This is a genomic window from Rhizobium sp. LEGMi-198b (assembly GCF_054114205.1).
Window position 1 is genome coordinate 1 of the sequence record NZ_JBSYVH010000004.1, and the last position, 114,808, is coordinate 114,808.

At 60.5% G+C, this 114,808-nt stretch carries 102 protein-coding genes and 1 pseudogene (1 of these 103 cut by a window edge); 48 read left to right on the forward strand and 55 right to left on the reverse strand.

What is annotated here, in order from left to right:
• Nucleotides 1-391: 391 nt before the first annotated feature.
• The 4 genes from lhpI (at nt 392) to ACXHXG_RS16555 (ending at nt 5,818) form a co-directional block, all read left to right on the forward strand.
• Nucleotides 392-1,336, forward strand: coding sequence for a bifunctional Delta(1)-pyrroline-2-carboxylate/Delta(1)-piperideine-2-carboxylate reductase (gene lhpI / locus ACXHXG_RS16540; protein ID WP_457900027.1), 945 nt, complete (start codon nt 392-394; stop codon nt 1,334-1,336).
• 11 nt (nt 1,337-1,347) lie between these two features.
• The gene (hrpB, locus tag ACXHXG_RS16545; RefSeq protein WP_457900028.1) at nt 1,348-3,816 is read left to right on the forward strand and encodes an ATP-dependent helicase HrpB; all 2,469 of its coding nucleotides are present in this window, start codon (nt 1,348-1,350) and stop codon (nt 3,814-3,816) included.
• 2 nt (nt 3,817-3,818) lie between these two features.
• A complete protein-coding gene (locus tag ACXHXG_RS16550) occupies nt 3,819-5,156 on the forward strand; it encodes an ActS/PrrB/RegB family redox-sensitive histidine kinase (RefSeq protein ID WP_104821487.1) in 1,338 nt (445 codons plus the stop codon).
• A 74-nt stretch (nt 5,157-5,230) separates the two neighbouring features.
• Nucleotides 5,231-5,818, forward strand: a complete 588-nt coding sequence (locus ACXHXG_RS16555; RefSeq protein WP_104824929.1) for an ActR/PrrA/RegA family redox response regulator transcription factor — start codon at nt 5,231-5,233, stop codon at nt 5,816-5,818.
• A gap of 3 nt (nt 5,819-5,821) precedes the next feature.
• Here the strand turns inward: ACXHXG_RS16555 and ACXHXG_RS16560 are convergent, their stop codons facing one another.
• Nucleotides 5,822-6,310: an MmcB family DNA repair protein gene (locus ACXHXG_RS16560; protein WP_104821486.1), complete on the reverse strand. Its 489-nt coding sequence runs from the start codon at nt 6,308-6,310 to the stop codon at nt 5,822-5,824.
• Nucleotides 6,311-6,490: 180 nt separating this feature from the next.
• Here ACXHXG_RS16560 and ACXHXG_RS16565 point away from each other — a divergent pair, with 180 nt between their 5' ends.
• Complete coding sequence (locus ACXHXG_RS16565; protein ID WP_457900029.1) at nt 6,491-7,165, forward strand: L,D-transpeptidase; 675 nt, start codon at nt 6,491-6,493, stop codon at nt 7,163-7,165.
• Between the two features lie 182 nt (nt 7,166-7,347).
• Here the strand turns inward: ACXHXG_RS16565 and ACXHXG_RS16570 are convergent, their stop codons facing one another.
• The 6 genes from ACXHXG_RS16570 to hslV all read right to left on the reverse strand — a co-directional run bounded on the left by ACXHXG_RS16570 (nt 7,348) and on the right by hslV (nt 16,410).
• The gene (locus ACXHXG_RS16570; protein WP_457900030.1) at nt 7,348-9,516 is read right to left on the reverse strand and encodes a malate synthase G; all 2,169 of its coding nucleotides are present in this window, start codon (nt 9,514-9,516) and stop codon (nt 7,348-7,350) included.
• 119 nt (nt 9,517-9,635) lie between these two features.
• Nucleotides 9,636-11,639: a hydantoinase/oxoprolinase N-terminal domain-containing protein gene (locus ACXHXG_RS16575; RefSeq protein WP_283048274.1), complete on the reverse strand. Its 2,004-nt coding sequence runs from the start codon at nt 11,637-11,639 to the stop codon at nt 9,636-9,638.
• Nucleotides 11,640-11,966: 327 nt separating this feature from the next.
• Nucleotides 11,967-13,361, reverse strand: coding sequence for a cytochrome P450 (locus ACXHXG_RS16580; protein WP_283048272.1), 1,395 nt, complete (start codon nt 13,359-13,361; stop codon nt 11,967-11,969).
• Nucleotides 13,362-13,409: 48 nt separating this feature from the next.
• A complete protein-coding gene (locus ACXHXG_RS16585; protein ID WP_104821481.1) occupies nt 13,410-14,363 on the reverse strand; it encodes a DUF1402 family protein in 954 nt (317 codons plus the stop codon).
• 168 nt (nt 14,364-14,531) lie between these two features.
• Entirely contained in the window at nt 14,532-15,839 is a 1,308-nt protein-coding gene (gene hslU, locus ACXHXG_RS16590; protein ID WP_104821480.1) for an ATP-dependent protease ATPase subunit HslU, read from the reverse strand.
• Between the two features lie 43 nt (nt 15,840-15,882).
• The gene (gene hslV, locus ACXHXG_RS16595; protein ID WP_457900031.1) at nt 15,883-16,410 is read right to left on the reverse strand and encodes an ATP-dependent protease subunit HslV; all 528 of its coding nucleotides are present in this window, start codon (nt 16,408-16,410) and stop codon (nt 15,883-15,885) included.
• 214 nt (nt 16,411-16,624) lie between these two features.
• On the opposite strand from hslV, the gene hisB reads away from it, so the two are divergent.
• The 7 genes from hisB to coaA are packed head-to-tail and all read left to right on the forward strand — an operon-like array spanning nt 16,625 to nt 21,287.
• Complete coding sequence (hisB, locus tag ACXHXG_RS16600; RefSeq protein ID WP_104821478.1) at nt 16,625-17,233, forward strand: imidazoleglycerol-phosphate dehydratase HisB; 609 nt, start codon at nt 16,625-16,627, stop codon at nt 17,231-17,233.
• Between the two features lie 26 nt (nt 17,234-17,259).
• Nucleotides 17,260-17,742, forward strand: a complete 483-nt coding sequence (locus ACXHXG_RS16605) for a DUF2628 domain-containing protein (protein ID WP_104821477.1) — start codon at nt 17,260-17,262, stop codon at nt 17,740-17,742.
• 2 nt (nt 17,743-17,744) lie between these two features.
• Nucleotides 17,745-18,395 (forward strand): imidazole glycerol phosphate synthase subunit HisH, encoded by a 651-nt coding sequence (hisH, locus tag ACXHXG_RS16610; protein ID WP_104821476.1) that lies wholly within the window; start codon nt 17,745-17,747, stop codon nt 18,393-18,395.
• Nucleotides 18,396-18,420: 25 nt separating this feature from the next.
• The gene (gene hisA, locus ACXHXG_RS16615) at nt 18,421-19,170 is read left to right on the forward strand and encodes a 1-(5-phosphoribosyl)-5-[(5-phosphoribosylamino)methylideneamino]imidazole-4-carboxamide isomerase (RefSeq protein WP_104821475.1); all 750 of its coding nucleotides are present in this window, start codon (nt 18,421-18,423) and stop codon (nt 19,168-19,170) included.
• Nucleotides 19,167-19,955 (forward strand): imidazole glycerol phosphate synthase subunit HisF, encoded by a 789-nt coding sequence (gene hisF / locus ACXHXG_RS16620; RefSeq protein WP_104821474.1) that lies wholly within the window; start codon nt 19,167-19,169, stop codon nt 19,953-19,955. The genes hisA and hisF overlap by 4 nt, the downstream gene beginning before the upstream one ends.
• A 15-nt stretch (nt 19,956-19,970) precedes the next feature.
• Nucleotides 19,971-20,285: a phosphoribosyl-ATP diphosphatase gene (locus ACXHXG_RS16625; RefSeq protein WP_104821473.1), complete on the forward strand. Its 315-nt coding sequence runs from the start codon at nt 19,971-19,973 to the stop codon at nt 20,283-20,285.
• Nucleotides 20,286-20,291: 6 nt separating this feature from the next.
• Nucleotides 20,292-21,287, forward strand: coding sequence for a type I pantothenate kinase (gene coaA, locus ACXHXG_RS16630; protein ID WP_104821472.1), 996 nt, complete (start codon nt 20,292-20,294; stop codon nt 21,285-21,287).
• Here coaA and ACXHXG_RS16635 read toward each other — a convergent pair.
• The 4 genes from ACXHXG_RS16635 to ACXHXG_RS16650 all read right to left on the reverse strand — a co-directional run bounded on the left by ACXHXG_RS16635 (nt 21,229) and on the right by ACXHXG_RS16650 (nt 25,587).
• Entirely contained in the window at nt 21,229-22,491 is a 1,263-nt protein-coding gene (locus ACXHXG_RS16635; protein ID WP_457900032.1) for a glycosyltransferase family 87 protein, read from the reverse strand. The genes coaA and ACXHXG_RS16635 overlap by 59 nt on opposite strands.
• Before the next feature lie 34 nt (nt 22,492-22,525).
• Nucleotides 22,526-23,134: an alpha-ketoglutarate-dependent dioxygenase AlkB gene (locus ACXHXG_RS16640; protein ID WP_457900033.1), complete on the reverse strand. Its 609-nt coding sequence runs from the start codon at nt 23,132-23,134 to the stop codon at nt 22,526-22,528.
• A 286-nt stretch (nt 23,135-23,420) separates the two neighbouring features.
• Nucleotides 23,421-23,855, reverse strand: a complete 435-nt coding sequence (gene arfB, locus ACXHXG_RS16645) for an alternative ribosome rescue aminoacyl-tRNA hydrolase ArfB (protein WP_104821470.1) — start codon at nt 23,853-23,855, stop codon at nt 23,421-23,423.
• A 121-nt stretch (nt 23,856-23,976) separates the two neighbouring features.
• A complete protein-coding gene (locus ACXHXG_RS16650) occupies nt 23,977-25,587 on the reverse strand; it encodes a phosphoenolpyruvate carboxykinase (protein ID WP_104821469.1) in 1,611 nt (536 codons plus the stop codon).
• A 364-nt stretch (nt 25,588-25,951) separates the two neighbouring features.
• Between ACXHXG_RS16650 and ACXHXG_RS16655 the strand changes: the two genes are divergently transcribed.
• The 5 genes and pseudogenes from ACXHXG_RS16655 (at nt 25,952) to ACXHXG_RS16675 (ending at nt 29,971) form a co-directional block, all read left to right on the forward strand.
• Nucleotides 25,952-26,683 carry a response regulator transcription factor gene (locus ACXHXG_RS16655; RefSeq protein WP_199773506.1) on the forward strand — a complete coding sequence of 244 codons (732 nt, stop codon included), beginning with the start codon at nt 25,952-25,954 and terminating at the stop codon, nt 26,681-26,683.
• A gap of 195 nt (nt 26,684-26,878) precedes the next feature.
• Complete coding sequence (locus tag ACXHXG_RS16660) at nt 26,879-28,672, forward strand: sensor histidine kinase (protein ID WP_104821467.1); 1,794 nt, start codon at nt 26,879-26,881, stop codon at nt 28,670-28,672.
• Nucleotides 28,669-29,121 carry an HPr kinase/phosphorylase gene (locus ACXHXG_RS16665; RefSeq protein WP_283048265.1) on the forward strand — a complete coding sequence of 151 codons (453 nt, stop codon included), beginning with the start codon at nt 28,669-28,671 and terminating at the stop codon, nt 29,119-29,121. The genes ACXHXG_RS16660 and ACXHXG_RS16665 overlap by 4 nt, the downstream gene beginning before the upstream one ends.
• Nucleotides 29,122-29,273: 152 nt before the next feature.
• Nucleotides 29,274-29,676: pseudogene (locus ACXHXG_RS16670) on the forward strand (PTS sugar transporter subunit IIA).
• A 19-nt stretch (nt 29,677-29,695) separates the two neighbouring features.
• Nucleotides 29,696-29,971 (forward strand): HPr family phosphocarrier protein, encoded by a 276-nt coding sequence (locus ACXHXG_RS16675; protein WP_104821464.1) that lies wholly within the window; start codon nt 29,696-29,698, stop codon nt 29,969-29,971.
• A gap of 25 nt (nt 29,972-29,996) precedes the next feature.
• On the opposite strand, the gene ACXHXG_RS16680 is transcribed toward ACXHXG_RS16675, so the two are convergent.
• Entirely contained in the window at nt 29,997-30,629 is a 633-nt protein-coding gene (locus ACXHXG_RS16680) for a glutathione S-transferase family protein (protein ID WP_457900034.1), read from the reverse strand.
• Between the two features lie 156 nt (nt 30,630-30,785).
• Complete coding sequence (locus tag ACXHXG_RS16685; RefSeq protein WP_104821462.1) at nt 30,786-31,274, reverse strand: GNAT family N-acetyltransferase; 489 nt, start codon at nt 31,272-31,274, stop codon at nt 30,786-30,788.
• A 304-nt stretch (nt 31,275-31,578) separates the two neighbouring features.
• On the opposite strand from ACXHXG_RS16685, the gene ahcY reads away from it, so the two are divergent.
• The 7 genes from ahcY to trxA all read left to right on the forward strand — a co-directional run bounded on the left by ahcY (nt 31,579) and on the right by trxA (nt 45,349).
• Entirely contained in the window at nt 31,579-32,979 is a 1,401-nt protein-coding gene (gene ahcY, locus ACXHXG_RS16690) for an adenosylhomocysteinase (RefSeq protein WP_104821461.1), read from the forward strand.
• 317 nt (nt 32,980-33,296) lie between these two features.
• The gene (locus tag ACXHXG_RS16695) at nt 33,297-35,885 is read left to right on the forward strand and encodes a PAS domain-containing sensor histidine kinase (RefSeq protein ID WP_457900035.1); all 2,589 of its coding nucleotides are present in this window, start codon (nt 33,297-33,299) and stop codon (nt 35,883-35,885) included.
• Nucleotides 35,882-37,393, forward strand: coding sequence for a tRNA (adenosine(37)-N6)-threonylcarbamoyltransferase complex ATPase subunit type 1 TsaE (tsaE, locus tag ACXHXG_RS16700; RefSeq protein ID WP_457900036.1), 1,512 nt, complete (start codon nt 35,882-35,884; stop codon nt 37,391-37,393). The genes ACXHXG_RS16695 and tsaE overlap by 4 nt, the downstream gene beginning before the upstream one ends.
• Nucleotides 37,394-37,470: 77 nt before the next feature.
• A complete protein-coding gene (locus ACXHXG_RS16705) occupies nt 37,471-38,202 on the forward strand; it encodes a nucleotidyltransferase family protein (RefSeq protein ID WP_104821458.1) in 732 nt (243 codons plus the stop codon).
• 3 nt (nt 38,203-38,205) lie between these two features.
• Nucleotides 38,206-41,394: a double-strand break repair protein AddB gene (addB, locus tag ACXHXG_RS16710; RefSeq protein WP_457900037.1), complete on the forward strand. Its 3,189-nt coding sequence runs from the start codon at nt 38,206-38,208 to the stop codon at nt 41,392-41,394.
• Nucleotides 41,387-44,953 (forward strand): double-strand break repair helicase AddA, encoded by a 3,567-nt coding sequence (addA, locus tag ACXHXG_RS16715; protein ID WP_457900038.1) that lies wholly within the window; start codon nt 41,387-41,389, stop codon nt 44,951-44,953. Before addB ends, addA begins: the two co-directional genes overlap by 8 nt.
• A gap of 75 nt (nt 44,954-45,028) precedes the next feature.
• Entirely contained in the window at nt 45,029-45,349 is a 321-nt protein-coding gene (gene trxA, locus ACXHXG_RS16720; protein WP_028753820.1) for a thioredoxin, read from the forward strand.
• Between the two features lie 251 nt (nt 45,350-45,600).
• Here the strand turns inward: trxA and ACXHXG_RS16725 are convergent, their stop codons facing one another.
• The 6 genes from ACXHXG_RS16725 to ACXHXG_RS16750 form a co-directional block, all read right to left on the reverse strand.
• Nucleotides 45,601-46,929, reverse strand: coding sequence for a bifunctional folylpolyglutamate synthase/dihydrofolate synthase (locus tag ACXHXG_RS16725; RefSeq protein ID WP_457900279.1), 1,329 nt, complete (start codon nt 46,927-46,929; stop codon nt 45,601-45,603).
• A gap of 57 nt (nt 46,930-46,986) precedes the next feature.
• Entirely contained in the window at nt 46,987-47,898 is a 912-nt protein-coding gene (gene accD / locus ACXHXG_RS16730; protein ID WP_104821455.1) for an acetyl-CoA carboxylase, carboxyltransferase subunit beta, read from the reverse strand.
• Nucleotides 47,899-48,108: 210 nt separating this feature from the next.
• A complete protein-coding gene (gene trpA / locus ACXHXG_RS16735; RefSeq protein WP_104821454.1) occupies nt 48,109-48,948 on the reverse strand; it encodes a tryptophan synthase subunit alpha in 840 nt (279 codons plus the stop codon).
• A 10-nt stretch (nt 48,949-48,958) separates the two neighbouring features.
• Nucleotides 48,959-50,173: a tryptophan synthase subunit beta gene (gene trpB, locus ACXHXG_RS16740; protein WP_457900039.1), complete on the reverse strand. Its 1,215-nt coding sequence runs from the start codon at nt 50,171-50,173 to the stop codon at nt 48,959-48,961.
• On the reverse strand, nt 50,170-50,844 hold the full coding sequence (locus ACXHXG_RS16745; protein WP_104821452.1) for a phosphoribosylanthranilate isomerase: 675 nt from the start codon (nt 50,842-50,844) through the stop codon (nt 50,170-50,172). Before ACXHXG_RS16745 ends, trpB begins: the two co-directional genes overlap by 4 nt.
• Before the next feature lie 194 nt (nt 50,845-51,038).
• The gene (locus ACXHXG_RS16750) at nt 51,039-51,854 is read right to left on the reverse strand and encodes an oxidoreductase (protein ID WP_104821451.1); all 816 of its coding nucleotides are present in this window, start codon (nt 51,852-51,854) and stop codon (nt 51,039-51,041) included.
• 89 nt (nt 51,855-51,943) lie between these two features.
• Between ACXHXG_RS16750 and ACXHXG_RS16755 the strand changes: the two genes are divergently transcribed.
• Nucleotides 51,944-52,387, forward strand: coding sequence for a winged helix-turn-helix transcriptional regulator (locus ACXHXG_RS16755; protein ID WP_104821450.1), 444 nt, complete (start codon nt 51,944-51,946; stop codon nt 52,385-52,387).
• Nucleotides 52,388-52,415: 28 nt separating this feature from the next.
• Here the strand turns inward: ACXHXG_RS16755 and ACXHXG_RS16760 are convergent, their stop codons facing one another.
• From ACXHXG_RS16760 to ACXHXG_RS16785, 6 genes are all read right to left on the reverse strand, one after another.
• Nucleotides 52,416-53,177 (reverse strand): M48 family metallopeptidase, encoded by a 762-nt coding sequence (locus tag ACXHXG_RS16760; RefSeq protein ID WP_457900040.1) that lies wholly within the window; start codon nt 53,175-53,177, stop codon nt 52,416-52,418.
• Nucleotides 53,178-53,267: 90 nt separating this feature from the next.
• A complete protein-coding gene (locus tag ACXHXG_RS16765; RefSeq protein ID WP_104821448.1) occupies nt 53,268-53,708 on the reverse strand; it encodes a DUF2852 domain-containing protein in 441 nt (146 codons plus the stop codon).
• Between the two features lie 158 nt (nt 53,709-53,866).
• Nucleotides 53,867-55,141 carry a polyhydroxyalkanoate depolymerase gene (phaZ, locus tag ACXHXG_RS16770; RefSeq protein ID WP_457900041.1) on the reverse strand — a complete coding sequence of 425 codons (1,275 nt, stop codon included), beginning with the start codon at nt 55,139-55,141 and terminating at the stop codon, nt 53,867-53,869.
• 208 nt (nt 55,142-55,349) lie between these two features.
• The gene (locus ACXHXG_RS16775; protein ID WP_104821446.1) at nt 55,350-56,192 is read right to left on the reverse strand and encodes a fumarylacetoacetate hydrolase family protein; all 843 of its coding nucleotides are present in this window, start codon (nt 56,190-56,192) and stop codon (nt 55,350-55,352) included.
• A 129-nt stretch (nt 56,193-56,321) separates the two neighbouring features.
• Nucleotides 56,322-57,740, reverse strand: coding sequence for a pyridoxal phosphate-dependent decarboxylase family protein (locus ACXHXG_RS16780; protein WP_457900042.1), 1,419 nt, complete (start codon nt 57,738-57,740; stop codon nt 56,322-56,324).
• 63 nt (nt 57,741-57,803) lie between these two features.
• On the reverse strand, nt 57,804-58,757 hold the full coding sequence (locus ACXHXG_RS16785; RefSeq protein WP_457900043.1) for a glutathione S-transferase family protein: 954 nt from the start codon (nt 58,755-58,757) through the stop codon (nt 57,804-57,806).
• A 154-nt stretch (nt 58,758-58,911) separates the two neighbouring features.
• Between ACXHXG_RS16785 and ACXHXG_RS16790 the strand changes: the two genes are divergently transcribed.
• Entirely contained in the window at nt 58,912-59,211 is a 300-nt protein-coding gene (locus ACXHXG_RS16790; protein ID WP_457900044.1) for a DUF2218 domain-containing protein, read from the forward strand.
• Between the two features lie 82 nt (nt 59,212-59,293).
• A complete protein-coding gene (locus tag ACXHXG_RS16795; protein ID WP_457900045.1) occupies nt 59,294-59,893 on the forward strand; it encodes a nitroreductase family protein in 600 nt (199 codons plus the stop codon).
• Nucleotides 59,894-59,960: 67 nt separating this feature from the next.
• Here the strand turns inward: ACXHXG_RS16795 and gyrB are convergent, their stop codons facing one another.
• From gyrB to ACXHXG_RS16820, 5 genes are all read right to left on the reverse strand, one after another.
• Entirely contained in the window at nt 59,961-62,396 is a 2,436-nt protein-coding gene (gene gyrB / locus ACXHXG_RS16800; RefSeq protein ID WP_104821441.1) for a DNA topoisomerase (ATP-hydrolyzing) subunit B, read from the reverse strand.
• 149 nt (nt 62,397-62,545) lie between these two features.
• Nucleotides 62,546-62,911: a helix-turn-helix domain-containing protein gene (locus ACXHXG_RS16805; protein WP_285170033.1), complete on the reverse strand. Its 366-nt coding sequence runs from the start codon at nt 62,909-62,911 to the stop codon at nt 62,546-62,548.
• The gene (locus tag ACXHXG_RS16810) at nt 62,908-63,492 is read right to left on the reverse strand and encodes a Smr/MutS family protein (protein WP_457900046.1); all 585 of its coding nucleotides are present in this window, start codon (nt 63,490-63,492) and stop codon (nt 62,908-62,910) included. Before ACXHXG_RS16810 ends, ACXHXG_RS16805 begins: the two co-directional genes overlap by 4 nt.
• Nucleotides 63,492-64,610 (reverse strand): murein transglycosylase A, encoded by a 1,119-nt coding sequence (mltA, locus tag ACXHXG_RS16815; RefSeq protein ID WP_457900047.1) that lies wholly within the window; start codon nt 64,608-64,610, stop codon nt 63,492-63,494. The genes ACXHXG_RS16810 and mltA overlap by 1 nt, the downstream gene beginning before the upstream one ends.
• Nucleotides 64,607-65,308 (reverse strand): Tim44/TimA family putative adaptor protein, encoded by a 702-nt coding sequence (locus tag ACXHXG_RS16820; protein WP_457900048.1) that lies wholly within the window; start codon nt 65,306-65,308, stop codon nt 64,607-64,609. Before ACXHXG_RS16820 ends, mltA begins: the two co-directional genes overlap by 4 nt.
• 146 nt (nt 65,309-65,454) lie before the next feature.
• Between ACXHXG_RS16820 and ACXHXG_RS16825 the strand changes: the two genes are divergently transcribed.
• Entirely contained in the window at nt 65,455-65,985 is a 531-nt protein-coding gene (locus tag ACXHXG_RS16825; RefSeq protein ID WP_285170035.1) for an FxsA family protein, read from the forward strand.
• 95 nt (nt 65,986-66,080) lie between these two features.
• Nucleotides 66,081-66,563, forward strand: coding sequence for a protein-export chaperone SecB (gene secB, locus ACXHXG_RS16830; RefSeq protein WP_104821435.1), 483 nt, complete (start codon nt 66,081-66,083; stop codon nt 66,561-66,563).
• Between the two features lie 81 nt (nt 66,564-66,644).
• On the opposite strand, the gene dnaQ is transcribed toward secB, so the two are convergent.
• Genes dnaQ through ACXHXG_RS16855 form a run of 5 tightly spaced genes read right to left on the reverse strand, consistent with a single transcriptional unit; the run spans nt 66,645 to nt 70,283 of the window.
• Nucleotides 66,645-67,358, reverse strand: coding sequence for a DNA polymerase III subunit epsilon (gene dnaQ, locus ACXHXG_RS16835; protein ID WP_457900049.1), 714 nt, complete (start codon nt 67,356-67,358; stop codon nt 66,645-66,647).
• 1 nt (nt 67,359) lies between these two features.
• Nucleotides 67,360-67,977: a dephospho-CoA kinase gene (gene coaE / locus ACXHXG_RS16840; RefSeq protein ID WP_457900050.1), complete on the reverse strand. Its 618-nt coding sequence runs from the start codon at nt 67,975-67,977 to the stop codon at nt 67,360-67,362.
• The gene (locus tag ACXHXG_RS16845) at nt 67,977-68,834 is read right to left on the reverse strand and encodes a shikimate dehydrogenase (RefSeq protein WP_457900051.1); all 858 of its coding nucleotides are present in this window, start codon (nt 68,832-68,834) and stop codon (nt 67,977-67,979) included. The genes coaE and ACXHXG_RS16845 overlap by 1 nt, the downstream gene beginning before the upstream one ends.
• A complete protein-coding gene (locus tag ACXHXG_RS16850) occupies nt 68,827-69,426 on the reverse strand; it encodes a Maf-like protein (RefSeq protein WP_457900052.1) in 600 nt (199 codons plus the stop codon). The genes ACXHXG_RS16845 and ACXHXG_RS16850 overlap by 8 nt, the downstream gene beginning before the upstream one ends.
• Before the next feature lie 35 nt (nt 69,427-69,461).
• Nucleotides 69,462-70,283 carry a pyruvate, water dikinase regulatory protein gene (locus tag ACXHXG_RS16855; protein WP_457900053.1) on the reverse strand — a complete coding sequence of 274 codons (822 nt, stop codon included), beginning with the start codon at nt 70,281-70,283 and terminating at the stop codon, nt 69,462-69,464.
• A gap of 401 nt (nt 70,284-70,684) precedes the next feature.
• Here ACXHXG_RS16855 and hemE point away from each other — a divergent pair, with 401 nt between their 5' ends.
• The 8 genes from hemE (at nt 70,685) to ACXHXG_RS16895 (ending at nt 79,576) form a co-directional block, all read left to right on the forward strand.
• Nucleotides 70,685-71,719, forward strand: coding sequence for a uroporphyrinogen decarboxylase (gene hemE, locus ACXHXG_RS16860; protein ID WP_104824927.1), 1,035 nt, complete (start codon nt 70,685-70,687; stop codon nt 71,717-71,719).
• Between the two features lie 4 nt (nt 71,720-71,723).
• Nucleotides 71,724-72,278: a protoporphyrinogen oxidase HemJ gene (gene hemJ, locus ACXHXG_RS16865; protein ID WP_104824926.1), complete on the forward strand. Its 555-nt coding sequence runs from the start codon at nt 71,724-71,726 to the stop codon at nt 72,276-72,278.
• Between the two features lie 200 nt (nt 72,279-72,478).
• Nucleotides 72,479-73,744: a transcription termination factor Rho gene (gene rho / locus ACXHXG_RS16870; protein ID WP_004127423.1), complete on the forward strand. Its 1,266-nt coding sequence runs from the start codon at nt 72,479-72,481 to the stop codon at nt 73,742-73,744.
• A 149-nt stretch (nt 73,745-73,893) separates the two neighbouring features.
• Entirely contained in the window at nt 73,894-75,213 is a 1,320-nt protein-coding gene (gene mnmE / locus ACXHXG_RS16875; RefSeq protein ID WP_457900054.1) for a tRNA uridine-5-carboxymethylaminomethyl(34) synthesis GTPase MnmE, read from the forward strand.
• A gap of 108 nt (nt 75,214-75,321) precedes the next feature.
• Nucleotides 75,322-77,202 carry a tRNA uridine-5-carboxymethylaminomethyl(34) synthesis enzyme MnmG gene (gene mnmG, locus ACXHXG_RS16880; protein ID WP_457900055.1) on the forward strand — a complete coding sequence of 627 codons (1,881 nt, stop codon included), beginning with the start codon at nt 75,322-75,324 and terminating at the stop codon, nt 77,200-77,202.
• 25 nt (nt 77,203-77,227) lie between these two features.
• The gene (rsmG, locus tag ACXHXG_RS16885; protein WP_457900056.1) at nt 77,228-77,845 is read left to right on the forward strand and encodes a 16S rRNA (guanine(527)-N(7))-methyltransferase RsmG; all 618 of its coding nucleotides are present in this window, start codon (nt 77,228-77,230) and stop codon (nt 77,843-77,845) included.
• A 20-nt stretch (nt 77,846-77,865) separates the two neighbouring features.
• Nucleotides 77,866-78,660: a ParA family protein gene (locus ACXHXG_RS16890; protein WP_104824923.1), complete on the forward strand. Its 795-nt coding sequence runs from the start codon at nt 77,866-77,868 to the stop codon at nt 78,658-78,660.
• Between the two features lie 31 nt (nt 78,661-78,691).
• Entirely contained in the window at nt 78,692-79,576 is an 885-nt protein-coding gene (locus tag ACXHXG_RS16895; protein WP_457900057.1) for a ParB/RepB/Spo0J family partition protein, read from the forward strand.
• 15 nt (nt 79,577-79,591) lie between these two features.
• Here the strand turns inward: ACXHXG_RS16895 and holA are convergent, their stop codons facing one another.
• The 3 genes from holA to leuS are packed head-to-tail and all read right to left on the reverse strand — an operon-like array spanning nt 79,592 to nt 83,785.
• Nucleotides 79,592-80,629 (reverse strand): DNA polymerase III subunit delta, encoded by a 1,038-nt coding sequence (gene holA / locus ACXHXG_RS16900; RefSeq protein WP_457900058.1) that lies wholly within the window; start codon nt 80,627-80,629, stop codon nt 79,592-79,594.
• Between the two features lie 14 nt (nt 80,630-80,643).
• Nucleotides 80,644-81,165 carry an LPS assembly lipoprotein LptE gene (lptE, locus tag ACXHXG_RS16905; RefSeq protein WP_457900059.1) on the reverse strand — a complete coding sequence of 174 codons (522 nt, stop codon included), beginning with the start codon at nt 81,163-81,165 and terminating at the stop codon, nt 80,644-80,646.
• On the reverse strand, nt 81,155-83,785 hold the full coding sequence (gene leuS / locus ACXHXG_RS16910) for a leucine--tRNA ligase (RefSeq protein WP_457900060.1): 2,631 nt from the start codon (nt 83,783-83,785) through the stop codon (nt 81,155-81,157). Before leuS ends, lptE begins: the two co-directional genes overlap by 11 nt.
• A gap of 201 nt (nt 83,786-83,986) precedes the next feature.
• Here leuS and ACXHXG_RS16915 point away from each other — a divergent pair, with 201 nt between their 5' ends.
• Nucleotides 83,987-84,646, forward strand: a complete 660-nt coding sequence (locus ACXHXG_RS16915) for a YggS family pyridoxal phosphate-dependent enzyme (protein ID WP_285170040.1) — start codon at nt 83,987-83,989, stop codon at nt 84,644-84,646.
• Nucleotides 84,647-84,705: 59 nt separating this feature from the next.
• Here the strand turns inward: ACXHXG_RS16915 and ACXHXG_RS16920 are convergent, their stop codons facing one another.
• The gene (locus ACXHXG_RS16920; RefSeq protein ID WP_104824917.1) at nt 84,706-85,413 is read right to left on the reverse strand and encodes a DUF1013 domain-containing protein; all 708 of its coding nucleotides are present in this window, start codon (nt 85,411-85,413) and stop codon (nt 84,706-84,708) included.
• A gap of 222 nt (nt 85,414-85,635) precedes the next feature.
• Here ACXHXG_RS16920 and acs point away from each other — a divergent pair, with 222 nt between their 5' ends.
• The gene (gene acs / locus ACXHXG_RS16925) at nt 85,636-87,594 is read left to right on the forward strand and encodes an acetate--CoA ligase (protein WP_457900061.1); all 1,959 of its coding nucleotides are present in this window, start codon (nt 85,636-85,638) and stop codon (nt 87,592-87,594) included.
• A gap of 130 nt (nt 87,595-87,724) precedes the next feature.
• Here the strand turns inward: acs and ACXHXG_RS16930 are convergent, their stop codons facing one another.
• Entirely contained in the window at nt 87,725-87,943 is a 219-nt protein-coding gene (locus tag ACXHXG_RS16930; protein ID WP_457900062.1) for a DUF1674 domain-containing protein, read from the reverse strand.
• Between the two features lie 108 nt (nt 87,944-88,051).
• Between ACXHXG_RS16930 and htpX the strand changes: the two genes are divergently transcribed.
• From htpX to purH, 4 genes are all read left to right on the forward strand, one after another.
• A complete protein-coding gene (htpX, locus tag ACXHXG_RS16935; protein ID WP_285168214.1) occupies nt 88,052-89,038 on the forward strand; it encodes a zinc metalloprotease HtpX in 987 nt (328 codons plus the stop codon).
• Nucleotides 89,029-90,429 carry an RsmB/NOP family class I SAM-dependent RNA methyltransferase gene (locus ACXHXG_RS16940; protein ID WP_457900280.1) on the forward strand — a complete coding sequence of 467 codons (1,401 nt, stop codon included), beginning with the start codon at nt 89,029-89,031 and terminating at the stop codon, nt 90,427-90,429. The genes htpX and ACXHXG_RS16940 overlap by 10 nt, the downstream gene beginning before the upstream one ends.
• Nucleotides 90,430-90,578: 149 nt before the next feature.
• Nucleotides 90,579-92,225, forward strand: coding sequence for a heparinase II/III family protein (locus ACXHXG_RS16945; protein WP_457900063.1), 1,647 nt, complete (start codon nt 90,579-90,581; stop codon nt 92,223-92,225).
• An 88-nt stretch (nt 92,226-92,313) separates the two neighbouring features.
• A complete protein-coding gene (purH, locus tag ACXHXG_RS16950) occupies nt 92,314-93,930 on the forward strand; it encodes a bifunctional phosphoribosylaminoimidazolecarboxamide formyltransferase/IMP cyclohydrolase (protein WP_457900064.1) in 1,617 nt (538 codons plus the stop codon).
• A 184-nt stretch (nt 93,931-94,114) separates the two neighbouring features.
• Here purH and ACXHXG_RS16955 read toward each other — a convergent pair whose 3' ends face one another.
• The 3 genes from ACXHXG_RS16955 to ACXHXG_RS16965 all read right to left on the reverse strand — a co-directional run bounded on the left by ACXHXG_RS16955 (nt 94,115) and on the right by ACXHXG_RS16965 (nt 100,640).
• Complete coding sequence (locus ACXHXG_RS16955; protein WP_104824910.1) at nt 94,115-95,503, reverse strand: MFS transporter; 1,389 nt, start codon at nt 95,501-95,503, stop codon at nt 94,115-94,117.
• Nucleotides 95,504-95,552: 49 nt separating this feature from the next.
• A complete protein-coding gene (locus tag ACXHXG_RS16960; RefSeq protein WP_457900065.1) occupies nt 95,553-100,343 on the reverse strand; it encodes an NAD-glutamate dehydrogenase in 4,791 nt (1,596 codons plus the stop codon).
• Between the two features lie 102 nt (nt 100,344-100,445).
• A complete protein-coding gene (locus ACXHXG_RS16965; RefSeq protein WP_158704502.1) occupies nt 100,446-100,640 on the reverse strand; it encodes a hypothetical protein in 195 nt (64 codons plus the stop codon).
• Between ACXHXG_RS16965 and pdxY the strand changes: the two genes are divergently transcribed.
• Both pdxY and ACXHXG_RS16975 read left to right on the forward strand, forming a co-directional pair.
• A complete protein-coding gene (gene pdxY, locus ACXHXG_RS16970; protein WP_104824908.1) occupies nt 100,639-101,514 on the forward strand; it encodes a pyridoxal kinase PdxY in 876 nt (291 codons plus the stop codon). The two genes, ACXHXG_RS16965 and pdxY, sit on opposite strands and share 2 nt — an antisense overlap.
• 71 nt (nt 101,515-101,585) lie before the next feature.
• Complete coding sequence (locus ACXHXG_RS16975) at nt 101,586-102,224, forward strand: carbonic anhydrase (RefSeq protein WP_457900066.1); 639 nt, start codon at nt 101,586-101,588, stop codon at nt 102,222-102,224.
• 75 nt (nt 102,225-102,299) lie between these two features.
• Here the strand turns inward: ACXHXG_RS16975 and ACXHXG_RS16980 are convergent, their stop codons facing one another.
• From ACXHXG_RS16980 to ACXHXG_RS17030, 11 genes are all read right to left on the reverse strand, one after another.
• Complete coding sequence (locus tag ACXHXG_RS16980) at nt 102,300-103,121, reverse strand: lytic murein transglycosylase (protein WP_104824906.1); 822 nt, start codon at nt 103,119-103,121, stop codon at nt 102,300-102,302.
• 288 nt (nt 103,122-103,409) lie between these two features.
• Nucleotides 103,410-104,444 (reverse strand): aspartate-semialdehyde dehydrogenase, encoded by a 1,035-nt coding sequence (locus tag ACXHXG_RS16985; protein WP_104824905.1) that lies wholly within the window; start codon nt 104,442-104,444, stop codon nt 103,410-103,412.
• Between the two features lie 329 nt (nt 104,445-104,773).
• Nucleotides 104,774-105,283: a Dps family protein gene (locus ACXHXG_RS16990; protein ID WP_104824904.1), complete on the reverse strand. Its 510-nt coding sequence runs from the start codon at nt 105,281-105,283 to the stop codon at nt 104,774-104,776.
• A gap of 307 nt (nt 105,284-105,590) precedes the next feature.
• A complete protein-coding gene (locus ACXHXG_RS16995) occupies nt 105,591-106,340 on the reverse strand; it encodes a glucose 1-dehydrogenase (RefSeq protein WP_457900067.1) in 750 nt (249 codons plus the stop codon).
• A 162-nt stretch (nt 106,341-106,502) separates the two neighbouring features.
• A complete protein-coding gene (locus ACXHXG_RS17000; RefSeq protein WP_283048186.1) occupies nt 106,503-106,796 on the reverse strand; it encodes a winged helix-turn-helix domain-containing protein in 294 nt (97 codons plus the stop codon).
• A 167-nt stretch (nt 106,797-106,963) separates the two neighbouring features.
• Nucleotides 106,964-107,707 (reverse strand): lipid A 1-phosphatase LpxE, encoded by a 744-nt coding sequence (gene lpxE, locus ACXHXG_RS17005; RefSeq protein ID WP_104824900.1) that lies wholly within the window; start codon nt 107,705-107,707, stop codon nt 106,964-106,966.
• A 95-nt stretch (nt 107,708-107,802) separates the two neighbouring features.
• Nucleotides 107,803-108,585 carry a phosphatase PAP2 family protein gene (locus ACXHXG_RS17010; protein WP_457900068.1) on the reverse strand — a complete coding sequence of 261 codons (783 nt, stop codon included), beginning with the start codon at nt 108,583-108,585 and terminating at the stop codon, nt 107,803-107,805.
• Between the two features lie 145 nt (nt 108,586-108,730).
• Entirely contained in the window at nt 108,731-109,843 is a 1,113-nt protein-coding gene (gene leuB / locus ACXHXG_RS17015) for a 3-isopropylmalate dehydrogenase (RefSeq protein WP_457900069.1), read from the reverse strand.
• 261 nt (nt 109,844-110,104) lie between these two features.
• The gene (locus ACXHXG_RS17020; RefSeq protein ID WP_457900070.1) at nt 110,105-110,923 is read right to left on the reverse strand and encodes a sugar phosphate isomerase/epimerase family protein; all 819 of its coding nucleotides are present in this window, start codon (nt 110,921-110,923) and stop codon (nt 110,105-110,107) included.
• 188 nt (nt 110,924-111,111) lie between these two features.
• Nucleotides 111,112-111,720 (reverse strand): 3-isopropylmalate dehydratase small subunit, encoded by a 609-nt coding sequence (gene leuD, locus ACXHXG_RS17025; RefSeq protein WP_283048177.1) that lies wholly within the window; start codon nt 111,718-111,720, stop codon nt 111,112-111,114.
• 190 nt (nt 111,721-111,910) lie between these two features.
• Nucleotides 111,911-112,141, reverse strand: a complete 231-nt coding sequence (locus ACXHXG_RS17030; protein ID WP_104824895.1) for a hypothetical protein — start codon at nt 112,139-112,141, stop codon at nt 111,911-111,913.
• Between the two features lie 126 nt (nt 112,142-112,267).
• On the opposite strand from ACXHXG_RS17030, the gene ACXHXG_RS17035 reads away from it, so the two are divergent.
• A complete protein-coding gene (locus tag ACXHXG_RS17035) occupies nt 112,268-113,203 on the forward strand; it encodes an HpcH/HpaI aldolase/citrate lyase family protein (protein ID WP_457900071.1) in 936 nt (311 codons plus the stop codon).
• A 27-nt stretch (nt 113,204-113,230) separates the two neighbouring features.
• Nucleotides 113,231-113,437, forward strand: a complete 207-nt coding sequence (locus ACXHXG_RS17040; RefSeq protein WP_104825280.1) for a DUF1737 domain-containing protein — start codon at nt 113,231-113,233, stop codon at nt 113,435-113,437.
• A 19-nt stretch (nt 113,438-113,456) separates the two neighbouring features.
• Here the strand turns inward: ACXHXG_RS17040 and ACXHXG_RS17045 are convergent, their stop codons facing one another.
• On the reverse strand, nt 113,457-113,894 hold the full coding sequence (locus tag ACXHXG_RS17045) for a metallopeptidase family protein (RefSeq protein ID WP_104824893.1): 438 nt from the start codon (nt 113,892-113,894) through the stop codon (nt 113,457-113,459).
• Nucleotides 113,895-114,057: 163 nt separating this feature from the next.
• Here ACXHXG_RS17045 and ACXHXG_RS17050 point away from each other — a divergent pair, with 163 nt between their 5' ends.
• Nucleotides 114,058-114,808 carry the 5' portion of an ImuA family protein gene (locus ACXHXG_RS17050; RefSeq protein ID WP_457900072.1) on the forward strand. It continues 218 nt past the right edge of the window, so 751 of the gene's 969 nt are visible here — the first part of the coding sequence; its start codon is at nt 114,058-114,060; its stop codon lies beyond the right edge, outside the window.

Here is a 114,808-nt window from a genome sequence, read left to right on the forward strand (position 1 = left end):
CCAGAACCACAAATCAGCATCGCAGCCAATCAAGGAAACACATGAGCGAGAAACTCCGTCGCCAGCAGCGCCGCCGCCCTCGTTCAGTGAGTGGGCTTATAATCCCACCGCTTTCCCTTAGTCAACACCAACACTGTAAAAATTCTGACATTTTTGTAAGTGACTGATTCTATTGGTTGATTTCTATGTGAACTCAATTGGCCGCGAAAATCGCCCTCTTTTGAGGTGTTTTCCGGAATCATTTTTACGGGTCTTTGGCGAATCCATCTTTCAAAAGGGGTGAGAGGCGAGAAGTCGGCTTTCAAAACCGCATCAGCCCTATGTCCGCGCCGCCAATTGCCAGTTCATAGCGCAGGACCTAATAGAAAGCTGAGCAATGAAGGAGCAGACAATGTTGGTCCTCGACGAAGAGCAGACCCGTGCAGCGCTGGCCTGGCCGGCGCTCATCGAAGCGATCGCCACGATGTTTGCCGGTGGCTGCGTCATGCCGGTGCGGCATCACCACGATATGGAAGTTCCCGGCGAGAGCCATGCTACGCTGTTGCTGATGCCGGCCTGGTTGCCGGGGCAATATATGGGCGTGAAGATGGTTTCGGTTTTCCCGGACAATGCCAGTCGCGCCCTGCCCGCAATCTTCGGAACTTATCTGCTTTCGTCCGGCAAGACAGGCGAAATGCTCGCAGCGATCGATGGCGGGGAGCTCACGGCGCGGCGCACTGCCGCCACCTCGGCGCTGGCGGCGCGCTATCTCGCACGCACGGATGCGCTGGAATTGCTTGTCTGCGGCACGGGGCGGCTGTCGCTCAACCTGATCCAAGCGCATGCCGAAGGACGGAAGCTGACGCGAATCGGCGTTTGGGGGCGCGATCGCGACAAGGCGCAACAGGTGGCGGACGATGCGCGTGCGTTTGGTTTGGACGTACAAGCCGTCACCGATCTGGAAGCGGCCGCGCGCAGCGCCGACATCATCTCCTGCGGCACGCTGTCGAACACGCCGGTTATCCAGGGCGAATGGCTGAAGCCCGGGGCGCATCTCGATCTTGTCGGCGGTTTCAAGCCAGATATGCGCGAGACCGATGACGTCGCGATCCAGCGCGCGCAAGTCTTCGTCGATACGCGCGCCGGCGCAATGAAGGAAGCCGGCGATATCGTACAGCCGCTGAAAAGCGGTGCGCTCACGGAAGATGCGATCCACGCGGAGCTCAGCGAGCTCATACGCGGCACGCGGCCGGGGCGCACGAATGAGAACGATATAACCCTGTTCAAATCGGTGGGAGCCGCGCTCGAGGATCTCGCCGGCGCGATCCTTGCCTATGAACATGTGCGGGGCAAGTAGGCGTGACGCCCATGACACCTTCGCTGCCCGAACTGCCGGTCTCGCATGTGCTCGCCGATATCGGCGCAGCGCTCGCGGACGAACGACGCGCGGTTCTGTCGGCTCCCCCCGGCGCCGGCAAAACAACGCTGGTGCCGCTCTATCTACTTGGTCAAGGCTGGCGCGGCGACGGCAGGATCATCCTGCTGGAGCCGCGGCGGCTTGCGGCAAGGGCAGCGGCAACGCGCATGGCCTCGCTGCTGAATGAGCAGGTGGGCGATACCGTCGGCTACCGCATGCGGCTTGATAATCGCATTTCCGCAAAGACGCGCATCGAAGTGGTGACCGAAGGCGTGTTCGCGCGGATGATCCTCGACGATCCCGAACTATCGGGCGTTTCCACGGTCATCTTCGACGAATTCCACGAACGCTCGCTGGATGCGGATTTCGGCCTGGCGCTGGCGCTCGACGTGCAATCGGCGCTCCGCGAGGATCTGCGTATCCTCGTGATGTCGGCGACGCTCGATTTCGAACGTGTCGCCGCCCTGCTCGGACGCCCGCCCGTCATCGAAAGCATGGGCCGCAGCTTTCCGATCGATATCCGCCATCAGGACCGGCCGGCCGGCGAGCGGATCGAGGAGACCATAACCAAGGCGATCCTGGATGCGCATGCGACGGAACAGGGATCGATCCTTGCCTTTCTGCCCGGCCAGGCGGAAATCACCCGCACGGTGGAAAGACTCGAAGGCCGATTGTCGCCGGAAACGGTGATCGCGCCACTTTACGGCAATCTCGGCCAAAAGGAACAGGATGCGGCGATCCGGCCGGCGCTGAAAGGCACGCGCAAGATCGTGCTGGCGACATCGATCGCCGAGACGTCGATCACCATCGACGGCGTGCGCATCGTCATCGACAGCGGCCTGCAGCGGCTGCCGGTTTTCGAAGCGTCGACCGGGATCACTCGGTTGGAGACGGTGCGGGTATCACGGGCTTCCGCCGATCAGCGCGCTGGCCGTGCGGGGCGAACCGAGCCTGGTATTGCGATCCGGCTTTGGCATCCAGGCCAGACGGCGGCACTGCCGGCCTTCACGCCGCCGCAGATTCTGTCCAGCGATCTTTCCGGGCTGGCGCTTGATCTTGCCCATTGGGGCGTGCAGGACCCAGCCGCACTTGCCTTTGTCGATCAGCCGCCGGCGACGACACTGGGCGAAGCGCGGGCATTGTTGCGGCAATTGGGGGCGCTGGATACTGAGAACGGGCTGACGGCACACGGCAGGCTGATGCGCGATCTGGCTCTGCCGCCGCGGCTAGCGGCCATGGTGATTTCAGCAGCGGAGTTCGGCCAGGCACGTGAGGCGGCGATGCTCGCCGTATTGCTGACGGAACAGGGGCTCGGCGGGCAAAGCATCGATCTGGAAGAGCGTCTGCGGCGGTTCAAGACGGAAAAGGGTGAACGCGCGGAGGCGTCGCGCCGGCTAGCAGGGCGGTTGGCGACAGCGGCAGGCGGGAGCAAGGCTGCGGACGCAGGAGTACCGGTCCTGGCCGGCTCATTGCTACTGCATGCTTTCCCCGATCGCATCGCCCTGCAGCGCGGCGGCCGCGGACGCTTCGTCATGGCGAACGGGCGCGGCGCCGAATTGCCGGAGACGGAGCGCCTCGCCGGTTCGCAAATGCTTGTCATTGCCGACCTGACGGGCCGGGCGGCGCAAGGCCGTATCTTGGCAGCGGCGGAAATTGCGCGTGCTGATGTCGAGGAGCATCTGCCGGGAGAGATCCGCACCGAGGACCAGAGCCTATTCGACAAGACCAGCCGGCAAGTGCGGGCGCGGCGCGTGACGCGGCTCGGCGCCATCGTCTTCGAGGAAACCCCCTTGCCCCGACCATCGGGCGACCGGGCGGCGAAGGCGCTGGCCGACGGCATCCGCGAGCTGGGGCTCGCCGTCCTGCCCTTTTCGAAAGAGGCGACGCAATTGCGTGAACGGATCGGCTTCCTGCACCGGACGATCGGGGAGCCATGGCCCGATATGGGCGACGATGCCCTGCTTTCGCGGCTCGACGAATGGTTCACGCCATTCCAGACCGAGGCGCGCGGCCTCTCGGACATCTCGGCCGGCGGGCTTTCCAACGGGCTGATGTCGCTGGTGCCGCATGAGCTGCAGCGCGACCTCGGCCGGATGGCGCCGACGCATTTCGAAGCGCCGACGGGCCAGCGTCATCCGATCCAATATGAAGGCGAAGAACCGCTGCTGACGATCCGCGTTCAGGAGCTTTTCGGCCTGAAGCAGCATCCGGCCGTCGGCGGCGGGCGGCTGCCGCTGGTGCTGGAACTGACGTCGCCGGCGCACCGGCCGATCCAAACGACGCGCGATCTGCCCGGCTTCTGGGCAGGATCGTGGAAAGACGTGCGCGCCGATATGCGCGGGCGCTACCCCAGGCATCCCTGGCCGGAGGACCCGGCTGATGCTTTGCCGACGACAAGAGCCAAGCCGCGTGGTACCTGAGAATGGCCCGTTTCTTCAGAGGATTGGACAAGATGGCGGACGCGGACGCCAAGCCGCAGGACGATCACCACACCAGCCGACGGCTCAGGCTGCAGACGCTGGTGCGGCTGCGTTGGCTTGCGGTCGGCGGCCAGACGGTGACGGTGATGATCGTCGCCTTCTGGCTGAAATTTGCCGTGCCGCTGCTGGCCTGCTGCGTGTTGATCGCCTGCCTTGCCTGGATCAACTTCTTCCTGACGTTGCGCTATCCGCCAACGCACCGTCTGGAGCCGCCGGCTGCCTTTGCGCTGCTCGGCCTCGATCTCCTGCAGCTTTGCGGTCTGCTCTTGATCACCGGCGGGCTCGCCAACCCCTTTTCCGCCCTGGTCTGCGTCCCCGTCATCATTTCCTTCGCCTCGCAGCCGATCCGCTACAGCATGGCGCTGATCGTGCTGGCGATGATCTGCATCACGGGCCTTGCCTTCTCGCCTTTTCCGCTGCCCTGGTACGATGGCATCGAGATCAACGTTCATAGCGTAATGCAGCTCGGCGTCTGGTGCTCGATCGCCTCGACCATGGCCTTTGCCGCCTTCTATGCCTACCGCGTCTCCATGGAGGCGACGCAGCTTGCCGATGCGTTATCGGCGACGGAACTGGTGCTGCAGCGGGAAAAGCACCTGTCGCAACTCGACGGGCTGGCCGCCGCCGCGGCTCACGAACTCGGCACGCCGCTGGCAACGATCAGCGTCGTCGCCAAGGAGATGGAGCGCGAGCTCAGCCAGGACGACCGCTTCCGCGAGGACGTGGCGCTGCTGCGCAGCCAGAGCGAACGATGCCGCGACATCCTGCGGCGGCTGACGACGCTCTCCTCCGAGGACGAGGCGCATATGCGGCGGCTGACGCTGTCGTCGATGATGGAGGAGATCATCGCACCGCATCGGGAATTCGGCATCAAGCTGGAGCTGATCGAAAAGAGCCCGCGCCTCGGCGAACCCGTGCTGAACCGCAACGCCGGCATCATGTACGGGCTTGGCAATCTCATCGAAAACGCCGTCGACTATGCGCGAAAGAAGGTGACCGTCACGGTGGAATATAATCCCGATACGCTGACAATCGTCATCGAGGATGACGGCAACGGGTACTCTCCCGAAATCTTGATGCGGATCGGCGAGCCCTATGTCACGACGCGACAGCGAGACGATACGGCGGGCGGCCTCGGACTCGGCCTGTTCATCGCCAAGACCCTGCTGGAACGTTCGGGCGCAGAGCTTTCCTTCGGCAATCGCGACCCTGAAACGCCGGGTGCACGCATCCGTGTTGAATGGCCGCGAATGTTGATCGACAGTAATTCGACAAAATGAATTTCACGGCTTAAAACACCGGTCGTTAAAGTCAGTAGGACTATGCAGGCGGTCTGCCGCCGGGATTGAACATAATGACGGATAAAGAGCTCACCGACCCTCATGCGGGGGCCAAGGACGCGGCAGACCATATCGGGCCCGACGCGACATTGCTGATCGTCGACGACGACGGACCTTTTCTGCGCCGGCTGGCGCGCGCCATGGAGACGCGCGGCTTCGTGGTCGAGACGGCGGAATCGGTGGCGGAAGGCGTTGCCAAATCCAAGGCCACGCCACCGAAATACGCCGTGGTCGACCTTCGTCTCGGTGACGGCACCGGCCTTGATGTCATCGAGGCGATCCGGCAGCGGCGCGACGATACACATATTGTGGTGCTGACCGGCTATGGCAATATCGCGACCGCGGTCACTGCCGTGAAGCTCGGTGCTCTCGATTATCTTGCCAAGCCCGCGGATGCCGACGACGTCTATGCGGCGCTGACGCAACGGCCGGGCGAAAAGGCCGAGGTGCCGGAAAATCCGATGTCGGCGGATCGGGTGCGTTGGGAGCATATCCAGCGCGTCTACGAAATGTGCGAGCGCAACGTCTCCGAGACGGCCCGCCGTCTCAACATGCATCGCCGCACGCTGCAACGAATCCTCGCCAAGCGCGCACCGAAGTAACCTTCATTCAGACGAAAAAGACTTACCCGTCGCCCATTCGGCCAGCATCAGCCGCTGGGCGGCGGCGCGGGAAAAATTGAGCGTCACCGATTTGCGCGTGGCTGGTGGCAGGCGATGCTCCGGCGCCTCGCGGATCATATGCGCGCCGTAACCATCCGACAGGAAAAGCCCGCAGTCTTCCGGAAAGATATCGAGCGGCACGTCCTTGTGGGTCGCGAAGAACAGGCGATCGCAATGCAGGCGGTAATCCGGCCATTTGCGATCGACGCGGAAATCCTCGATCGAGGATTTGATCTCGATGATCCAGATCTCGCCCTTTTCGGAAAGCGTGATGAGGTCGGCGCGGCGGCCGCTGGCGAGCGGCAGCTCCGGCAAGACGGCAAGGCGCATCTCGTGCAGTAATAGTTGCACGCCCCTGCGTACAAGCATCGCCCGTTCCGACTGCCGGCCGTCTATTAACGGATTGTTATTGTAAACACTTAAAATCGTCATGAATTGCCTCAGGGACCGAACAAGCGTTGTTGCAAAAAAACCATGTCCCTTTAATTTGCGCAGCGGAGCTATTTTGTCGCCCCGCACCAGCTTGCAAAGCTAAATTTAATAGAAAATAAACCATAGTCAAAGATGGTTGATACCATCCCATTCCCTGTCACAACTCACCAAGAGACTTCCATGCGCATCCGCAATGCTATGACCGCACTCGGCCTTGTCGCAACGCTTGCCACGGCTGGTTACGCCACCACTGCCGCAGCCACGCCGACCGCTACCGCCAACTCCGCTTCCGACACCGTCAAGACGTTCGATAATGATTACGGCGTCACGAGCGACAACGGCTTCCAACTGCCGGCGATCCCGATCCAGAAGGTGAAGCCGCAGTTCCGCCGCCAGATCGTCTCCTACAAGTCTGACGAAGCTGCGGGCACGATCATCGTCAACACCCGCGAGCGCCATCTTTATTACATCCTCGGCAACAACGAAGCCATGCGCTACGGCATCGGCGTCGGCAAGCAGGGCTTTGCATGGTCGGGCACGGCATATGTTGCCTGGAAGCAGGAATGGCCGAGCTGGCATCCGCCGAAGGAAATGGCGGTCCGCCGTCCGGAAATCGCCAAGTATGTCGATGACGGCATGAACCCGGGCCTCGAAAACCCGCTCGGCGCTCGCGCCATGTATCTCTACAACGAAAAGGGCCAGGACACGCTGTTCCGCCTGCACGGCACGCCGGAATGGGCTTCGATCGGCACCGCGGCTTCCTCGGGCTGCATCCGCCTGATGAACCAGGACGTCATCGATCTTTACAACCGCGTTCTGCCGGGTCACAGCACTAAGGTCGTCGTGATCCAGTAATCGCTGGCATTATTTGGAATTCAAAAGGCCGCTGGATCGATGTCCGGCGGCCTTTTTGTTTTGGGGAACTGAGGTCCGATATTATACCGCCTCACCCGCCCTCATCCTGAGGCGCCTTGCCGCCAAAGCGCCAGCGCAGGCGACAAGGCCTCGAAGGATCGAGGTGGCCCCAGATGGAGAGGTCACCCCGCCTGCTTTGCCTTCAGCTCGATACGGCGGCGGTGCAGGACCGGTTCGGTATAGCCGTTTGGCTGCTCGCGGCCTTTGAGGACGAGATCAAGCGCCGCCTGGAAGGCGATGGAGCCATCGAAATTGCCGGCCATCGGTCTGTAGAGCGGGTCGCCGGCGTTCTGCCGGTCGACGACGGAGGCCATGCGCTTCATGGTCTCGACGATCTGCGCTTCGGTGATGACCTTGTGGTGCAGCCAGTTGGCCATGTGCTGCGCCGAGATGCGCAGCGTGGCGCGATCCTCCATCAGGCCGACATTGTTGATATCCGGTACCTTTGAGCAGCCGACGCCCTGATCGACCCAGCGAACGACATAGCCGAGAATGCCCTGGCAATTATTGTCGATCTCGCGCTGGATTTCTTCCGGCGTCCAGTTCGGACGCGGCGCCACCGGAACGGAAAGAATGTCGGAAAGCTTGGCGCGAGCCCGGCTTTTCAGGCCCTGCTGGACCTCGGCGACGTTGACGCGGTGATAATGGGTCGCATGCAGCGTCGCAGCCGTCGGTGACGGCACCCAGGCGGTGTTAGCGCCGGCCTTCGGATGCGCGATCTTCTGTTCCAGCATCGCCGCCATCAGGTCCGGCATGGCCCACATGCCCTTGCCGATCTGCGCATGACCGGAAAGGCCGCATTCCAGACCGATATCGACATTCCAGTTTTCATAAGCGGCGATCCAGGCCGCCTGCTTCATATCGCCCTTGCGGATCATCGGGCCCGCCTCCATCGAGGTATGGATCTCATCGCCGGTGCGATCGAGGAAGCCGGTGTTGATGAAGACGACGCGTTCGCTGGCAGCGCGAATTGCTTCCTTGAGATTGACCGTGGTGCGGCGCTCCTCGTCCATGATGCCCATCTTGATGGTGTTGCGCGGCATGCCGAGCACATCTTCGACGCGCGAGAAGATCGCGACGGCGAAGGCGACCTCTTCCGGGCCATGCATCTTCGGCTTGACGACATACATGGAGCCGGCGCGGGAATTTTTATGCCGGCCGTTCGACCCGATATCATAGAGCGCGATCAAAGCGGTGATCATGGCGTCCATGATGCCCTCAGGCACTTCATGGCCGTCGCGGTCGAGGATCGCCGGATTGGTCATGAGGTGGCCGACATTGCGCACCAGCATCAAAGAGCGGCAATGCAGCTCGAAGCTCGCGCCATCGGGCGCCGTGTAGGTCACATCCGGATTGAGATGGCGGGTGAAGGTCTTGCCGCCCTTGGAAACTTCCTCCGTCAGGTCGCCCTTCATCAGGCCGAGCCAATCGCGATAGACTTCGGCCTTGTCCTCGGCGTCAACGGCAGCAATCGAATCTTCGCAGTCCATGATCGTGGTGATCGCCGATTCCAGCCGGACATCGGCAATAGCAGCCGCATCGGCCTTGCCGATCTCGGTGCCGGCATCGAGGACGATCTCGATGTGGATGCTATTGTTCTTCAGCAGGATATGCGAGGGAGCGCTGGCGTCGCCGAGATAGCCTGCAAAGTGTCCAGCATCGGCCAAAGCCGTAGCACCGCTCTTCGTTGCGATCGCCAATGCGCCGTCCTTGACAGTAAAGCCGGTGACGTCCTTCCAGCTCGCACCGGCAAGCGGCGCGGCGGTATCGAGGAAATCACGCACCCAGGCGATGACCTTCTCGCCACGCTTCGGATTGTAGCCCCTGCCCTTCTCGGCGCCGTCGGTCTCGGCGATCGCGTCGGTGCCGTAGAGCGCATCGTAAAGCGAACCCCAGCGCGCATTGGCGGCGTTCAGCGCATAGCGGGCGTTCATGACGGGAACGACGAGCTGCGGGCCGGCGATAGAGGCGATTTCGGGATCGACATTGGCGGTCGAGACCGAGAAGGCCGGGCCTTCGGGAATAATGTAGCCGATCTCGCGCAGGAAGGCTTCGTAGGCGGCCATGTCCACCGGAGCGCCGTTCTTGCGATACCAATCATCCAAGGCAGCCTGCATCCGGTCACGCTTGGCGAGCAGATCGCGGCTCTTCGGCGCGAGGTCATGCACGATCGCCGAGAAGCCGGCAAAGAAGGTATCCGGGTCGACGCCGGAGCCTGGCAGGGCCTCCTTGACGAGGAAATCATAAAGCACCGGCTCAATCTGAAGCCCGTTCTTGTCAATGCGGCTCATACCAATCACTCCTCACGGCCGTTCTACGGCTCAATTTTTACATGCTGCCAGTTTGCGGGCGGTTAGGCTCTCCGTCAATTTGGCAATAGTTCGAAAGATTTGTGCATTTATGGAAATAATCAGTCGGCGGCTATGCGCGGGCGGCCGCTGGCGGTGGCGATGAAGCGGGCCTCGACCAGCTTGCGATTGCCCTCGATCTCAGGCGCATCGACCTGTTCTTCCACGGCGATGACGGGATCTTCGGCACCATTCAAGCGCGCCTGCGCCGTCGCCACCTCGATTGCCCGCTGCCGCGCTAGAGAAAAAGTCTTTTGCTCGTCAGTGAACCGCAAGGTCTCGCCCGCGCCATTCAGCACATAGATGCCATCCTCGGGCATGGTGACGAATACCGTGGCGCTGGTGCGAACCTGGCCGACGACAGCACCGATCGCGTTGGCCACATCCGAATCAGCGGGAATGGCGCTGTCACTTGCCAGCATCTCGGCGATGGCAGGGTAATAGACGGGGGCGGAAGCGCCGAGGCCAACCAGAGGGCGATCGAGCGAAACGGCAAAACGGGCGATGCCCCGTGCGCGACGAAGCGCGCGGTCGATCGAGATCGATTTGGCCGGATCGAGATGGGTAACGCCGTCCTCCGCCAGGCAAGCGGCCAGGATCACGTCGGCGGACTGCCGGGTCAGGCGATCGACGATCTTTTGCGCCAGCTCCTCTATCGAGTCGGCAATCGGGCGGCCGGAGCCGTCCTTCAACCGCATTGCCAGCGCGAGACCCAACCGGGCGGCTTCCGCACTCCACTGGCTTTGCCGCCCAAGCACATGCATTGCGTCTGACGGCGTCAGGCCGCAGAGATGCACCAGGCCACGGGCAACCAGGCGGTCCAGGGTCGCTTTCTGCGACGTCGAGGTCAGAAGCTGGTCGAGCGGCAGGGGTACCCTGCCGATCTTGTCGAACAACGCCTGTTCCGACGGCTGCAAGCCGCTCGCAAGATGATCCGGTACGCCGGTGCGCACGGCAAAGCGGCCGGCGTGGCGGCCGAGATGCGGCGCACGAAGCTGCTGCTCCAGCACACCGATGACGGCCTGGCTGTGCACATGGGCTGCGAGGCTGAGTGGCAGCAGGCGGCGCGGCCCGAGTTCGAAGGCGGCGACAAGACCGCGATCGTTGATCTTTATCTCGGAATCGCCACCGAGACCATAGGTGCGCATGGCGACCGCTTCGACCATGGTGCGATAGCCGCCGACCACCGCACCGTCGGCATCGAGCCGCGGCCGGCCGGCCTCCATCACAGCGACATCCGTGGTGGTGCCGCCGATATCGGACACCACGGCATCGTCGAGGCCGGTGAGATAGCGCGCGCCGACAAGGCTCGCCGCAGGTCCGGAAAGGATGGTCTCGATTGGACGGAGCTTAGCTTCTGCGGCCGAGATCAGCGCGCCATCACCGCGCACGACCATCATCGGCGCCGCGATGCCGCGCGTGGCGAGAAACCCTTCGCAGGCGCCGACCAGCCGGTCGATCATCGATACAAGCCGCGCATTCAAAAGCGTCGTCAGCGCCCGGCGCGGGCCGCCAAGCTTGGAGGAGAGTTCATGGCTGCAGGTGACCGGCAGATGGGAAATCTCGCGGATGCAGTCACGCACACGGATTTCATGAGCCGGATTCCGCACAGCGAAATAGCCAGCGATCGCGAAGGACGAAACGCTCTTCGAAAGCTCCGGCAGCATCGCTTCGAGCGCTGCCAGATCAAGCGGGTTCTCGTTGCCATGGACGCTGTGTCCGCCGGGTACAAACACCACTGGATCGGTCCCCAGCGCCTCGGCCAGGCCGTCACGCTTCAGATCATCGGGACCGAAGCCGATCATTACCAGTCCGGCGCGGCCACCCTGCCCTTCGACCAGTGCGTTGGTGGCAAGCGTCGTCGACAGCGATACGAGACCGATAGCGGAAACGGGGATGGCCGCCTTGGCGATGACCGCATCGACAGCGCCGGCAATGCCGACGGCCAAATCATGCCGCGTGGTCAGCGATTTCGCCTTGGCAACAACGCCGTCGGTTTCATGGAAGAGAACGGCATCGGTATAGGTTCCACCGGTGTCGATGCCGAGCAGGAAATGAGATGTCACAGATCAATTTACCCTTGAGGAGATGAGTGAGGCGGCAAGCGCGGAGCCTATCTCGCCCTTGGCGGGCGAGAAAGCAAAAACTTAGGATTAGGCGGGGGCTTGTCCCCGTCTAATTCTTAGTTTTTGCAAGAGCGGGGGTAGGTAGGGACGCACGAAATTTAGAAATTTGTCTGAACAAGAAACTGACCCCCTCTCTTGCAATTTCAATGGCTTAGAAATTGCGCTAAGCATTTTTAATGCGTAGCAGCTTCTGCGCCGCAATTCCTAAGCCAGTGAAATTGCTTTCTCGCCCGCCAGGGGCGAGATAATCCCGTGCCCGCAGCGCCTCTACCGCCTCGTCACCCGCATTGGCAGCCCGCCTTGCGGCTGGGTCGTCAGCTTCTGCACCGGCCAGGGATTCGTCTGATCGGTCACATCGAAACGGAAGCGGTGCATCATGACAGCAAGGGCGATGACGGCTTCCTGAAGGGCAAAGGTGGCGCCGATGCAGACGCGGGGGCCGGCGCCGAAGGGCAGGTACTGGAAGCGATTGATCTTGCCGCGATTTTCCGGAAGGAAGCGTTCGGGCATGAAGGCTCGCGGCTTGTCCCAGTAAAGCGCGTGGCGATGCAGCGTCCACGGCATGATCAATACGGTGATCCCGGCCGGGATCTCCACGCGCTCCCCGCTTGGGCTTATCCATTCATCGTCAGCAATCGAGGCGCGGTTGATGGAAGGCGCCGGCGGATAAAGGCGCATCGCCTCCTCGAAGGCGGCACGGACATTCGGCATCAGGTCGAGCCAGGCGACGGGCTCGGCGCCGGTGGCGAGCACCTGATCGATTTCCGCTTCCATGACCTCGCGGATATGCGGGGTATTGGCGACGCAGTAGATCGTCCAGGCCAGCGCCCGCGCCGTCGTCTCATGACCGGCGCCGATGAAGGTGAGGATGTTGTCCTCGATCTCCTCCATGGTCAGGCCGTCGGGGCCGGCCTTTTCCAACAGCAGCGTCAGGAAATCGTCGGGAGCGCTGGCGCGATCCCTGCGCATCTTGTCGAGCCGAAGATCCATCGTCTTGCGGACGATGCCGCGAAACTTGTCGAGCACCTTCTGGCCGCCGATGCGGGTGACGCGCGGCACCCAGGAAGGCGCGCGCAGAAGATCCATCGGGTCGACGCGGCCCATGCGATGCAGAAGCTGGTTGACGTCATCGGCGAAATGGCCGCTTTCGGTGACGATCTCACCGGAGAACAGCGTTTCGGCGAGGATGGCGAAGGTAAGCTCGGTCATATCGATGGCGATGTCGAAAACCTTGCCGTCGCTGCCGGCCTCCTCGTATTTGCGAACATAGGCTTCGCTCTGGCTCAGCATCTGGCCGGCAAAGCCCTGGGCATGGCGCGGCGTGAAAACCGGCGCGACGGCCTTGCGCGAGCGCTTCCAGACCTGGCCTTCCGCCGTCAGCAGGCCGTCCCGCAGGATTGGCCGGAGCACGAGCTGGCGGATATCCGACATGCGGTAATTGGAGGCATTGTCGACTAGCACATGCTTGATCAGGCCGGGATCATTGACGATCAGCGTGTGCTCGCGAAAGAAGCGCGTCATGATCCATGGCAGCGTATAGGAAGGCTCGCCCCATAATTCCAGCGGATTGCGCAGGATGGTGCGGATGATCGTCAGACGCGATGGCGGGACGGTACGCGGGGTCGGGGCTGGTGGGGAAAAGGCTTCCGGGATCATGTCCATGAGATCCAATCTCCTCGAAAACCTTATTTTCGCGACGGCTCCCGAAGTTTAAAGCAGCGACTTCAGATCGTCCAGCTTATCATTGATAAGCCAGCCATAGTAATTTTCCTCCGGCCAGACCGGTTGTCCGGCCCCACGGTTCTTGGCGGCGAGCGCTGCGGCCCGCTGGCGGGAATTGCCGACATTGTAGAGCGTCGCCGTGATGCCCGGATTGCCCGAAATGTCCATGCCGGCGATCGAACGGTAGTCATCGATCGACTTGCGGATCGAGGCCGCAACGAAGGCGAGCGACAGATCCGGATCCATGATGGCCTTGTAGACGCTGCCGGCGTCCTTTTCATCCAGCTTCGGAATGCCCGACGTGCTGCTGACGAGATCGGAGAGCTCCAGCGCCGTCAGCGGATTGACCTGGCCGAGGCCGAAGGTCTGGCCGGCATAGAAGGGCTGGAAGAACACGGCGCTGAAACGGTTGTCGGGGAAGGATTTGCCGCCGACCTTCTTGCCGCGGAAATCGCTTTCCCAGACATCTTCGCGGCAGGTCCAGAGGCTGTAGGAATCCCTCTTGCCCTTGCAGGCATCGAATTGCGGCCGGGCGACAAAATCATCGACGTCTTCGCCGTCATAGGCGAAGCGGAAGCTCTGGCCGGCATAGGAGGCGGCTTTGACGTAGTAGGACTGCAGGCCGTCATAGGCGTCGACATTATAGGTATGTTCGCCGACCAGCGCGCCGATGATGTGGATGGGATCGATGCCGTAGGCGCGCGCCGTCGACTTGATCTTCGACATGAGCTTGGTATCGGTCGCCAGCAGTTCGTGAACCTTCTGGTATTTGCGCTCGAAGGTCGAATTCGTGCCCTTGGTACGGCGCACGGAGGCACCAGGGATTGCCGGCTGCTCGGCGTTGCGGTTGCCCGGCGGCACCATGGCCGCTGCATCCGCATAGGCCGGAGTCCAGGAGAGGCTGACAACCGCCAGAAGAAGGGTGATCAGAATGCGTCGCACGATGGCTGCCCTGTCGAAGTTTCATCCGATGTTTCAATGCGGCTGCCTGACGGACAATCTTGGCCGAATAAAGCCATTCCCACGCAAAGAAGCGGGCCTTAACTAAAAAGTTAACGGCCCGCTGTCGAGTGCTTAATATGTCAAGATGCCGTCACCGGCTTAATTCCATTAGAGAATGAAGCGCGACAGGTCGGTATTGGTGGCGAGATCGCCAACATGTTCGCGCACATAGTCGGCGTCGATGGTCACCGACACGCCGGCACGATCCGAAGCGTTGTAGGAAATATCGTCCAGTACACGCTCCATCACTGTCTGCAGGCGGCGGGCGCCGATGTTCTCGACAGTGGAGTTGAGGTGCACAGCGACATCGGCCAAAGCGTCGATCGCGTTATCCGTGAAATCGAGCTTCAAGTTTTCCGTCTCCATCAGCGCCTTGTATTGGCGGATGAGGCTGGCTTCCGGCTCCGTCAGGATACGGCGGAAATCCTCTTTGCTCAAAGGCTTCAGTTCGACGCGGATCGGCAGACGGCCCTGCAATTCCGGCAGGAGATCCGAAGGCTTCGACACATGGAACGCACCCGAGGCGATGAAGAGGATGTGATCGGTCTTCACCGGGCCATATTTGGTCGCAACCGTGGTGCCTTCGACCAGCGGCAGCAGGTCGCGCTGCACGCCTTCGCGGGAAACGCCGGCGCCCATGCCGCCGTCGCGGGCGGCGATCTTGTCGATCTCGTCCAGGAAGACGATGCCGTCATTCTCGGCCGATTGCACCGCTTCGCGCTGGATCGCCTCGTTGTCGATCAGCTTGTCGGATTCGTCGCGGATCAGTTCCTTGTAGGAATCCTTCACCGTGGTGCGCACCTTCTTGGTGCGGCCGCCCATGGCCTTTCCGAACATTTCGGACAGGTTGAGGACGCCGATATTGGCGCCGGGCATGCCGGGAATTTCGAAGCCGGGCATGCCGGAGCCCGTGTCGGCGACTTCGATATCGATTTCCTTGTCGTCCAGTTGGCCTTCGCGCAGCTTCTTGCGGAAGCTGTCGCGCGTTGCCGGCGAGGCGGTGGAGCCGACCAGGGCATCGAGCACCCGCTCTTCCGCGCTCATATGCGCCTTCGCCTGCACTTCGGCACGCTTCTTTTCGCGCACCAGGCCGATGCCGACCTCGACGAGATCGCGGACGATCTGTTCGACATCGCGGCCGACATAGCCGACTTCGGTAAATTTCGTCGCTTCCACCTTGATGAAGGGCGCGCCGGCAAGCTTGGCGAGGCGACGGGAGATTTCCGTCTTGCCGACGCCGGTCGGGCCGATCATCAGAATGTTCTTCGGCATGACTTCGTCGCGCAGATCGGGCTCGAGCTGCTGGCGGCGCCAGCGGTTGCGCAGCGCAATCGCCACGGCGCGTTTGGCCTCATGCTGGCCGACAATATAGCGGTCGAGTTCTGAAACGATCTCGCGGGGGGAAAAAGTGGTCATTTCGTGTGCTTCCCGTCAGGGCTAGAAACAATCAAGAGAGGAATTAGGCTTCGGAGTCGAGTATTTCGACCACGACATTGTGATTGGTGTAGACACAGATGTCGGCGGCGATATCGAGCGCGCGGCGGGCAACGTCCTCGGCCGATTTGTCGGTATCCATCAGCGCGCGCGCCGCGGCGAGCGCAAAATTGCCGCCGGAGCCGATCGCCATGGCGCCGTGTTCCGGCTCGAGCACATCGCCGTTGCCGGTGACGGCGAGCGTCACTTGCTTGTCGGCAACGAGCATCATGGCTTCGAGGTTGCGCAGATATTTGTCCGTACGCCAATCCTTGGCAAGCTCGACGGCGGCGCGCATTAGCTGGCCAGGATATTGTTCGAGCTTCTTTTCAAGCCGCTCTAGCAGCGTAAAGGCATCGGCGGTCGCACCGGCGAAACCGGCAATCACGTCACCCTTGCCAATGCGGCGAACCTTGCGGGCATTGCCCTTCATTACGGTCTGGCCGAGGCTCACCTGGCCATCGCCAGCCATCACCACCTTGCCGCCCTTACGAATAGTTACAATTGTCGTCATGTAAACACCTGTTTGCCCCCATTTTGGCGGGCTTTCTGCCGGGCCGCGTTTCGGCCCCGTCAAGCCCTATGTAAGAGGGCTTTTTACGATTGCAAATGCCCGTTATTTCGGAATGATGCATGTAAGCCGGCTAGATAAGTCTATACTGACTTAACTTCTGGATATTTGCCGATGTGCCTGATAAGGAACGGCCGTCAATCCCGATGGAGCAACCATGGCAGAGACCGCAGCGAGCCGCACGGCAAGCGTTTCCCGCAAGACCAATGAGACTTCGGTCTCCGTGTCCGTCAACATCGACGGCAGTGGCAAGTCGACGATTTCGACGGGCGTCGGCTTCTTCGACCATATGCTGGAGCAGCTTTCGCGACATTCGCTGATCGATATGGAGATCGACACCAAGGGTGATCTGCATGTCGACGATCACCACGCGGTCGAAGATACCGGCATCGCCATCGGCCAGGCCATTGCCAAGGCGCTGGGCGACCGGCGCGGCATTACCCGCTACGCCTCGATCGATCTCGCCATGGACGAAACGATGACGAAGGCGGCCGTCGATCTGTCCGGCCGGCCCTTCCTCGTCTGGAATGTTGCCTTCAGCGCCCCGAAGATCGGCACTTTCGATACCGAGCTGGTGCGCGAATTCTTCCAGGCCTTGGCGCAGAATGCCGGCATCACGCTGCATATCCTCAACCACTATGGCGCCAACAATCACCATATTGCCGAGACATGCTTCAAGGCCGTTGCCCGCGCACTGCGCACGGCAACCGAGATTGATCCGCGGCAGGCAGGCCGTGTGCCCTCGACAAAGGGCACCCTCGCCTGAGCCCCCGTCATGGGGAAAGTGAAGAGATGGCAAGCTATTTGATTTTGACGCCACCCGGAGGACCGGACAAAAACCAGGTGAGCACGCGCTTCATCCGCGACGGTTTTTCCTGGACCGCATTTTTGTTTCCGACACTATGGATGCTTTTTCACCGGCTGTGGCTGCAGGCCATCGCCGCCTTTCTGCTACAGGGCATCGCCCTGGAATTGATCCGCCGGCCGGAGTTTTTTGCCGCCGGCATCGCGATCCTGCTCGGCGTGCATGTCCTGGCTGCGCTTGAAGGCAACCACGCCGCGTATCGGAGCCTCGTTGCAGGCGGCTGGAAGACGGAAGACTTGGTTTCGGCGCCCAATCTGGCGACGGCCGAAGAGATCCATTTCACTACGACTGAGCCGAAGGCCGAGGAGAATATCCGTTCAAACGATTGGGATATCCCCACCTCTCCAAACAATAGCCCAAGCCGGGGCGGACCGTCTTTCGGTCTTCCCGGCTATGACGGAGGACGCTGATCATGCGCGTCGCGATTATCGATTACGGCTCAGGCAATCTGCGCTCGGCCACCAAGGCCTTTGAACGCGCCGCCCGCGAAGCCGGTATCGACGCTGAAATCGATCTGACTGACGATGCCGAGCGTGTCGCCACCGCCGATCGCATCGTGCTTCCGGGCGTCGGCGCCTATGCCGATTGCCGCCGTGGGCTCGACGCCGTTTCCGGCATGGCGGATGCGGTGATTGATGTCGTGGAACACAAGGGCCGCCCTTTCCTCGGCATCTGCGTTGGCATGCAGCTCATGTCGTCGCGCGGGCTGGAAAAGACGATCACGCAGGGGTTCGGCTGGATCAAGGGCGACGTCAAGGAGATGACGCCCGGCGATCCCACGCTGAAAATCCCGCAGATCGGCTGGAACACGCTGGATCTCAGACACCCGCACCCGCTCTTCCACGGCATTCCGACCGGATCGGAGGGGCTGCATGCCTATTTCGTGCATTCCTATCATCTGGCCGCCGACCATGCCGACGATGTCATCGCCACGACCAGTTATGGCGGAGCGATGACCGCCTTCGTTGGCCGTGACAACATGGCCGGCTCGCAGTTCCATCCGGAAAAGAGCCAGAAGCTCGGCCTCGCCCTGATTGCCAATTTTATGCGCTGGAAGCCGTGACGCTTCGCGCATTAAGGACAAAGACATGATTCTCTTTCCCGCCATCGACCTCAAGGACGGCCAGTGCGTGCGCCTGAAGCTCGGCGACATGGAGCAGGCGACCGTCTACAATCCCGATCCCGCCGCCCAGGCGAAAGCCTTTGAAGACCAGGGCTTCGAATGGCTGCATGTCGTCGATCTCAACGGCGCCTTCGCCGGCGAGACCGTCAATGGGGCGGCCGTTGACGCCATTCTCAAGGCGACGAAAAACCCTGTGCAGCTCGGCGGCGGCATCCGTACGCTCGACCATATCGAAAACTGGCTGACACGCGGGCTTGCCCGCGTCATTCTCGGCACTGTCGCCGTGCGCGATCCGGCGCTTGTCGTCGAAGCCTGTCGGAGATTTCCAGGCCATATCGCCGTCGGCATCGACGCCAAGGGCGGCAAGGTGGCGGTCGAAGGCTGGGCGGAAGCCTCCGAACTCGGCGTCATCGAACTGGCGAAAAAATTCGAAGGCGCAGGCGTGGCCGCGATCATTTATACCGATATCGACCGCGACGGCATTCTCACCGGCATCAACTGGGCTTCGACGCTGGAACTGGCCGATGCCGTTTCCATTCCCGTCATCGCGTCCGGCGGCCTTGCCTCGCTTGATGATATCCGCCGCATGATCCAGCCAGATGCCCGCAAACTGGAAGGTGCGATTTCCGGCCGCGCGCTTTATGATGGCCGGATCGATCCGAAGGAGGCCTTGGCGCTGATCAAGGCGGCCAAGGCGAAGGAGATCGCGCAATGACCCTGAAAGCCCGCGTCATCCCCTGCCTCGACGTCAAGGACGGCCGTGTCGTCAAGGGCGTCAACTTTCTCAACCTCGTCGATGCCGGCGACCCCGTCGAAGCCGCCAAGGCCTACGACGCCGCCGGTGCGGACGAGCTGTGTTTCCTCGATATCACCGCCTCTTCCGACAACAGGGAGACGATCTTCGATGTCGTGGCCCGCACCGCCGAGCAATGCTTCATGCCGGTAACGGTCGGCGGCGGCGTGCGCACCATCGCGGATATCCGCAAGCTGCTGCTTTGCGGCGCCGATAAGGTCTCGATCAATTCGGCGGCGGTCAACAATCCTGATTTCGTCGCCGAAGCGGCCGACAAGTTCGGCAATCAGTGCATCGTCGTCTCGATCGACGCCAAGCGGCGGCGTACCGAGGCACTCGGCGGCGACAATATGAGCGCCTGGGAGATCTATACCCATGGCGGCCGCAACGCGACCGGCATCGATGCCGTCGATTTTGCCCGCAAGATGGTCGAGCGCGGCGCCGGCGAACTGCTCGTCACCTCCATGGATCGAGACGGCACCAAGGTCGGCTACGATCTGGAGCTGACGCGGGCAATTGCCGATGCGGTACGTGTGCCCGTGATCGCCTCCGGCGGCGTCGGCGATCTCGACGATCTCGTTGCCGGCATCAAGGAAGGCCATGCGACGGCCGTGCTGGCGGCTTCCATTTTCCACTTCGGCACCTATTCGGTCGGCGAAGCGAAGCACTATATGTCAGAGCATGGCATCGCCATGCGGCTCGATTAGGAAGGGATAGGACGGATGAGCGGATTTACCCTTTCCGACCTCGAAAGAATCGTCGACGAGCGCTCCAAGGCTTCGCCGGAGGAATCCTGGACGGCAAAGCTTTTCGCCGCCGGTCAGCCAAAGGCGGCAAAGAAGCTCGGCGAGGAAGCGATCGAAGCCGTCATGGCGGCGGTGACCGGCGATCGCGACAATCTCACCTACGAGGCAGCCGATTTGCTTTATCACCTTATGGTCGTATTGAAGATTGCAGGCATTCCGTTGCAGAATGTCATGGGTGAGCTCGAAAGGCGCACCGCTCAATCCGGCCTTCAGGAGAAGGCCAGCCGGTAGAATGCGATGACGATAGCGACCCAAACCCTGCCTGCGCACGAGACACTCGATATATTTGAGGCGAAAGCCTATTCGCCCTATTATTTCTTTTCTTCGGACGAGTGGTCGAAATTCAGAGCCGATACGCCGCTGACGCTGACCGCCGATGAAGTGACGCGGCTGCGCTCCATGGGCGACCCGATCGATCTCGATGAAGTCCGACGCATCTACCTTTCGCTATCGCGCCTTCTGTCCTCGCATGTGGAATCCTCGCAGATCCTGTTCGAGCAGCGCAATCGGTTCCTCAGTCTTTCCGACGTCGCCAAGACGCCTTTCGTCATCGGTATCGCCGGCTCCGTCGCCGTCGGCAAATCCACTACGGCCCGTATCCTGAAGGAATTGCTGCGCCGCTGGCCGTCGAGCCCGAAAGTGGACCTGATAACGACCGACGGCTTTCTATTTCCGAATGCCGAATTGCAGCGCCGCAACCTGATGCAGCGCAAGGGCTTTCCGGAAAGCTACGATACCGCAGCACTCCTGCGCTTCCTCTCGGCGATCAAGGCCGGGCAGCCGGACGTCAAAGCACCCTGCTATTCGCATCTCGTCTATGACGTGCTGCCGGACGAATACAAAACCGTCGACCGGCCGGATATCCTGATTTTCGAAGGCATCAACGTCCTGCAATCGCGGCATCTGCCGGCGGATGGCAAGATCGTGCCGATGGTGTCCGATTTTTTCGATTTCTCGATCTATATCGATGCCGACGAGCATCTGATCCACAACTGGTACGTCGCCCGCTTCATGAAGCTGCGCGAAACCGCCTTCCGCGACCCCAACTCCTTCTTCCACCGCTACGCCTCGATCACAGAACAAGAGGCAATCGCGACCGCCGAAGGACTGTGGAAGAACATCAACCTGAAGAACCTGCGCCAAAACATCCTGCCCACCCGCCCGCGCGCTGATCTCATCCTGCAGAAAGGCAGGAATCATCTGATCGAACAGGTGGCGTTGAGAAAGCTTTAGAAGTTACGGGTTCATTCGTTTTCGCTGCCTCTGCATTCAAACGCAACTGGTTTCGCCAGGCCAGAACGAGCATCCATGTGGCTAGGGCTGTCGGCACCAGCACGCCTAGCGATGCGACATGCCTCACCATCTGCTGATTGAACAATGGATAGAGCCAAACGATGAGGAGAAGAAGCAGTGCACTTCGGCGCGTAAAGAACAGATACACTACAGCGACATTCATCGGTATCGTATCGTAGGAGTATCCATAAGGCATGGCGACAAGTGTCAACACGGCCGTCAGGCAAACCCTGGCGGGATGATCGACAACGGTCTTTCCGCGCCAGAGCCATAGAACCGCGACGATCGCCACGAGAGAGAAGAGCGCCTGAACCATGTAGGACGCGGAGAGGCCAAATCCCAGCGAGCGCGCCAGCATGAAGAACGTGGTGGCATTAACCTGATAACCTTGCGGAAAGGGCGCCTCAAGGATCTCCGTCATTAGCGGACGGGTCTCGGTTAGGAACAGCGACCAAACGTCGAAACCGAACAGCAAACCGGTCGTACCTATCAAAACGAGCGTTGTCACACAGGCGGAAAAAATCGCTCGATAATTGCCGCCCGCAAGTAAACAAAATGGCACGAGTACACCCAGTTGCGGCTTGATCGTCAGCAAGCCAAAGAAAATGCCAGCAATAATCGGCCGGCGCGGCGCAAGAGACAGTCCGAAAAGCAGGAGAGCGGTGGTCAATGCGCCGTTCTGTCCCAGGATCATGTTGATCATTGCGGCGGGCGAAATAATGATGAGCATGCGGGCCCATAGGTTCAACTCGAGCAGTTTTGCCGCCAGAAATAGCAACAGAAGAGTCAGCAGCGTCCATAATATGTAGGCGGGGAAAATTGGGAGAGCGGCAAACGGAATGCCAATCAGAAGAATGGAAGGCGGATAACTCCACTCATGGTCCGGTAGCAGCGGCGACAAAAGCATACGAAGCTCTTGTCGATAGGCCGCGACATCGAAGAGATAAGCCACATGGCCCTTAAGTGCCATCAGTGAACCAGCCCACAGATTGGTGAAATCCCAATAAGGCAGCCTGTCGGCGGTAGCGGAAATTCCGTCCGGCGTCAGCGTCCACAGAGAAGTTATGAAGTGCAAACCGCGGACCATTCCTATGATGACAACAATGCCTGCTAGAATAAAATCAAGCTTCACTCTCGATTGCATTGCGGTCACCTCAAATCGCGTTTTTCGCGAATCACTATGGAGTCACGCGCCTTAAGGTTAGGTTTATCCGGCCACCGTTCTTCAGTAGCGTCGAGGTCGCTGGATAGATGCGGTCGACGCCGTGGAAGGAAAGCCTGCCTTCTCCGCCGAGAAGGACAATATCGCCGCTGGAAAGCTTGAAAGATAGCGTACGATCATTGCGGTTAAGGCCGCCGACGCGGAAGAGGCAGGTGTTGCCGAGCGAGATCGACAGCACGGGCGCCGCCAAATCCTGTTCGTCGCGGTCTTGATGCAGGCCCATGCGGGCATCGTCATCGTAGAAATTGACCAAGCAGGCTTCCGGCGGCTTTTCATAGCCCGCTATATTGCTCCAGAGATCAAACAATTGTTGCGGAATCCCCGACCAGGGCCTGCCAGTCACCGGATGGTTCTGCTGGTAACGATAGCCGCGCTGCTTGTCCGTCACCCAACCCAGCGGGCCGCAATTGGTCATGCGCACGGACATTTCCTTGCCGGTGCCGGGCATGACCGGGGTGTAAAGCGGCGCCTCGGCCACGACAGTGCGGATCGCTTTGACAAGCGCTTCCTGGGTGGGGCGGTCGAGATAGCCGGGGAGATGGCGAATTCCGTTGGGGAGGAGCATCGATATTTTCCAAGATTGGTGATCGTCAGGGAAGTGCGCCATTGCCGCGTCTTTGTGCATGGCCCCTCACCCCCGCCCTCTCCCCGCAAGCGGGGCGAGGGAGCTTACCGTGCCCAATCCCAGTCTGTCACCAGTGGAGAGCTTCGTTGTCTCACTCTGTCGTCCCTTTTCCCTGCAGTGCGGCGAGAAGGTTGGGATGACGGGCCAGGCACAGAGCTACGGGCAACAACAGACTCGCCTGACAAGCCCCATTTTACCCAATCAAACCAAAACCGCAGCCAGAAACCTATTCGCCCCCGGGCTTGCCTCGCATCTTCTTGACCTCAGAGCGGCCCGATTTTTCCTTCAGGCGCCGTTCGATCGAGCCTTTGGTCGGCTTGGTCTTCTTGCGTGGCGGCGGCGGCGGTGCGGCGGCTTCGAGGATCAGTTCCTTCAGCCGCTCGCGTGCATCCTCGCGATTGCGATCCTGGCTGCGGAAGCGGCTGGCCTCGATCATCAACACGCCGTCTTTGGAAACGCGCCGGCCGGCGAGCCTCGCGGCGTTGGCCTTCACGCGGTCATTCAACGACGGCGAATTTGGAATATTGAAGAATAGCTGGACAGCTGTCGCGACCTTGTTGACGTTCTGACCGCCGGGACCGCCCGCCAGAACGAATTGTTCCGTCAGTTCCCATCCGGCAATGGTGATCCGGTCGTTGATGTAAAGCGCGTCGCTGGCCATGGTTCTCTCCGCGCCCGTCTATCCCATATTGACGCACGGTTGAAAACAGGCCGAGGGCAAAATGAAAAACCCGGCGGACCGGCCGCCGGGTTTCACGTGAGTCATTCCTCTGTGCGGCGGATCACTCCGCCGCGACACGCAGACCCGGCGCCGCGTCACGGACGTTGCCGTCGACATGATCCTCGAACTTGGCGAAGTTGGAGACGAACATCTGCACCAGCTTTGCCGCCTGCGCGTCATAAGCCTCGCCATCGGCCCAGGTGGAACGCGGATCGAGGATGGCGCTGTCGACCCCTTCGACCGCAACCGGCACGGCGAAGCCGAAATTCGGGTCGATGCGGAATTCGGCATTGTCGAGATCACCCTTCAAAGCGGCGGCCAACAGGGCCCGCGTCGCCTTGATCGGCATGCGCCGGCCCGTGCCGTAGGCACCACCGGTCCAGCCGGTGTTAACGAGCCAGCAGCCGGCGCCGTGGCGGGCGATCAAGTCCTTCAGCAGGTTGCCGTATTCGGCCGGATGACGCGGCATGAAGGGCGCGCCGAAGCAGGTCGAGAAGGTGGCTTCCGGCTCGACGACGCCCTTTTCCGTGCCGGCGACCTTGGCGGTGTAGCCGGAGAGGAAGTGGTACATCGCCTGTTCCGGCGTCAGCTTGGCAATCGGCGGCATGACGCCGAAGGCATCGGCCGTCAGCATGATGATCGTCTCCGGATGGCCGGTCATGCCGGATTCCGAGGCATTCGGGATGAAATGCAGCGGATAGGCGCTGCGGGTGTTCTCCGTCAGCGAACCATCGTCGAGATTCGGCACGCCATGTTCGTCAAGCACGACATTTTCGAGCACGGTGCCGAAACGGCGGGTCGTGGCGTAGATTTCCGGCTCGGCCTCGGCCGACAGGCGAATGGTCTTGGCGTAGCAGCCACCTTCGAAATTGAAGATGCCGTTTTCACCCCAGCCATGCTCGTCGTCGCCGATCAATGTGCGGGTCGGATCGGCTGATAGCGTCGTCTTGCCGGTGCCCGACAGGCCGAAGAAGATCGCGGCGTCCCCATCAGGTCCGACGTTGGCCGAGCAGTGCATCGGCATGACGCCGCGTTCCGGCAGCAGGTAATTCAGGACGGTGAAGACCGATTTCTTCATTTCGCCAGCATAGGAGGTGCCGCCGATCAGGACGATGCCGTTGACGAGATCGCAAGCGATCACTGTTTCCGTGCGGCAGCCATGGCGCTCCGGATCGGCGCGGAAGCTTGGCAGATCGATGATCGTCAGCTTCGGCACGAAGCTTTCCAGCGCCGACCGCTCCGGACGAATGAGCAGGTTGCGGATGAACAGCGAGTGCCAGGCGAATTCGGTGACCACGCGCGTCGGCAGGGCGTAATCCTGGTCGGCGCCGCCGATCAGGTCCTGAACGAACAGGTCCTTGCCGTGCACATGCGCCAGCATGTCCTTGTGCAGCAGCGCGAAATGCTCCGGCGACATCGGCTTGTTGTTGTCCCACCAGATCTGGTCTTCGGTGGTCGCGTTGCGGACAACGAACTTGTCCTTCGGCGAGCGGCCGGTGTGCTGCCCGGTCAATGCTCTCAGCACACCATGAGCGGTCAGATCGGCTTCGCGCCGACGAATCGCTTCCTCATAGAGATGAGCTTCCAAGAGATTATAACGAACACTGGCGGCGGCTCCCAGGCCGATCGATTCGAGTTCGGTTGCGGGATTACGGACGCCGAATTGCTCCATCGCTCTATTCCTCTACGTGGCCTCAGCCGTTAAAACTAAATAAAGCGTAGAGGCGTCTTTTTAAAAGCACAAGAGAGTAGAGCGAAAAATCTTTAATGATATCATGTATTTAATCGATTTAAATAAATTTTCATAATTTTAAATCGGTTGAATAGATGTCAGCGAGACGTTTCGTCACACAACCCGTGGTTAACTGTTTGTGTGTCCGGCAATCCGCCTCTTTATCTTTGCCACAATTTGTTCCACCTTTATCCCCATAAGCGCGCCAGGTTACCGCCAACCGAGCTGGCAAGCCACCTGGGAGCCACCTGGGGCTGGATTCCAAATCCGGGAGAGACGCGCACTGATGACGGAGACGAACACCATGTTGACAATCGCGCTCGTTGACGACGACCGCAATATCCTGACTTCCGTGTCGATTGCTTTGGAAGCCGAGGGATATAAGGTGGAGACTTATACCGACGGCGCTTCGGCGCTCGACGGATTGCTTGCCCGGCCGCCGCAATTGGCGATCTTCGATATCAAGATGCCGCGCATGGACGGTATGGAGCTTTTGCGCCGCCTGCGGCAGAAGTCCGACCTGCCAGTGATCTTCCTCACCTCCAAGGATGAAGAGATCGACGAGCTCTTCGGCCTGAAGATGGGCGCCGACGACTTCATCACCAAGCCTTTCTCGCAGCGTCTGCTGGTCGAGCGCGTCAAGGCCGTGCTCCGCCGCGCCTCCGCCCGTGAAGCCGCGAACGCGGCCAGCAGCGGCACAGCCGCGAAGCCCGGCGCCGCGCAACAGGCCCGCTCGCTGGAGCGCGGCCAGCTTGTCATGGACCAGGAACGCCATACCTGCACCTGGAAAGGTGAACCGGTGACGCTGACGGTCACGGAGTTCCTGATCCTGCATTCGCTGGCGCAGCGCCCTGGCGTGGTCAAAAGCCGCGATGCCTTGATGGATGCTGCCTATGACGAGCAAGTCTATGTCGACGACCGCACCATCGACAGCCACATCAAGCGGCTGCGCAAGAAATTCAAGATGGTCGATCTCGATTTTGATATGATCGAAACGCTGTATGGAGTCGGCTACCGCTTCCGCGAAGCGGCCTAGAGCCGGAGGATTTTAGGTCGAATCGACCTAAAATCTGAATCCGCTCTAGAGGTAAAGAACAGGGCATGATGTCGTCCGAAAACCGCTTACACTTTTCGGCATCATACTTGGATAGTTTACTGGACCGTGCGACGGGCAATGAAATAAGAGCATGCGGACAGGGTCGCCGATCCTGTCTTCGAAAGGGCCGCTGGCTTGGCACAACTGGTGCAAGATAGAGATATCGACGAGACGGAAAGCCCGAGCGACGTCAGAATCGCCCGCCGTCGGTGGACTCACCCTTTCACGCTGATCCGCCGCATCTTCGGCAATGCAGTCTTTTCGAGCCTGACGCGGCGTATCCTGTTCTTCAACCTCGCCGCCCTCGTCGTTCTCGTCGGCGGCATCCTCTATCTCAATCAATTCCGCGAGGGCCTGATTGATGCGCGCGTCGAGAGCCTGTTGACGCAAGGCGAAATCATCGCCGGCGCCGTCTCAGCATCCGCTTCGGTCGATACCAACTCCATCACCATCGACCCGCAGAAGCTGCTGGAACTGCAAGCCGGGCAGAGCATCACGCCCGTCCCGAACGACGAGGACCTGGAGTTCCCGATCGATCCGGAGAAGGTGGCGCCGGTGCTGACGCGGCTGATCTCGCCGACGCGCACCCGTGCCCGCATCTTCGATGCCGACGCCAATCTGCTGCTCGACAGCCGCCATCTCTATTCGCGCGGTCAGGTGCTGCGCTACGATCTGCCACCGGTGGAAGACGCGGCTCAGAACTGGTCGGACTGGTTCAGCGGCCTGCTCAACAAGATGCTGCAGCCGGGCAACCTGCCGGTCTATAAGGAAGCGCCCGGCGGTGACGGTTCGATCTATCCGGAAGTGATGAACGCGCTGACCGGCGTGCGCGGCGCCGTGGTGCGTACCACGGAAAAGGGCGAGCTGATCGTCTCGGTCGCCGTGCCCATCCAGCGTTTCCGCGCCGTGCTCGGCGTCTTGCTGTTATCGACGCAGGCCGGCGATATCGACAAGATTGTGCATGCCGAGCGCCTGGCGATCATGCGCGTCTTCGGCGTCGCGACACTGGTCAACGTCGTTCTGTCGCTGCTTCTGTCCTCCACCATCGCCAATCCGCTGCGCCGGCTTTCGGCAGCGGCGATCCGCGTGCGCCGCGGCGGTGCGAAGGAGCGCGAGGAAATTCCCGATTTCTCCGCGCGCCAGGACGAAATCGGCAACCTGTCGATCGCCCTGCGCGAAATGACGACGGCGCTCTACGACCGGATCGATGCGATCGAAAGTTTTGCCGCCGACGTCAGCCACGAGCTGAAGAACCCGCTGACATCGCTGCGGAGCGCCGTCGAGACGTTGCCGCTCGCCAAGAGTGACGATTCCAAGAAGCGGCTGATGGATGTCATCCAGCATGACGTGCGCCGCCTCGACCGGCTGATAAGCGATATTTCCGACGCCTCCCGCCTCGATGCCGAGCTTGCCCGCTCCGATGCGAGATCGCTCGATCTCGAAGTGCTCTTGCGCGACATGATCGATATTTCCCGTCAGGTCGGGCACAGCAAGAAGGCGGTCGAGATAGACTATATCGTCGACCGCAAGCCCGGCACGAAGACCAAGTTCACCATCGATGGCCACGACCTGCGGATCGGCCAGATCGTCACCAACCTCATTGAAAACGCCCGCTCCTTCGTTGCGAAGGACACCGGAAAGATCACGGTCAGGCTGACGCGAACGCGAACGCGTTGCGTCATCTATGTCGAGGACAACGGGCCAGGCATCCAGGCGGAAAATATCGACCGCATTTTCGAGCGCTTCTATACCGACCGGCCGGAAGCGGAAGGTTTCGGGCAGAATTCCGGTTTGGGCCTGTCGATCAGCCGGCAGATCGCCGAGGCGCATGGCGGGTCGCTACGTGCTGAGAATATCGTCGACGGCGAGGGCCCGGCGCTGCTCGGCGCCCGCTTCATCCTCTCATTGCCGGCCGAAACACCGGCATGAGCAGCAAAGCGACCAATGTCCACGGGACGGCGATCGTGATCGGCAAGACCGGCCTGCTGTTTCTGGGACCATCGGGCAGCGGCAAGTCCACGCTTGCCTTCGCATGCCTTGCCGCTGCCAAGCCGCTTGGCCTTTCCGCCACATTGGTCGCAGACGACCAGGTTTTCATCACGCAGCGTGAGGGCGCCATCATCGCCGAATGCCCGCCTTCGATCGCCGGACTAATGGAGATCCGCTACACTGGCATCGTCCGCCTTCCCCATGTTTCTGAGGCCGAAATGCATTTCGCCATACGCCCGGTCGATCCGGCAACGGCCGAGCGACTCCCTCCGGAAGACGAACAGATCGATGTGACTGAATCCATTCGCTTACCGCTGATCCGGCTGTCCGCGGCATTGGCCAATCCGCTTGCAGTAATTATGGCGAAAATCATCATCAGTTTGGATTAATCGGCCATTTAGGTCCTTGCAGGCGCCTAAATATCATATTTTAAGCTTGCACTTCGGCTTTTCATCGCCAAGATGTCCCCCCACCGGTGGACGACATTGCTGCATTGCGATATGGGCCACCTGTTTGCGTGTGCGATGGGAGCAGTAATATCATGATCGGACTTGTGCTTGTCACTCATGGCAAGCTGGCTGAAGAGTTTCGGCATGCCGTCGAGCATGTCGTTGGTCCGCAGAAGTTCATAGAGACGGTATGCATTGGTCCCGAAGACGACATGGACAAGCGCCGGCAGGACATCCTGCAGGCTGTTTCCGGCGCTGACGATGGGCACGGGGTCATCATCCTTACCGATATGTTCGGCGGCACTCCCTCGAATCTCGCGATCTCCGTCATGAATAGCGGTCATACCGAGGTTATTGCCGGCGTCAATCTGCCGATGCTAATAAAGCTTGCGGGCGTACGGGGCGTACAACAACATGGAGAAGGCTCTGGTTGAAGCCTCCGAGGCCGGGCGCAAGTATATAAATGTGGCCAGCCGTGTACTCAGCGGCAAATGACGAGACAAACATCCCGCCCATGACGGAACTTTCCCGGGAACTTCTGATCATCAACAAACGCGGCCTGCATGCCCGCGCTTCCGCCAAATTCGTACAGACCGTCGAAGCCTATGACGCCACCATCACCGTCTCGAGGGACGGAACCACGGTGGGCGGCAATTCGATCATGGGCCTGATGATGCTTGCGGCAAGCCCCGGCTGCAGCGTGCTCGTCACCGCCAGCGGCACCCAGGCCGCCGAGGCACTGGATGCACTGGATCGTCTGGTCGCCGACAAGTTCGGCGAAGAGATGTGATCTCCGTCTCCGCGCTATGCATGCTTCAAGCGCCGGAATGCGGATCGATGCTGTAGGGATGCACGGGATAACCCGGACCAATGGCATCTTTGACACGGGCAGACCAGGCGGAGACCGCCGGGTAGTCGGTCAGCGGAAAGCCGCAATCCGCGGCGCGGTGGCTGTAGGCGTAGACCGCAATATCGGCGATCGAAAGATCGTTCCCGACAAGAAACGGAAGACCGGCGAGGCTGCGTTCCAAGGCCGAAAGAGCGCGGACCGCGGCTTCGCGCTTGCCCGAAACCAAGGCCTGATTGCGTTCCAACCGCCCCGTCAGCGTCCAGAAGCGCAGCGAGCCGATGACCGGCTCGATGTGGTATTGCTCGAAGAACAGCCATTGCATGACCTTGGCGCGCTGGTAGCGGTCCGTTGGCAGAAAGGGCGTGCCTTCGGCGAGATAGGTGAGGATCGCGTTCGATTCCGCGATCGCGCTGCTTCCCTTCCCCAGTTCGAGAACGGGGATAGCGCCCACCGGATTGAGCTTCAGGAAGGCGTCGGTGCGGCTCTCGCCCTCGAAAATCGACACAAGATGGCTGGTATATGGGATTTCGAGGAGCCCGAGCAAAACCCTGGCTTTCCAGCCGTTCTGCGACGGCAAATAGTCATGAAGCGTGAGCATGGCGGTTCCTTCGCTGTGAAAAGGCCGAATTTGCTCGCTACAGTCGTCTGTGCAATCCGATTCTTGCAAGCCGGACGCAGCCAATGATCGCCTAGTTTCTGTAGAGCGGCGATTTCGGCTGGAAAGCGGACTTTGCTGCCGTTGCATCCATTCTGCTTACCGCTTCGCCAGCATTGGCAAGATCAAGCCCCATCCAGTCTCTTGAGGTGGTCCAGACAGTTCGAACCCCAACTTCTTGTAGACGGCTATCGCCCGTCCATTGTCTGGATGCGGATCGGTCGCAATCACAGGTGCGCCCTCATCGAAAAGAGCCTGCATCCTCATTCCGATAAACGCTGAACCATGTCCAACGCCGACCATTTCGGGGTCTCCGATATATTGATCAATTCCCCGCGACCCTTTGGGAAGACCGGCAAAATGGTGATCTTCCCATCCGTGCACCGTGTAGTCCTGCAAGAACGCAAAGGGCCGTTCGTTAATTGAAATGATCCAGCGAGCCACCCGAGGATCAACCAGTTCTGCTTCACCATACGGCTCACCAGAACCCCACCATTCCAGGACATGCGGGCTCGACCGCCACGCCTTCAGTAAAGCGAGATCATCCAGGGTCGCTCTGCGAAACTCGTAAGGGTTGGTCGCGAACATTAGATCACTCTAGCAGATTGTGCGACGGTGAGTATGGGCCGAATCCAGACGTCCTCGCCTCAGCTATGAAAAATCGCTTGCTGCCGACACGCCGACTAGAGAAGCCCCGATAGTCTCATGACAGAGAAGCACCCTAAAAATCGACGGATATAAAGATATAAAGACTTCTTTATATCAACATTGATTTCCGGCCTGAAGCCTGCTACAGGGCATCATCCCACACGCTGTCAGCGTGCAATTCTTGTTGCATTCGGCCGAGGCGTTCGCCTGTGGTCCGTTCGCATCGTTCAGGCTGGAGACCTTCATGAGCACTGAAAAGGACTACATCGTCGCCGATATCGGCCTTGCCGACTTTGGCCGCAAGGAAATCTCGATCGCCGAAACCGAAATGCCGGGCCTTATGGCTTGCCGCGCCGAATTCGGCGAAGCGCAGCCGCTGAAGGGCGCGCGCATCACGGGTTCGCTGCACATGACGATCCAGACCGCAGTGCTGATCGAGACGCTTGTCGCTCTCGGCGCTGAAGTGCGCTGGGCATCCTGCAACATCTTTTCGACCCAGGACCATGCCGCTGCCGCGATCGCCGCTTCCGGCGTTCCGGTCTATGCCGTCAAGGGCGAAAGCCTTGAAGACTACTGGATCTACACCGACAAGATCTTCCAGTGGGCCGACGGCGGCTTCTCCAACATGATCCTCGACGATGGCGGCGACGCCACCATGTACATCCTGCTTGGCGCTCGCGCCGAAGCTGGCGAGGACGTCCTCTCCAATCCGCATTCCGAAGAAGAAGAAATCCTCTTCGCGCAGATCAAAAAGCGCCTCCAGGCATCGCCGGGTTGGTTCACCAAGCAGCGCGAAGCCATTAAGGGCGTCACCGAAGAAACCACCACGGGCGTCAACCGCCTGTATCAGCTCAGCCAGAAGGGCCTGCTGCCCTTCCCGGCGATCAACGTCAACGACAGCGTCACCAAGTCGAAGTTCGACAACAAGTACGGCTGCAAGGAATCGCTGGTTGACGGTATCCGCCGCGCCACCGACGTGATGATGGCCGGCAAGGTCGCCGTCGTCTGCGGCTATGGCGATGTCGGCAAGGGTTCTGCCGCTTCGCTTTCCGGCGCCGGCGCGCGCGTCAAGGTCACGGAAGTCGACCCGATCTGCGCCCTACAGGCCGCCATGGACGGCTATGAAGTGGTGCAGCTCGAAGACGTTGTCTCCACTGCCGACATCTTCATCACCACCACCGGCAACAAGGACGTTATCCGCATCGACCATATGCGTGCGATGAAGGACATGGCGATCGTCGGCAACATCGGCCACTTCGACAACGAAATCCAGGTTGCCGCCCTGCGTAACCTGAAGTGGACGAACATCAAGCCGCAGGTCGACATGATCGAGTTCGCCAAGGGCAACCGCATCATCCTGCTGTCGGAAGGCCGCCTGCTGAACCTCGGCAACGCCACCGGCCATCCCTCCTTCGTCATGTCGGCTTCCTTCACCAACCAGACGCTGGCGCAGATCGAGCTCTTCACCAAGCCCGGCCAGTACAAGAACGAAGTCTACGTGCTGCCGAAGCACCTCGACGAAAAGGTTGCTCGCCTGCATCTCAGCAAGCTTGGCGTGAAATTGACGGAGCTTTCTGAAGAGCAGGCTTCGTATATCGGCGTCACTCCGAAGGGTCCGTTCAAGTCCGACCACTACAGATACTGATCCTACGATCGATATCCACAATATCTTGTGGCCCCGGCATTGACAAATGCCGGGGCTTATTTTTTGGCCCGCTCCCTTCCCGGCGATTCCCTTAGGCAGTATTGTTTTTAGACTTGATTCGTGACGAACCGGGCATGCCCGGAGCCATGAAAATGGGATGTCTTGTCGAGATGCGGCACAGTAGAGTCGGATGATTTTAGGTCGACACGACCTAAAATCTGAATCCGCTCTACAATCAAATAAGTAGAGCATGATGTCGTCCGAAAACCGCTTACACTTTTCGGCATCATGCTCTGAAGGACGGAGACAGACCGCTTATGTCTGAAGGGAAAGACAATCTGCCTGAGCCAGCGATACCCCCAGCGGCGATCGCGCAGCGGCGGCAGGGCGGCGCATATATGCTTTTACCGCGAGCAAAGCGGCGGACGAATGCAGGCCTTTTGGCCTCATTGGGTCGCTTGCTGCGTTTCAGCGTTTTCGGCGGCATCGTCAGCGGCCTGGCGGGTCCCGTTCTGGCGCAGACGAGCGCCGGCACGCCAGCGGTAGCCCGTCTCTTTACCTCCTCCGAAATGGCCGTCTTTTCCGTCATCATCGGCGTAATTTCCGCGGCACTTCTGTCGACGGTCTGGGTGGTCCGCCAGCGCGGCAATATGGAAAGCGAAAGCCGCGAGATCCGTACGGCGCTATCGGACGCGAACCAGCGCATTTCGCAGTATCAGGCGCTGATCGCCGACAAGAATCGCCGGATCGTCATCTGGGACGGGCAGAACGCACGGCCGGAGCTGCTTGGCCAGCTCCCCGTCGAGACCGGCGCGCCGCAGGACAACGAATTCCTCGCTTTCGGCCGCTGGCTGAAATCCTGGTCGGCCGGCGAGCTGGAAAAGGCGATCGACAAGCTGCGCAGCAGCGGCCAAAGCTTCGATATGGTGGTCGAGACGAACCGCGACGAGATATTGGAGGCGCAGGGCCGCATCTCCGGCGGCCGCGCCTTCGTCCGCTTCATCGCACTCAACAATCTGCGCGCCGAACTGGCCGAGCTCAAGATCGAGCGCGACCGGCTCATGACTTCGATCTCCGCTTTCCAGAACCTGCTCGATGCCATCGACCTGCCGGTCTGGCGGCGCGATACCGAGGGCAAGCTGACCTGGGTCAACCAGGCCTATGGCGAAGCAGTCGAGGCGGTGTCGCCGGATGAAGCCATCCGCGAAGGCCGCGAATTCCTGACGACCGTCGCGCGCGAGCGCATCCGTGCATCCACCACGCCGGAATCGCCCTTCCACGACAAGATTTCCACCGTCGTACACGGCAACCGCACCTTCTTCGATGTCATCGACGTCAAATCGCCTGATGGTTCGGCAGGCATCGCCATCGACGTTTCGGAAGCGGAAGCGGTTCGCGCCGAGTTGGCACGCACCTTGAAGAGCCATGCCGAGACGCTCGATCATCTGGCGACACCGGTCGCGATTTTCGACGGCGACCGGCGGCTGCAATTCTACAATCAGGCCTTCGTCCAGCTCTGGGAGCTCGACATCGCCTTCCTCGAGAAGAAACCTGACAATAGCGAGCTGCTGGATCGGCTGCGCGGCGCCAAGAAGCTGCCGGAGCAATTGAACTGGAAGACCTGGAAAGACGGAGTCTTGTCCGTCTACCGCGCGCTCGACACCCAATCGGATCTCTGGCACCTGCCGAACGGTCAGACCCTGCGAGTTTTCGCCACCGCCCATCCGCAGGGCGGCGCCACATGGGTGTTCGAGAACCTGACCGAGCAGGTCGATCTCGAAACGCGCTACAATACGCTGGTCAAGGTGCAGGGCGAGACGATCGACCATCTCTCCGAAGGCGTTGCCGTCTTTGGCCCCGATGGCCGCATCCGCCTCTCCAACCCGGCATTCCGCATCCTGTGGAACATCACCGAGGCACAGGCGAAGCCCGGCACGCATATCCAGGCTCTGGCCGAGGCCTGCGCGCCCTCCTACGACCGGCCGGACGGCTGGAAGCGGTTTGCCGAGCAGATCACCAGCTTCGACGACGAGCGCCCGTCGTCGCAGGGCACGCTGGAGCTCTATTCCAATCTCGTGCTCGACTATGCCGTCATTCCGCTGCCGAACGCGCAGACCATGCTAACCTTCGTCAACAAGACCGACAGCGTGCGCGCCGAACGGGCTCTCACCGAGAAGAACGAGGCGCTGCTGAAGGCCGACGAGCTGAAGAACGATTTCGTCCAGCATGTTTCCTACGAGCTGCGCTCGCCGCTGACCAATATCATCGGCTTTACCGATCTTTTGAAGACGCCGGGCATCGGGCCGCTGAACGACCGGCAGGCAGAGTATATCGATCATATCTCCACCTCTTCCTCGGTGCTCTTGACGCTGGTCAACGACATTCTCGATCTTGCAACGGTCGATGCAGGCATCATGCGGCTGAACTATTCCGAGATCGGGCTCGACGACCTTCTGGACGAGGTGTCGATGCAGATCGCCGATCGGCTGCAGGAAAGCGGCGTCACGCTGGAAATCACTGTCCCCGCCCATCTCGGTTCCGTGGTTGCGGATCAACAACGGCTGAAGCAAATCCTGCTCAAGCTTCTGACCAATGCCGCCAATTTCGCGCCGGAAGGCTCGACGATCGAATTGAGATGCGCGCGCGAAGGCACCGATTTCGTCTTCTCGGTCGCCGACAAAGGTCCGGGCATCCCTGAAGAGATCATGCGTACGGTGTTCAACCGCTTTGCCTCCAGCGGCAAGGGGGGCAAGCGCAGCGGCGCCGGTCTTGGTCTCTCCATCGTCGAAAGCTTCGTCAGCCTGCACGACGGCCAGGTCTCGATCGAAAGCCAGCCGGGCAAGGGAACCACGGTCACGTGTCGGATTCCCTCCGCCGAATTGCCGCACTCCATCGCAGCAGAATGACAGCAGCGAACACAAGCATCTCCCTTTTCCTGGCAGACGACGCGGCAACCACTCGCCTGGGCGAAGATCTGGCGCTGGCGCTCAAGGCCGGCGACTGCCTGGCGCTGTCGGGCGATCTCGGCGCCGGCAAATCCTCGCTCGCCCGCGCCCTGCTGCGCGCCATGGCCGACGATGCCGAACTGGACGTGCCGAGCCCCACCTTCACGCTCGTGCAATCCTACGAGCTGCGCATCCCGGTCTCGCATTTCGATCTCTACCGTCTGGGCGACCCCAGTGAGCTCGACGAGCTCGGCTTCGACGAGGCGCTGCAGACCGGCATCTGCCTGGTGGAATGGCCGGAGATGGCCGAAGGCGAACTGCCGAAAGAGCGCATCGATCTCAAGCTCGAGCACGAAGGCGAAGGCCGCCGCGCGACCATTGTGGCATCGGCCAAGCAATTCGCCCGCATCCAGCGCGTTCTGGCGATCCGCGCTTTCCTCGACACCAATGGTTATGCCGGCGCTCGGCGGCGTTTCCTGACGGGCGATGCTTCGCTGCGCGCCTACGAATCCATCCATCCGCATGGCGGCGGTAAGCGTGTGATCCTGATGGACTGGCCGCGGCTGCCCGAAGGGCCGCCGGTGCTCGACGGCAAGCCCTACCCCAAAGTCGCGCATCTCGCCTGGGATGCCTATCCCTTCGTGGTGATCGCCAATGTCCTGCGCGAAAACGGCTTTGCCGCGCCGGAGATCTTCGCGGCCGACTATGATCAGGGCATTCTTTTGATCGAGGATCTCGGCACCGATGGCGTGCTCGACAAGGAAGGCAAGCCGATCGCCGATCGCTACCGGGCAAGCGTCGCCTGCCTGGCGCATCTGCACAGCCTTCATATCCCGCAGGACATCCCGGTCACGCCGGATCACGTCCATCATATTCCGGATTTCGACCGGACGGCCATGACGATGGAAGCGCGGCTGCTCATCGACTGGCATCTGCCTTGGAAACGCGGCGCTCCGGCGAGTGACGAGGAAAGGGCCGACTATCTGGCGATCTGGAACGGCCTGATCGATGAGCTGGACGATGCGGAAAAGAACCTGCTGCTGCGCGATTTCCACTCGCCGAACATCATCTGGCGGGCCAAGGAAAAGAGCATCCAGCGAATCGGCCTCATCGATTTCCAGGATGCGATGATCGGGCCGACGGCCTATGACCTCGCCTCCATCGTCCAGGACGCGCGCGTCACCATTGAGCGCGATCTGCATGATGAATTGATGGCGGATTATCTGTCGCTGCGGCATACCCAAGGCGGTTTCGACGAAGCAAAGTTCCTGAAGAGCTGGGCGATCATGTCGGCGCAGCGCAATTGCAAGCTCGCCGGCCTCTGGGTGCGGCTGCTGCAGCGCGACGGCAAGCCCGGCTATATGAAGCATATGCCACGCACGCTCGCCTATCTCGCCATCGCTTTCGAACACGAAACGCTCGCTCCGTTGCGCGAATGGTGTGCACGAGCTGGAATAGGCGACGTCTAGCTGACCGAGACCGGGCGACGGTTTTCCTGCAATATGCTAAAGGAAGACAGCCGAGCGAATCACAAATTCGAGACGAGATGACCATCAAGCAAGCCATGGTATTGGCCGCGGGCCTCGGGACCCGCATGCGGCCAATTACCGATACCATCCCAAAACCGCTGGTAAAGATCGCCGGCAAGCCGATGATCGATTATACGCTGGATGCCCTGGCCGAAGCCGGTGTCGAGCGGGCCGTCGTGAACGTCCATCATCATGCCGATCAGATGGAGGCGCATCTTCGGAACTATCGCGGATTAGACATCCTGATCTCAGATGAACGCGATGCGCTGATGAACAATGGCGGCGGCATCGTCAAAGGCCTGACGCTGCTGAGCCGCGATTCTGTTTTCGTCATGAATGCCGACTTGTTCTGGATCGGCGAGAAACCCGGCCAACCAACAAACCTCGAGCGATTAGCCGGATTCTTCGACGAGCAGCGCATGGATATGGCGATGCTGTGCGTCGAGCTGGAAAGAACCACGGGTCACAACGGCAAGAACGATTTCAGCATGGCTGGGGACGGCCGGCTTACACGCTATCGCGACGCGCAATATAATGGCGTCGTCTATGCCGGCGCCTTCGTCATGAACCCCTCCCTTCTTGACGATGCGCCAAATGATGCCTTCAACATCAACATCTATTTCGACAAGGGAATCGCCAAGGGCCGGCTCTACGGCACGATGATGGACGGCCATTGGCTGACCGTCGGCACGCCGGAGGCGATCGGCGAGGCGGAGGAAACGATCCGGACTTTCCGGGCGTTTGCGTGACGGATGACGGGCGGGCACCGGCAACGCATCCTGACGATCCCGGCGGGCCTGCCTTTTCTCAAGACCCTTGCCAGCGCTCTCTGTGATGGCCGACTGACCGAGCACTTTCGCCACGATCCCGGCGATCCGCTATCGCTTGCCAAGGTTACCATCTTCCTGCCGACAAGGCGCGCGGCGCGCGTGCTGCGTTCGGAATTCGTCGATCTGCTTGGCGGCCGCTCCGCGATCCTGCCGGTGATCCGCCCGCTCGGCGAGACGGACGACGATAGCGGCTATTTAGAAGAGGCTCTGCCCGCGACCGCGGATCTGGCGCAGCCGCTTGCCAATACCGCGCGGCTGTTGGAACTGGCACGGCTGATCCTTGCCTGGCGCAACAGGCTGCCGCAGATCGTCCGCGACATTCATTCGGATTCGCCGCTCGTCGCTCCGGCAAGCCCGGCAGACGCCATTTGGCTGGCGCGCAATCTCGCCGAACTCATCGATTCCATCGAGACCGAGGATCGCGACTGGGCCGAGCTTGCCAAGCTTAGCGCCGACGACCATGCGCTCTGGTGGCAATTGACGACCGAATTCCTGCAGATTGCCAGTGCTTTCTGGCCGGCGCGGCTGGAGGAACTCGGCAAATCCTCGCCCGCCAGACACCGCAACGCCATCCTGCGTGCCGAGGCGCAACGGCTTGCCACGATGCAGCATGCCGGGCCGATCATCATCGCCGGCTCCACCGGTTCGGTTCCGGCAACGGCGGAACTGATTGCCGCCGTTGCCTCCCTGCCGCAGGGCGTCATTGTGCTTCCGGGGCTCGATCTTTCGATGCCGGAGGAGGACTGGCGGCTTGTGGCGCCGGAGACGGGCGCTGGCGCAAGGGTCGATCCGACGACACGCAGCCATTCACAATATGGCCTGTCGCTGCTGTTGAAGCGGCTGCGCGTGGAGCGAAGCGATGTGGAAACCGTCGCCGAGGCGCCGGAGAGCATGCAGATTCGCGCTGAGGTCCTGTCGCGCGCCCTGGCGCCGGCGAAAGCGACCAGTGGCTGGGGTGCATGGCAAAAGACGCTGGCGCCTGACGCGATTGCGCGAGCCTTCGCCGAGGTCGCCCTGATTGAGGCGACGAACGAACGCGAAGAGGCGACGGCAATCGCCATCGCCTTGCGGCTCGCGCTGGAGAAGCCGGGGCGCAACGGCGGCGAAAGCCAGGCGGCACTGATCACGCCGGATCGCAATCTGGCGCGGCGCGTGACGGCGGAGCTGGCCCGCTTCGGCATCACCGCCGACGATTCGGCCGGAACGCCGCTCGCCGCCACGCCGCAAGGGGCGCTGCTGCAATTGCTGCTCGAGGCGACGCTTCGCCCCGGCGACCCCGTTGCCATCGTCTCGCTCATCAAGCATCCCCTCGCCCGCTTCGGTTTTCGCACGGATGCCTTGCAGCTTGGCGTCGATGCGCTGGAAGCGCTCGCCTTGAGGGGCGGCATCGCCGATGTCGATATCGGCGCGCTGGAATCCCTGCTCGACCGGCAGCTCACCGAACAGGCAATGGACCGACATGCGCCGCACTGGCGCAAATCCCTGCCTCCGGAAGCCGTGGAACATGCGCGCGCGCTGGCCCGAAAGATCGCAGCGGCATGCGAGCCGCTGACCTCAGCGCTTACACCATCATCCGCCGGACTTCCCACCCTTTCCGAATGGGCCGATCGCACGGGCCGCGCCCTTGAAGCCGTTGCCGCCGATGAGCGCGGCAATCTGGCCGGACTCTGGTCCGGCGAGGCCGGCGATACGATGGCAAGCCTGCTGAAGGAGGTCATGGAAACCGAAGGCCAGCTCGAAGCGGATGGGCCGCAGTGGATCGATATCATGGCCGCGCTCTCCGCCGGGCAGGCAGTCAAGCCGCGGGCACTGAGCCATCCGCGGCTGTTCATCTTCGGTACGCTGGAAGCGCGCCTGCAGAGCGTCGATACGTTGATCCTCGGCGGGCTCAACGAAGGCTCCTGGCCGGGCCAGACCGCCAACAATCCCTTCATCTCCCGCACGATGAAGACCGAGATCGGCCTGGAACCGCCGGAGCGCCGCATCGGTCAGCTTGCCCACGATTTCGAAATGGCAAATGGGACGCGCGACCTGATCTATTCGCGCGCACTGCGACAGGGCTCGACCCCGACCGTGGCATCGCGCTGGCTGCAGCGGCTGATGGCGCTGGGCGGCAAGACGTTTGCCGGGGAATTGAAAGCGCGCGGCGATCAATATCGCCATTGGGCTGGGATGATCGACGAAGGCGAAAACCAGGCGCCGGCGCTGAGGCCATCCCCGAAACCGCCAGCCGGGCTACAGCCGAAAAGCTATTCCTTCAGCGAGGTCGGCCGCCTCCGCCGCGATCCCTATGCGATCTACGCCCGACGCGTCCTGCGGCTCGACCCGATCGCTCCCTTCAACCGCGAGCCCGGCCCGGCCGAGCGCGGCACGCTCTATCACAAGATCATCGATCGCTTTATCCGTGAGGGTCATATCGCCGGAACGCCGAATGCATCGCTGGCTATGGATCGTATCGTCGCCGAGCTTTTCGACGCGGAGCAACTGCCGGTTCATATCGATAGCGTCTGGCGGCCACGTTTCCGCGAAGTGGCGCGCGCTTTCCTCGCCTGGGAAGCGGAGCGGCGGCCTGAGATCCGCTCGACGGCAACGGAAGTGCCTGCGGGCGTCGAGATCGAGCCGATCGGCATCCGCTTGACCGGCGTTGCCGACCGCATCGATTTCAAAGGTAACAGGGCGGCAGACATCATCGACTACAAGACCGGTTACAATCCTTCGCCGGCGCAGGCCCGCGCGCTGCTCGATCCGCAATTGGCTCTGGAGGCTTACGCACTCAAGGCCGGCGCTTTCCGCGATGTCGGCGCACTTGCTCCGGAGAACCTGCTTTATGTGCGTCTGAGGCCCGGCGATCGCTTCAAGGTCGATCAGGTCAACAACGAACTTTCCGGCCGCAGCGGCAAGACGGAAACAAAGTCGGCTATGGATTTGGCGGAGGAGTCGATGGACCAACTCGTCAAATTCGTTGCCCTGCTGCAGTCCGGCGAAAAGGGCTTCTCGTCACGGCTGATCCCCGCCCAACAATTCGAATATGGCGGCGACTACGATCACCTGGCCCGCGTCTCCGAATGGTCGACAGCGGAGACCGAACAGGAGGGAGGCGGCGATGAGTGAGCTTTCCGACGGCGAACTCAGCGCCCTGCCCGATAGCGACGATCCTGGCGTCTGGATCGGCTGGACGACTGTGCAGCAATCGATCGCCTCCGATCCGGAACGGTCCGCCTGGGTCTCGGCCAATGCCGGTTCCGGCAAGACGCATGTGCTGACCCAGCGCGTCATCCGCCTGTTGCTCGCCGGCGCGCGGCCGTCAGCCATTCTCTGCCTCACTTATACCAAGGCCGCGGCGTCGGAGATGTCGAACCGCGTCTTCGATCGCCTAGCTGCCTGGGCAACATTGCCGGACGAGGAGCTGAAGGCGCGAATCACCGAGATCGAAGGCGCGGAGCCGGGTCTCTTGAAGCTCGCCGAAGCTCGCCGCCTCTTCGCCAAGGCGCTGGAAACGCCGGGCGGGCTGAAGATCCAGACGATCCACGCCTTCTGCGAAGCGCTGCTGCATCAATTCCCGCTGGAAGCCAATGTCGCCGGCCATTTCTCGGTTCTCGACGATCGCGCCGCGGCGACCCTGCTGGATGATGCCCGTCGGTCCCTGTTGACGGCAACGCCGCATGATCCGAATGCCGAACTTGCCGAGGCCTTCGCCTATGTGCTCGATCTCGGCGACGAATCCGGCCTGGAGACATTGCTGGGCGAGATCGTCGCCAACCGCAATGCTATCAGGCGCTTCACGGCGGAAGCCGAACGGAACGGCGGCATTGAGGCCGCGCTGCTTACCCGGCTCGGTCTCTCTCCCGAAGACACGGAAGCTGGGATCGCGGAGCAGTATTGGCCTCTGCCCGGTCTTTCCGGCTCGACGCTGGAGCTTTACCTCACGCTTGCCGATCTCAAGGGCGGAGCGAAAGCGCAGGATATCGCCTATGGGCTGCGCCTTGTCAAACGTGAAGCGAACCCGATCGCCCGCGCAGAGATTCTCGAGAAGGTCATGCTGACCGCCAAGGGCGAGCCGAAGTCGGACAGCCAGTTTTTCGTCAAGGCGATGCTGGCCGATGCACCCGCGCTGGCCGACGCAGTCGCTGCCGCCCGCGCCCACGTCGTCGCTTGCCGCGACCGGCTGAAGCTGATGCGGATGTATCGCGCCACCCGGGCGGCGCTTACCCTCGCCGACCGGCTGAACCGCGACTATGAAGAACTGAAGAAGCGGCGCAGCCAGCTCGATTTCGAAGACCTGATCACCCGCACCGCCGATCTGCTGACCAAGAAGGACGTCGGCCCCTGGATCCACTACAAGCTGGACCAAGGCATAGACCATATCCTCGTGGACGAGGCACAGGATACCAGCCCGATCCAATGGAGCGTCATCCAATCGCTAGCGGAGGATTTCTTCTCCGGCGAAAGCGCGCGCCCGACCCTCAGGACGATCTTCGCGGTCGGCGACGAAAAGCAGTCGATCTATTCCTTCCAGGGTGCGCGGCCCGAACGTTTCTCCGAGGAGAGCGACCGGACGCGGCGGCGCGTGGATAATAGCGGCCAGCAGTTTTCATCGATCCGCCTTCCGCTCTCCTTCCGTTCCACCGCCGACGTGCTGGCCGCCGTCGACCATGTCTTCACCGCGCCCGAGAATGCCCGTGGCCTCAGTGCCGCCGCCGAGCCCGTCGTGCACCGCTCCAGCCGCATCGGTCATCCCGGCGCCGTCGATCTCTGGGACATGATTGCGCCCGAGCCGCTGGCGAAGGAGGAAGACTGGACGGCGCCCTTCGATTCGACGCCGGAAAGCGCGCCGGCGGCGATCCTGGCGCGGCGCATGGCGCAGACGATCGGCAACGTCATTGGCCGCGAGACGATCATCGACAAGGGAAAGGCGCGCTTCATCGAGGCCGGCGATATATTGGTGCTGGTGCGCAAGCGTGACAGCTTCGTCAACGCGCTGACTCGGGCCTTGAAGCGGCGCAACAACATTCCCGTCGCCGGCGCCGACCGCCTGGTGCTGACTAGCCACATCGCCATTCAAGACCTTTTGGCGCTTGGCCGTTTCCTGTTGCTGCCGGAAGACGATCTTTCGTTGGCAGCGCTGTTGAAGAGCCCCCTGTTCGATCTCGGTGAAGACGATGTGTTCGCCGTCGCGGCCTATCGCGGCGATGATGAAAGCGTCTGGAGCCATCTCCAAAAATTCGCCGATGACGGCAATGAGCGCTTCCGGCATGTCCTCGACCGGCTGAAGACCTTCCTGGCACTCTCCAAGAGCCTATCCGTGCATGACTTCTACGCTCGCGTTCTCGGCAGCTTCGGCGGCCGGCGGCAGTTCCTGGCGCGGCTCGGCACCGAAGTCAGCGACATCCTAGACGAGTTCCTGACCTTTACATTGGACCACGAAACTTCCGGCCTGCCGGGTCTGCAATCCTTCATCTCGACGCTGGAGCTGGAGGCGCCGACCGTGAAGCGGGAGCAGGACAAGGGCCGCAACGAGGTGCGGATCATGACGGTGCATGCCTCCAAGGGCCTGGAAGCGCCGATCGTCTTCCTCGTCGATGGCGGCGGCAAGGCCTTTACCCATACGCATTTGCCGAAGCTGCGCCTGATCGAGACCGGCAAAGGCGAAATCCCGCTGCCCGTCTGGGTGCCGGTCAGCGCACTTGCCAATTCGCTGACACAGGCCGATGCGACGAGGCTGCAGTCGCTGGCGGAGGAGGAATATCGCCGCCTGCTCTATGTCGGCATGACACGCGCCGCCGACCGGCTGATCGTCTGCGGCTATCGCGGCATTCGCGAAAACGCCGATACATGGCATGCTATGATTTCCAGGACGCTGCGCCAGGATGGCGAGCGCTGCACGCCTGTCAGCTTTTCCGGACCGGATGGCGAGTGGCAGGGTTTGAGCTGGCGTGTCACCCAGGTCGAGCGCAGTTTCGAGCACATGGAACAGGCGGAAGCGACCGTGGACCGAGGAGCGCTGCCGGTGGGATTAAGCCGGCCGCTGCCGCCGCAGCGAAACCTACCCCGGCCGCTCAGCCCTTCCGGTGCCGGCACCATCATCGACGATGAAGCCGACAATCTGCTTGTCGCCTCGCCGCTGTTCACCGAGAAGCCCAAATCGGATCGCTCGCTGGAAAAGGGCCGCTTCATCCACCGCATGCTGCAGACATTGCCGGAGATCGCGCCGGCAGATCGCGCCGATGCCGCGCGGCGCTACGCCGAGCGAGCCGCACGCTTCTGGCCTGAGGCCGAACGCGAAGCGCTGATCAACGCGGTGATGGCGCTGCTGTCGCACCCAGACCTGCAGGGTGTTTTCAGCGCCCATGCCCAGGCCGAAGTCTCAATCATGGGCACGCTGACGCTGGGCGATCAGAACTATGCCGTCTCCGGCCGCATCGACCGGCTGACCGTGCTCGACGATCGCGTGGTCATCCTCGACTACAAAACGAATCGCGTGCCGCCGCGTGGTGCCGAAGAGATTCCTTTCGCCCACCGGGCCCAGCTTGCCATCTATCGCGAGATCCTTTCGCCGCTCTATCCCGGCAGACGCATCGATTGCGTGCTCGTCTATACCGAGAACGCCTCGATCCACACGCTCTCCCAAGAAGCGCTCGCATTGGCGCTTGCGGAGCTCAAAACAAAGTGAAATACCAAATATTGAAATTTGGGCACCGCACCATCACATATCTAGCAACCCGCAAATCCTGGTAAGGAGCAGCCTATGGCTACCGTGAAAGTCGATACCTCCAACTTCGCTGCCGAAGTCCTGCAGTCCGCAGAGCCTGTCGTCGTTGATTTCTGGGCCGAATGGTGCGGTCCGTGCAAGATGATCGCGCCTGCTCTCGAAGAGCTCGCCGTACAGTTCGAAGGCAAGGTGAAGGTCGCCAAGCTCAACATCGATGAAAACCCGGAACTGGCTGCCCAGTTCGGCGTTCGCTCGATCCCGACGCTTGCCATGTTCAAGGCCGGCGAAGTTGCCGACATCAAGGTTGGCGCCGCTCCCAAGACCGCCCTGCAGAGCTGGATTTCCAGCGCTGCCTAATCGGTATCGACTGAGAGAATGAAAAAGCCCGCTTCGTGCGGGCTTTTTGTTGGTCGGAGAACACGGGCCATCCTCGCTCTTCGAGGCTTCGTACCATCAGGGCGAGGATGAAGCAGGCTCGTCGCCACGGCAACGCAGAGATGAATGATGAGCCCGTGGCGCGGCTGGGCGAAAAGGTCAGCCCTCATGCCGAGGAGGCCCGCAGGGCCGTCTCGAAGCACGAGAGCGGGTTGTTGATCACCGCACCGGAATCACTTCGGCGGCGTGCCGTTATCGGCAAGGACATCACCGACGAGATATAGCGAGCCGCCGATCAGAATGCGCGGCGCCGGCAAATCGGGTACGGCCAGTTCCTTGATCGCATCCAGCGCTTGGCCGACGCTCGACATCGGTTCGGCCACCAGACCAGCATCGTAAGCCGCGCCGGCCAAAACCACGGGGTCGATCATCGAATCGCTGCCGCGGATCGGCACGCAATAGACCTTTTCCGCCAGGCCGGTGAATGCCTTGAAATAGCCGACAGGATCCTTGGTATTGATCATGCCGGTAATCAGGAACAACGGTCGCGGCTGGCGCTCCTCGAAATTGGCCATGGCTTCGGCAATGACCTCGCCGGCGCCGGGATTGTGGCCGCCGTCGACCCAGATTTCCGCGCCTTCGGGTGCGTGCACCAACAAATCGCCTTCCGTCAGACGCTGCAGGCGGCCCGCCCATTCGACCGAGGCCATCGCCTTTTCCATCATCGCTTCGGTGACGACAAAGCCCGCGGCCTTGACGGCACGGATGGCAGCGGCGGCGTTGGCATATTGATGCCGGCCCGGCAGGCGGGGCAGCGGCAGGTCGGCGAGACCGAACTCGTCCTGATAGACCAGCCGGCCATATTCCTCGTGAGCGGAAAAATCCTGGCCGAAAACCGCCGTCGGGCAACGCAGCCGCTCGGCAGTCGATATCAGCACGTCCAAGGCGGCATCATATTCCTGATGACCGATGACCACGGGACGGCCGGGTTTCATGATCCCCGCCTTTTCGGCTGCGATCAGCTCGACGCGGTCGCCGAGATAGGGCTGGTGGTCGAGCGAGATCGGCATGATCACGGAGGCGGCCGGATCGGAAATGACGTTGGTGGCGTCGAAACGGCCGCCGAGGCCGACTTCGATGATCGCGACATCGGCCGGCTGCTCGGAAAACAGCATGAAAGTCGCCGCGGTCAGGATTTCGAAGACCGTGATCTTCTCGCCGCCATTGGCGTCGGCAATCCGCCGGAGTACGTCAGCGAAGACCACATCGTCGACGAGCTTGCCGCGGCCGCCCTTGACGCCCATGCGGTAGCGCTCATGCCAGTTGACAAGATGCGGCGAGGTATGAACATGCACGCTCAGGCCGCCAGCCTCCAAAAGCGCGCGGCAGAAGGCCGTCACCGAGCCCTTGCCGTTGGTGCCGGCGACATGGATCACCGGCGGCAACTTTTTGTGCGGATTGCCGAGGATGTCGAGCAGCCGGGTAATTCTGTCAAGCGAGAGATCGAAGCCTTTGGGATGCAATCCCATCAGCTTGTCGATCTCCCGTGCCGCCTCGCTCATTGCGGATTGATCCATAGCCGTCATCCCGCACCTCCGCCTTTGGCCATCCGTTTTAGATCAGGCGCGCGCCACCATCGGCAACGCTGCGCCGTTCAGGTCCTTCGCAGACACATCATTCGCCGGCTTCTTGGTCAGTATCTTCAGAAGCGTTGCCAGCGTGTCGGGGATGTCGTGACGCTTGACAACCATGTCGACCATGCCGTGCTCAAGCAGATATTCCGAGGTCTGGAAGCCTTCCGGCAGCTTTTCGCGGATCGTCTGTTCGATGACGCGCTTGCCGGCAAAGCAGATTTCCGCACCCGGCTCCGCAAGATGGACATCGCCGAGCATGGCGTAGGAGGCGGTGACGCCGCCGGTCGTCGGATTGGTCAACACGACGATATAGGGCTGGCCGGCTTCCTTCAGCATGTCGACGGCAACCGTCGTGCGCGGCAACTGCATGAGGGACAGAATACCCTCCTGCATGCGCGCACCACCCGAAGCGGGGAACATTACCAGCGGGCACTTTTCGGCGATGGCGCGTTCGAACGCCTTGACGATCGCTTCGCCAGCGGCGATGCCGAGCGAACCGCCCATGAAATTGAATTCATGCACGACGGCAACGAGCTTCAGGCCACGAACCTTGCCGACGCCGACGAGAATCGTGTCTTCCTGCTCGGTCTTGACGCGGCTGTCCTTCAGGCGGTCGGTATATTTCTTCGAATCGCGGAACTTCAGCGGGTCCTGCGCGACCTTCGGCTGCGGCAGAGCTTCGTACTCACCATTGTCGAAGAGATCGGCAAGGCGGGCCTTGGCCGGCATCTTCATATGGAAACCGGAAGCGGGAATGACCCACTTGTTGTCTTCCAGATCCTTGTGGAAGACCATTTCGCCGGTCTCCGGGCACTTGATCCAGAGATTTTCCGGCACTTCGCGGCGGCCCAGCATGGAATTGATCCGCGGGCGGACGTAATTCGTGATCCAGTTCAATTCGAAAACTCCTGATCGACTGAATTAACCGATATCGTGGTCGACACAGAGCGGTTCAGCGTCTCACGGAATCGCTTTCCCGCTCTATCCCTCTGTTTTTACGCAATTCCGGACGGAAAACCGCTTCGCACTTTTCCTGGAATTGCTCTAATGCGCATAGGCCGTTTCTTCAACCGAATCCGATTGAAGCTTTCCGCCTATGTGGGAAAACTATTCGGCAGCAACAAGGCGCGCCGAACGCGTCCCCGTCGACAGACCGCGCACCAGCGTGGCAACGGCCTGGATGGTGTCTGATGTCGCCTTACCGTCCTTGGTCAGGCTGGTGGCGATCTGGTTGACGATGGCCGTACCGACGACGACGCCATCGGCGGAAGCGCCGATCAGCTTGGCGTGCTCGGCCGTCTTGACACCGAAGCCGACGCAGACCGGCAGGTCCGTATGCTGCTTGATGCGCTTGACGGCGCCGGAGACCAGCGACGGGTCCGGCAAAGCAGAGCCGGTGATGCCGTTCATCGAGACGTAGTAGACGAAGCCGGACGTATTGTTCAGCACGGTCGGCAGGCGCTTGTCGTCGGTGGTCGGGGTTGCCAGGCGGATGAAATTGATGCCCTTGCGGATCGCCGGGATGCAGAGTTCGTCATCCATTTCCGGCGGCAGATCAACGACGATGAGTCCGTCGATCCCAGCGGCAATCGCGTCGTCGAGGAACTTCTCGACACCGTAGATATAGATCGGATTGTAGTAGCCCATCATCACGATCGGCGTATCGGCATCCGTCTTGCGGAAATCGGCAGCGAGCTGCAGCGTCTTCTTCAGCGTCTGGCCGGCCTTCAGGGCGCGCTGGCCGGCAAGCTGGATCGCCGGGCCATCGGCCATGGGATCGGAAAAGGGCATGCCGAGTTCGATGACGTCGGCGCCGGCTTCCGGCAGCGCCTTCATGATGCCGAGCGAGGTCTCATAGTCGGGATCACCACCCATGAAATAGGTGACGAGTGCCGGGCGGCCTTCAGCCTTCAAAGCGGCGAAGCGTTTGTCCATACGTGCGGTCATGGCGTCTAACTCACATTCCCAGAATCTTGCCGACGGTGAAGATGTCCTTGTCGCCGCGGCCGGAGAGGTTCATCAGGATGATCTCGTCCTTGCCCATCTTCGGCGCGCGCTTGATGACTTCGGCAAGCGCATGGCTCGGCTCGAGTGCCGGAATGATGCCCTCGAGGCGCGTCAGCGTCTGGAAGGCTTCCAGCGCCTCATGGTCCATGATCGGCACGTATTCGACGCGGCCGATATCATTCAGCCAGGAATGTTCCGGGCCGATGCCGGGATAGTCGAGGCCGGCTGAAATCGAATGTCCTTCCTTGATCTGGCCGTCGCCATCCTGCAGCAGGTAGGTGCGGTTGCCATGCAGGACGCCCGGCGAGCCGGCGGTGATCGAGGCGCAATGCTCGTCGCCCTGCAGACCCTTGCCGCCGGCTTCGACGCCGACGATCTTGACGTCCTCGTCATCGAGGAAGGGATGGAAGATGCCGATGGCGTTCGAACCGCCGCCGACGGCAGCGATGACGAGATCCGGCAGGCGACCCTCGGCCTCAAGCATCTGCTGCTTGGCTTCCGTGCCGATCACCGACTGGAAGTCGCGGACCATTTCCGGATAGGGATGCGGGCCGGCGGCCGTGCCGATCAGGTAATAGGTATCGTCGACATTGGTGACCCAATCGCGAAGGGCTTCGTTCATGGCGTCCTTCAGCGTGCCGCTGCCGGCGGTGACCGGAATCACCTCGGCGCCGAGCAGCTTCATGCGGAAAACGTTCGGCGCCTGGCGCTCGACGTCGGTTGCGCCCATGTAGACGACGCAGGGAAATCCGAAGCGGGCGGCCACCGTTGCGGAGGCGACGCCATGCTGGCCGGCGCCGGTTTCGGCGATGATGCGGGTCTTGCCCATGCGCTTGGCGAGCAGGATCTGGCCGATACAATTGTTGATCTTATGCGAGCCGGTGTGGTTCAGCTCTTCACGCTTGAAATAGATCTTGGCGCCGCCAAGCTCGGCCGTCAGGCGCTCAGCGAAGTAGAGCGGGCTCGGGCGGCCGATATAATGGGCGCCGAGCGATTTCAGCTCTGCCTGGAAGGTCGGATCGTTCTTCGCCTTGTTCCATTCCTCCTGCAGATCCAGGATCAGTGGCATGAGCGTTTCGGCTACGAAACGGCCGCCATAAATGCCGAAACGGCCGTCCTCGTCGGGGCCGGCGCGGAAGGAATTGGGTTTGGGCGTCTGGTTCACTCTCTACTCCCTGCTGCCGGTTCCGGCAGACATGCTTCTGTAAAAGCGTCGAAAAACTGGTCGATCTTCCCGAGATCCTTCACGCCCGGCGCACTTTCGAGGGCGGAGGAAAGATCGATACCGGTGGCCTTGGTGGATGCCAGCGCCTCAGCGACATTGTCCTTGTTCACACCGCCAGACAGCATGTAATCCACCCGATCGTCGAGCCAGCTCATCAGGCTCCAATCGAAGGATACGCCGTTTCCGCCCGGCAGCTCCGAACCGGCCGGCGGCTTAGCATCGAACAGGAACCGGTCGGCAATGCCGATATAGGATTCCACCCGCTTCAGATCGCCGGCATCGCGCACCGCCATGGCCTTCATGACGGGGACATTATAGACCGCTTTGATCGTCAGCACACGCTCCGGGCTTTCACTGCCATGGAGCTGCAGCATATCCGGCTTCACCAGCGACATGATCTCGTCGAGATCGTCATTCGTGGGATTGACCGTGACGGCAACGATCTTCGCCTTGCCGCGCGCGCGTTCCGCCAGTTGTCCGGCCAGATCGGGCTCGATATAGCGCGGGCTCTTTTCGAAGAAAATAAAACCGATATGGGTAGCCCCGCGCTCCAGAGCGCGGTCCACCGCTTCCGGCGTCTTCAGGCCACAAATTTTGACATCGGGGTTCATGGCAGCGAAGTGACACGAAATTGCAAAAGAGTCGAGCCTAAAGGCGACGCGCGGGGAATTTTACGCTGTTCGGAAGCAATGGGCAGCATGGGCTTATCGGCGTAGGGCGCACCCAAGCAATGCTTTCATGAGAACTAGCTTTCGTTTCCAAATAATGACCGTCGGACCTTGAGTGCCGCCCGACGATCAAGTGATCAGGCGGGAAGTCTGCTAAACTTGCGAAGGTTCTTGTCGACGAAAGACTCCGGCAGGAAGCGGCGTATGAAACGGATCTGTCCCGCTGCCTTGCCTGCAGTGTAGCGTCTCTTCGGCGATGCGGCGCTCGCGGCTTTCAGCACCATGCCGGCGACGACCTCCGGCGCATCACCCGTCCCAATAATCTCGCGCATCAGTTTCTCTGCATTGGTGCGAGCCGTATCGTATAACGGAAGCGGATGATCCGGTCGCGTCAGGTTCTCCTCGAAGGACGTACGGGTGACACCGGGCTCCACGAGCACGACACGGATGCCTTGTGTTCGGACCTCGTGGTCAAGGGATTCGGAATAGCCCTCGATCGCGTGCTTGGTCGATGCGTAAAGCGCGTTATAGGGAGCGGGGATCAGCCCAAGGATGGAACTCATGTTGATGATCCTGCCTTTGCGCTGACGTCTCATCACTGGAAGGATTGCATTCGTCATCCGCAGGACGCCGAAAAAGTTCACCTCGAACAGAGCCTTCGCCTGCGCGGCAGAGGATTCCTCGGCTCCGCCAAGCAATCCGATCCCGGCATTGTTGACGAGAAGATCGATCCGTCCTGCGCGGGCGAATATCTCATCTACCGCCCTTTGCACCGATTCCTCGTCGGTAACGTCGCATACCAGCATGGCAACTCCGTCCGGAGTATCCGGCATGGGCTTGCGGCTGGTTCCAAACACTCTGTATCCAGCGCGTCGCAACGCTTGCGCAGTCACCAACCCGATACCGGAGGAAGCGCCCGTAACCAGGGCGACGCCGCTTTCTATCTTGCTCATCTGTCTCTGCTTTCATTTTGGCATGGAACATCAACGAACAACCTGTTACTATCAATTCAGTAGTAAGTCACTATCAAAAAGATATCGACATGAAGAATCTTTCGAACCAGCCATGCCTCATCGCCCGCAGCCTTGCATTGGTAGGCGATGCGTGGAGCATGCTGATCATGCGGGACGCCCATACGGGGCTCACTCGCTTTGACGAATTTCGCAAGAGCCTTGGCATCGCGCCGACAATGCTGACTGCCCGACTGGCCGCGCTTACGGAAGATGGTCTGCTGGAAAAGCGACGCTACTCGGAGCGGCCTCCGCGCGATGAATACGTGCTGACAGAGGCGGGCCAGGACTTCCTTCCCGTGCTGTTTGCGATTGGAGCATGGGGGCGGAAGCATCGCCCCTGCAATGATGTGACCCGGTTTTTCGACGCCGAGACGGGTACCGAAATCGATCCCGTCACCATCGACCGGGCAACCGGCGCGCAGATTGGAACACGTCCCATCCGCATTGCTGCGCCTGACAACGCCGTCGAATGAGGAAGTTCAGCCGCCTTCCGCGGCCTGCTCAATCAAAATCGATCGCGTGCAGCTGGCTGCCATGACGCTTCAGCCAGGCCTTGGCTTCGTCCATGTCGGGGCAGAGCTTGCGGCAGAGGGCCCAGAAGCGCGGGCCGTGGTTCATTTCGCGTAGGTGCGCGACCTCGTGGGCGGCGAGATAGTCGATCACCAGCGGCGGCGCCATGACGATGCGCCAGGAGAAGCTCAGATTTCCGCCCGAGGAGCAGGAACCCCAGCGGCTGCGGGTATCCTTCATGCTGATGGAGGAGACCGTGGCGCGGATCGCTTTCGCGTGCAACGCCACCAGCTTTTCCAGATCGGCGCGGGCCTCCTTCTTGAGGAAGGTGGCGATGCGCCGGCCGGCATGTTCCGGCAGGCCGCTGACACGCAGCACCGGCAAACCGTCAGCGATAACAGCCTCGGTCAGGCCGCGCAGGCTGCCGGTATGCTCGATGCGATGGCGGATACCGCGCAGAAGGATTTCGCTGCCGCTCTGAAGATTTGCCTGGGTGGCGAATTTCGCAAGCTTGGTCAGCAGCCAGCCCTGATGCCGGTCGAGGAAGGCATTGACCTCGCGGGCGGCGAGGCCACGCGGAATGGTCATCTTCAGCGCCCGTCCGCCGGGCTCGATCCTGAGCGTGATCCGCGTTGCCCGCTCATGCTGGCGGATCGTCAGGGGCATCAGCCGGCCGGCCACGTCCAAGGTGCGCGTTTCCGGCGCGGGCGGCTTGGGAACAGGTCGGCGGGATCTGGACGAAAGCGGAAACATGAAAAGCAGTTTTATACGATTCGCTGGGGTTTCTGGCAAAGAAAAACCGGCATCGCCGGATGCCGGTTTTGACTGGAAAAGCTGTTGTAATTACGGCGTTTTAAATTCGGAAGCCGGGCCGTTGTCATCGTTGCGCTTGACGTTGTTACGGTCGCGCATGAAACGGTCGAACTCTTCCTGATCCTTGGCGCGGCGCAGTTCGCGGACGTAGGTGTCGAACTCGGCACGCATTTCATCGAGTTTGCGGCGCTCCTCTTCGAGGCGCTCCAGCTCTGCCCGGCGCCAATCGTCGAAGGCGACATTGCCGGTGGAGAAATGCTGGCGATAACGGCCGCGGTGGCGGCCGCAGCCGGCAAACATGCCGTCGGCCTTCTGGTTCACATCCCGTTTGAAATCTCTCAGGCGTTCGCCGAAGAGAATATAGGCAAGCATGGCGAGACCCAGAGGCCAGAAGACCACGAAGCCAAGTATCATCAGGGCAATGGTAGCCGGAGTCCAATCCGGGCGAAGCAATGCTGACTGGTGGTTCATCGTGAGGTATCCTCGCAGTAAGGCGGCCCGGCCACATGCCGAACCGCTGGAATCGAGATGGTAACCTCTTCGTGAGCCTTCAATGGCTTTTACTGGGAAAATCGGACAAGCCCTTGAATCCGGCCCAATAATTCAACAAAAGCTAATTATTTGCAATTTCAGGCCGATTTGCCGCCCTTGATCACACGCTTGACCACTGGCTTTCCGGTGCGGCTATGTTCGCGGGTGAAAGCGACGATGCGCGGCGCGATTTCGCGACGGAAGCGCGAACCGTTGAAGACGCCGTAATGGCCGACATCCGGCTGCAGGTAGTGCATCCGCATATCGTCGGGAATGTTGGTGCAGATGGTCTGCGCCGCCTTGGTTTGACCGACACCGGAAATATCGTCGTTTTCGCCTTCGACCGTCAATAGGGCGACATTGCGGATCGCCGTCGGATCGACGCGCTGGCCGCGGTGCGTCAGCTCACCCTTCGGCAGCGCGTGCTTTATGAACACCTGATCAACGGTCTGCAGGTAGAATTCCGCCGTCAGATCCATGACCGCCAGATATTCGTCATAGAAATCGCGGTGCTTCTCCGGCTCGCCGTCGTTCTTGACGAGGTGCATGAAGAAGTCCTTATGCGCAATCATGTGCCGGTCGAGGTTCATCGACATGAAGCCGGAGAGCTGCAGGAAACCGGGATAGACCGGGCGCATGAAACCAGGCTGCGGCCAGGGCACGTTCATGACGACATTGTCGGCGAACCATTCGAGCGGCCTGTCCTTGGCAAGCTGGTTTACTGCCGTCGGGTTGATGCGCGTGTCGATCGGACCACCCATCAGCGTCATCGACGAGGGCGACAGCGGATCGCCGGCCGCTTCCATCACTGCGGCTGCGGCCAGGACCGGCACGGAGGGCTGACAGACGGCAATGACATGGGTGTCCGGCCCGAGATGATGCAGCATCTCGATGACGTAATCGATGTAATCTTCCAGATCGAAGGTGCCTTCGGTCATCGGCACCATGCGGGCATCGATCCAATCGGTGATGTAGATATCGGCATTAGGTAGCAGCGCTTCTACCGTCCCGCGCAGCAGCGTCGCATAGTGACCCGACATCGGCGCGACAATCAGGATGCGCGGATCGCTGCCATGGCCGGCGGGCAGGCTGCGCTCGAAATGGATGAGATTGCAGAAGGGCTTGTTCCAGACGATCTTTTCGTAGACCGAGACCGGCTTTCCTTCGATCGAGGTTTCAGGCAGGCCGAATTCCGGCTTGCCGTAGCGGCGGGTGGTGCGCTCGAAGACTTCGAGACTTGCCGTCAAGGTGCGGCCAAGCATCGTATGGGACAGAGGGTTTAGCGGATTGGCATAGGCCAGGCGCATCATGTCGGCAGCGGCGCGGAAGGGTGCGAGGGCGGCATGATTGAGTTCATAAAGCTGATAAAACATAAAATCATTACCTTTCGAGGTGATCAGACGAGAACGCTACCCCCAGCGCGCGCCTCGTCCATGAAGCTCTTTCTATCGAGACTATCAGTTTTTGTTGCAGGGCAACATAACCCTTTCGGAATCTTGCGCATGTAAAAATGCCGGAGAATCGTCTCTCCGGCATCAATAATGGTCTCAAAACGTTAAAGTTCCTGATCGTGCACGTTCATCAAGCGTCAGCCAGGAAGGTTTGGCGCTGCGTGCCGAGACCTTCCATGCCGAGCTCCACGACGTCGCCGGGCTTCAGATATTGCGGCGGCTTCATGCCCATGCCGACGCCCGGAGGCGTGCCCGTGGAGATGACATCGCCCGGATGCAGCGACATGAACTGGCTGAGATACGAGACGAGGTAGGCGACGCCATAGACCATGGTCTTGGTCGAGCCGTTCTGCATCATCTGGCCGTTGACCTTCAGCCACATGCCAAGCTTCTGCGGATCGGCGACTTCGTCCTTGGTGACGAGCCAGGGGCCGATCGGGCCGAAGGTGTCGCAGGACTTGCCCTTGGTCCACTGTCCCGAACGCTCAGTCTGGAAGCCGCGTTCGGAGACGTCGTGGGAAACGCAGTAACCGGCGACATAATCCAATGCGTCGGCCTCGCTGACGTATTTCGCCGTCTTGCCGATGACCACGCCGAGCTCGACTTCCCAATCGGTCTTTTCCGAGCCGCGCGGGATCAGCACGTTGTCGTTCGGGCCGACGATGGCAGAAGTTGCCTTCATGAAGATGATCGGCTCCGGCGGCACGGTGGCGCCGGTTTCGGCGGCATGGTCGGAGAAGTTCAGGCCGATGCAGATGAACTTGCCGGTGCCGGCGACGCAAGCGCCGATACGGCCTTCCGCCAATTCCGGCAGGCTCTTCGGATCGAGCGCGGCGATCTTCGCCAGGCCGGCAGGCGAAATCGCCTCGCCGCCGATATCGGCGACATGCGCGGAGAGATCGCGGATCTTGCCGTCGCTATCCAGAAGCGCCGGCTTTTCCTTGCCGGCATCGCCAACACGCAACAATTTCATAGGTCTTCCTTCCCTGCATTTTCAAAGATGAGATTGGTTTCACCATATATGAACGAATTATTCATCAGTGTCACCCATCGATTTCTGGCCTAACATGTCTTGCTCGCCTGCACCGGAACAACGGCGTTCCTATGACGATGGCAACGAGCGCGCGATTTCGACAATGGTGGCAAAGGCGATATCGACGTCTTCCGCCGTCGTCTCGAACTGTCCGGCCTGAAAGCGAATGACCAGCCTGCCATCGACCCGCGTCTGCGTCAGATAGATGCGGCCATCATTGTTGATGGCGGCAATCAGGCGCTGGGTATGGCTTTCCTGTTCTGTACCGGCGGGTGCTTTGTGATCGAAGGAGAAGAGCGACAGGAACGGCTGGGTGACGATCTCGAAATCCGGCTCGGCGGCCAGACGCTTTGCCAAGGTCTCGGACCAGGCGACATGGTTGCGGATCATCGTGCGCAAGCCTTCGAGACCGTGATAGCGCAGCAGGAACCACAGTTTCAGCGCGCGGAAGCGGCGGCCGAGCGGCACCGACCATTCGGAATAATTGATGATACCATCGTGACCATGGGTACGCAGAAATTCCGGATGGATTGCCAGCGTCCGCACCAGGGATTCCGGCTCGCGGATGAACTGGACGGAGCAATCAAACTGCGCACCAAGCCATTTATGCGGATTGAAGACGATGGAATCGGCCTGTTCGACGCCCTGCCACAACGCCCGGAATTCGGGGCAGATCATGGCCGAGCCGGCCCAGGCTGCGTCGACATGCACATAGAGCCCTTGGGCGTGTGCGACTTCGGCGACCGCTGCAATATCATCGCAGCCGCCGATACTCGTGCCGCCAACACACGCGATGACGCCGGCCGGCAGCAGGCCCGCCGCGCGATCCTGTTCGATCGCAGCAGCGAGCGCCTCGGTATCCATAGCGTGGTTCGGGCCGATGGAAGGGATACGGACCAGGTTCTCCGCGCCGATGCCGGATATCCAGATGGCGCGATCGATCGACGTATGGACCTGATCGGTGCAATAGATGCGGATGATTTTGTTCGCCGCAAGCCCTTGGCTGTTGCCCTGCCAGCCGAGCGCTCGTTCGCGCATGACCAGAACCGCTGCCAGCGTCGCCGTCGAGGCGGAATCCTGGATGACGCCGGTGAAGCCCTCGGGCAATCCAAGCGCTTGGCGCAGCCAATCCACCACCTTGGTTTCCAGCTCTGTGGCGGAAGGCGAGGTCTGCCAGAGCATGCATTGGGCGGCGATCGCGCTGACGAGATATTCGGCGACGACCGAGACCGGGGCGGCATTGGCGGGGAAATAGGCGAAGAAGCGCGGGTGCTGCCAGTGCGTCATGCCGGGAACGAGGATATCCTCAAAATCCTTGAAGATATCCTCCATCGCTTCGCCGGATTCGGGCGGAGAATCCGCGATATGCGCTGCGATTTCGCCGGGCTTCGTCTGGGCCCGCACCGGCCGGTCGCGGAGCGATGCGCGATAGTCCGCCCCCCAATCCGCCGCCTTTTCCGACCAGCGCCGAAACTCCTCCCAATCCATGACCGCCTCCACACTTCGTCAGAACGAGGCGACCTTAGACCGGTTTTCTGAGGCGGTCGAGTATCAGAAAAGCTCGTCGAGCGCAGGGCCAGCCGGCACAATTCCAGTCGGATTGAGCGCCGCGATGGAGTAATAGCCGCGCTTGATATGGTCGAAGCTGACGGTCTCGGCGATGCCGGGCCAATCGAGCATGCGACGGCAGAAGGCCTGGAGGTTGGCATAGTCCGACAGGCGGCGGAGATTGCATTTGAACAGGCCGTGATAGGCAAGATCGAAGCGAACGAGGGTCACGAAAAGCCTGATGTCACTTTCGGTCGGGTGCTCAGCAAAGAGGAAGTCCTTGCCCTCCAGTTCGCCTTCAACCCAATCGAGGCAATCGAACACATCGCGGAAGGCTTCTTCATAGGCGATCTGCGTCGTTGCAAAACCGGTGCGGTAGACACCATTGTTGAGGACCGGATAGATGCGGGCGCTGAAAGCATCGATATCTTCGCGCCGGCCGGCCGGATAAAGGTCGATCGCGTGGCTGGCGAGATCGCCGAAACCGTCGTTCAACATGCGCAGTATATCGGCGGATTCGTTGTTGACGATCGTGCCCTTCCGTTTGTCCCAAAGCACCGGCACGGTAGCGCGGCCGGAGAAGAGCGGATCGGCCTTCGTATAGATTTCGTGCACATAGCTGGCGCCGTTGACCGGATCGTCGGTCGCGCCGGGGTAATCGCCGAACCGCCAGCCTTGCTTGCTCAAGGCCGGCTCGACCACCGATACGGAAATGACCTCTTCCAAACCCTTCAGCTTGCGGCCGATGAGCGTGCGCGAGGCCCAGGGGCAGATCAGCGCGACATAGAGATGGTAACGGCCGGCTTCGGCTGCAAAACCACCCTCACCCGTCGGGCCTGGTCGCCCATCCGTTGTCACCCAGTTGCGGAAACTCGACGTCTGGCGAACGAAGCCGCCCTTTTCATCCTTGGCCTGGACGGGCTGCCAGTCTTCCATCCACTTTCCGTTCACCAGCAAGGTTCTGTCTCCAATTCGCGCGCGTTCTGTTGGGCGCGATCATAGCGAAATCGGATTTCACCGAAATAACGTAATGTTGAAACAGACTGTCTACCGGGCAGCGCCGGATACGACTATAAACTTGCCTCCTATATTCCAGTTATCGGAGCCCCCTATGCCTACTTCCGTTTCTTCCGTGAAAACCGACCATGCCAGTCGCTATCTGCAGCAGCTTTGCAAGCACTGGAGTCACAAATTCACCGTCGAATTCAACGAAACCGCCGGCAAAGTGCCGTTCAGCCCCGAAACCTCCGTCGAGTTTTCGGCCGATGCTTCCGCTTTGCTGATGACCCTGCACGTCGAAAATCCACAGGATCTCGAGCGCATGCAGAATGTGGTGGCCGATCACCTCAAGCGATTTGCTTTCCGCGAAGAGCTCGACGTGGTCTGGACTGCGAACGCAAGCGGGGTATAGGTTCGCTTCGCATCCTCCAAGGCCAGTCGCTTCGTCCGCTCCCAACGGTCCGCGACTGCCTCCCTCAGATGGAAAGAATCCCATGACGTCCAGCAATACCCGCGAATCGCAATATCCGATCGACAAGCTCTTTCTCGACCGTTGGTCGCCGCGTGCCTTCTCCAGCGAAACCATGCCGGAGGCCGATCTCCTGACCATTCTGGAAGCCGCCCACTGGGCGCCGTCCGCCTCCAATCTGCAGCCTTGGCGCTTTGTCTACGCACTGCGCGGCTCGGAAAACTGGGAGAAATTCCTCGATCTCCTGATCGAGTTCAACCAGAGCTGGGCGAAATCCGCCGCGGCGCTGCTTTTCGTCGTTTCGCGCACCCACAATGGCGAACTCGGCTCCGCCGAGCAGAAGCCCAACTACAGCCACTCCTTCGACACTGGTACAGCCTGGGGCTTCCTGGCGCTGCAGGCGCACCTAGCCGGCTACGCAGCGCACGGCATGGGCGGTTTCCATGTCGAGAAATCCTATGAAGTTCTCGGCATTCCGGAAGGCTTCCGCGTCGAGGCGGCCGTTGCGATCGGCAAGATTGGCGACAGGGATCAGCTTCCGGAGAAGCTGAGGGAACGCGAAGTGCCGAACCACCGCAAGCCCCTTTCCGAAGTCGCCTTTAACGGCACCTTCATCGCCAAGTAATTGATCTTAAAACGGAAAGGCCCGCCTGATCTTCAGGCAGGCCTTTTTTGATTGCTTAAGTTGGCGATCAAATATCGAGGTTGGCGACGCTCAGCGCGTTGTCCTGAATGAATTCGCGCCGGGGTTCCACCTCGTCGCCCATGAGCCGGGCAAACAAACCGTCGGCATCGGTCGCATCGGCGACCTTGACCTGCAGCAGCGAACGGACGTTCGGATCGAGCGTCGTTTCCCAAAGCTGCTCGGCATTCATTTCGCCAAGACCCTTGTAGCGCTGCATGGTGAGACCCTTGCGGCCGCTGGCAAAGATGGTTTCCAACAGCATGCGCGGACCGGAAATCTCGGTTTCGCCGTCGCGGCGAACGAGCTTCGGCGGCAGGTTATAGATCTCCTTGAGGCGCGAGGCGAGCTGATCGATAAGGCGCGCGTCCTGCGAGCCGATCAGCGCCATATCGAGAACGACGACTTCCTTGACGCCCCGCACCATGCGCTCGAAACGCAAGCCGCCTTCGCTGGTGAGCCCGCCGGTCCAGCCGCGTTCAGTTTCTTCGGCAATGATATCGAGCCGGTTGGCGACATCATTTACCAGGCTTTCGGCACGCGCCTGGTTGCTGACGAGTTCGGCGTTAAGAGCGCCGGCAATCGCCGCTTGTTCGATGACGGAACGGTTATAACGCGAATGCAGATTGTCGAGCAGCGTGCGCAGACGCAGGGCGTCCGAAATGACCTCCCGCAGATCCTGGCCGGCGCGAACCTCACCGGTGCCGAGACGCAGGCTGGCATCATCGAGACCCTGGCCGATCAGATATTCCTCCAGCGCCTTCTCGTCCTTCACATATTGCACCGACTTGCCGCGCGTCACCTTATAGAGCGGCGGCTGAGCGATATAGAGATGGCCGCGCTCGATAAGATCAGGCATCTGCCGGAAGAAGAAGGTGAGCAGCAGCGTGCGAATATGGGCGCCGTCGACGTCGGCGTCCGTCATGATGATGATCTTGTGATAGCGCAGCTTGTCGGCGTTGAACTCGTCCTTGCCGATGCCGGTGCCGAGTGCGGTGATCAGCGTGCCGATTTCCTGGCTCGACAGCATCTTGTCGAAGCGGGCGCGCTCGACGTTGAGGATCTTACCGCGCAGCGGCAGGATCGCCTGGTTTTCGCGCGAGCGGCCCTGCTTGGCCGAACCGCCTGCCGAGTCACCCTCGACCAGGAAGACTTCGGACTTGGCCGGATCGCGTTCGGAGCAGTCGGCAAGCTTGCCGGGGAGAGAAGCGATATCCAGCGCGCCCTTGCGCCGGGTCAGTTCGCGTGCCTTGCGGGCGGCTTCGCGGGCGGCGGCGGCTTCGACGACCTTGCCGACCAGCACCTTCGCATCGGCGGGATGTTCTTCGAGCCAGGTGTTCAGCGCCTCGTTGACAAGGCTTTCGACCACCGGCCGCACTTCCGACGACACCAGCTTGTCCTTGGTCTGCGAGGAGAATTTCGGGTCCGGAACCTTGACCGAAAGCACCGCCGTCAGACCTTCGCGGCAATCGTCGCCCGTCAGCGTCACCTTTTCCTTCTTGGTGATGCCGGAAGTATCGGCATAGGAGGTGATCTGACGTGTCAGCGCGCCACGGAAGCCCGCCATATGCGTGCCGCCGTCGCGCTGCGGGATGTTGTTGGTGAAGCAGAGCACGTTTTCATGGTAGCTGTCGTTCCACCACATCGCCACTTCGACGGTGATGCCATCCTTTTCACCACGGATGGATACCGGCTTTTCGACCAGCGGCTTCTTGGCGCGATCGAGAAAGGCGACGAAAGCCTCAAGGCCTCCGTCATAGATCATCTCTTCCTGCCTGATGTCGGAATGACGCTTATCGGTCAGAAGAATGCGGACGCCGGAGTTCAGGAACGCAAGCTCGCGCAGGCGATGTTCCAGCGTCGCATAGTCGAATTCCGTCATGGTAAAGGTCTGCGAGCTCGGCATGAAGCTGACTTCGGTGCCGGTCTCGGCGCCGGCATCACCCGTCTCCTTGAGCGGCGCGTCGGCGACGCCGTGGGTGAAGCTCATTTCATGGATCTTGCCTTGACGGCGGATCTTCAGTTTCAGCCAGACGGACAAGGCATTGACGACAGAAACGCCGACGCCATGCAGGCCGCCGGAGACCTTGTAGGAGTTCTGGTCGAATTTACCGCCGGCGTGTAGCTGGGTCATGATGACCTCGGCTGCGGAAACGCCTTCGCCAGTGTGAATATCCGTCGGGATGCCGCGGCCGTTGTCGGTGACGGTCACCGAACCATCGGGATTGAGCGTCACCGTAACGATGTCCGCATGGCCGGCCAGCGCCTCGTCGATGGCGTTGTCGACAACCTCATAGACCATGTGGTGCAGGCCCGAACCGTCATCCGTGTCGCCGATGTACATGCCGGGGCGCTTGCGCACGGCATCAAGGCCCTTCAGAACCTTGATGGAATCTGCGCCATACTCGGCATTGCCGCCGTTTTCGGTTACGGATGTATCGGTCATATATTGAAGTCTTTCCAGTGTTTTAGAGAACCCTGCCGATCTCTACCGAATCAGCGGTTTTTCTTTCCCTGAATATAGGATGTTTCGCCCCGAACTTCCAAATGGAAGGCCCCTCATATCAGGCATAAAGCAGGGGATTAAGGCGGTTTTCAGCCGCTTTTGCCGGCATTTTCGAGAAGCTCGGACAACTCCCCGATCGTTGCCGCATCGAGGCTGCGAATCCGGCCCGCCAACCGATTGACAAAGGCCGTATATTCCGGCGCCAGGCCCGAGGTGTCGATGACGACGCGCGGGTCGGAAAAGCGTGCCAAGAGGAACAATTCCTCCGCCTCGTCCCAGATGATATTGAAGTATCCGGCAATGCGCTGCAGGAGATCGAAAGTCGGCGTGCCGCGCTTTCCATGTTCTAAGGCGGATAAATAAGCCGGAGTCACATTCAGCGCCGCAGCCATTTCCTTCTGCGAGACACCCTTGCGCGCCCGGAGCTTCCTCACCGCTTCGCCAAAGGGGGTCACAGCTTCTCGCCTTTCAGTCGCGACAGGCGGATATAGAGGGCACCGTCGCCGCCATGATGCTGCGCGGCCGTCTCATAGGACGAAATCAGGAACCGGAATTCCGGCTTGGAGAACCACATCGGCACGGCACGCTTCAAGGCGCCCTCGCTGCCCATGGAACTGCCCTTGCCGGTGATGACTAGCACATGGCGAAGGCCGCGCTGATGCGCGCGGAAAAGGAAATCGAGGAGCATGGCGTGCGCCTCGCTCTGGATCAGCCCGTGAAGGTCGATCCGCGCTTCCAGCGCCAGCCGGCCCTTGGCGATCTTACGCTTGACCGGCCGCTCCAGCGGATGGTGCGCGCCGGAAGGCGGTTTGGCCGGTGGCGGCGGAATTTGCGGATCTCGGGATGCTGCCGAAGCTTTCTCCTTCTCGGCACGTGCGGTTTCCTCCGCCCGTGCCTCTGCCGCCAGAACCTCGTCGAAAGCTTCGATATCGGCGAGCCGTTCCGGCATTGGCCGAGTGCTTTTCGCCACCTTGCCCCAGAGAATGCGCTCGTCCGTGCTGAGCTTTCGTTCCTTGGTCTGTCGTTCTGAAGCCATCAGCCGAACCTCTGAGCTGCCGCCTTCGGAACCAATATATAAAAATCCGCATCATTGCGCACGGTACCGGCAAGCTCTCCCGCATCGTAGCCGGAACCGGTAAAGATATCCCCGCGCGCCGAGCCGACGATCGCCGAACCGGTATCGAGCGCCAGCATCAGCCGCCCGAAAGGTTTGCCGCCGTCGAGGTGCGTCAAGCTTTCCGACTGGATGAAGAAAGGAAAGCCGAAGGTGTGGATCAGCCGGTCGACCGCCAGCGAACGGCCCGCAACCAACGGCACTTTCGCCGCTGCGATCGGGCCGAGCGCGGGATCGCTGACATTGGCCTCGCGGAAGAAGATGTAGGACCTGTTGTGCGACAGGACTTCATCGACTTCCTGCGGATGGGCATAGAGCCAATCGCGGATCGTCTGCATCGAAATCGTCGCGCGGTCGAGCGCGCCGCGTTCGATCAGCAGGCGGCCGACGGCCGAGAAGGGATGGCCGGCCTTGGCGGCATAGGTGATGCGGCCCATGCGTCCATCGGAATAGAGCAATCTCGCCGCGCCCTGCACATGCACGAAGAAGACGTCGACTTTGGACTTCGCCCAGGCGATCTCCAGGCCCCTGCCCTCCAGGTAACCACGATCGATCTCGCCGCGGTCCGGATAGGCAGAGACGGCGCCGTTATCGAGACGACCGAACATATAGGATGGATCGAGATCCGCAGGCCGGTTGGTGTCGTCGAGATCGATCAGATCGTCCGGCCGGCGATAGAAGGGATAGCGATAGGTCTCGTCCGGCGTTGCGGAGACTGCAATCTCCGGCTCATAGAAGGCTGTTACGAAACCTCTGGCGCCGTCGCCGCGGCGAATGAAGAAGGGCAGGCAGCGTTCTTCGAAAAAGGCGCGGGCCTCGGCAGCGTCCTTGGGCGCGTAGCCTTCTGCATCGTCGAGCAGGGTCAGGAGGTCGTTCGCGGTCAGCCCGGCTGCACCGGTGCGGTACGGTTTGGTGTCCCTGATATAGGCTCGGCAGTCCTTCATGGCACGAAAAAGGCTGGAAGGATCGTCGTCCTTCCAGCCCTTCAGATCGGCGAAGGTTGCCGGCTCAAGCCTGAAATCCTGCGATGGGGTCGTCATTGTTCGGATTCGGTCGCCACGAGTTTCCAGTTCGGGTCGCGCGAACGGCTGTCGCGGGCAAAGGTCCAGAGATCGCTGATTTCGGCAACGGCCTCGGCGTCGCCGTCGATCAGCGTGCCGGCCTTATCGTAGGTCGCCGAAATCATCTGGCTGACGATGCGCATCGTCACGAAGGCTTCCGTCCCCTTCATCTCGGCGGTGACGATATCGGCCTTGTCGATGCCGACAAAGGTGGACTTTACCTTTTCGCCCTTGGTTTCGCGCTCGGTAATGGCGGCATCGAAGCCTTCATAAACCTCGCGCGACAACAGGCCCTTCAGCGCCTTGCGATCGCCATCGGCAAAGGCCATGACGATCATCTCATAGGCCATGCGGGCGCCATTGACGAATTCCTTCGGATTGAAGCTGGGATCGGCCTTGCTCAATTCGCGCAGCGAATCGTTGAGCGGCGTGCCGGCTGCCGCAAAGGCGTCGATGGCCGCAAAACGATCTTCATCCTCGGCTGCATCGCGGCGCGGCAGGGTCACTACCTTGCCGGCATCCGGTACGGTCGGACCCGTAGCCGAATCGGGGGAACCGTAGAGATCGCGCGGCGGCTTCTCGTTCCCCGTACGGCGGCCAAGGACGCTACGGAGCTGGAAGAAGATCAGCACCGCTGCCACCAGGAAAAAGATCGTCACAAAGTCGTTTGCACCCATCTCGTATCGGAACCGCCGTTAAAATTGAGAGTTTCAATCCCCATATAGTCCGCATCGATCTATCATTCAAATAGCGGACCGGTATCTTTATTATGCGCGATAGACTAACGCTAAGCGTATAAGCACCGCTTCCAGGACACATTAACATGCGCCTATCCCTCGTACCTGTCTTCGTCTTTCTGATGCCGCTTGCCGAAATCGCTGGCTTCATCATCGTCGGCAAGATGGTCGGCGTCTGGGCGACATTGGGGCTGGTGATCCTCAGCGCCCTCCTGGGTGCCGCTCTTCTCAGAATCCAGGGCATCGGTATCCTGCAGCGCATTTCCGCCGAGAGCCGCAATGGCGGCGATCCGGGACGCGAAATGGTGCATGGCGCCATGATCGTCGTTGCCGCATTCCTGCTGATGCTACCCGGCTTCATCTCTGATATTATCGGTTTGCTGCTCTTCATTCCGGCCGTGCGTGAGTTCGCCTGGACGGTCCTGCGTAAACGCATCGTCGTTCTGGGCAGTTCGCGTGCCTTCAGACGGGGCGCCGGCCAAGGCCCGAGTTCGGCTTCCGGCCCGCAAACAGGGCCGCGCGGACCCGGGCATGTCGTCGATCTGGACGAAACCGATTTTCATCGCGAGCCCAACCGCAACTCGCCTTGGTCTGACAAAAAGCGCCTTGAAGAGTAGGCAACAGCGGCCAAAGATGGCCGAAGCCTCAAGGGTTGTAAGCCCTTATTCGAAATGCTAGATGGCGACACCCATTGACGTCAGAGGAAACCCCCATGGCCAACGAGAACAGCGGCAACGGCGCAGCCAGCCCGAGCCTTTCCATCCTTGCTCAATACACCAAGGATCTTTCCTTCGAAAATCCTGGTGCTCCGCGCTCGCTGCAGGCCCGGGAAAATGCTCCCGACATCAACATCAATGTCAACGTCAACGCCAATCCGCTGTCGGAATCGGATTTCGACGTCGTGCTGACGCTGAATGCCGAAGCCAAGGATGGCGAGCGGGTTCTCTTCCACACCGAGCTGGTCTATGGCGGCGTCTTCCGCGTCACCGGTTTCCCGCAGGAACACATGCTGCCGTTGCTCTTCATCGAGTGCCCGCGCCTGCTCTTCCCCTTCGCCCGTCAGATCATCGCCGACGTCACCCGCAATGGCGGCTTCCCGCCGCTGATGATCGACCCGATCGATTTCGCGCAGATGTTCACCCAGCGTGTCGCCGAAGAACAGGCCCGCGCCCAGGTCGAAGCGGTTCCGAACTAAGCCTTCGGTCCATTCCATCGATAGAAACAAAAATGCCCGGATTTCGATCCGGGCATTTTCTTTTGGGCTTAGAGTATGTTTTCAATTCGCGGCGCGATATTTCGACCAGATGCCTTTTTCGCCAAGCTTGGCGATCAGCGCGGCGTGATCTTCCAGCTCGGCCTCGCTCAATCTGCTCGCCAGCGGCGTCGGTCGCACCAGGATATCCGCAACGATCTCGTCGGCATCGTCGACCTGACGCGACAGTGCGGAACCGTTGATGCTGCCGAGACCGAGGGCCGTCTGCCGGCCGCCGATCATCTCGATATAGACTTCAGCCAGCAATTCAGAGTCGAGAAGCGCGCCGTGTTTGGTGCGGTGGGAATTGTCGATGCCATAGCGCCGGCAGAGTGCATCCAGTGAGTTCGGCCCCATCGGATGTTTGCGCCGGGCCATGGCCAGCGTGTCGATCACCGTATCGGGTAGGATCGGCGGCCGACCAAGCCGCGCGAATTCGGCATTGACGAAACCCATATCGAAAGTCGCATTGTGGGCGATCCACTTGGCTTCGCCGAAAAAGGCAAGGATTTCATCGGCGACATCGGCAAAGGACGGCTTGTCCTTCAGGAATTCGTCGGTGATGCCGTGCACGGCAAGCGCGTCCGGATGGACTTTGCGGTCGCCGGGATTGATATAGAGATGGAGGGTCTTGCCGGTCGGAAAGTGATTGAAGAGCTCGATACCACCGATTTCGATGACCCGGTCGGCCCTGTTGTCGAGGCCGGTCGTTTCCGTATCGAAAATGATTTCGCGCATATTAGGGCTCTCCGCCTGCAGATCCGTTGTCTGCCGATCGCTGCCGCAGGTCGGCTATGATGTCTTTTATCTGCTCCCGCGCCGCATCGATGCTGCCGCCGGTGTCGATGACATAATCGGCCCGCGCCCGCTTCTCCGCATCCGGCGTCTGGCGGGAGAGAATCATGGCGAATTTTTCCTCAGTCATGCCCGGCCTGGCAAGCACTCTTTCCCGTTGAATCTGTGGATCGCAACTGACAACGACGATCTTGTCCACCCGCTCATTGGCGCCGGTCTCGAACAGCAGGGGGATATCGAGCACGACGATATCGGCGCCAGCGGCACGCTGACGTTTGAGAAACGTTCGTTCGCGCTGCCGCACCAGCGGATGAACAATGGCCTCAAGTCGCTTGAACCCGGAGGGATCGGACGCGAGTTTGCGGCCCAGCTCCTGCCGGTCGACGGTGCCGTTCTTTGTTGCTCCCGGAAACGCAGCTTCGACCAAGGGCACAGCTTCGCCACTATAGAGATCATGCACGACCGCGTCGGCATCATTCACGGGGATGCCCGCTTCGGCGAAGAGCTTGCCCGACGTCGATTTTCCCATACCGATCGATCCGGTCAGTCCAATGCGGATCATCAGTGTTTTTCCATATCGGCGATGATCAGCGCCCGGAGCGCCTCATCGACCACCGGACGCTCGCCGAACCATTTTTCAAAACCCGGCACAGCCTGATGCAGCAACATGCCAAGCCCGTCGACTGTGGCGAAGCCTTGTTCTTCCGCCTGAGCCAGCAACGGCGTTTTCAGCGGCACATAAACAATATCGGTGACAACGGCATTTTCGGCCAGCGGCGAAAAATCAATCCGCGGCGCCGCCTCACCGTCCATGCCAAGCGAAGTGGTATTGACGAGGAGACCGGCACCTCGCATCACCTCATCCAGCGCCGCCATCGGATGGGCATGGACACGCTCGCCGAAGCGATCGGCCAGTTCCCGTGCCCGCTCGACAGTGCGATTAACGACGTGAATTTCCTGAATGCCGCGGTTGCGCACCGCCTGGATGACGGCGCGGCTGGCGCCGCCCGCACCCAGGATCACTACCCGCCCGGTACGATCCCAACCGGGATGGCGCTCATCCAGATTAGCCGTGAAACCGCGGCCGTCCGTGTTGGTCGCATGCAGCAAGCCGTCCTGAAGCCAGAGCGTGTTCGAAGCACCGAGCTCCTCGGACAATTCATCCGGGCGATCCGCCAGCTTGAATGCCGTCTCCTTGTGCGGGATCGTCACATTACCGCCGACAAAGCCGCTCGAACCGTCCTTCAAGGAAGCGATGAAGGCCGGGAAATCATCCGGCGAGACCTCGTGCGCACGATAATTGCCGGCGAGACCGAGTGTGCGAAGCCAATGGCCATGGATCAAAGGCGAGCGAGAATGCTTGATGGGATAGCCCGTAACGAAGGCGTTGGGGCCAAATGTTTCACGTGAATCACCCATCGATTACTCCCAATTCGCGAAGCTGCTGAAGGAGCGGCAGCATCGGCAATCCGACGATGGTAAAGTAATCCCCGTCGATTTTCGAGAAAAGCTGTATCCCCTCAGCCTCAAGCTGATAGGCGCCGACGCTCGACAGCGCCTTCTCGCCGACACGGCTCAGATGACGGTGGACAAAATCGGGCGAGAAATCGCGCATGGTCAATTCCGCATGGGACACATGTTCCCAGATGATGTCGCCGTTGCGCGCCAGTGCGATGGCACTGTTCAAACGATGGGTCTTGCCGGATAGGGTTCGCAGGTGGTTTTCGGCGTCCGCCATCGTTTTCGGTTTATGAAAGACTTCATCGCCGAGCGACATCGTCTGATCCGAACCGATGACGAGCGCGCCGGGGAAACGATCGCTCACCTCTTTCGCCTTGGCTTTGGCCAGCACCAGCGCCACGGCATCCGGCCCGGCGCCATCCTGCTCCAGCGGCGCTTCGATCGCGCGTTCATCGATCTGAGCCGCCACCGCCTGGAAATGCAGACCGGCATTTTGCATCAGCATCCGCCGGAACGGGCTGGAAGAGGCAAGAATGAGCGGTGCTGTCATATCGGATAAACCTCGGGAATCTTGGTATCCAGCGCTTAGCGCAGCTTCGGGCGGAGGGCAACAATGGCGGCCGCGGTCTCTTCGATCGAGCGGCGGGTGACATCGATGACAGGCCAATTGTGCCGGGCGCAGAGCGAGCGGGCATATTTCAGCTCCTCGGAGATCGCCGCGCGATCGACATAGTCGCCACGATCGAAACCGGCCGTCGCCCCGAGGATACGGTTTTCGCGAACCTGCGAAATACGATCAGTGGTCGCCACCAGCCCGACGATCAGCGGTTTGGTCGCCCGGATCAAACTCTCGGGCAGAGGCACACCATGGACGATCGGAATATTGGCCGTCTTGATGCCTCTGTTGGCAAGATAGATGCTGGTCGGCGTCTTCGATGTCCGGCTGATGCCGATGATGACGACATCGGCGTCATTATAATCATCCTGCATCTGTCCATCATCGTGATCCATGGTGAAGTTCAGCGCTTCGATGCGGGCGAAATAATCGGCATTCATCACATGCTGGGCACCGACCCGGCGACGGGACGCCGCTCCGAGATAGGTCTGGAAGACATTCATTACCGGCTCGAGGACATTGACGCAGGGCACACCCATCTCGCGGCAGCGCTCGGCGATGAAATCGGCAAGTTCACGGTCGACGATCGTATAAAGGACTATCCCGGGACTATGGTTGATCGCTTCCAGAACCGGCAGGAGCTGCTTGCGGTTCCTGATCAGGGGATAGACATGTTCGATCGGCTGGCTGGCATGGAATTGCACCGAGGCGGCGCGGCCCGCGGAGATCAGAGTCTCGCCGGTTGAGTCAGAAATCAGATGCAGATGAAAGAAGCTTGTCCGGTTTTCCACGCTACTTTCCATTGCCTGTTGATATGTCGGGAGAGAAGAGAGGTACGGGAAGCGGCCGGTCGGGGGCAAGTGGAAAACCGCCGACTTTTCCACATTTCGAATTTGGCCGGGGACGCTTCGCCGGAGATTGTGGGCAATGTGGATAATTTGCGGCTTTCAGCCAGCCTCCCCATTTTATCCCCAGACAGGCCTGAAATAAAAGGCAAGCCAAACCCTTCAAAAGATTGATCTAAGTTTTACTTTTTCCACATATCCGGCGCTCCAGCCGATCTCTTTGCCGGATCTTGATGGATGCGCGACATTTTGGATCGGCCGTGGATGGATTTTAATCCTTGATAGTCACCGACTCTAAGAAATAGAAACCTTAGATATATGTTTGGTTTTTAAATGGGATGACGTCTTTGAGCGATGAACGCCGGAAGATCATGAGAGTGCTCAGTGGTGAAACGCTGACCCCTCCCCCTCTCTGGCTGATGCGCCAAGCTGGCCGCTATCTTCCGGAGTATCGGGAGACACGGGCAAAGGCCGGGAGCTTTCTCGAGCTCTGTTATACCCCTGAACATGCGGTCGAAGTGACGTTGCAGCCGATCCGGCGGTATGGCTTTGACGCTGCAATCCTGTTCTCCGATATCTTGGTGATCCCTGATGCGCTGAAACGCAATGTGCGTTTTACCGAGGGGCATGGTCCCGAGATGGATCCGATCGACGAAGCCGGTATTGCGGCGTTGAAGACCGACGGCGTCATTGATCATCTGGCTCCGGTGATGGAGACGGTACGGCGGCTGCGGAGCGAACTGCCCGAGGAGACGACGCTGCTCGGGTTCTGCGGTGCGCCCTGGACGGTCGCGACCTACATGATCGCCGGCCATGGCACACCGGATCAGGCCCCTGCCCGGCTTTTCGCCTACCGGCATCCAAAGGCATTCGAGCATCTGTTGATGCTGCTTGCCGATATTTCCGCTGACTACCTGGTGGCGCAGATCGATGCTGGCGCGGATGCAGTGCAGATCTTCGATTCCTGGGCGGGCGTGCTCGGTGAAACGGAGTTCGAGGCTTTTGCCATCAAGCCGGTTGCCAGAATGATCGCTTCGGTCAAGGCACGGCGGCCGCAGGCGCGGATCATCGCCTTTGCCAAGGGCGCGGGCTATCTGCTGAAAACCTACCGGCAGAAGACAGGAGCCGATGCGATCGGTCTCGACTGGTCGGTGCCGCTAAGCTTTGCGAGGGAGCTGCAACAGGAAGGGCCGGTGCAGGGCAATCTCGATCCGATGCGTGTCGTTGCCGGCGGTAAGGCTCTTAGCGATGGGATTGACGATATTCTGCAGCATCTCGGCCATGGTCCGCTGATCTTCAATCTTGGCCACGGCATCACGCCGCAGGCCGATCCATCCGATGTCGCCGCCTTGGTCGAGCGCGTGCGCGGATGGAAGGGCTGACGAGATGAACGAGCAATCGGGAGAAAAGCAGATAGATCCTCGCGCCGGCGCATACGCCAGCCGGCGCGCCTATTTCATGATCCTGCTGTTCGCGGCATTGGCGATCGGCCTGTTTGCCTGGCATCCGGACAATCTCTATCTCTGGATCAAGGCCTTCCATATCATCGCGGTGATCTCGTGGATGGCCGGGCTTTTCTATATGCCGCGGCTTTTCATCTATCACACCGATGCCGAGCCCGGTTCGCAGCAGTCGGAAACCTTCAAGGTGATGGAGCGCCGGCTCTTGCGAGTGATCATGACGCCGGCAATGATGCTGACCTGGATTTTCGGGCTCTATCTCGCCTGGTCCGTTTACGATTTCCACGGCGGTTGGCTACATGCCAAAATCGGCCTTGTCGTGCTGCTGACCATCGTCCATATGTTCTTCAGCCGCGCCGTTCGCGCCTTTGCGCGCGATGAAAACCGGCATTCGGCTCGCTATTGGCGGTTCATGAACGAGGCGCCGACGGTGCTGATGATCCTGATCGTCATTCTGGTCGTGGTGAAGCCGTTTGCGTGAAATAAGACGCAGAACTTAACGCGAAACTTAAATTTCCTTCATTTTGCCAGCCCCCCTTGCGGGGCCGAAAGTGAATCGCTATTTTCCCGCCATCTCTTCTTCGTGGCATGTATCAGTTCTGTCGCCCGCGAACACCCTCATCGCGGTTCTGAATACGACCAACATTGCCTTTCCCCTTCTAAAACAGAGTAAATCCCTTCATGGCTGAAATGAAGCTTCAAGAACTTAAGAATAAATCCCCGACCGATCTCCTGGCCTTTGCCGAATCGCTCGAGGTCGAAAATGCAAGCACGATGCGCAAACAGGAACTGATGTTTGCCATTCTGAAGGTGCTTGCCAGCCAGGACGTGGAAATTATCGGCGAAGGCGTTGTCGAGGTCCTGCAGGACGGGTTCGGCTTCCTGCGTTCCGCCAATGCCAATTATTTGCCGGGTCCGGACGATATCTATATCTCTCCATCGCAGATCCGCCGCTTCTCGCTGAAGACGGGCGATACGGTTGAGGGGCCGATCCGCGGACCGAAGGAAGGCGAGCGCTATTTCGCGCTGCTCAAGGTCAACACCATCAATTTCGACGATCCGGAAAAGATCCGTCACAAGGTCCATTTCGATAACCTGACGCCACTTTATCCGAACGAACGCTTCCGCATGGAGCTCGACGTTCCGACCTCGAAGGATCTGTCGCCGCGCGTCATCGATCTCGTGGCGCCGCTCGGCAAGGGCCAGCGCGGTCTGATCGTAGCACCGCCGCGCACCGGTAAGACGGTGCTGCTGCAGAACATCGCGCATTCGATCACCGCCAATCATCCGGATTGCTATCTGATCGTTCTTCTGATCGACGAACGTCCGGAAGAAGTGACGGATATGCAGCGTTCCGTGCGCGGCGAAGTTATTTCGTCGACCTTCGATGAACCCGCCGTTCGCCACGTGCAGGTCGCCGAAATGGTCATCGAAAAGGCTAAGCGCCTTGTCGAACATGGTCGCGACGTCGTCATCCTGCTCGATTCGATCACCCGTCTTGGCCGCGCTTACAACACGGTCGTCCCCTCATCCGGTAAGGTTCTGACCGGTGGTGTTGACGCCAACGCCCTGCAGCGTCCGAAGCGCTTCTTCGGTGCCGCCCGTAACATCGAAGAGGGTGGTTCGCTAACGATCATTGCGACGGCGCTGATCGACACCGGCAGCCGCATGGACGAAGTGATCTTCGAAGAATTCAAGGGCACCGGCAACTCGGAAATCGTCCTCGACCGCAAGGTTGCCGATAAGCGTATCTTCCCGGCGATGGATATTCTGAAATCCGGCACCCGTAAGGAAGACTTGCTGGTTCCGCGCCAGGATTTGCAGAAGATCTTCGTTCTCCGCCGTATTCTTGCGCCGATGGGAACTACGGATGCGATCGAATTCCTGATCGACAAGCTGAAGCAGACGAAGAACAATCCGGACTTCTTCGATTCAATGAACACGTAATCCTTAGCCGGATTCATCGTTCATTTGAGCGTCGGGTATCCTATGAATTTGATCGGGCCGCTTTATGCGGCCCGATTTTGTTTGTAAGCATGTGCCCTAGGCTTTGAAAGTCGATCTCGGCCAATTCGATTCGGATGCGGATCAATTCTATGCAGCACTCCAGCGATACGATCTTTGCGCTTTCCAGCGGCGGTCTCCCGGCGGGCGTCGGAGTCGTCCGAATCAGCGGTTTGGAGGCTCTGACGGCAACCAAGGCGCTCGTCGGAGCGTTGCCGAAGCCGCGGAAAGCGGCGCTGAAAACGATTCGGACTCGAAATGGTCTCGTGATTGACCGAGGCTTAGTCCTTATTTTCCCCGCTCCAGCTTCCTTTACCGGGGAGGATTGTGCCGAGATTCACGTTCATGGCGGCAAAGCGGTTGTGGCTGCGCTTCTCAAGGAGCTCGCCGGCATTAAAGGCTGCCGCTTGGCGGAACATGGCGAATTTTCGCGCCGCGCCCTTGAAAATGGCAAGATGGATCTGGTGGAAATCGAAGGCTTGGCCGATCTCATCGCAGCCGAGACGGAAATGCAGCGCCGGTTGGCTGTGGAACACGCGGCGGGCGGTCTTTCAAAGCTTTATGAGGGATGGGCGGATCGTTTGACACGCGCTCGGGCTCTTATCGAGGCGGAGCTCGATTTTGCGGATGAGGATGATGTCCCAGGTTCGGTATCCGATCTGGTCTGGACGGATATGGCAAAGCTGCAGTCCGAATTGTCAGCGCATCTTGCTGGGGCTGATTTGGGCGAAATTGTCCGGGATGGGTTAAAAGTCGTTATTGCCGGCGCGCCGAACGCCGGCAAGTCGAGCTTGATGAACGCACTGGCGCGCCGCGAGGTGGCGATCGTGACGGATATTGCTGGAACCACGCGTGACGTTCTCCATGTCGATCTCAATATCGAGGGATATGCGGTCAGGCTCTATGACACTGCCGGCTTGAGGGACACGGAGGAAGTCATTGAGCGCGAGGGGATCCGGCGGGCGCTGAAAACAGCGTCGGAGGCGGATATTATTCTGTCGTTGGCTGAGATAGGGTCTGCCCCGCAAACCGAATTCGACGGATTTGACGGAAAAGTCTTTCGAATAGGCACTAAATCGGACATACATCCGATTGGTGGTGAAGATTACGATCTTCGCATTTCTTCCACGACTGGCGCAGGCTTGGCCGAACTGCATCAATTGTTGGTTAACGATTTGCTAACGCGGTCTTCAGCACTTTCATCGGCTTTGCCGAGCCGCTTGCGGCATCGGACGCTGTTAGCGGAAAGTCTGGAGGCACTGAACCAGGCCGTGACCTTCAATGCTGCAGGCTTGGATATACGCGCGGAGTTCCTGCGGCAGGCTGCGCACAGTTTAGGCCGCATCACCGGAAGGGTAGATGTCGAGGATTTACTTGATGTTATCTTTTCCGAATTCTGTATCGGCAAATGATTCACGTGAAACACGGCGTTAGGTACGCTGTGGGAAACGTTTCACGTGAAACCTTCTTGACTCCTGAATTTGGTATGCCAAACAGACGGCAATACCGAGGGCTTTACGATGCTCGATAAAATATATGATGTGATTGTTGTGGGTGGTGGACATGCGGGCAGTGAAGCTGCGGCCGCAGCCGCCCGTCTGGGCGCACAGACCGGGCTCGTCACCCATAAACGCGATACGATTGGTGTGATGTCGTGCAATCCCGCGATCGGCGGCCTGGGCAAGGGTCACCTGGTTCGCGAGATCGACGCCCTCGATGGTCTAATGGGCCGCGTCGCGGATGCGGCAGGTATTCAGTTCCGCATGCTGAACCGGAAGAAGGGTCCGGCCGTTCGCGGTCCGCGCACCCAGGCAGACCGGAAGCTCTATCGTCTCGCCATGCAGCGTGAGATCGACGCGATCGAAAACCTGGACGTGATCGAAGGGGATGCCTTTGATCTTGCCATAGAAGGTGACCGTGTTTCCGCGGTGATTCTAAAGGATGGCCGCATCCTTCGATGTGGTGCTGTCGTTCTGACGACCGGGACCTTTCTCCGTGGCTTGATCCATATTGGTGATAGAAAGATCCCGGCCGGCCGAGTTGGCGAGGAACCCTCGATGGGCCTATCCGCCACGCTTCATCGTTATGGTCTGGCGCTCGGCCGTTTGAAGACCGGGACGCCGGCGCGCTTGGATAGCACGACCATTGACTGGGATTCCGTGGGCCGCCAAGGCGCTGATGACGAGCCCGTGCCCTTCTCTTTCATGACGGATGCCATTACGACTCCGCAAATCGAATGCGGGGTGACGCGGACAACGCCGGCAACGCACAAGATCATTGCGGACAACCTCCTGCGGTCGGCGATGTATTCCGGCCAGATCGAGGGTGTGGGTCCGCGTTATTGTCCATCGATCGAAGACAAGATCGTTAAGTTCGGCGAGCGCGACGGTCACCAGATTTTTCTGGAGCCGGAGGGGCTCGACGATACGACCGTCTATCCCAACGGCATATCGACCTCGCTTCCCGAGGACGTACAGGATGCCTTTATCAGAACCATTCCGGGTCTGGAACGAGTCCGAATTCTGCAGTGCGGCTACGCGATCGAATATGATCATGTCGATCCCCGCGAATTGAAGCCATCGCTCGAAGTCATGAAGATTCCCGGTCTGTTTTTGGCTGGGCAAATCAATGGAACCACGGGTTACGAGGAAGCTGGAGCACAGGGCTTGATTGCCGGCCTGAACGCCGCTCGCTTAGCCTCCGGCGGAGAGGCTGTGAAGCTCAGCCGCACGGAATCCTATATTGGAGTAATGATCGACGACCTCACCTCTCGTGGAGTGGCCGAACCCTATCGCATGTTCACCTCTCGCGCAGAATATCGTTTGTCCCTGCGAGCCGATAACGCTGATGTTCGGCTGACACCGCTGGGGATGTCTATTGGTTGCGTCGATGTGAATCGCGGCGAGCGGTTCAAAATCTATATGGAGAAGCTCGAGCAGGCTCGGGCTCAATTGAAGAGTTTGAGTGTCACGCCGACGGAAGCGGCAAAAGCCGGGCTGCATCTGAATAAGGATGGTCAGCGCCGATCGGCATATGATCTTCTATCCTATCCGGGTCAATCCGTTGACTCACTGTCTGGCCTGTGGCCGGAGTTGCGATCGATCGAGGGCCGCGTCGTTGAAGCTGTCGAGATCGAAGCTGCCTATGCAGTCTATATGGATCGCCAGACTTCGGACATCGTGCAGGTGCGACGCGAAGAAGAGCGCGTAATTCCGATGGGCTTCGATTTTTCCGTCTTGTCCGGTCTATCGAACGAGCTGAAGCAGAAGTTGACGGCTGCGCGCCCGAAGAATATTGCACAAGCGTCGCGTGTCGACGGGATGACGCCGGCGGCCATATCGCTTTTGTTGGCCCATCTGCGGAAGCACGTCGAGGCGGAAGAGCAGAAGCTCGTTTCCTGATATTGCAAGGTGTGAGAGTCCTGCCATGGAATTAAACGGTGTGCGTGTTTCACGTGAAACACAGGGACGCTTGCAGCATTTTGCTGAGCTGTTTCAGAAGTGGGCGAAGACCATTAATCTGGTGGCGCCCTCGACGATCAACGATCTCTGGCAAAGACATATTGCCGATAGCGCACAGATCTTTCAACTTCATCCGAAACCAGCCCGATGGGTTGACCTCGGTAGCGGCGGCGGTTTTCCCGGCATCATTACCGCCATTCTACTGGCGGAACAGGCCGATGGACATGTCGATCTGGTGGAGAGCAATCAGAAAAAGGCTGCGTTTCTGCGGGTTTGCCTCAGGGAATGCGAGGCTCGCGGCGCCGTCCACGCCATCCGTATCGAGGAAGCGCCGAAGGTCATTCGTCACTGCGAGGTGATCTCGGCAAGAGCGCTGGCCGCGCTGGATGTGTTGCTGGACTACGCAGCGCCTTGGGCGGAACGCAACGAAAATATCCGTTTGCTGCTGCATAAAGGCCGGGATTACGAGCGTGAAGTCGAGAAAGCCCGTGGTCGGTGGGAATTCGATCTGGTAAAACACAACAGTGTGGTCGAGCGAGATTCTGTTATTTTGGAGTTAAATCGCCCTCGACGTCGAATTTAACCATAATTGGATATGCGGCAATGATCGGCGAGCGAAACCGGATTATTACTATCGCAAATCAAAAGGGTGGCGTCGGCAAGACAACCACTGCGATCAACCTAGCCACGGCCCTAGCCGCTATCGGCGAGCGGGTCTTGATCGTCGACCTCGATCCGCAAGGCAACGCTAGCACTGGCCTGGGCATCGAACGGCGGGATCGAAAACTGTCGTCCTATGATCTCCTGGTCGGGACCCATACGATTCTTGATACGGTTCAGGAAACGGCTGTCCCCAATCTCTACATCATTCCCTCGACGATGGATTTGCTTGGGATTGAGATGGAAATCGCTCAACAGTCCGATCGTGTCTTCCGGCTGCGCCGCGCCCTGAATGGCGCGGCTACCGCTTTTTCCTACATCCTGGTCGATTGCCCGCCCTCGTTCAACCTGCTGACCATGAACGCCATGGCGGCCGCCCATTCGGTTCTGGTGCCGCTGCAGTGCGAATTCTTTGCGCTGGAAGGTCTCAGCCAGTTGCTGGAAACCGTCGATCAGGTGCGCCGCACCGTCAATCCCCTGCTCGATATTCAGGGTATTGTCTTAACCATGTTTGATTCCCGCAACAATCTTGCGCAGCAGGTCGTCAATGATGTGCGCACGCATTTGGGCGAGAAGGTCTACCATACGTTGATACCGCGCAATGTTCGCGTATCTGAAGCGCCCTCTTATGGCAAGCCGGCGATCCTTTACGATCTAAAATGCGCCGGCAGTCAAGCCTATCTGCAACTGGCGTCGGAAGTGATCCAGCGGGAGCGGCAGCGTAAGGCAGCCGCCTGATCTATTGTTTGTTCTGAAGTGAGTAATTGCGATGAATGATGATGTTTCGAAACGGCGTCTCGGCCGCGGCTTGGCCGCTCTCATCGGAGAGATGGATCAGCCGACGCCGGTGGACGCCGGCAAGCCGGGCGTCAATCCGGATCGCATGGTGCCAATCGAATTCATCAGCCGCAACCCAAAGAATCCGCGTCGCTATTTCGACGAAACCGAGCTGCACGATCTTGCCAGCTCAATCCGAAAGCACGGCATCGTTCAGCCCGTGGTCGTGCGTACGGTCTCGGTCGATCGCTATGAAATCATAGCCGGAGAAAGACGCTGGCGCGCGGCGCAACTGGCCGGCCTGATCGAAATTCCCGTTATCGTGCGCGATGTTGATGACAAAACCGCTCTGGAAATCGCCATCGTTGAAAATGTTCAGCGCGCCGATCTCAATCCTTTGGAAGAAGCGCTGGGCTACGAGCAGTTGATAGCCGAACATGGCTATACGCAGAATGACCTTGGCGAGATCATTGGCAAAAGCCGCAGTCATGTCGCCAATTCGCTGCGCCTGCTGAAGCTGCCGGAACCGGTTCGCGACATGCTTGCCGGTGGCAGCCTCTCAGCCGGCCATGCGCGCGCTCTGGTTTCCACTTCCGATCCAGCGGCACTTGCCCGGACGATCGTTTCCAAGGGCATGTCGGTGCGTGATGCCGAGCGGCTGGCGCAGAACGATATCAAGGCTCAGAACGATCCCCGCCCCGTAAGCGCTCGCAAGGACGAGAAGGATTCCGATACGCTGGCGTTGGAAAGAACATTATCCGACACGCTGGGGCTGGACGTCGCGATCAATCATCGTGGCAGCGGCGGTCAGGTGAAGATCTCCTACAAGACCCTGGAGCAGCTCGAAGAGATTTGCCGGCTGCTGGAGCGGCGTTGAGCGGTTTCGCGTCAGTCAGCCCTTGCGGGCCGATTGCAGCGTGGTTGCCAGCAGCGTCTGGGTGGCGATTGTGTCTTCCAGACTGGCGCGTTGCCGCGTTTGAAGAATGGCGGCCTGCAATCTGTTCATTTCCCGCGCGATTGCCGGCGCCGTCCAACTCTTGAGAGCCTGTTCGATGATCGGCTTACGGCGGAAGTGCAGGTGCCGGCCGAGTGTCTGCATGACCTGTGCCGGCGGCACGCGCTTTTCGTCCATTTCCGTTCGCATCATGTCCAGCAATTGAAATTGTCTCAGACAACCCTGAAGCACGAGAAACATCGGTGTTTTGGAAGACGCGATTTTTTGCATGGCATGCAGAAAAGCTTCGGAATCGCCTTTGAGAATGGCATCCACCGCGTCATCTGCCGAAATGGCGCTGGCATCGCCGATGATATCGCTGACGTGATCCTCTTCAATCGTCCCCTGCCCGCGGCAATAAAGCGCCAGTTTACGGACTTCGTTGCGCGAAGCGATGCGATCGCCGCCGAGAAACTCCAACAGGATTTGGCGCGCCGCCGGTGTGATGCGTAGATTTTCGTTGGCCAGCTCCGCATCGATGAGGCTGTTCAGCGCGCGAATGTCGTCGGTATAGCACGGAATAGTTGCGATAGCTTTGGAAGTCTCTGCCACCTTGCGAAGGCCGGAGCCCTTTTTCAGATCACCGCCCTCGACGATGACAAAGCTAGCATCCGGCGGATTATCGGCAATGATCTGCAGCGAATCGACGAGAGCCTTTTCGTTGGCGGCGCCGCGGATCCACACCAGCTTTTCACCGCCGAAAAGGCCAATAGCATTGACCTCGTCGAGCAGGCGGCCGGCATCGTTCTGGAGATCGCTCACATCGAGCTTGATCAGGGAAAAAGGGTCGTTCAGATCAACGTCGGTCTTGCCGGCGATCTGCCCTGCCCGCTCGGAGACAAGGCCGCGGTCAGGGCCATAGATGACAAAGAGACGGTAGCTGCGCGCGGCGTTTTGGAGAAATCCGTCAAACTCGTGGGATTTGATCTCCGCCATGCCGCGCGCTCATATTAGCGGCTAAGCGCGGCAGCGATGTCGGCGCCTACCAGCTCGGCAACTTCGCGGGCTGCGCGGTCTTCAGAATCGCGGATGGCGCGTGCCTTGGCGAATTCCTGAGTTGGGAAGTCCACCAGCGACGTGACTGAGCGGCTGCCGGATTTCAGAACCTTGCCATCGCTGGCATTCTTGAGGGTGAACGATGCCGTCACCGTCGTGCGGCCTGCGCCCGAGGTATCGGAGGAGGGCAGGTAGATAACGCCGCCCGTGCCGGAGCTGACGCTTAGATCGACCGTATATTTCGGGGTCTTCGTTTCGCCGGCGCCGCGGCCGGCGATGAAGATCAATTGATTGCGAACCTGCTGACCGACGCGCGAACCGGCGTCGGAAAAGACAACGTCGGCGAGCTTCTGCGTCACGCCGGTGCTCTCCGCGTAAAGCGGCTTGACCTGGCAGGAGGACAAAAGACTTGCAACGGCAACCAGAGACGCAACGCCTGCAGCGCGAGCGAGCTTGAAAAGACTATCAGACGACAATGTTCACGATCCTCTGTGGAACGACGATGATCTTCTTTGGCGCCTGACCATTCAATGCGCTTCCGACGGCATCCAGGGCGAGTACAGCCTCTTGCACGGCATTCTGATCTGCATCGCGCGCAATTGTCAATTCGGCGCGCTTCTTGCCGTTGATCTGTACCGGATACACGATCTCATTCTCGACGACGAGCACTTCGTCGTAGCGCGGCCAAGCGCTCACGGCGACCAGATGCGCATTGCCGAGCGCTGTCGAGCATTCCTCGGCCAGATGCGGCGTGATCGGTGCGACCAATGCGATGAGAATCTCGACCGCTTCACGAACGGCGGAACGATAGCTGGCATCCGTGTCGCCAGCGGCGACCTTGGCCAGCGGAGAAGCCAATGTGTTGACGAATTCATAGATGCGCGCGACGGCCTTGTTGAAGGCGAGCTTATCATAATCGCCCTGAACCGCTTTCAGCGTGCGATGGGCGACTTGTGAGATCGCCAGCGCGTCACCTTCCTTGGCCGAAGCCGAATCAACGGTTTTCAGCGCATCCGCCGCTTCCGACACCAAGCGCCACATGCGCTGCGTGAAACGATGTGCGCCCTCGACACCCGCTTCCGACCAGATAACGTCACGGTCGGGCGGCGAATCAGACAGCACGAAGAAACGGGCCGTATCGGCGCCGTAGGAGGCGATGATATCGTCGGGGTCGACGACGTTCTTCTTCGATTTCGACATTTTCTCGATTGCGCCGATGGTTATCTCTTCGCCGCTCGATAGCAATGTCGCCCGCCTCTGGCCGTCGGTTTCCTCGATGCGGATGTCTGCCGGCGACACCCATTCGCGCGTCAGGCCATTGCCACGGCTATAGGTCTCGTGCACGACCATACCCTGGGTGAACAGGCCCTTGAAGGGTTCCTTGGCCGCGACATGGCCGGTTTCGCGCATGGCGCGGGTGAAGAAGCGGGAATAGAGCAGATGCAGGATCGCATGCTCGATGCCGCCAATATATTGATCGACGGGCAGCCAGCGATCAGCGGCCGCTTTGTCGGTGGGCTCATTTTCCCAGGGTGCCGTGAAGCGAGTGTAGTACCAGCTAGAATCGACGAAGGTATCCATGGTGTCGGTTTCCCGGCGGGCATCCTTGCCGCACTGCGGGCAGGCGACATGCCGCCATGTCGGATGGCGGTCGAGCGGATTGCCCGGCTGGTCGAAGGTGACGTCGTCCGGCAGCTTCACCGGCAGATCCTGCTTCGGCACTGGCAGGACGCCGCAATCCTCGCAATGGATGACCGGGATCGGGCAGCCCCAATAGCGCTGGCGCGAGATGCCCCAGTCTCGCAGGCGGAAATTCACCTTGCGCTCGGCCTGCGGCGCATTGCCGAGGCTTGTCGCTGACAATTTCGTCGCCACCGTCTCAAAGGCTTCTTCAATGCTCATGCCGTCGAGGAAGCGCGAATTGATCATGACGCCGTCGCCGTCATAGGCGACGTCGCCGATGCTGAAGCTTGCGGCGTCACCATCCCTCGGCATGACGACGGGCACGACCGGCAGGCCGTATTTACGGGCGAAATCCAGGTCGCGCTGGTCCCCGGAGGGGCAGCCGAAGATCGCACCCGTGCCATAATCCATCAGCACGAAATTGGCGATATAGACCGGCAGCTCCCAGGACGGGTCGAGCGGATGGCGGACGCGGATACCCGTGTCCATGCCCTTTTTCTCGGCGGTTTCCAATGCGGCAAGCGAGGTGCCGGCGCGGCGGCATTCTTCGCAGAAGGCATCGATAGCCGGATTCACCGCTGCCGCTTCCTTCGCCAGCGGGTGGTCGGCCGAAATCGCCAGGAATGAGGCGCCGAACAGCGTGTCCGGACGAGTCGTATAGACGGTGATTTCACGGTCGGCGTTCGGCGAGGTCTCCGGCACGATCTCCCAACGAATCGTCAGGCCTTCGGAACGGCCGATCCAGTTCTTCTGCATCAGCCGCACTTTTTCCGGCCAATGGTCGAGCGTATCCAGCGCGTCCAGCAGGTCCTGGCTGAATTCGGTGATCTTGAAGAACCATTGCGTCAGCTCGCGCTGTTCGACCAGCGCGCCGGAGCGCCAGCCGCGGCCGTCGATGACCTGCTCGTTGGCGAGCACGGTGTTATCGACCGGGTCCCAATTGACCTTGGACTTCTTGCGGTAAACCAGGCCTTTCTCCATCATGTCGATGAAGAGCATCTGCTGGCGATGGTAATAGTCGACGTCGCAGGTGGCGAATTCGCGGCTCCAGTCCAGCGACAGGCCCATGGCCTTCAACTGCGCCTTCATCGAGGCGATGTTCTGGTAAGTCCATTCCTTCGGATGCACTTTGTTGTCGCGGGCGGCGTTTTCCGCCGGCATACCGAAGGCGTCCCAGCCCATCGGATGCAGGACATTGTAGCCGCGGGCACGCTTGTAGCGGGCGACGACGTCGCCCATGGCGTAGTTGCGCACATGGCCCATATGGATGCGGCCCGACGGATAGGGGAACATCTCGAGGACGTAATATTTCTCGCGCGGATCGGCGTTGTCGGTGAGGAAGACCTTTTCCTCGTTCCATTTCTGCTGCCAGCGAGGCTCGGCATCGCGCGGATTATAACGTTCGGTAGCCATCTGATCTTGTATTCCAGAAAATCATGGGGAGTTGGCCGTGACCTTCATCACGAAACCAACCAAGCGTCAAGTTTAGCGGGTGCGGCAAGTGCCTTATCTTGCAAAGCAAAGCCGGATTCTGCGGCATCGGCCCTTGGCAAAGGCCGCCTGCCTCATTACTGCAAAGTCTCAAGGAACAGGCGTCAATATCGAGGCGAAAAGATGGAACTTCAAGAGCGGTTGAACGCGGTTCGTGCCCATATCGCTGCAGCGGAGCATCAAGCCGGTCGACCGGCGGGTGCCGTGCAGCTCGTCGCCGTTTCCAAGACCTTCGATGCCGAAGCGATTCGCCCTGCCATTTCGGCCGGCCAGCGGGTGTTCGGGGAAAACCGTGTGCAGGAAAGCCAAGGCAAGTGGCCGCTGCTCAAGGCGGAAACGCCCGAGATCGAGCTGCATCTGATCGGGCCGCTGCAATCGAACAAGGCGGCGGATGCCGTGGCCTTGTTCGACGTCATCGAAACGGTGGATCGCGAAAAGATCGCCCGCGCCCTCGCCGATGAAATGAAACGGCAGGGCAAGGTGCTGAGGCTTTATGTGCAGGTCAATACCGGGCTGGAGCCGCAAAAGGCCGGGATTGCTCCGGACGATACGACCGCCTTCGTCGATTTCTGCCGGAAGGAGCTTGGACTTTCGATCGAGGGACTGATGTGCATACCGCCAGCGGATGAGAATCCTGGGCCGCATTTCGCGTTGCTCGCCAAGCTAGCCAAGAAGAGCGGGGTCGAGAAACTCTCCATGGGCATGTCGAGCGACTATGAGATTGCCGTGGCTTTCGGCGCTACGAGCGTTCGCGTTGGGTCGGCGATTTTCGGAGCTCGGTGAGGCCCAAAAGAAAGCCCCGGCTTTCACCGGGGCCTCGAACTACGGGACTGAGTCGCGTCTCAATACCGGTCGTCGTCGTCATCGTCCGGCGTGGTGGACTTCAGCGACTTCAGCTTGGCGAAGACGGCGTCGGCGTCGATTTCCTTTTCCTTCTCTTCATCGCGATCATAGCTGAAGCCGAGCTTCTCGGTTTCCTGCGCCGGCTGCAGCGTCGCGCCGAGTTCGGCGGCTGTCGGCAGCGGACGGCCCTTGGCGGCCTTTTCGACTTCCATGTCGAGGTCGATCTGGCTGCAGAGGCCGAGCGTTACCGGATCCATCGGCGTCAAGTTCGTCGAGTTCCAGTGCGTGCGGTCACGGATCTGCTCGATGGTCGACTTGGTGGTGCCGACGAGGCGGGAAATCTGTGCGTCCTTCAGTTCCGGATGGTTGCGCACCAGCCAGAGAATGGCGTTCGGACGATCCTGGCGCTTGGAAACCGGCGTGTAGCGCGGGCCACGACGCTTGGATTCCGGCACGCGAACCTTCGGTTCGGAAATTTTCAGCTTGTGGTTCGGATTGGCTTCGGCGCGGGCAATTTCGTCGCGCGAGAGCTGGCCGGTGGCGATTGGGTCGAGGCCCTTGATGCCCTGTGCCGCTTCGCCATCGGCGATAGCCTTGACTTCGAGCGGATGCAGCTTGCAGAACTGTGCAATCTGGTCGAACGACAAGGCCGTATTGTCGACAAGCCAGATGGCTGTTGCCTTCGGCATGAGCAATTGTTGAGCCATGGATATAGTCCTTCTGTCAGTCCGCGCCGGTGTCGCGGTCCGGGGTGTAACACCACATTGTCCGGGAAATATGGCCCTATATAACCGCAGCGTTGCAGAATTGCAATTCTTTGCCGATGAAATGCGCTTTGTCTAATTGCTGTCGTAACTTGAGCTGCTATTGATGGCACGGAATGAGCACCCATAGTCTCGATAGAGGGTGCCAAGGTTGAGGAGGAAATCATGTCGGAAAAGATTCATCCGGTGACGAAGCCGGTTCAAGCGCGCGCTTTGATCGACGCGGCGAAATATCAGAGATGGTACAAGCAAAGCGTCGAGGATCCCGACAGGTTCTGGGGCAAGCACGGCGAACGCATCGACTGGTTCAAGCCCTACACCAAGGTCAAGAACACGTCTTTTACGGGCAAGGTCTCGATCAAATGGTTCGAAGACGGACTGACCAACGTCTCTTACAATTGCATCGACCGCCACCTGAAGAAGCACGGCGATGACGTCGCCTTCATCTGGGAGGGCGACAATCCCTATATCGACAAGAAGATCACCTATAACGAGCTCTACGAGCATGTCTGCCGGCTGGCGAATGTCCTGAAGAAGCAGGGCGTCAAGAAGGGCGATCGCGTCACCATCTACATGCCGATGATCCCCGAGGCCGCCTATGCGATGCTCGCCTGCGCCCGCATCGGCGCGGTGCACTCCGTCGTCTTCGGCGGTTTCTCGCCGGAGGCGCTGGCCGGCCGTATCATCGATTGCCAGTCGACCTTCGTCATTACCTGCGACGAGGGTCTGCGCGGCGGCAAGCCGGTGCCGCTCAAGGACAATACCGATACGGCGATCCACATTGCCGGCCGGCACTATGTCACCGTGGAAAAGGTGCTGGTCGTGCGCCGCACCGGCGGCAAGACCGGTTGGGCGCCGGGTCGCGATCTCTGGTATCACGAAGAGGTCGCCAAGGTGAAACCGGACTGCCCGCCGGCGAAGATGAAGGCGGAAGACCCGCTGTTCATCCTCTATACGTCGGGCTCGACCGGCAAGCCGAAGGGCGTGCTGCACACGACGGGCGGCTATCTTGTCTATGCGGCGATGACGCATGAATATGTCTTCGATTATCATCCCGGCGACATCTACTGGTGCACGGCCGATGTCGGCTGGGTGACCGGTCATTCCTATATCGTCTACGGACCGCTGGCGAACGGCGCGACGTCGCTGATGTTCGAAGGCGTGCCGAATTTCCCGGATCAGGGCCGCTTCTGGGAGGTCATCGACAAGCACAAGGTCAATATCTTCTATACGGCGCCGACGGCGATCCGCTCGCTGATGGGTGCCGGCGATCAGTTCGTCAAGCGCTCCTCGCGCTCTAGCCTGCGCCTGCTCGGCACGGTCGGCGAGCCGATCAATCCGGAAGTCTGGGAGTGGTATTACAACGTCGTCGGCGACGGCCGCTGCCCGATCGTCGATACCTGGTGGCAGACGGAGACCGGCGGCCACATGATCACGCCATTGCCGGGTGCGACCGACCTGAAGCCGGGTTCGGCGACGACGCCGTTCTTCGGCGTCCAGCCGCAATTGGTGGACAATGAGGGCAACCTGCTGGAAGGGGCGGCCGACGGCAATCTCGTCATCGCCGATAGCTGGCCCGGCCAGATGCGCACGGTCTACGGCGATCACGAACGCTTCATCCAGACCTATTTCTCCACCTACAAGGGCAAATATTTCACCGGCGACGGCTGCCGGCGCGACGAGGACGGCTATTATTGGATCACCGGCCGCGTCGACGATGTGCTCAACGTCTCCGGTCACCGCCTCGGCACGGCCGAGGTCGAATCGGCCCTCGTCTCGCACCAGCATGTCTCGGAGGCCGCCGTTGTCGGCTATCCGCATGCGATCAAGGGTCAGGGCATCTATTGCTACGTGACGCTGATGGCGGGTCAGGAGGGTTCGGATGCGTTGCGGCAGGAGCTCGTCAAACATGTTCGTGCCCAAATCGGCCCGATCGCCTCGCCCGACAAGATCCAGTTCGCCCCGGGCCTGCCGAAAACCCGCTCCGGCAAGATCATGCGCCGCATCCTGCGCAAGATCGCCGAGGACGATTTCGGCGCACTCGGCGATACCTCAACGCTGGCCGATCCCGCTGTTGTCGATGATCTGATCGCCAACCGGCAGAACAGGGCGGATGCGGCTTGATTGAGGTTTGTCTCGCTCCTCGCGGGTGAGATAGCGATTTTAGATTAGGCGAGGACTTATTCCTCGCCTAATTCCTGCTTTCGCAACGGAAGTGCGGACAGCTCCTGGCCAACGGCTTTCGAAAGCGCTCTCAAAAATCGATCGCCCGCCCATTGATCTCCCAATCGCCGAAGCGCGAGGGCTCGGCGCCGCCGCGGCCGCCGGTTTCGGGGGGGAGATCGGGTTGCGTCTGGGCCTTGCGGCGTTCCTCGGCTTCCGCGAGCGCCCGTTTGGCGGCTGGCGAGAGCGGTTTGCGTGGCGCCGTGCCGGCGTCGATGTCATTTTTATTATCGTTATCTGCAATCTGCATGGCGTGATGCGGCCTGGAACCGTTGAAATAGGCGGGTGAATAGCCAAATCATAGAGCGTCCGGCCGCAAAGAGAAAGGTTCGGACTGACGATGTGATGGAGACATCAGATGAACCTCATGCGCACTGCCATGTTGCTTGCCTTCATGACCGCCCTTTTCATGGGCGTCGGCTATTTGATCGGTGGTCAAGCCGGCATGATGATCGCGCTTGTCGTCGCTGCGGGCATGAATTTCTTTTCCTATTGGAATTCCGATCGCATGGTGCTCTCCACCTATCACGCACAGGAAGTGGACGAGCGCAGCGCGCCGGAATTCTATCGCATCATCCGCGACCTTGCCCGGAATGCAGGCCTGCCGATGCCGAAGGTCTATCTCTATGACAGCCCGCAACCGAACGCCTTTGCCACCGGCCGCAATCCCGAAAATGCCGCTGTCGCGGCATCGACGGGCCTGCTCAATGCGCTGACACCGGAGGAAGTGGCCGGTGTGATGGCGCATGAGCTGGCGCATGTGCAAAACCGCGACACGCTGACGATGACGATCACGGCGACGCTCGCCGGCGCCATTTCCATGCTCGGCAATTTCGCCTTCTTCTTTGGCGGGCGCCGCGACAATAACAATCCCCTCGGTGTCGTCGGCGTGCTGGTGGCGATGATCGTCGCCCCTCTCGCCGCCATGCTGGTGCAGATGGCGATCAGCCGTACGCGTGAATATTCGGCGGACCGTCGCGGCGCTGAAATCTGCGGCAATCCTCTCTGGCTCGCCTCGGCGCTCGGCAAGATCGCCCGCGGGGCGGAGCATATCCCCAATGAAGAGGCCGAGGGTCATCCGGCGACGGCGCATATGTTCATCATCAATCCGCTTTCGGGCGCGCGCATGGACAATCTGTTCTCCACGCACCCGGATACGGAAAACCGGATCGCCGCGCTTCACGAGATGGCGCGCTACGGCGGTGGTGGCGGCCCTGCTGCCGACATGCAGGCCGGCTTTGGCTCGACGGGACCGATCTTGACTGATAATCCGGTGCGCAAATCGCGCTCCGTACCGAATACGGGTCGCGGTGGTTCGCAACCGCCGAAGGGACCCTGGTCTTGAATTCCAACAATAAGAAGCCTTTCAACAAAGACGGAAGGCAATCGGGCAATCGTCCGCCGCGTGATTCGGCTCCCGCCAAGCCAGGATTTGCGGCGCGCGCCGCTGCGACGAAGATTCTGGCGGCGGTCATCGATCGCAAGACGCCGCTCGACGGCATGCTGGATGCCGAAGGCGGCAATCCTGCCTATAGAGCGCTTGGCGAGAGCGACCGGGCGCTGGTGCGCGCCATTCTGAATTCGGCGCTTAGGCATTTGCCGCGCATCGAGGCGGCGATCGCTTCCCTGCTGGACTCACCACTGCCGGAGGGCGCCCGCGCCCTGCATCATGTCCTGGTGGTGGGTGCGGCACAGATGCTCTATCTCGACGTGCCGGATCATTCCGCCGTCGATATTGCCGTCGAGCAGGCCAACCAGGACCCGCGCAACCGCCGCTTCGCCAAGCTGGTCAACGCGATTCTCAGGCGGATAGGGCGGGAGAAGCAAGAGATTCTGAGCCGGGTTGCCAATGTGCCAGCCATGCCGGCCTGGTTCCTGGCGCGTCTCGAGGCTGCCTATGGCACGGAGGCTGCGGCAAGGATTTCCGATACGCAACTGGAGCCGGCGGCGATTGACGTTACGGTGAAATCCGATGCCGAGGGCTGGGCGAAACGCTTGAATGGCGTCGTCTTGCCGACCGGCGGCGTGCGGCTTGCCGCTTTCGAAGGCTCCATTCCTTCGCTCGATGGGTTTTCGGACGGCGAATGGTGGGTCCAGGATGCCGCCGCCAGCATTCCGGCAAAATTGTTCGGTTCGCTTTCTGGCCGTAAGGTGGTGGATCTCTGCGCCGCGCCGGGCGGCAAAACCGCGCAGCTCATTCTCGCCGGCGGCAAGGTGACCGCGCTCGACCAATCCGCCAATCGCCTCAAGCGGCTCTCCGCCAATCTGGCAAGACTTGGGATGGAGGCGGAAACCATCGCCGCCGACATGGCAAAGTTCCAACCCGACGATCTTTTCGACGCGGCCCTTCTCGATGCTCCCTGCTCGTCAACGGGCACGACGCGTCGCCATCCCGATGTGCTGTGGACCAAGGGTCCGGAGGACATCGCCAAGCTTGCCGGCCTGCAGGAACGCCTGCTTCGCCATGCGTTGACCCTGGTCAAGCCTGGCGGGCTCGTGGTCTTCTCCAACTGTTCACTCGATCCGGAAGAGGGCGAGGATCTCGTCGCGCGGGTTCTGGCCGAGACGGAGACGGTCGAGCGCGTGCCGATCAAGCCTGAGGATTGGCCGGGTCTCGAGGCCGCGATCTCGCCTCTCGGTGCTTTCCGCACCACGCCCGGCATGCTGCCGCTTTCCGGCGGTTTCGCATCCGGACTGGATGGGTTCTTCGCAGTGGTGCTGCGCCGCACGCGATAGTAGCGGCTCCGAGGGGTTACGCTCGACTTGTTCAAAAATCGGGCACAATGTCCTTATTTGGCATATTCCTAACCTCTTCTTAACCACCGATATAGAGAGTAAGCATAAGCAAATATGCAGTTTTCCGGCAGGGTTCGGTGAGTTTACACATGCGGGAAGCATGGCGGCGAATGTCGCGCCGCGCGGCACTGACGCGATTGCGTCTCACCCGCCACACGATGCGTGTGCCGGAACGGCTGATCGTGGCTCCGACGGACCTGCGCAGCATCGATCCGTTTTTTGTCGAAGAGCTTTTGAACGGCCGCATCCTGTTGGCGGGCCGGGTGCTGGAAACGGAAGGGAAATCTCCCTTCGCGCTGGAGCTGCCGTCGCAGGCCTTTGCGGCCCGCCTGCATAGCTTCCGCTGGCTGCGGCATTTGCGGGCGGAAAAAAGCGATCAGGCTTCGGCGCTGGCGCGCGCCATCCTCAACGACTGGATGGCCGTGCATGGCCGTCGGCTGCAGGGCATAGCCTGGTCGCCCGATATCGCGGCACAGCGGCTGATCGCCTGGTTGTCGCATTCGCCCGTGGTCCTGCAGGGCACGGATGGCGGCTTTTATCGCCGTTTCATGCGCATGCTGGTTTTCCACGTCCGTTATCTCCGCCGTGTGGCGGCAACGACGCGGGACGGTGAGACGCGATTTCGGGTGCGGATCGCGCTCGCCATGTCCTCGGTTGCCATGCCGAACGGCAGCTCGACACTGAAGCGCGCCGGTCAGGCGCTCGATCGCGAAATCGACCGGCAGATCCTCCCCGACGGCGGACATATCTCGCGTAATCCGCGCGTGGCGCTGGAGCTGCTGCTCGACTTGCTGCCGCTGCGCCAGACCTACGTCAATCTTGGCCACGACGCGCCGGCGCGGCTGATCCCCGGCATCGACCGCATGTATCCGGCCTTGCGCTTCTTCCGGCATCAGGATGGCGATCTCGCGCTGTTCAATGGCGCGACGTCGACGCTAGCCAACGAGCTGATGTCCGTCCTGCGTTATGACGAAACCGCCGGACAGGTGTTCAAGGCGCTGCCGCATACCAAATACCATCGGCTGGCTGCCGGACAGGCCGTGGTTATCATCGATACCGGGGCGCCCGCTTCCGCTGACCTCAGCCGCACGGCGCATGCCGGCTGCTTGTCCTTCGAAATGTCTTCGGGCAAATCCCGCTTCATCGTCAATTCCGGCTCGCCGAATTTTGCCGGCGACCGTTACGTCCAGGCGGCGCGGGCCACCGCGGCGCATTCGACCGTGACGCTCGATGACACTTCGTCGAGCCTGTTTTCGAGGTCCAAAGCCCTTGGGCCTGTGATGGTCAGCGGCGTCAAGAAGGTTATCGTCGAGCGGGCTGAAACCGAAGATGGCCGCGATTATGTCCGGGCGGTGCATGACGGCTATCTCTCGACCTTCGGCTACGCCCATGAGCGTGAGGTGAGCCTGAATGCCGCCGGCACCATTCTTGCCGGCCGCGACCGCTTTTTTGTACCGGAGGGTAAGAAATCGCTGCTGAAGAGCGAGGGTCTTGCCTCCGCCCGCTTTCACGTTCATCCCTCCATCAGCCTGCTGCAGACCGAGACCGACGCCGCGCTGTTGATTGCGCCGGACGGCGAGACCTGGGTGTTCTCCTCGCCGGGCAATGAGGTGCTGGTGACTGAGGATATCTTTTTTGCCGACGCTTCCGGCATGCGCTCCTCCGACCAGCTCGAGATCGTTTTCCCGATCATCGAAAAGCCGGAAATCCGCTGGTTTTTATCCCATCGGCCATAGGCTAAGTGCTTAAGCTGTGTTAACGGGGCGGGCATATTGTCCCGCGCCGTTTTGCTGGACATCTCCTCACGCTCGATTGGAGAAAGCCATGGCCGTCGTTTCCAAAAAAATCCCAGCTCCCGACAAAGTGAAGGTGAAGACCGCGCTTCTGTCCGTCTCCGACAAGACCGGCATCGTTGAGCTGGCGCGTGCGCTCAGCGAAAAGGGCGTGCGGCTGCTGTCGACCGGCGGCACGCACAAGACCATTGCGGCGGCGGGTCTTGCCGTGACCGATGTATCCGAAGTGACGGAGTTTCCCGAAATCATGGATGGCCGCGTCAAGACGCTGCATCCGAAGGTGCATGGCGGCCTGCTCGCTATTCGCGATGACGCCGAACATCAGGCGGCAATGAAGGAGCACGGCATCGAGGGCATCGACCTCGTCGTCATCAATCTCTATCCCTTCGAAGATGTCCGCAAGGCCGGGGGCGATTATCCGACGACGGTCGAGAATATCGACATTGGCGGCCCTGCGATGATCCGCGCTTCGGCCAAGAACCACGCCTATGTGACGATCCTGACTGATCCGGCCGACTATCCGGAGCTGCTGGAGCAACTCTCGGCCGATGCCGGCCAGACCGCCTATGCCTTCCGCCAGCGCATGGCCGCTAAGGCTTTCGCTCGCACCGCGGCCTATGATGCGATGATCTCCAACTGGTTCGCCGAGGCTCTGGATATCGCGACGCCGCGCCACCGCGTCATCGGCGGCGTTCTGCGCGAGGAGATGCGCTATGGCGAAAACCCGCATCAGAAGGCGGCTTTCTACGTCACCGGTGAAAACCGGCCCGGCGTTTCCACCGCGACGCTCATCCAGGGCAAGCAGCTTTCCTACAACAACATCAACGATACCGACGCGGCCTACGAACTTGTTGCCGAGTTCCTGCCGGAAAAGGGTCCGGCATGCGCGATCATCAAGCATGCCAATCCTTGTGGCGTTGCCACCGGTCCGACCCTGGTTGAGGCCTATAAGCGGGCTCTCGCCTGCGATTCCGTTTCGGCCTTCGGCGGCATCATTGCGCTGAACAGCCTGCTCGATGCGGAAACCGCCGAGGAGATCGTCAAGCTCTTCACCGAGGTCATCATCGCGCCAGAGGTCAGCGAGGAAGCCAAGGCGATCATCGCCCGCAAGCCGAACCTCCGCCTGCTGTCGGTTGGCGCCCTGCCCGATCCGCGTGCGGCCGGCCTGACTGCCAAAACCGTCTCCGGTGGTTTGCTCGTCCAGAACCGCGACAATGCGCTGGTCGAAGATATGAAGCTGAAGGTGGTCACCAAGCGTGCGCCGACGGCACAGGAGCTGGAAGACATGAAATTTGCCTTCCGCGTCGCCAAGCATGTGAAATCGAATGCTGTTGTTTACGCCAAGGACGGCCAGACGGCCGGTATCGGCGCCGGGCAGATGAGCCGCGTCGATTCGGCCCGCATCGCCGCGATCAAGGCCGAAGAGGCCGCCAAGGCCATGGGTCTTGCCGAGCCGCTGACGCGCGGCTCTGCCGTGGCGTCGGAAGCCTTCCTGCCGTTCGCCGACGGCCTGCTGTCGGCGATTGCCGCCGGCGCGACGGCGGTCATCCAGCCGGGTGGTTCGATGCGGGACCAGGAAGTCATCGACGCCGCCGACGAGCATGGTGTTGCGATGGTTTTCACGGGCGTACGTCATTTCCGGCATTGAGCCATAGCTCGCTTCGTCGTCGTTTCGTCCACCCTCATCCTGAGCTTGTCGAAGGACGAGGGTGGCCCATAAGCAACCACCCGCCCTTGTGGTTCGAGGCTTCGGCCTTTCATGCTTCCGCGCCTCACCATGAGGGCTGATCCTCTCGCTCGCTGGTATATCCCTAATTAAATGGAGGGATATCTCACTTCGCCTTATCGGCCGGATAGGGCGTCGGCAGCAGGAGCAGCAATCCGCCTGCAAGGAAGATGATCAAGGTCGCCATGCCGAGGCGGGCGGAGCCGCTCCAATAGGTCATCAGCGAGAAAAACAGTGTCGCCATGAAGCTGGTGGCGCGGCCGGAGAGTGCGTAGATGCCGAAATAGCGGCCTGCTTCGGCGAGGCTGACACTGCGGGCGAGATAGGAGCGCGAGGAGGCCTGGACCGGGCCGAAGGCGAGGCCGACGAGCAGGCCATAGGCAATATAGGCCTTCTCCGCCGCTGTGCCGAACAGGCCGCCAGAATCGGCGGTCGAGAGCGGCACGAGGCCGAAAAGCGTAAAACCCGGTCCGGTGGAGATGATGCCGAGGGCCGCGAGGAGCAGCATGGTCAGGCTGATAACGACGGTTATCTTCGAACCCAGCCAGCGATCGACATAGCCGGCGATAAAGCAGCCGAAAATCGCGACGACGTTGAGGATAATGCCGTAAATACCGATCTCGATGGTCGCCCAGCCAAACATTCCCGCGGCGAAGGTGCCGCCGAGGATCAGCAGGCCGTTAACGCCGTCCTGGTAGACCATGCGGGCAATCAGGAAAAGACTGATGCCCCGGCGGCGTTTCAGTTCGCCGAGTGTCATTCTCAGCTCATGCAGGCCGGAGCGAACCGCCGTACCGAGCGGCAGGCCGCGGGCGGCATCCGGCGTGAAGAAAAACATCGGCAGAATGAAGAGAAAATACCAGACGGCGGAAATCGGTCCGGTGATGCGCGCATCTTCGCCGAGACTGGCGTCCAGGCCGAAGAGCGGTGTCAGGCCGAGGATGGTCTTGCCAGTTTGCGGGTTGCCGGCCAAAAGCGCCACGACGGCGATAAGCACGATCATGCCGCCGAGATAGCCGAGTCCCCAGGCGGCATTCGACAATCGGCCGATATCGTCCTTGCTGACGAGGCGCGGCATCATCGAATCGTTGAAGACGATTGAAAACTCTGCCGAGATCGAGGCAAGGATCATGAAGATGACGGGGTAGATCACCGGCGAACCGGGTGCTGCACCCCAAAGGCAGAACAGGCTGGCGATCTTGATGACTGCAAAGAAGGCGATCCAGGGTTTACGGGCGCCGGACTGATCGGCGATCGAACCGAGCACTGGCGACAAGACGGCGATGATCACCGAGGAGATCGTCGCCATATTGCTCCACATTGCCTGCGCGGCCACCGGATCCGCCGTCAGGCGCGCGACGAAATAAGGACCGAAAATGAAGGTGGTGACGACGGTGAAGAACGGCTGCGCCGCCCAGTCGAAGAACATCCACCCCCAGATGCCCCGCGCCGGCACTTTCGCCGGCGCGTCGTCCCTTATCTCTGTGGCCACCAAATTCCTGCCCCTGATTCGATAGTGCGTCTATCACGCGGGGCGGACTGTCTCATCTCGCCCGATCGTGCGCAAGGTCGGTCAGGAGGCCGGCAGCGACGGTGATCCGGGCAAGGTTCGGATCGCCGCTTTCGCTGAGGCCCGCAAGCTCTTCGGCAATGCGGTTGATGCGGATGCGGTCTTCGGCGTGCCATGCAAGGATCGGCTGCTTGTCCTTCGGATGATTGCTGAGCGCCGAGATGACGATATCACGGCGGGCCCCAGCGATCTGGTCGAGGCTGCGGGCCAGCGCCAGGCTTTCATAGTGATCGCCGGTGATGATCCGGCTGCCGGCGAGCAGCAGACGGCCGACCCGGAAGGTCTGCGACACCGTGAAGTAGCTTTCGGCGGCGCGGTTGAGCGTATCGCCTGTCCGTTCGGCGATCTGCATGATTTCCGGCACGAGGACGAGCGCGTAGATCGTCGCGATCTCGGAAGCGAGCTTTTCAGGCAGACCGGCGGCCTGATAATCCGCCTGGCGGGTCGCGATCTCGGCTGCGAAATCCGCCGGGATCTGGCTGAGGAAGACCGGCCGCAGCTTTTTCAATGCTGCCTGAAGCCGGCTAACGGTTTCCTCGATATCGCCCTTCGCCGCTCCGGTTTTCAGCAATAGGCGGGTCAGCACCGTATAGACTTCGGTGATTTCGCCATAGACGCGGTTCTGCGTCTGGCCGCCGACCTTGCCATCCAGCGCATCGGTCTCGTTCCAGAGGCGATCGAGATCGAAGCCGTCGCGGGCGAGCACGGCAGCCTTGACCACTTCGGCGGCAGACGCGGCCGTCGCATCCATCATGCTGACGGCAAAGCCCGGTCCGCCGCGGTTGATCGCTTCGTTTGCCAGTACCGTCGCGATGATTTCGCGGCGCAGACGATGGCCGGAGATATCGGCGGCATGCGAGCGCTGCATTTTTACCGGGAAATATTGGCTGAGCGTCGCGGCAAAATAGGGATCGTCCGGTAGGTCGCTCGCCGCCAGGGCATCGAACAGGACGATCTTGGCGTAGGAGAGCAGGACGCCGATCTCGGCGCGGCTGAGCGGCCGGCCATTGGCGTAGCGTTCGGCAAAGGTCTGGTCGTCCGGCAGCGTCTCAACCTTGCGGTTGAGCTGCTTCGCCCCCTCTAGCACGCTCATGAAACGGCTGAGTTCCAGACCGTTGCCGGTGCCTTTGCGTTCCGTCAGGGAAATCGCCAGAGACTGCAGATAGTTGTTGCGCAGCACCAGCGCCGCCACCTCGTCGGTCATCGAGGCCAGCAGCGTATCGCGCTTGGCGCGCGTCAGGCGGCCGTCGAACATGGCTGATGCTAGCGCGATCTTGATATTGACCTCGACGTCCGAGGTATTGACGCCTGCCGAATTGTCGATGGCGTCGGAATTGCAGCGCCCGCCCTTGAGGCCATAGGCGATGCGGCCCTTCTGGGTAACGCCGAGATTGGCGCCTTCGCCGATCACTCTGGCACGAACCTCTTCAGCGGTGATACGGATTGGATCGTTGGCGCGATCGCCGACTTCCGAATCCGTTTCGGCCGGTGCCTTCACATAGGTGCCGATACCGCCGAACCAGAGCAGGTCCACCGGGCTCTTCAGGATCGCCGTCATGATCTCGAAGGGCGTCGCCACGGTCTTGTCGATGCCGATAGCGGCAGCGGCCTCATGAGTCAGCGTCACCGATTTTGCCGAACGTGAGATGATCATCGCGCCCTTCGACAGGACGCTCTTGTCGAAATCCTGCCAGCTCGAGCGGGCGAGATTGAAAAGCCGCTGCCGCTCGGCGAGCGTCTTTTTCATGTCTGGATCGGGATCGATGAAGATGTCGCGGTGATCGAAGGCAGCGAGAAGGCGGATTTTCGGCGACAGCAGCATGCCGTTGCCGAAGACGTCGCCGGACATGTCGCCGACGCCGGCGACGGTGAAGGGCGTCGTCTGGATATCGATATCCATCTCACGGAAATGCCGCTTGACGGTCTCCCAGGCGCCGCGGGCCGTGATGCCCATCTTCTTGTGGTCGTAACCGGCCGAGCCGCCGGAGGCGAAGGCGTCGTCGAGCCAGAAGCCGGCTTCCTGTGCCAAGGCATTGGCGGTGTCGGAGAAAGTCGCGGTGCCCTTGTCGGCGGCGACGACGAAATAGGGGTCGTCTCCATCCTGCCGCACCGTGTCCGGTGGCGCAATGATATCGGCGCCGGAGATATTGTCGGTGATCGACAGCAGGGTGCGAATATAGGTCTTGTAGGCCTCGCGGCCGGCATTGAAGATCTCGTCGCGGTTGCCGCCGACCGGGAGTTTCTTCGGATAGAAGCCACCCTTGGCGCCGACGGGCACGATGACGGCATTCTTCACCTGCTGCGCCTTCACGAGGCCCAGAACCTCGGTGCGGTAGTCTTCGGCGCGATCCGACCAGCGCAAGCCGCCGCGAGCGACCTTGCCGAAGCGCAGGTGCACGCCCTCCACCTCGACGCCATAGACGAAGATCTCGCGGAAAGGCCGCGGTTCCGGCAGGCCGTCTAGGAGTTTCGGATCGAGCTTGAAGGCCAGCATGGCTTTCGGTGTGCCGTCCGGGTTTTTCTGGAAATAGTTGGTGCGTAGCGTCGCATCGACGGCGTTGACATAGCGGCGGAGAATCCGGTCGTCGTCGAGGCTTGGAACATCGGCGAGTTCGGTCTCGATCGTCGCATGCAATTCGCTGAGTTTTTTCGTGCGGTTCTTGTCGTTGAGCTTGGGGGCGAGCGTGTCGTGGAACAGGCGGAAGATCGAGGCTGCGATGCGCGGATATTTGTCCAGCGTCGCGGCGATATAATCCTGCGAATAGGCGATACCGGCCTGGCGAAGATAGCGGGCATAGGCGCGCAGGACGTTGGTTTCGCGAGCCGAAAGACCGGCGGAGATGATCAGTCGGTTGAAAGCATCGTTATCGATCGTGCCGCCGAAGGCTGCGAGGAAGGCTTCCTCCAGCGCCGCGCCGTGGCGCGCGAGATCGATCGTCACGCCGCCGCGGGCTTCGAGTTCCATATCGTGGAGAACGACACGGCCGTTCGCGCCGTTCTTGCCGGTGACGTAAATGTCGAAGGTCCGCTCGCTGAGGACATTGAAGCCGAGATTTTCGAGCAGCGGCACGCGGCGCGACAGCGCCAGATTGTCTTCGGCGTGGAAGATCTTCAACGACAGGATATCGCCGGCTTCCTCCTTGCGGATGTAGAAGGCGATTCGGATCTGATCGGGGCCGGCGGTGGCGGTGATATCGGGCAGGTCGGCAACGGCGTCCTCCGGCGAAAAGGCCTCCTGGAAGGCCTGGCTGACGGAGATATGCGGGGCCTTGGGTCCGGCCAGCATTTCGAAGCGGTCGTCCCAGCGGGCGGTGATGGCGCGGATCGCCGCTTCGAGCTTCGCCTGCGGAACATGCGGGGTCTTGCCGCCGCTGCGGCCGATGATGAAATGCACGCGCGCGACGCCGCCTTCCGGGAAGGCCGGATAGTAGGCGGAAACGCGACCGTCATAGACGGTCTTCAGGTAATTGCCGATCCTCTCGCGGACGACGGAATCATATTCCTCGCGCGGAACATAGACGATCACCGAGACGAAGCGGTCGAAATGGTCGATGCGCGGCAGCGCGCGCACGCGCGGGCGGTCGGCAAGGTCGTTGATCTGTTCGGCAAAGCTTGCGAGCAGCGTCGTGTCGATCTGGAAGAGATCGTCGCGCGGATAGGATTCCAGCGTATTGTCCAGCATGCGCCCGGAATGGCTGGCCGGGTCGAAGCCGAAATGGTCCTTGACCTTCTGCACCTTGGACCGCAGCAACGGCACCTCGGCGGCGGCGCTGGTGTACGCTGTGGACGTATAGAGGCCGACGATGCGCAGTTCGCCGGTGACATTGCCGTCGGCATCGAAACGCTTGACGCCAACATAATCCATATAGGCACGACGGTGAACGACCGACTTTACATTGGCTTTGGTGACGATCAGGAAATCCGGCCCGTCGAGGAAGGCCAGGATTTCCGGCGTGGTGGTGACGGCGTCTTTTCCCTGGCGCAGGACGAGGACGTCGGGATTGGAGAGGATGCCGAGGCCGGCGCCACGGTCGCGCTCCACCTTGGCGCTGGCGCCCTTGCCGGAATAGACATATTCGCGCATGCCGAGGAAGGTGAAATTGCCGTCGCGCAGCCAGGCGAGAAAGGCCAGCGCCTCATCACGATCCGCCTTGCGGCGGGCGGCGGTCTCATAAGTGGAAAGCTCCGTTATCACTGTATCGAGCCGCGTCAGCATTGGCTTCCAGTCGGAAACGGTCAAATGCGTCTGATCGAGCACGATTTGCACGCGCTTGATCAGGTCCGCCGCCTGCGCCGCGGTCAGCGGTGACAGATGTAGTTGAATATGGCTGACACGATCGGCGGGATCGCTCGGATGATCGGCAGAGTAAAGCGTCGGCTGCCTGCCGTCTTTGATGACGAGGATCGGATGCACCGCCATGAAAAGATCGCGGTAGCTGCTGGTCACCTCGCCCATGGCCGATTCGTAGAGGAACGGCATGTTATGATCGGTGATCGAGAGAATCGAAACCGGCACGCCTTCGGGGTCGATATTGGCGACCTGTTCGATGGTGACGCGGGGAGAATCGCCGTTCCAGGCTGCCAGTTCCCCAGCCGCATGCACAGCGGCAAGGGCAAGCATTTCCGGGCTGTAGCGCTCCAAATCGTCATTGCTCGCCCGGCCGAACAGGATTTCCGGATCGAGATGCGCCTCGCCGGTTGCAGCGGCGATCTTGCGGGCCGCTTCGATCTGTTTTTCCCGTTTCGGATTGGTCCTGGGTGCCATGAAATTCCTCCCTTATTCCAAGTTTGGTCACTTTATCAGAAGGTTTATCGAAAAAACTGGCAAATTGAATGCGAATTTCATCGCTTTTCGACCAATTCGGTCTCAAATTTTGAAGAATCTTGCTGATTTGCGATGATCTTGATGCAATCCGTGTAAAAATTGGCGCAGAATTGGCGATATTGCGTAGTCAACAGAGGTTTTCATGACTCTGTGAAGCGCGATTGACAGAGTGACGATAAAAAGATCATCAAACGGCGCAATCAAGGCCGGAAGATCGGAACTGGAAGCAAGCATCATGTCGGATATCGCGGCGGGCGCCGTTATCGTCATCTCCAGCCATGTCGTCAGAGGTTCCGTCGGCAATCGTGCCGCCGTCTTCGCGCTGGAAACCCTGGGCCACCCCGTTTGGGCGCTGCCAACAGTCGTTTTGCCCTGGCATCCCGGCCATGGCCGCTCGACCCGGCTGACCTTTGCCGAGGCGGATTTCGACCACGCGATCGACGATCTTATCGCCGCGCCCTGGCTCGCGGAGGTGAAGGCGGTGCTGTCGGGTTATTTCGGCAATGCCGCGCAGGCACGCTCCGTTGCGCGGCTGGTAACGGCACTCAGGGAAAAGAACCCCGATCTCTTCTATGCCTGCGATCCCGTTATCGGCGATGCCGGTGGGCTCTATGTGCCCGACGCAACCGCCGAAGCGATCCGCGATCAGCTCATCCCGCTCGCATCGCTGGCGACGCCGAACCGCTACGAGCTTGCCTGGCTTGCCGGCGCGCCGCTGGAGGACAACAACGCCGTCATGGAGGCTGCCCTGGCGCTGGGGCCGCCGCGCATGCTGGTGACGTCGGCCGTGCCGATGATGACCGGTGGCACCGGCAATCTCTATCTCAGCGGCCGAAATGCGCTGTTTGCCGAACATCGCAGCATCGACAACGCGCCGAACGGGCTTGGCGACCTGCTCTCGGCCGTGTTCCTGTCGCGGCTTCTGTCGGGCATGGACGAAGAGAGGGCTTTGCAATTGACCACGGCCAGCGTCTATGAAGTCCTGGCGCGGGCGGTCAAGCGCGGCAGCGACGAATTGACGCTCGCCGCCGATGCTTCCAGCCTCTCGACCCCCATGGCAATGGTGCAGATGCGGCGCCTGCTGCATCCGGCGCAGCGGCGGAAAAAATAGCGGTCGCCGATGCGATAGCTTTTTGCGTTGCAATAGTTGCCATTGGCGGCGGTGCGCTGTAATTCAATGTCATGAGCTTTCCTACCTCCCTTCTGAACGGCTATCGCAACTTCATGAGCGGGCGTTACGTCGATGAACGCGATCGCTATCGCAATTTGGCGGAGGAAGGGCAGAAGCCCGGAACCCTGGTGATTGCCTGTTCCGACAGCCGTTCGGCGCCGGAGACCATTTTCGACGCTGGTCCCGGAGAGCTTTTCGTTATCCGCAACGTCGCCAATATGGTGCCGCCCTATGAGCCGGACGGCCATTTTCACTCGACGTCCGCAGCTCTGGAATTCGCGGTGCAGTCCCTGAAGGTCGCGGATATCGTTGTCATGGGACATGGTCGCTGCGGCGGCATCCGCGCAGCGTTGGATCCGAATGCCGAGCCGCTGTCGCCGGGCGATTTCATCGGCCGGTGGATGGGCCTCGTAAGGCCGGCCGCCGAGCAGATCCAGAGCAATGACGTTATGACGCCGGCCGAGCGGCAGACGGCGCTGGAGCGCATCTCCATCCGCAATTCGCTCGACAATCTACGCAGCTTTCCCGATATCAAGGCGCTGGAAGAGGAAGGGAAATTGAACCTGCACGGCGCATGGTTCGATATCTCGACTGGAGAGCTGTGGGTGATGGACCCGACGACGCGCGATTTTATCCGGCCGGAAATCTGAGACTACGATAAGGACAAACGAAAAAGGCGCTCCGGACCATTTGGCCGAGCGCCCTTTGTCGATTTGTTGCCGTGATTATTGGCCGTCGATCTGCTTGCCGATATAGGCGATCGCCTGCTGGTAGACCGCTGCATCGTTCCAGCCGCCGATCGCCGCAAAATTGGGCTCGCCGGGCTGATAGCCAAGACCTGGCTGCCAGCCATGGCCCTTCAGGAAGTTTGCAGTCGAGGCCAACGCGTCGGCGCGGGATCCGACCAGATCGACCCTGCCGTCGCCATCGCCGTCGACGCCGAAATTGACGACGTTCTTCGGCATGAATTGTGTCTGGCCGATTTCGCCATGGGCCGCGCCGCGGGCGGTCGGGCTCAGATAGCCTTCGCCGACGAGCTTGAGGGCGGCATAGAGCTGATCGGTGAAATAGTCGGAGCGGCGGCAGTCATAAGCGAGCGTCGACACGGCCGAGAGCGTATGCTGGTCGCCCATGAAGCCGCCGAAGCCGGTTTCCATGCCCCATATGGCGATGATCGGGCCGGCGGGGACGCCATAACGCTTCTCGATTCTAGCGAAGAGAGCGGCATTGGCCTGCTTCATGTTCTTGCCACGAGTGATAATCGCCTGGCCACCGCGCTTTCTCATGAAATCTTCGAATGAGAGCTTGAAGCTCTTCTGGCCGCGATCGGCGCGGATGGTCGGTTGATTGTAATGCACGTTGGCGAAGGCTCGGTCGAGAACGGAGGCGCTGACGCCCTGGGCCTGCGCTTCCTGTTTGAATTCCTGCATCCAATTCTCAAAACCGGCCGACGAGTTGCCGCAAGCTGCCGCATTCGCCGCAAACGGCGTCACCAACAGCAACCCGCCTGCCACGAGAGCTGCCATTCCAGACTTTGTCATGCGCATTCAGAGTCCCCGAATTCTTACCGCGCGAGGCGCGGTAATGGTTTTTGATGGCGCATAAGCCTTCCATTTTTGAGGCCTACGCGCGGTCTTACTGTGACCGGACCATGCCAGTATCCGGCAATTCTGTCATTATCACGGTTAAGCGATCAATATTTTCGCTTCACGTGAAACACTATACCTGACGCAGCTTTGTAAAAGCCTCGCCGTTCGATCGGAAATAGCGAGGCTTTTCTTTGGTTCCTGCTTAGCCAGCAAAGGTTGAAAAACCGTAAATGGTTTATAAACCCTTTATGCCGCCTGCTTGCGCGGCTTGACCAGGCCACGGTTGATCAGGAGTTCGGCAATCTGGATGGCGTTCAGCGCCGCGCCCTTGCGCAGATTGTCGGAGACGACCCAGATGTTGAGGCCGTTTTCAACCGTCGCGTCCTCGCGAATGCGCGAAATGTAGGTCGCGTCCTCGCCGGCGGACTCATAAGGCGTGATGTAGCCACCGTTTTCGCGCTTGTCGATGACGAGGCAGCCCGGTGCTTCGCGCAGGATATCGCGGGCCTGATCGGCGGTGATCTCGTTTTCGAACTCGATATTGACCGATTCCGAATGACCGATGAAGACCGGCACGCGCACGGCGGTGCAGGTAACCTTGATCTTCGGATCGAGCATCTTCTTGGTTTCGGCCAGCACCTTCCATTCTTCCTTGGTGTAGCCGTCTTCCATGAAGACATCGATGTGCGGAATGACGTTGAAGGCGATACGCTTGGTGAACTTCTTCGATTCGATCGGATCAGCGACGAAGACAGCGCGGGTCTGGTTGAAAAGCTCGTCCATGCCGTCCTTGCCGGCGCCGGAGACGGACTGGTAGGTCGAGATGACGACGCGCTTGATCTTGGCGAAGTCGTGCAGCGGCTTGAGCGCCACAACAAGCTGCGCGGTCGAGCAATTCGGGTTGGCGATGATGTTGCGCTTGGTGAACTGCGTGACGGCATCCGGGTTTACTTCCGGCACGATCAACGGCACGTCGGCGTCGTAGCGCCAGGCGGAGGAGTTGTCGATGACGACGCAGCCCTGGGCGCCGATCTTCGGCGAGAACTTTTTGGAGACGTCGCCGCCGGCCGACATCAGGCAGATGTCGGTGTCGGAGAAATCGTAGTTCTCCAGGTTCGAAACCTTCAATGTCCGGTCGCCGAAGGAAACTTCGGTGCCCTGCGAGCGGGCCGATGCGAGGGCTACGACCTCGTCAGCCGGAAAACCGCGTTCGGACAGGATATTGAGCATTTCGCGGCCGACATTCCCGGTCGCGCCCGCAACTGCAACTTTGAAACCCATTTCTCAAGCTCTCTTTCTCTTCTCTCCTCTTGGGCGAGGGGGGAACCGCGGCCATAACGGCCGGTTCCTGTCCCCAGCCGAGCCGGGGAGAGAGCGGCAGGCCAGAGACGTCAGACGGTTTTCGTCGTCGTTTTGGCCTTGGTTTTGGAAGAAACCGGAAAACGGAACTCCTGCCCGGCATAGTCTGCCAGGTGACCGAAGCTATCGATCTGTTCGAAGCGAACCATGGAGGTCTTCCTTTTCCGTCGCCGGTTCTACGGGGTTTTCCACAGGAGTCAAGGATTTCCGCGTTCCGACCGATGCGGGAACGCGGAAATCAACATCAGCCCTCAGCGGTTGGTGTTGCGTGTGGATTCGAACAGAAACCAGGTGCGGCGTTCCGTCTCGTCCAGCCAGCTTTCAAGCAGGCTGGCGGTGGCGATATCGCCATATTCATCGCAGACATCGTGGGCGGCGCGGATTTCGGCGGAAAGCCTGAGATTGTCGTCGGCCAGTTCGGCGAGCATGTCCTGGGCGTCGACATATTCGGCGTCATTGTCGGGGATGCGCTGCAGCTTGGCGATGTGGCCGATCGAACGCAGCGTGGTGCCGCCGATCTTTCTGGCGCGTTCGGCCATCGGGTCTGTCATGGCGAAGATCTGCTCGCCCTGCTCGTCCAGCAACAGGTGGTAATCGCGGAAATGCGGTCCGCTCATATGCCAATGGAAATTCTTGGTCTTGAGATAAAGGGAAAAGACGTCGGCCAGCAGCGCATTCAGTGCTGCGGAAATATCGCGTGTCGCTTCTTCGCTGAGATTGGTGCGCGTGCCCAGTTTCGATTTGGTGTTGGCGGTATTCATGATGACGTGCTCCGTTTCGTTGGTCGCAACAGCGATCCTCAGAGATTTTCGCAGTAATTCATGGCGTTCGCTCGCGAGGGGTCGCATTGCAGACAGGGATCTGTCTTGAAAGTTTCCGCGGTCAAGATGTCGTTTTGCAGCAAAAGCGGCTGCGGAGATCTTCGGAAAAACCCGAACGGCAATGATAGTATGAAGACGGAGACGGTTTGGCAATTCTCGCCGGAGGTGGCCGCGCGGATCGGGGCCATGACATGCGGGCAATGCCGCTTCCCTTGCTAAGGAGGGAAGCGGTTCTGCGGATAGACGGTTACTTCAGGCCGCCGCCGGCATAGAGGGTTTCGCCCGTCAGCCAGCCGGAGTCCTTCGAGGCGAGGAAAACGGCGATCGGAGCGATATCGGTTGGCTGTCCGAGGCGGCCAAGCGGCGTCTGGGAAACCATCTGCTTTTCGAGATCGCTGCCGATGATGCCCGCCGCAATGACGCCTTCGGTTTCGACCCCGCCAGGCGAAATGGTGTTGACACGGATATTGCGCGGACCGAGCTCCTTGGCGAGGATCTGGGTGATCGAGGTGACGGCGGCCTTGGTCGCCGTATAGACTGTGGCGGTTGGCAGGTTCATGGTGACGGCGGTCGAGGCGATGTTGATGACATTGCCGCCTTCAGGACCGAAATGCTTCACCGCTTCCTGCGTCGTCAGCAGCGTGCCGAGAACGTTGATGTTGAACTGCCGGTGGAATTCCTCTTCGGTGATCTCTTCCAGCGGCTGGAATTGATAGACGCCGGCATTGTTGACGAGGATGTCGACGCCGCCGAAGGCTCCCTTCGTTTCAGCAAAAAGCCGCTTCACGTCGGCGGATTTCGAAACATCGCCGTGAGCTGCGATCGCCTTGCCGCCCTTGGCGGTGATCTCGGCCACGACCTTGTCGGCACCTTCGCGGCTCGAGGCATAGTTGACCACCACAGCCGCACCCGCCTCGCCCAATGCCTTGGCGATGCCTGCGCCGATCCCCTTCGATGCTCCGGTCACGATTGCGACCTTGCCTGCCAGTTTGCTCATGTCTAGCTCCTGTCGAGATGATTGTTAGATGATTTTATAAATATCGAACTGATGGCGCAGACGAGACCTTACACCGGCGGTCTTCGCTGCGTCACTTTGATATTTAGACACTCATCTAACTGATACAAGAGCAGCCGGCGCGGCGTGTGGGGAAAATGATTGTCAGATGTTGGCGAGTTCCGCCATGTAGGCATTCAGGACATCGCGCCGAAGCACCAGGTTTGCGAACTTGCCTTCCCGCACGATCTCGATGAGACCGGCGTTTTCGAGTTCCTTGATGTGATGCGATATCGTCGCGGCACTGACGGTGTGGCACTGCGTCAGGACGCTGCAAGGCATAGGCTCGCCGCGACCGCCGATTTCTTTCAGCATCTGCACACGGCGCGGCTCGGCGAGCGCCCGGGCAATCAATCCCATCTGCCTTTCGCTTAGCCTCGTCTGTCCTGCATCGGTCATCGTCTTCGCCACATTCAAACGGGGATTGGTTTCCCGCAAATTCGCCGCTTCAGATATATGAATGCAGGAGATGCTTGGCAACCATTCAGGGTGCAGCGATGGACGGGGAGGAGCGGAACCCGAAGGGTGGAGCCTCGAAGGGCGAGGCCGGATGAGGGAAATGATCCCTACTTCCCCTTCAGCAGCGGCAATTTTGGCACCGGCCAGCCAGTCTCGCCGATGCGAAAGAGCAGGCCGTAGCGGGAATAGACGATCGCCGTCATGAAGGAGAACCAGCCGCCAAGCGCGAGGCCGGCGATGACGTCGCTCGGATAGTGCGCGCCGATCATCACCCGCGTCGTCGCGAGCCAAAGAGCGCAGGCGACGAAGATGTAGCGATAGCGGGGGAAGAGGAAGGCAAGTGCCACGAAGAAGGCGCCAATGGTGGTCGCATGGCCGGATGGGAAGCTTTCGAAGCTGGCATGGCCGTTGAAGGGGGAGAAACCGAAAGGACCCCAATCCTCAAAATGAGTGGGGCGGGCACGACCGATGGCGCGCTTGAGGAGATTGGCGATGATGCCCGAAAGCGCGATGGTCGTCAGCAGATAGCCGCCGATCTGACAGATGCGCAGGGCCTGGCAGCGACAGCGCGGCGACTGCAGCAGCCGGCTGCCGGCCCAGCCTTCGAAGAACAGGAAGGCGCTGACCAAGATGATCCAGCCGGATTCGCCGAAATTGGTGAGCAGCTTGCCGAAGAAATGAATGGGCGGTGCAATGTTCTTGATGGTCGCGCCGACCGGCCAATCGAACAGCAAGGCCGCCAGCAATACGATATTGGCGGTCAGGAACAGGCAGATCTTCCAATGCGAAGGAGCGAAACCGCTCCTATTGCGCCGCCACCGCCTGTCCAGAGACGTCAAGATCGCCTGCATACCCACCGCCTGTCGTCGATACTCCACCCCAATCGACGATCACGCGTAGCAGGCTCCTGCTACAGTTTTTTTACAAATTTAAGACGATCGGCAGTTCAGCGAAGCCCATGGGTCAGCCGCGGCCGCGGCCAACCGTCTTGTCCTGTGGAGAAGACCAGGCCGAAACGGGAAAAGAGGATCGCAACGGCGAAGGCGATCCAGGCGCCGAGCGCCAGCCCCGCGGCGACGTCGCTTGGATAATGAACGCCGATGATGATGCGAGAAGCGCCGAGCCAGAGGCCGATGCCGATGAACAGCAGCCGGAATCGCGGGAAAAGCAGAGCCAGCGCGGTAAAGAGAGCACCCACATTGGCCGAATGCGCCGAGGGAAAGCTCTGAAACAGGAAGTCACCATGAAACGGTTCGAAGCCGAGAATGCCATATTGGTCATAAAGCAGGGGCCGCGCCCGTCCGATCGCGTATTTCAGAAGATTGACGATGATGCTGGTGGAAAGAACCGACAGGCCGACATAGGCGACCATCCGGATGAGAAGGACGCTTCGGTAACCGCCATGTGTCGGCGAGCGTCGCACGACGAAAAGGCCGACGGCAAACACGACGGCGATGGCGGCGAGGATCCAGGCCAACCTGCCGATATCGGTGACGGCGCCTGCGACCGCAATCAGTCGCGGCGAGAGGTTTTTCGCAGCCTGCCCAAGCGGTGTGTCGAAGACGAGGAAGGCGAGAACGACGATGTTGATGGCGGTGAGCGTATAGCCGAGCCAGGGAAGGCCGCTATGACGGTTGCGGCGAACGTCATAGCGCCGCGCCAGCCTCTGCCAAGGTCGTGATTGTCTCTGGATCGTGCCCCCCGGCGACGATGTCGTTTCCGTGCTCATGCGATGGGAAATAGGAGTCCGTCGCGTTGAGTTCAACAAAAAGCCCCCGCTCTGCAAGCAAAGAGCGAGGGCTTTGAATGTTTCACGTGAAATACTAGAGCGAGCTTTGGGCGTTCAGATGAACGCGTGGCGCTCTAGGCGGCGATTATGCCGACAGAGCCTTGAATTCGGCAAGGATGGCATCGCCCATCTCGGCGGTGCCGACCTGACGGCTGCCGGCGGACATGATGTCGCCGGTGCGGATGCCGCTGTCGAGCACGTTGGCGATTGCCTTTTCCAGCGCATCGGCTTCGGAAACCAGACCGAAGGAATAGCGCAGGCACATGGCGAAGGAGGCGATCATGGCGATCGGGTTGGCGATGCCTTTGCCGGCGATATCGGGTGCGGAACCGTGTACCGGCTCGTAGAGCGCCTTGCGCTTGCCTGTCTTGGCATCCGGAGCGCCGAGCGAAGCGGATGGCAGCATGCCGAGCGAGCCGGTCAGCATGGCGGCAACGTCGGACAGCATGTCGCCGAACAGATTGTCGGTGACGATGACATCGAACTGCTTCGGCTGGCGAACGAGCTGCATGCCGCCGGCATCGGCGAGCATATGCTCGAGCTGCACGTCAGCATATTTTTCCTTGTGCGTCGCGGTGACGACCTGATTCCAGAGCACGCCCGACTTCATGACGTTGCGCTTTTCCATCGAGCAGACGCGGTTGTTGCGGGTGCGCGCCAGTTCGAAGGCGACGCCGGCGATGCGCTCGATTTCATAGGTGTCGTAGACCTGGGTGTCGATGCCGCGCTTCTGGCCGTTGCCGAGGTCGATGATTTCCTTCGGCTCGCCGAAATAGACGCCGCCGGTGAGCTCGCGGATGATGAGGATATCAAGGCCGTCAACCAGCTCCGGCTTCAGCGAGGAGGCCGATGCCAGCGCCGGATAGCAGATGGCCGGGCGCAGATTGGCGAAAAGCTGGAGATCCTTGCGCAGGCGCAGCAGGCCGGCTTCCGGACGCACTTTATAGGGAACGCTATCCCACTTCGGGCCGCCGACGGCGCCGAAGAGCACGGCATCGGCTGCAAGCGCCTTCTGCATGTCTTCTTCGGAGATGGCGGCGCCATGCGCATCATAGGCGCAGCCGCCGACGAGACCTTCGTCGGTGACGAAACCGGCATTCTTCGCCTCGTTCATATAGGCGATGATCTTGCGGACTTCGCCCATGGCTTCGGGGCCAATGCCGTCGCCCGGCAGGAGGAAAAGATTGCGCACTGTCATGGGAAAGCCTCCGCAAAAGAAACAAGTTGCGGGTTCTTAGACCCGCAGATGCGGCTTTTCAAGCGAGGAAGGAGCGGAAACGGTACGGTTTGGGGCTTTTGCGGCCGACCCTCGTGGTTCGAGGCTGCGCCCTTTGGGCTTCGCACCTCACCATGAGGGCGGAGCGAACTATAAGCCAGGCGAGAGCATGAGCCCTCATGGTGAGGAGGCCCAAAGGGCCGTCTCGAACCACGAGGGCGGATGGCTTGCGTTGCTTTATCCTTACTCCGCCAATCCAAGCGAGGCGAGATAGGCGGCCGATGCCGGGATTTTCGACTTGTCCTTGATCTCGATGATCAGGCGCGGATTGCTGTCGAGTTTGGCAAGGGCAGCGAAGACGGCGCGCCAGTGGATATTGCCTTCGCCAAGGCTCCAGTGGCGATCGGCATAACCGTCGGCATCCTGCAGGTGGACATGCTGCAGGCGGTTGCCGGCGGCGTGGACATAGTAGTCAACCGGCGGTGCGCCTGTGTAGCCATGGGCGTAGTGGGCATGGCCGGTGTCGATCGAAACGGCGACGGCGGGTGAATTGAAGCTGTCGGCGAGACCGACGCGGATGTGCGGATCCTTGTCCTCGATGTTTTCGATGACCATGGTCAGGCCGATATCCTCGGCGCGCTTGACAGCGTCCCTCAGCGTCAGATGCGTATATTCGATGATCTTTTCGCGTTCGCCCTTGTTGTTATCGAGGTTGTTGTAGGACCAGGACGTATAGGGGCTATGGATGACCATCTGGGTGGCGCCGATATTGGCGCAGACATCGAGCGCCTGCGTGAAGCGCTTGGTGACGACGGCGCGGATCTCCGGATCCTGCGAGGCGATGATGAAGCCCCAGAACGGGCCATGGATGCCGAGGCGGCCCTGATGGCCGTCGAGCAATTTCCTGGCGCGCGCGGCGAGCGGCGCCCAGTCGCCGTTCAGGATTTCGGCTTCGACGAAGCTCTGCAGTTCCAAATCGCGCGGTTTTTCGAGCAGCCAATCACGATGGGCTTCGACATCGGCAAGCGTCATGGCTGCGCCAAGAATAGGAAGGGAGGTCATGAAATGCTCCGATCGAGAGGAGGAAATGGAGGAGCGAGAGCAGCCTGAAGGGCTCCGCAAAGGCTATATGATCCCCCTTTTTGTCGGACATATTACAGCCGGCAACCTCATGAGCTTTCCATCGCATGAAAAGAAAAAGCCGGGCTTTTCAGCCCGGCTCTGACACGCAAATGTGATGAGGAAATCGATCAGGCAGCCCAGGGACGGGATGCGGCGTTCGTCTTTTCGAAGCTGTCGATCGCCTTGGCCTTTTCCAGCGTCAGGCCGATATCGTCGAGGCCGTTCAACAGGCAATGGCGCTTGAATTCGTCGAGATCGAACTTGATCGAGCCGCCGTCCGGGCCGGTGATCTCAAGGTTTTCCAGATCGATCGTCAGAATGGCGTTGGAGCCGCGCGAGGCGTCGTCCATCAGCTTGTCGAGCTCTTCCTGGCTGACCTTGATCGGCAGGATGCCGTTCTTGAAGCAGTTATTGTAGAAGATGTCGGCGAAGCTCGTCGAAATGACGCAGCGGATGCCGAAGTCGAGCAGCGCCCACGGGGCATGTTCGCGCGACGAACCGCAGCCGAAATTGTCGCCGGCGACGAGGATCTTGGCATTCTGATAGGCCGGCTTGTTCAGCACGAAATCCGGGTTCGGCGAGCCATCCTCATTGTAGCGGGCTTCGGCGAACAGCCCTGTGCCAAGACCGGTGCGCTTGATGGTCTTCAGATAGTCCTTCGGGATGATCATGTCGGTATCGACATTGACGACCGGGAGGGGTGCCGCGACACCGGTCAACTTCACGAACTTGTCCATGGGGGTCCTGCCTTCAATTTTCGTCTATGCACGAATTATCCTGCCAATAGAGCAAATCCCTGCAAAAATGAAGGGGAATCTTGGAAATGCTCTGAAACCGGGCGCTTCGGCCGCAGTTCCGCAATTCAGGAATTACGCGTGGATGAGCGTACTGGAGAGCGGCGAGGCGCCGCCCTGCCCTGAACTTGGCCTAGAGATCGATGATCGTGCCGCGACCGTCGTTCCAAATGCGCATTTCGCGCTGACCGTTCGCCTTGGCGCGCACCGGAGCAGGCTTCATCCGCAACGAAATCGCGCGACCCACCATAAGCACGGTGAGGATGCCGCCGACAGCGAGCGTGAGTGAAACGGTAAACAGCGCCAGGGCTGCAAACACGGTGATGCCGGCAAGCGCGATAAACAAGGAACGGATATTCTGCATGGTCGAGACCTCTCTACTCATGGCAATGTGGTCCTCTCTGTTTCTCTCTGCAAGAGGAGCATGGCTTTTTGTTGTCTTGCTTGTTGTTGTCTTGCCTGATGGCCGAAAGCGCGGCAAAACTGTATCATGAGCCGTCCCGCCCCTCCCCGTTCCGTCCGTCTGCGCCGCTCGGTGCTGAGTGTTCCTGCGATCAGCCGCCGGGCTCTGGAGAAGATAGCCGATCTCGATTGCGATGCGGTCATCTTCGATCTCGAGGATTCCGTGGCGCCGGAGAAAAAGGCGGAAGCACGGGAGAATTTGCGGGCTTTTTTCGCCGGCTCGCCGCCTGATAGCGAAGAAAAGGCCGGCAAGGAGCGCATCATCCGCATCAATACGCTATCGTCGGGCTTCGGTGCCGATGACCTGGAGTTGGTGCTGGCGCTCGAGCCGGATGCGGTGTTACTGCCCAAGATCGACGAGCCGCAGGATGTGACCGTTGTCAGCGATAGGTTTGCCGAGGCGGATGCGCCGGAGAGCCTGCGCATCTGGGCGATGATCGAGACGCCGCGCGGCGTCTTGAACGCCGCGGCAATCGCCGAGGCCGGGCGCACGGCGGGAAGCCGGCTCGATTGTTTGGTCGTCGGCCTCAATGATCTTCGCAAGGAGACCGATGTGTTGCCGCAGCCGGGCCGCGCCTATCTCGTGCCCTGGCTCATGCAGGTGATCCTGGCCGTCAGCGCCTACGGGCTCGACGCCATCGACAGTGTTTTCAACGATTTCAAGGATATGCAGGCAGTGGACGCCGAATGCGCCGAGGGTCGCGCCATGGGTTTTGCCGGTAAGATGTTGATCCATCCGAACCAGATCGAAGCCGCCAACCGGCATTTCGGCCCCGATGAAGCTGCCATTGCGGAGGCGGAAGCCATCATTGCCGCTTTCGCCGATCCGGCGGCGGCCGGCCTCAATGTCGTAAACCTCGGCGGACGCATGGTCGAGCGGCTGCATCTTGTCCAGGCGGAAAGACTGGTCCATAAAGCTCGCCTGATTGCAGAACGCCATCGTCCTTCGACAGGCTCAGGATGAGGGCTGATACGTATGAAAGACGACTTGATGAAACTCTACCGCTTCCTCACCGGCCCTGACGACGCTTCCTTCTGCCATAAGGTGACCGCGGCGCTGAACAAAGGCTGGGAACTGTCGGGCTCGCCGACCTATGCCTTCAATGCAGCGACCGGCCTGATGCAATGCGGCCAAGCGGTCGTCAAGGACGTCGAAGGCAAGGATTACGATCCGGAAATGAAGCTTTCCGAGCAGTAAGCATAGCAGGATCGGTTCCTCACCGGTCCGTCGCTTCTTCGGCGCTCGCCTCGATGCGCTCCATGTCCTCGTCGCTCAGGCCGAAATGGTGGCCGATTTCGTGGATCAGGACGTGGGTGATGATGTCGCCGAGGGTTTCCTCGTTTTCCGCCCAGTAATCGATGATCGGCCGGCGATAGAGGCGGATCTTGTTCGGCATTTCCCCGGTTTGGGCGGTGAAACGCTCCGATATGCCGCGGCCTTCGAACAGGCCGAGCAGGTCGAAGGGCGTTTCCAGCGCCATGTCCTCGAACACGTCGTCGTCGGGGAAATCTTCGATGAGGATGATGAGATTGCCGGTGAGCGAACGGAATTCGTCCGGCAGGTGGCTGTAAGCCTCCGTGGCCAGGGATTCGAATGTGCTGATCGAGGGGGCATGGCGGTCCCGCCAATCCTCGCTCTGGTCAATGCGGGCCATGAATGCTTCCTTCCTTAGCTGGTCATATAGAGCCTTTGTTTCGGTTTTTCGAGAGTGGATTGAGGCAGAGGAATATTTTCTCATAAAATGGTGTTGACTCTTCTTCCGACCTCTGGAATCCATAAGAACATAACAGGAACATAATTGATCTGGAGCTAACGTCATGGCCGAGGCCGCCGTGGCGCGGGAGACGCTTTTTGCCCTGCGTGAAACCATTGCCCGACTGGAAGGCAGGCCGATACCGGCGCTGGCTGCCGTGGCGCATGAGGCACGGGCAGCAGAGCCGGAGGTTGGTTCAGCCGATGCCGTCCAGCCGCTTGCGATAGGGGTTGCCGATCTCGACGAGGCGATGCAGGGCGGCGTGCCGCTCGATGCGCTGACGGAGATCCGCTCACTGGCCTTGCGGGATGCCGGAGCGGCCAGCGGTTTCACGCTTGCTCTCGCTGCACGGCTTAGAGCTCTCGCTGCGCGGCCTGGGGGGCAAGCCGCCGGCAAAACTGCGGCCGTATCGCCGGTTCTGTGGATCGGCGATACGGTCGCGGCGATGGAGGCCGGCCTGCCCTATGCGATCGGGCTTCGGGATTTCGGATTGGAGCCGGCCGGTTTTCTGCAGGCATCGCCGCGCAAGCTGGAAGAGGCGCTATGGCTGGCGGAGGCGGCTCTCGTCAGTGCGGCCTTTGCGGTCGTCATTCTGGAGGTACGCGGCAATCCGGCCCGTTTCGGGCTGACGGAGAGCCGGCGGCTTGCGCTTCGGGCCAAGGCAGCGGGGCGGCCCTTGTTTCTGTTGCGTCAAGCGGGCGAGGAGGAGGCGAGCAGTGCTCTCTTCCGTCTCGCCGTCGAACCCGCGCCGGCCCTGGCGCGGCCCCTGCCGGACGGATCGCTGCTTGGCGGCAGCATCGGTCATCCGGCCTTTC

Excerpts from the sequence above, each read along its gene's own strand:
- lhpI (WP_457900027.1), top strand. The coding sequence starts at position 392 with ATGTTGGTCCTCGACGAAGAGCAGACCCGTGCAGCGCTGGCCTGGCCG.
- hrpB (WP_457900028.1), top strand. The coding sequence starts at position 1,348 with ATGACACCTTCGCTGCCCGAACTGCCGGTCTCGCATGTGCTCGCCGAT.
- ACXHXG_RS16550 (WP_104821487.1), top strand. The coding sequence starts at position 3,819 with ATGGCCCGTTTCTTCAGAGGATTGGACAAGATGGCGGACGCGGACGCC.
- ACXHXG_RS16555 (WP_104824929.1), top strand. The coding sequence starts at position 5,231 with ATGACGGATAAAGAGCTCACCGACCCTCATGCGGGGGCCAAGGACGCG.
- ACXHXG_RS16560 (WP_104821486.1), bottom strand. The coding sequence starts at position 6,310 with ATGACGATTTTAAGTGTTTACAATAACAATCCGTTAATAGACGGCCGG.
- ACXHXG_RS16565 (WP_457900029.1), top strand. The coding sequence starts at position 6,491 with ATGCGCATCCGCAATGCTATGACCGCACTCGGCCTTGTCGCAACGCTT.
- ACXHXG_RS16570 (WP_457900030.1), bottom strand. The coding sequence starts at position 9,516 with ATGAGCCGCATTGACAAGAACGGGCTTCAGATTGAGCCGGTGCTTTAT.
- ACXHXG_RS16580 (WP_283048272.1), bottom strand. The coding sequence starts at position 13,361 with ATGGACATGATCCCGGAAGCCTTTTCCCCACCAGCCCCGACCCCGCGT.
- hslU (WP_104821480.1), bottom strand. The coding sequence starts at position 15,839 with ATGACCACTTTTTCCCCCCGCGAGATCGTTTCAGAACTCGACCGCTAT.
- hslV (WP_457900031.1), bottom strand. The coding sequence starts at position 16,410 with ATGACGACAATTGTAACTATTCGTAAGGGCGGCAAGGTGGTGATGGCT.
- hisB (WP_104821478.1), top strand. The coding sequence starts at position 16,625 with ATGGCAGAGACCGCAGCGAGCCGCACGGCAAGCGTTTCCCGCAAGACC.
- ACXHXG_RS16605 (WP_104821477.1), top strand. The coding sequence starts at position 17,260 with ATGGCAAGCTATTTGATTTTGACGCCACCCGGAGGACCGGACAAAAAC.
- hisH (WP_104821476.1), top strand. The coding sequence starts at position 17,745 with ATGCGCGTCGCGATTATCGATTACGGCTCAGGCAATCTGCGCTCGGCC.
- hisA (WP_104821475.1), top strand. The coding sequence starts at position 18,421 with ATGATTCTCTTTCCCGCCATCGACCTCAAGGACGGCCAGTGCGTGCGC.
- hisF (WP_104821474.1), top strand. The coding sequence starts at position 19,167 with ATGACCCTGAAAGCCCGCGTCATCCCCTGCCTCGACGTCAAGGACGGC.
- ACXHXG_RS16625 (WP_104821473.1), top strand. The coding sequence starts at position 19,971 with ATGAGCGGATTTACCCTTTCCGACCTCGAAAGAATCGTCGACGAGCGC.
- coaA (WP_104821472.1), top strand. The coding sequence starts at position 20,292 with ATGACGATAGCGACCCAAACCCTGCCTGCGCACGAGACACTCGATATA.
- ACXHXG_RS16635 (WP_457900032.1), bottom strand. The coding sequence starts at position 22,491 with ATGCAATCGAGAGTGAAGCTTGATTTTATTCTAGCAGGCATTGTTGTC.
- ACXHXG_RS16640 (WP_457900033.1), bottom strand. The coding sequence starts at position 23,134 with ATGCTCCTCCCCAACGGAATTCGCCATCTCCCCGGCTATCTCGACCGC.
- arfB (WP_104821470.1), bottom strand. The coding sequence starts at position 23,855 with ATGGCCAGCGACGCGCTTTACATCAACGACCGGATCACCATTGCCGGA.
- ACXHXG_RS16650 (WP_104821469.1), bottom strand. The coding sequence starts at position 25,587 with ATGGAGCAATTCGGCGTCCGTAATCCCGCAACCGAACTCGAATCGATC.
- ACXHXG_RS16655 (WP_199773506.1), top strand. The coding sequence starts at position 25,952 with ATGTTGACAATCGCGCTCGTTGACGACGACCGCAATATCCTGACTTCC.
- ACXHXG_RS16665 (WP_283048265.1), top strand. The coding sequence starts at position 28,669 with ATGAGCAGCAAAGCGACCAATGTCCACGGGACGGCGATCGTGATCGGC.
- ACXHXG_RS16675 (WP_104821464.1), top strand. The coding sequence starts at position 29,696 with ATGACGGAACTTTCCCGGGAACTTCTGATCATCAACAAACGCGGCCTG.
- ACXHXG_RS16680 (WP_457900034.1), bottom strand. The coding sequence starts at position 30,629 with ATGCTCACGCTTCATGACTATTTGCCGTCGCAGAACGGCTGGAAAGCC.
- ACXHXG_RS16685 (WP_104821462.1), bottom strand. The coding sequence starts at position 31,274 with ATGTTCGCGACCAACCCTTACGAGTTTCGCAGAGCGACCCTGGATGAT.
- ahcY (WP_104821461.1), top strand. The coding sequence starts at position 31,579 with ATGAGCACTGAAAAGGACTACATCGTCGCCGATATCGGCCTTGCCGAC.
- ACXHXG_RS16695 (WP_457900035.1), top strand. The coding sequence starts at position 33,297 with ATGTCTGAAGGGAAAGACAATCTGCCTGAGCCAGCGATACCCCCAGCG.
- tsaE (WP_457900036.1), top strand. The coding sequence starts at position 35,882 with ATGACAGCAGCGAACACAAGCATCTCCCTTTTCCTGGCAGACGACGCG.
- ACXHXG_RS16705 (WP_104821458.1), top strand. The coding sequence starts at position 37,471 with ATGACCATCAAGCAAGCCATGGTATTGGCCGCGGGCCTCGGGACCCGC.
- addB (WP_457900037.1), top strand. The coding sequence starts at position 38,206 with ATGACGGGCGGGCACCGGCAACGCATCCTGACGATCCCGGCGGGCCTG.
- addA (WP_457900038.1), top strand. The coding sequence starts at position 41,387 with ATGAGTGAGCTTTCCGACGGCGAACTCAGCGCCCTGCCCGATAGCGAC.
- trxA (WP_028753820.1), top strand. The coding sequence starts at position 45,029 with ATGGCTACCGTGAAAGTCGATACCTCCAACTTCGCTGCCGAAGTCCTG.
- ACXHXG_RS16725 (WP_457900279.1), bottom strand. The coding sequence starts at position 46,929 with ATGAGCGAGGCGGCACGGGAGATCGACAAGCTGATGGGATTGCATCCC.
- trpA (WP_104821454.1), bottom strand. The coding sequence starts at position 48,948 with ATGACCGCACGTATGGACAAACGCTTCGCCGCTTTGAAGGCTGAAGGC.
- ACXHXG_RS16745 (WP_104821452.1), bottom strand. The coding sequence starts at position 50,844 with ATGAACCCCGATGTCAAAATTTGTGGCCTGAAGACGCCGGAAGCGGTG.
- ACXHXG_RS16750 (WP_104821451.1), bottom strand. The coding sequence starts at position 51,854 with ATGAGCAAGATAGAAAGCGGCGTCGCCCTGGTTACGGGCGCTTCCTCC.
- ACXHXG_RS16755 (WP_104821450.1), top strand. The coding sequence starts at position 51,944 with ATGAAGAATCTTTCGAACCAGCCATGCCTCATCGCCCGCAGCCTTGCA.
- ACXHXG_RS16760 (WP_457900040.1), bottom strand. The coding sequence starts at position 53,177 with ATGTTTCCGCTTTCGTCCAGATCCCGCCGACCTGTTCCCAAGCCGCCC.
- ACXHXG_RS16765 (WP_104821448.1), bottom strand. The coding sequence starts at position 53,708 with ATGAACCACCAGTCAGCATTGCTTCGCCCGGATTGGACTCCGGCTACC.
- phaZ (WP_457900041.1), bottom strand. The coding sequence starts at position 55,141 with ATGTTTTATCAGCTTTATGAACTCAATCATGCCGCCCTCGCACCCTTC.
- ACXHXG_RS16775 (WP_104821446.1), bottom strand. The coding sequence starts at position 56,192 with ATGAAATTGTTGCGTGTTGGCGATGCCGGCAAGGAAAAGCCGGCGCTT.
- ACXHXG_RS16780 (WP_457900042.1), bottom strand. The coding sequence starts at position 57,740 with ATGGATTGGGAGGAGTTTCGGCGCTGGTCGGAAAAGGCGGCGGATTGG.
- ACXHXG_RS16790 (WP_457900044.1), top strand. The coding sequence starts at position 58,912 with ATGCCTACTTCCGTTTCTTCCGTGAAAACCGACCATGCCAGTCGCTAT.
- ACXHXG_RS16795 (WP_457900045.1), top strand. The coding sequence starts at position 59,294 with ATGACGTCCAGCAATACCCGCGAATCGCAATATCCGATCGACAAGCTC.
- gyrB (WP_104821441.1), bottom strand. The coding sequence starts at position 62,396 with ATGACCGATACATCCGTAACCGAAAACGGCGGCAATGCCGAGTATGGC.
- ACXHXG_RS16810 (WP_457900046.1), bottom strand. The coding sequence starts at position 63,492 with ATGGCTTCAGAACGACAGACCAAGGAACGAAAGCTCAGCACGGACGAG.
- mltA (WP_457900047.1), bottom strand. The coding sequence starts at position 64,610 with ATGACGACCCCATCGCAGGATTTCAGGCTTGAGCCGGCAACCTTCGCC.
- ACXHXG_RS16820 (WP_457900048.1), bottom strand. The coding sequence starts at position 65,308 with ATGGGTGCAAACGACTTTGTGACGATCTTTTTCCTGGTGGCAGCGGTG.
- ACXHXG_RS16825 (WP_285170035.1), top strand. The coding sequence starts at position 65,455 with ATGCGCCTATCCCTCGTACCTGTCTTCGTCTTTCTGATGCCGCTTGCC.
- secB (WP_104821435.1), top strand. The coding sequence starts at position 66,081 with ATGGCCAACGAGAACAGCGGCAACGGCGCAGCCAGCCCGAGCCTTTCC.
- dnaQ (WP_457900049.1), bottom strand. The coding sequence starts at position 67,358 with ATGCGCGAAATCATTTTCGATACGGAAACGACCGGCCTCGACAACAGG.
- coaE (WP_457900050.1), bottom strand. The coding sequence starts at position 67,977 with ATGATCCGCATTGGACTGACCGGATCGATCGGTATGGGAAAATCGACG.
- ACXHXG_RS16845 (WP_457900051.1), bottom strand. The coding sequence starts at position 68,834 with ATGGGTGATTCACGTGAAACATTTGGCCCCAACGCCTTCGTTACGGGC.
- ACXHXG_RS16850 (WP_457900052.1), bottom strand. The coding sequence starts at position 69,426 with ATGACAGCACCGCTCATTCTTGCCTCTTCCAGCCCGTTCCGGCGGATG.
- hemJ (WP_104824926.1), top strand. The coding sequence starts at position 71,724 with ATGAACGAGCAATCGGGAGAAAAGCAGATAGATCCTCGCGCCGGCGCA.
- rho (WP_004127423.1), top strand. The coding sequence starts at position 72,479 with ATGGCTGAAATGAAGCTTCAAGAACTTAAGAATAAATCCCCGACCGAT.
- mnmE (WP_457900054.1), top strand. The coding sequence starts at position 73,894 with ATGCAGCACTCCAGCGATACGATCTTTGCGCTTTCCAGCGGCGGTCTC.
- mnmG (WP_457900055.1), top strand. The coding sequence starts at position 75,322 with ATGCTCGATAAAATATATGATGTGATTGTTGTGGGTGGTGGACATGCG.
- rsmG (WP_457900056.1), top strand. The coding sequence starts at position 77,228 with ATGGAATTAAACGGTGTGCGTGTTTCACGTGAAACACAGGGACGCTTG.
- ACXHXG_RS16890 (WP_104824923.1), top strand. The coding sequence starts at position 77,866 with ATGATCGGCGAGCGAAACCGGATTATTACTATCGCAAATCAAAAGGGT.
- ACXHXG_RS16895 (WP_457900057.1), top strand. The coding sequence starts at position 78,692 with ATGAATGATGATGTTTCGAAACGGCGTCTCGGCCGCGGCTTGGCCGCT.
- holA (WP_457900058.1), bottom strand. The coding sequence starts at position 80,629 with ATGGCGGAGATCAAATCCCACGAGTTTGACGGATTTCTCCAAAACGCC.
- leuS (WP_457900060.1), bottom strand. The coding sequence starts at position 83,785 with ATGGCTACCGAACGTTATAATCCGCGCGATGCCGAGCCTCGCTGGCAG.
- ACXHXG_RS16915 (WP_285170040.1), top strand. The coding sequence starts at position 83,987 with ATGGAACTTCAAGAGCGGTTGAACGCGGTTCGTGCCCATATCGCTGCA.
- ACXHXG_RS16920 (WP_104824917.1), bottom strand. The coding sequence starts at position 85,413 with ATGGCTCAACAATTGCTCATGCCGAAGGCAACAGCCATCTGGCTTGTC.
- acs (WP_457900061.1), top strand. The coding sequence starts at position 85,636 with ATGTCGGAAAAGATTCATCCGGTGACGAAGCCGGTTCAAGCGCGCGCT.
- ACXHXG_RS16930 (WP_457900062.1), bottom strand. The coding sequence starts at position 87,943 with ATGCAGATTGCAGATAACGATAATAAAAATGACATCGACGCCGGCACG.
- htpX (WP_285168214.1), top strand. The coding sequence starts at position 88,052 with ATGAACCTCATGCGCACTGCCATGTTGCTTGCCTTCATGACCGCCCTT.
- ACXHXG_RS16945 (WP_457900063.1), top strand. The coding sequence starts at position 90,579 with ATGCGGGAAGCATGGCGGCGAATGTCGCGCCGCGCGGCACTGACGCGA.
- purH (WP_457900064.1), top strand. The coding sequence starts at position 92,314 with ATGGCCGTCGTTTCCAAAAAAATCCCAGCTCCCGACAAAGTGAAGGTG.
- ACXHXG_RS16960 (WP_457900065.1), bottom strand. The coding sequence starts at position 100,343 with ATGGCACCCAGGACCAATCCGAAACGGGAAAAACAGATCGAAGCGGCC.
- pdxY (WP_104824908.1), top strand. The coding sequence starts at position 100,639 with ATGTCGGATATCGCGGCGGGCGCCGTTATCGTCATCTCCAGCCATGTC.
- ACXHXG_RS16965 (WP_158704502.1), bottom strand. The coding sequence starts at position 100,640 with ATGATGCTTGCTTCCAGTTCCGATCTTCCGGCCTTGATTGCGCCGTTT.
- ACXHXG_RS16975 (WP_457900066.1), top strand. The coding sequence starts at position 101,586 with ATGAGCTTTCCTACCTCCCTTCTGAACGGCTATCGCAACTTCATGAGC.
- ACXHXG_RS16980 (WP_104824906.1), bottom strand. The coding sequence starts at position 103,121 with ATGCGCATGACAAAGTCTGGAATGGCAGCTCTCGTGGCAGGCGGGTTG.
- ACXHXG_RS16985 (WP_104824905.1), bottom strand. The coding sequence starts at position 104,444 with ATGGGTTTCAAAGTTGCAGTTGCGGGCGCGACCGGGAATGTCGGCCGC.
- ACXHXG_RS16990 (WP_104824904.1), bottom strand. The coding sequence starts at position 105,283 with ATGAATACCGCCAACACCAAATCGAAACTGGGCACGCGCACCAATCTC.
- ACXHXG_RS16995 (WP_457900067.1), bottom strand. The coding sequence starts at position 106,340 with ATGAGCAAACTGGCAGGCAAGGTCGCAATCGTGACCGGAGCATCGAAG.
- ACXHXG_RS17000 (WP_283048186.1), bottom strand. The coding sequence starts at position 106,796 with ATGACCGATGCAGGACAGACGAGGCTAAGCGAAAGGCAGATGGGATTG.
- lpxE (WP_104824900.1), bottom strand. The coding sequence starts at position 107,707 with ATGCAGGCGATCTTGACGTCTCTGGACAGGCGGTGGCGGCGCAATAGG.
- ACXHXG_RS17010 (WP_457900068.1), bottom strand. The coding sequence starts at position 108,585 with ATGAGCACGGAAACGACATCGTCGCCGGGGGGCACGATCCAGAGACAA.
- leuB (WP_457900069.1), bottom strand. The coding sequence starts at position 109,843 with ATGACAGTGCGCAATCTTTTCCTCCTGCCGGGCGACGGCATTGGCCCC.
- ACXHXG_RS17020 (WP_457900070.1), bottom strand. The coding sequence starts at position 110,923 with ATGACCTCCCTTCCTATTCTTGGCGCAGCCATGACGCTTGCCGATGTC.
- leuD (WP_283048177.1), bottom strand. The coding sequence starts at position 111,720 with ATGGACAAGTTCGTGAAGTTGACCGGTGTCGCGGCACCCCTCCCGGTC.
- ACXHXG_RS17030 (WP_104824895.1), bottom strand. The coding sequence starts at position 112,141 with ATGCAGAATATCCGTTCCTTGTTTATCGCGCTTGCCGGCATCACCGTG.
- ACXHXG_RS17035 (WP_457900071.1), top strand. The coding sequence starts at position 112,268 with ATGAGCCGTCCCGCCCCTCCCCGTTCCGTCCGTCTGCGCCGCTCGGTG.
- ACXHXG_RS17040 (WP_104825280.1), top strand. The coding sequence starts at position 113,231 with ATGAAACTCTACCGCTTCCTCACCGGCCCTGACGACGCTTCCTTCTGC.
- ACXHXG_RS17045 (WP_104824893.1), bottom strand. The coding sequence starts at position 113,894 with ATGGCCCGCATTGACCAGAGCGAGGATTGGCGGGACCGCCATGCCCCC.